Origin of the sequence: Bacteroides salyersiae (genome assembly GCF_031172035.1) — a bacterium.
GTDB lineage: Bacteria > Bacteroidota > Bacteroidia > Bacteroidales > Bacteroidaceae > Bacteroides > Bacteroides salyersiae.
The window spans coordinates 2537544-2652886 of the sequence record NZ_CP133452.1 but is presented as its reverse complement, the minus strand read 5'-3'; the positions used below and the strand labels follow the sequence as shown (position 1 = coordinate 2652886).

The 115343-nt window shown below is 40.4% G+C and carries 74 protein-coding genes and 2 pseudogenes (2 of these 76 cut by a window edge); 31 read left to right on the top strand and 45 right to left on the bottom strand.

The window, feature by feature from the left end; translation table 11 throughout:
* Positions 1-1329 carry the 3' portion of a glutamine synthetase III family protein gene (locus tag RB604_RS09515; protein WP_005925048.1) on the top strand. 861 nt of this gene lie to the left of the window's left edge, so the window shows 1329 of its 2190 coding nt (coding positions 862-2190); its start codon lies beyond the left edge, outside the window; the stop codon is at positions 1327-1329.
* A 95-nt stretch (positions 1330-1424) separates the two neighbouring features.
* On the opposite strand, the gene RB604_RS09510 is transcribed toward RB604_RS09515, so the two are convergent.
* The 8 genes from RB604_RS09510 to RB604_RS09475 form a co-directional block, all read right to left on the bottom strand.
* Positions 1425-3710 (bottom strand): endo-alpha-N-acetylgalactosaminidase family protein, encoded by a 2286-nt coding sequence (locus tag RB604_RS09510; protein ID WP_055295123.1) that lies wholly within the window; start codon positions 3708-3710, stop codon positions 1425-1427.
* Positions 3711-3779: 69 nt separating this feature from the next.
* Positions 3780-6017, bottom strand: a complete 2238-nt coding sequence (locus tag RB604_RS09505; protein WP_082430620.1) for a T9SS type A sorting domain-containing protein — start codon at positions 6015-6017, stop codon at positions 3780-3782.
* 19 nt (positions 6018-6036) lie between these two features.
* Positions 6037-8016 carry a retaining alpha-galactosidase gene (locus RB604_RS09500; RefSeq protein ID WP_055295119.1) on the bottom strand — a complete coding sequence of 660 codons (1980 nt, stop codon included), beginning with the start codon at positions 8014-8016 and terminating at the stop codon, positions 6037-6039.
* A gap of 11 nt (positions 8017-8027) precedes the next feature.
* Entirely contained in the window at positions 8028-10262 is a 2235-nt protein-coding gene (locus RB604_RS09495; RefSeq protein ID WP_055295117.1) for a GH92 family glycosyl hydrolase, read from the bottom strand.
* A 24-nt stretch (positions 10263-10286) separates the two neighbouring features.
* On the bottom strand, positions 10287-11954 hold the full coding sequence (locus RB604_RS09490; RefSeq protein ID WP_172680693.1) for a RagB/SusD family nutrient uptake outer membrane protein: 1668 nt from the start codon (positions 11952-11954) through the stop codon (positions 10287-10289).
* A 15-nt stretch (positions 11955-11969) separates the two neighbouring features.
* Positions 11970-15155: a SusC/RagA family TonB-linked outer membrane protein gene (locus tag RB604_RS09485; protein ID WP_172680692.1), complete on the bottom strand. Its 3186-nt coding sequence runs from the start codon at positions 15153-15155 to the stop codon at positions 11970-11972.
* Positions 15156-15429: 274 nt separating this feature from the next.
* Positions 15430-16422 carry a FecR family protein gene (locus tag RB604_RS09480; RefSeq protein ID WP_055295110.1) on the bottom strand — a complete coding sequence of 331 codons (993 nt, stop codon included), beginning with the start codon at positions 16420-16422 and terminating at the stop codon, positions 15430-15432.
* A gap of 70 nt (positions 16423-16492) precedes the next feature.
* Positions 16493-17017, bottom strand: coding sequence for an RNA polymerase sigma-70 factor (locus RB604_RS09475; RefSeq protein ID WP_055295108.1), 525 nt, complete (start codon positions 17015-17017; stop codon positions 16493-16495).
* Between the two features lie 242 nt (positions 17018-17259).
* Between RB604_RS09475 and RB604_RS09470 the strand changes: the two genes are divergently transcribed.
* Positions 17260-17961: a Crp/Fnr family transcriptional regulator gene (locus tag RB604_RS09470; RefSeq protein ID WP_005925051.1), complete on the top strand. Its 702-nt coding sequence runs from the start codon at positions 17260-17262 to the stop codon at positions 17959-17961.
* A 42-nt stretch (positions 17962-18003) separates the two neighbouring features.
* On the top strand, positions 18004-20439 hold the full coding sequence (locus RB604_RS09465; RefSeq protein ID WP_055295105.1) for a family 20 glycosylhydrolase: 2436 nt from the start codon (positions 18004-18006) through the stop codon (positions 20437-20439).
* Between the two features lie 102 nt (positions 20440-20541).
* Here RB604_RS09465 and trxB read toward each other — a convergent pair whose 3' ends face one another.
* From trxB to RB604_RS21440, 4 genes and pseudogenes are all read right to left on the bottom strand, one after another.
* Positions 20542-21489: a thioredoxin-disulfide reductase gene (gene trxB / locus RB604_RS09460; RefSeq protein WP_005925056.1), complete on the bottom strand. Its 948-nt coding sequence runs from the start codon at positions 21487-21489 to the stop codon at positions 20542-20544.
* A 51-nt stretch (positions 21490-21540) separates the two neighbouring features.
* Positions 21541-22182 (bottom strand): outer membrane lipoprotein periplasmic chaperone LolA1, encoded by a 642-nt coding sequence (lolA1, locus tag RB604_RS09455; RefSeq protein WP_055295103.1) that lies wholly within the window; start codon positions 22180-22182, stop codon positions 21541-21543.
* A gap of 19 nt (positions 22183-22201) precedes the next feature.
* A pseudogene (locus tag RB604_RS09450) lies at positions 22202-23845 on the bottom strand (DNA translocase FtsK); the annotation flags it as partial.
* Between the two features lie 119 nt (positions 23846-23964).
* Positions 23965-24715, bottom strand: a pseudogene (locus RB604_RS21440) (DNA translocase FtsK 4TM domain-containing protein); the annotation flags it as partial.
* Positions 24716-24959: 244 nt separating this feature from the next.
* Between RB604_RS21440 and RB604_RS09445 the strand changes: the two are divergent.
* From RB604_RS09445 to RB604_RS09405, 9 genes are all read left to right on the top strand, one after another.
* Positions 24960-25619, top strand: a complete 660-nt coding sequence (locus RB604_RS09445) for a DUF5063 domain-containing protein (RefSeq protein WP_005925063.1) — start codon at positions 24960-24962, stop codon at positions 25617-25619.
* A 9-nt stretch (positions 25620-25628) separates the two neighbouring features.
* Positions 25629-26270: a 3'-5' exonuclease gene (locus RB604_RS09440; protein ID WP_005925065.1), complete on the top strand. Its 642-nt coding sequence runs from the start codon at positions 25629-25631 to the stop codon at positions 26268-26270.
* A 50-nt stretch (positions 26271-26320) separates the two neighbouring features.
* A complete protein-coding gene (locus tag RB604_RS09435) occupies positions 26321-27499 on the top strand; it encodes a class I SAM-dependent rRNA methyltransferase (RefSeq protein WP_005925068.1) in 1179 nt (392 codons plus the stop codon).
* A 376-nt stretch (positions 27500-27875) separates the two neighbouring features.
* A complete protein-coding gene (locus tag RB604_RS09430; RefSeq protein ID WP_005925070.1) occupies positions 27876-29129 on the top strand; it encodes a nucleoside permease in 1254 nt (417 codons plus the stop codon).
* 2 nt (positions 29130-29131) lie between these two features.
* On the top strand, positions 29132-29701 hold the full coding sequence (locus tag RB604_RS09425) for a bifunctional nuclease family protein (RefSeq protein WP_005925073.1): 570 nt from the start codon (positions 29132-29134) through the stop codon (positions 29699-29701).
* A gap of 9 nt (positions 29702-29710) precedes the next feature.
* Entirely contained in the window at positions 29711-30403 is a 693-nt protein-coding gene (locus RB604_RS09420) for a 16S rRNA (uracil(1498)-N(3))-methyltransferase (RefSeq protein ID WP_007478518.1), read from the top strand.
* A 79-nt stretch (positions 30404-30482) separates the two neighbouring features.
* Positions 30483-32039 (top strand): DUF4836 family protein, encoded by a 1557-nt coding sequence (locus RB604_RS09415; protein ID WP_007478519.1) that lies wholly within the window; start codon positions 30483-30485, stop codon positions 32037-32039.
* Positions 32040-32049: 10 nt separating this feature from the next.
* A complete protein-coding gene (locus tag RB604_RS09410) occupies positions 32050-32694 on the top strand; it encodes an ATP-binding cassette domain-containing protein (RefSeq protein WP_007478520.1) in 645 nt (214 codons plus the stop codon).
* 9 nt (positions 32695-32703) lie between these two features.
* Positions 32704-33909, top strand: coding sequence for a transporter (locus tag RB604_RS09405; RefSeq protein ID WP_085930770.1), 1206 nt, complete (start codon positions 32704-32706; stop codon positions 33907-33909).
* 401 nt (positions 33910-34310) lie between these two features.
* Here the strand turns inward: RB604_RS09405 and RB604_RS09400 are convergent, their stop codons facing one another.
* From RB604_RS09400 to RB604_RS09365, 8 genes are all read right to left on the bottom strand, one after another.
* Positions 34311-34727, bottom strand: a complete 417-nt coding sequence (locus RB604_RS09400; RefSeq protein WP_147398872.1) for a hypothetical protein — start codon at positions 34725-34727, stop codon at positions 34311-34313.
* A 120-nt stretch (positions 34728-34847) separates the two neighbouring features.
* Positions 34848-34997, bottom strand: a complete 150-nt coding sequence (locus tag RB604_RS09395) for a hypothetical protein (protein WP_153881779.1) — start codon at positions 34995-34997, stop codon at positions 34848-34850.
* The gene (locus RB604_RS09390; protein ID WP_005925086.1) at positions 34994-35518 is read right to left on the bottom strand and encodes a hypothetical protein; all 525 of its coding nucleotides are present in this window, start codon (positions 35516-35518) and stop codon (positions 34994-34996) included. Before RB604_RS09390 ends, RB604_RS09395 begins: the two co-directional genes overlap by 4 nt.
* Positions 35518-36012, bottom strand: coding sequence for a hypothetical protein (locus tag RB604_RS09385; RefSeq protein ID WP_005925089.1), 495 nt, complete (start codon positions 36010-36012; stop codon positions 35518-35520). The genes RB604_RS09390 and RB604_RS09385 overlap by 1 nt, the downstream gene beginning before the upstream one ends.
* A 108-nt stretch (positions 36013-36120) precedes the next feature.
* Complete coding sequence (locus RB604_RS09380) at positions 36121-36624, bottom strand: hypothetical protein (RefSeq protein ID WP_007478522.1); 504 nt, start codon at positions 36622-36624, stop codon at positions 36121-36123.
* Between the two features lie 7 nt (positions 36625-36631).
* Positions 36632-38089, bottom strand: a complete 1458-nt coding sequence (locus RB604_RS09375; RefSeq protein ID WP_007478523.1) for a C39 family peptidase — start codon at positions 38087-38089, stop codon at positions 36632-36634.
* A 50-nt stretch (positions 38090-38139) separates the two neighbouring features.
* Entirely contained in the window at positions 38140-39486 is a 1347-nt protein-coding gene (locus RB604_RS09370) for an O-antigen ligase family protein (RefSeq protein WP_229103564.1), read from the bottom strand.
* A gap of 474 nt (positions 39487-39960) precedes the next feature.
* Positions 39961-41727: a hypothetical protein gene (locus tag RB604_RS09365; RefSeq protein WP_224206951.1), complete on the bottom strand. Its 1767-nt coding sequence runs from the start codon at positions 41725-41727 to the stop codon at positions 39961-39963.
* Positions 41728-42332: 605 nt separating this feature from the next.
* Between RB604_RS09365 and miaA the strand changes: the two genes are divergently transcribed.
* From miaA to RB604_RS09300, 13 genes are all read left to right on the top strand, one after another.
* Positions 42333-43253 (top strand): tRNA (adenosine(37)-N6)-dimethylallyltransferase MiaA, encoded by a 921-nt coding sequence (miaA, locus tag RB604_RS09360; RefSeq protein ID WP_007478526.1) that lies wholly within the window; start codon positions 42333-42335, stop codon positions 43251-43253.
* Between the two features lie 148 nt (positions 43254-43401).
* The gene (locus RB604_RS09355; protein WP_007478527.1) at positions 43402-44328 is read left to right on the top strand and encodes a diacylglycerol/lipid kinase family protein; all 927 of its coding nucleotides are present in this window, start codon (positions 43402-43404) and stop codon (positions 44326-44328) included.
* Positions 44329-44489: 161 nt separating this feature from the next.
* Positions 44490-45293, top strand: coding sequence for a 3-deoxy-8-phosphooctulonate synthase (kdsA, locus tag RB604_RS09350; protein WP_007478528.1), 804 nt, complete (start codon positions 44490-44492; stop codon positions 45291-45293).
* A 181-nt stretch (positions 45294-45474) separates the two neighbouring features.
* Positions 45475-48294: a M16 family metallopeptidase gene (locus tag RB604_RS09345; protein WP_005925120.1), complete on the top strand. Its 2820-nt coding sequence runs from the start codon at positions 45475-45477 to the stop codon at positions 48292-48294.
* Entirely contained in the window at positions 48291-49778 is a 1488-nt protein-coding gene (locus RB604_RS09340) for a DUF5687 family protein (protein WP_007478530.1), read from the top strand. Before RB604_RS09345 ends, RB604_RS09340 begins: the two co-directional genes overlap by 4 nt.
* 156 nt (positions 49779-49934) lie before the next feature.
* Positions 49935-50696 carry an ABC transporter ATP-binding protein gene (locus tag RB604_RS09335; RefSeq protein WP_005925126.1) on the top strand — a complete coding sequence of 254 codons (762 nt, stop codon included), beginning with the start codon at positions 49935-49937 and terminating at the stop codon, positions 50694-50696.
* Positions 50697-50816: 120 nt separating this feature from the next.
* Entirely contained in the window at positions 50817-51329 is a 513-nt protein-coding gene (locus RB604_RS09330) for a C40 family peptidase (protein WP_044093760.1), read from the top strand.
* Between the two features lie 19 nt (positions 51330-51348).
* Positions 51349-52227: a TraB/GumN family protein gene (locus RB604_RS09325; protein WP_005925131.1), complete on the top strand. Its 879-nt coding sequence runs from the start codon at positions 51349-51351 to the stop codon at positions 52225-52227.
* A gap of 199 nt (positions 52228-52426) precedes the next feature.
* Complete coding sequence (locus RB604_RS09320; RefSeq protein ID WP_007478532.1) at positions 52427-53083, top strand: HAD-IA family hydrolase; 657 nt, start codon at positions 52427-52429, stop codon at positions 53081-53083.
* A 221-nt stretch (positions 53084-53304) separates the two neighbouring features.
* A complete protein-coding gene (gene rplU / locus RB604_RS09315) occupies positions 53305-53622 on the top strand; it encodes a 50S ribosomal protein L21 (protein ID WP_005925137.1) in 318 nt (105 codons plus the stop codon).
* Positions 53623-53643: 21 nt separating this feature from the next.
* Entirely contained in the window at positions 53644-53913 is a 270-nt protein-coding gene (gene rpmA / locus RB604_RS09310; protein WP_005925140.1) for a 50S ribosomal protein L27, read from the top strand.
* A 145-nt stretch (positions 53914-54058) separates the two neighbouring features.
* The gene (gene serS / locus RB604_RS09305; protein WP_007478534.1) at positions 54059-55333 is read left to right on the top strand and encodes a serine--tRNA ligase; all 1275 of its coding nucleotides are present in this window, start codon (positions 54059-54061) and stop codon (positions 55331-55333) included.
* Positions 55334-55469: 136 nt separating this feature from the next.
* Positions 55470-57758 (top strand): bifunctional dihydroorotate dehydrogenase B NAD binding subunit/NADPH-dependent glutamate synthase, encoded by a 2289-nt coding sequence (locus RB604_RS09300; RefSeq protein ID WP_007478535.1) that lies wholly within the window; start codon positions 55470-55472, stop codon positions 57756-57758.
* A gap of 93 nt (positions 57759-57851) precedes the next feature.
* On the opposite strand, the gene panD is transcribed toward RB604_RS09300, so the two are convergent.
* Together panD and panC are read right to left on the bottom strand one after the other, a co-directional pair.
* Entirely contained in the window at positions 57852-58205 is a 354-nt protein-coding gene (gene panD, locus RB604_RS09295) for an aspartate 1-decarboxylase (protein WP_002559520.1), read from the bottom strand.
* Positions 58206-58227: 22 nt separating this feature from the next.
* The gene (gene panC, locus RB604_RS09290) at positions 58228-59076 is read right to left on the bottom strand and encodes a pantoate--beta-alanine ligase (protein ID WP_005925152.1); all 849 of its coding nucleotides are present in this window, start codon (positions 59074-59076) and stop codon (positions 58228-58230) included.
* Between the two features lie 246 nt (positions 59077-59322).
* On the opposite strand from panC, the gene RB604_RS09285 reads away from it, so the two are divergent.
* Together RB604_RS09285 and bamH are read left to right on the top strand one after the other, a co-directional pair.
* On the top strand, positions 59323-60147 hold the full coding sequence (locus RB604_RS09285; protein WP_005925155.1) for a glycogen/starch synthase: 825 nt from the start codon (positions 59323-59325) through the stop codon (positions 60145-60147).
* A gap of 25 nt (positions 60148-60172) precedes the next feature.
* The gene (bamH, locus tag RB604_RS09280; protein WP_007478536.1) at positions 60173-61717 is read left to right on the top strand and encodes a BamH family beta-barrel-assembly machinery protein; all 1545 of its coding nucleotides are present in this window, start codon (positions 60173-60175) and stop codon (positions 61715-61717) included.
* A gap of 92 nt (positions 61718-61809) precedes the next feature.
* Here bamH and RB604_RS09275 read toward each other — a convergent pair whose 3' ends face one another.
* The 3 genes from RB604_RS09275 to RB604_RS09265 are packed head-to-tail and all read right to left on the bottom strand — an operon-like array spanning position 61810 to position 66479.
* Positions 61810-63240 carry a glycoside hydrolase family 57 protein gene (locus RB604_RS09275; protein ID WP_005925161.1) on the bottom strand — a complete coding sequence of 477 codons (1431 nt, stop codon included), beginning with the start codon at positions 63238-63240 and terminating at the stop codon, positions 61810-61812.
* Between the two features lie 15 nt (positions 63241-63255).
* Entirely contained in the window at positions 63256-64524 is a 1269-nt protein-coding gene (locus tag RB604_RS09270) for a glycosyltransferase (protein ID WP_005925163.1), read from the bottom strand.
* Positions 64525-64538: 14 nt separating this feature from the next.
* Complete coding sequence (locus RB604_RS09265; RefSeq protein WP_005925166.1) at positions 64539-66479, bottom strand: glycogen debranching enzyme N-terminal domain-containing protein; 1941 nt, start codon at positions 66477-66479, stop codon at positions 64539-64541.
* Positions 66480-66644: 165 nt separating this feature from the next.
* On the opposite strand from RB604_RS09265, the gene RB604_RS09260 reads away from it, so the two are divergent.
* Positions 66645-67346: a rhomboid family intramembrane serine protease gene (locus tag RB604_RS09260; RefSeq protein ID WP_007478537.1), complete on the top strand. Its 702-nt coding sequence runs from the start codon at positions 66645-66647 to the stop codon at positions 67344-67346.
* A gap of 87 nt (positions 67347-67433) precedes the next feature.
* On the opposite strand, the gene RB604_RS09255 is transcribed toward RB604_RS09260, so the two are convergent.
* The 19 genes from RB604_RS09255 to RB604_RS09165 all read right to left on the bottom strand — a co-directional run bounded on the left by RB604_RS09255 (position 67434) and on the right by RB604_RS09165 (position 110587).
* On the bottom strand, positions 67434-71726 hold the full coding sequence (locus RB604_RS09255; protein ID WP_055295102.1) for a hybrid sensor histidine kinase/response regulator transcription factor: 4293 nt from the start codon (positions 71724-71726) through the stop codon (positions 67434-67436).
* Between the two features lie 165 nt (positions 71727-71891).
* Positions 71892-75611 carry a pectinesterase family protein gene (locus RB604_RS09250; RefSeq protein ID WP_007478539.1) on the bottom strand — a complete coding sequence of 1240 codons (3720 nt, stop codon included), beginning with the start codon at positions 75609-75611 and terminating at the stop codon, positions 71892-71894.
* 31 nt (positions 75612-75642) lie between these two features.
* Complete coding sequence (locus tag RB604_RS09245; RefSeq protein WP_007478540.1) at positions 75643-77595, bottom strand: GDSL-type esterase/lipase family protein; 1953 nt, start codon at positions 77593-77595, stop codon at positions 75643-75645.
* Between the two features lie 172 nt (positions 77596-77767).
* Complete coding sequence (locus RB604_RS09240; protein WP_007478541.1) at positions 77768-79654, bottom strand: GxGYxYP domain-containing protein; 1887 nt, start codon at positions 79652-79654, stop codon at positions 77768-77770.
* Between the two features lie 25 nt (positions 79655-79679).
* A complete protein-coding gene (locus RB604_RS09235) occupies positions 79680-82211 on the bottom strand; it encodes an alpha-L-arabinofuranosidase family protein (protein WP_055295101.1) in 2532 nt (843 codons plus the stop codon).
* A gap of 3 nt (positions 82212-82214) precedes the next feature.
* Entirely contained in the window at positions 82215-84731 is a 2517-nt protein-coding gene (locus RB604_RS09230) for a glutaminase family protein (protein WP_055295099.1), read from the bottom strand.
* 8 nt (positions 84732-84739) lie between these two features.
* Complete coding sequence (locus tag RB604_RS09225) at positions 84740-86431, bottom strand: alpha/beta hydrolase-fold protein (RefSeq protein WP_005925184.1); 1692 nt, start codon at positions 86429-86431, stop codon at positions 84740-84742.
* Between the two features lie 22 nt (positions 86432-86453).
* Positions 86454-89087 carry a family 78 glycoside hydrolase catalytic domain gene (locus RB604_RS09220; RefSeq protein WP_007478553.1) on the bottom strand — a complete coding sequence of 878 codons (2634 nt, stop codon included), beginning with the start codon at positions 89085-89087 and terminating at the stop codon, positions 86454-86456.
* A gap of 12 nt (positions 89088-89099) precedes the next feature.
* Positions 89100-91793 carry a family 78 glycoside hydrolase catalytic domain gene (locus RB604_RS09215; RefSeq protein ID WP_055295097.1) on the bottom strand — a complete coding sequence of 898 codons (2694 nt, stop codon included), beginning with the start codon at positions 91791-91793 and terminating at the stop codon, positions 89100-89102.
* A gap of 31 nt (positions 91794-91824) precedes the next feature.
* Entirely contained in the window at positions 91825-94071 is a 2247-nt protein-coding gene (locus RB604_RS09210) for a GH92 family glycosyl hydrolase (RefSeq protein WP_005925187.1), read from the bottom strand.
* A 34-nt stretch (positions 94072-94105) separates the two neighbouring features.
* Positions 94106-94978: a secretion protein Por gene (locus RB604_RS09205; RefSeq protein ID WP_229103563.1), complete on the bottom strand. Its 873-nt coding sequence runs from the start codon at positions 94976-94978 to the stop codon at positions 94106-94108.
* Positions 94971-96986 (bottom strand): GxGYxYP domain-containing protein, encoded by a 2016-nt coding sequence (locus tag RB604_RS09200; RefSeq protein ID WP_005925189.1) that lies wholly within the window; start codon positions 96984-96986, stop codon positions 94971-94973. The genes RB604_RS09205 and RB604_RS09200 overlap by 8 nt, the downstream gene beginning before the upstream one ends.
* A 12-nt stretch (positions 96987-96998) precedes the next feature.
* Positions 96999-97769 (bottom strand): DUF3823 domain-containing protein, encoded by a 771-nt coding sequence (locus tag RB604_RS09195; protein WP_007478557.1) that lies wholly within the window; start codon positions 97767-97769, stop codon positions 96999-97001.
* Positions 97770-97787: 18 nt separating this feature from the next.
* Entirely contained in the window at positions 97788-99581 is a 1794-nt protein-coding gene (locus RB604_RS09190) for a RagB/SusD family nutrient uptake outer membrane protein (protein WP_007478558.1), read from the bottom strand.
* Between the two features lie 14 nt (positions 99582-99595).
* A complete protein-coding gene (locus RB604_RS09185; protein WP_055295094.1) occupies positions 99596-102745 on the bottom strand; it encodes a SusC/RagA family TonB-linked outer membrane protein in 3150 nt (1049 codons plus the stop codon).
* Between the two features lie 131 nt (positions 102746-102876).
* The gene (locus RB604_RS09180; protein WP_005925201.1) at positions 102877-104190 is read right to left on the bottom strand and encodes a T9SS type A sorting domain-containing protein; all 1314 of its coding nucleotides are present in this window, start codon (positions 104188-104190) and stop codon (positions 102877-102879) included.
* 105 nt (positions 104191-104295) lie between these two features.
* Positions 104296-106551 carry a GH92 family glycosyl hydrolase gene (locus RB604_RS09175; RefSeq protein ID WP_055295092.1) on the bottom strand — a complete coding sequence of 752 codons (2256 nt, stop codon included), beginning with the start codon at positions 106549-106551 and terminating at the stop codon, positions 104296-104298.
* Positions 106552-106559: 8 nt separating this feature from the next.
* Entirely contained in the window at positions 106560-108860 is a 2301-nt protein-coding gene (locus RB604_RS09170) for a GH92 family glycosyl hydrolase (RefSeq protein WP_055295089.1), read from the bottom strand.
* A 686-nt stretch (positions 108861-109546) separates the two neighbouring features.
* Positions 109547-110587 carry a glycoside hydrolase family 43 protein gene (locus RB604_RS09165; RefSeq protein ID WP_005925210.1) on the bottom strand — a complete coding sequence of 347 codons (1041 nt, stop codon included), beginning with the start codon at positions 110585-110587 and terminating at the stop codon, positions 109547-109549.
* 222 nt (positions 110588-110809) lie between these two features.
* On the opposite strand from RB604_RS09165, the gene RB604_RS09160 reads away from it, so the two are divergent.
* On the top strand, positions 110810-113374 hold the full coding sequence (locus tag RB604_RS09160) for a hypothetical protein (RefSeq protein WP_021937389.1): 2565 nt from the start codon (positions 110810-110812) through the stop codon (positions 113372-113374).
* A 167-nt stretch (positions 113375-113541) separates the two neighbouring features.
* Here RB604_RS09160 and RB604_RS09155 read toward each other — a convergent pair whose 3' ends face one another.
* The gene (locus tag RB604_RS09155; protein WP_005925215.1) at positions 113542-114147 is read right to left on the bottom strand and encodes a MarC family protein; all 606 of its coding nucleotides are present in this window, start codon (positions 114145-114147) and stop codon (positions 113542-113544) included.
* Positions 114148-114376: 229 nt separating this feature from the next.
* Between RB604_RS09155 and RB604_RS09150 the strand changes: the two genes are divergently transcribed.
* Together RB604_RS09150 and RB604_RS09145 are read left to right on the top strand one after the other, a co-directional pair.
* Complete coding sequence (locus RB604_RS09150; protein WP_021937388.1) at positions 114377-115063, top strand: Crp/Fnr family transcriptional regulator; 687 nt, start codon at positions 114377-114379, stop codon at positions 115061-115063.
* 62 nt (positions 115064-115125) lie between these two features.
* Positions 115126-115343, top strand: partial view of a porin family protein gene (locus RB604_RS09145; RefSeq protein ID WP_005925219.1) — the beginning only. It continues 430 nt past the right edge of the window; 218 of the gene's 648 nt are visible here — the first part of the coding sequence; its start codon is at positions 115126-115128; its stop codon lies beyond the right edge, outside the window.

The following is a 115343-nucleotide window of genomic DNA, read 5'->3' as shown; positions in this document are numbered from 1 at the left end:
GCTCCCAATCAATTTGAATTAGCTCCTATTTTTGAAAATGCCAACCTCGCCAACGACCATAACCAACTCGTTATGGATTTGATGAAGCGCATTGCCCGTAAACATAACTTTGCCGTATTGCTACACGAGAAACCATATAGCGGAGTCAATGGATCGGGGAAACACAATAACTGGTCGCTCTGTACCGACACCGGCATTAATCTTTTTGCCCCGGGAAAGAATCCGAAAGGCAATATGCTTTTCCTCACCTTCCTGGTAAATGTATTAATGATGGTTTACAAAAATCAAGATTTGCTACGTGCTTCTATCATGAGCGCCGGCAACAGTCATCGTTTGGGTGCTAATGAAGCTCCTCCCGCTATTCTTTCTATTTTCCTGGGCAAACAGCTCTCTGCCACTTTGGACGAAATAGTACGCCAGGTAGGAAGCAGCAAAATGACACCGGAAGAAAAAACAACATTAAAATTAGGTATAGGGCGTATTCCGGAAATTTTACTGGACACCACAGATAGAAACCGTACTTCCCCGTTCGCTTTCACTGGAAACCGTTTTGAATTCCGTGCAGCAGGTTCCTCTTCCAACTGTGCTGCCGCCATGATCGCCATCAATGCCGCCATGGCCAATCAGTTAAACGAATTCCGTGCTTCTGTCGAAAAACTGATGGAAGAAGGAATCGGCAAGGACGAAGCCATTTTCCGTTTGCTGAAAGAAACGATCATTGCTTCCGAACCGATCCGTTTCGAAGGTGACGGCTATTCGGAAGAATGGAAACAAGAAGCAGCCCGCCGTGGATTGAGCAATATCTGCCATGTGCCTGAAGCGTTGATGCATTACATGGATAACCAATCCAAATCGGTATTGATAGGCGAACGTATTTTCAACGAAACGGAACTGGCCTGCCGTCTGGAAGTAGAGCTGGAGAAATACACCATGAAAGTTCAGATAGAAAGCCGCGTATTGGGCGATCTGGCCATCAACCACATCGTTCCGATTGCCGTAATCTATCAAAACCGCTTATTGGAGAATTTAAGAGGACTGAAAGAAATATTCCCTCCGGAAGAATATGAAATCATGAGTGCCGACCGTAAAGAACTCATCAGAGAAATTTCACGCCGCGTCACTGCCATCAAGGTATTAGTCAGAGACATGACAGAAGCCCGCAAAGTGGCCAATCATAAAGATAATTTCCAAGAAAAGGCATTTGCCTATGAGGAAACCGTACGGCCTTATCTGGATAATATCCGCGATCATATCGATCATCTGGAAATGGAAATCGATGATGAAATATGGCCTCTGCCCAAATACAGAGAGTTGTTATTCACTAAATAAAAACAATACGAAGGTGGTTATATCGGTTTACAAAAATAAAGAGTGCTGATAGACAAAAAGCACCCTTATTTTATGAACAAAAGTATACATCACTATTAGTTTAGCAACAATTGTCCCCCTATATGAAACGTTTCAGTCTGTATCATATATAGGTAAAGGCCATTAGAAAGATGGCCTTTATTTATATCTGCTTCACTAACTGTGAAATTTGTAATTCCTGCCTCATAGGCATAATACGAGTTACTGAATAATAAATATCCTTGAGGAGAATAAATTTTTAATTGAATATTTTGTGGCTTATCTACATTCACATAAAAGGTAGTCCAAGACCTAAAAGGATTGGGATAATTCCACACTCTATAAAAAAGATTCTTCTCTACATTATTATCTATACCAGTCAGCATATCAGTATCAATAAAAATACCAGAACATACCGGATAGTCAGGATCATTGTAATAATCATAAAAGAAACGGGTAAGTCTTACCTGCAAATGCCCTTTCATTGAATAAGATAAATAAACCCCTTCTACAAAATCCTTCAAAATAGTGGAATGAAGTACCTGCTTTGTATTTACATCAATAACATCTACTAACATTTGAATATTCTTATTCTCATAATCGGCAAAATAAAGAGAAATTTTTAAAGGTTTTTCTTCGGAGACATTAATATCTATAAGCTGATGCAACCGAGATGTTCGTACAGCCTGGATCCGTTTGGATTTATCATTCGGATATAACAAAGCATTACTCTTTACTGCATTCCCATCCTTGACGACCAGTTCATCACCTACATACTCAATTTTTACATTATTTTTTTCTTTCACTAATTGACAACCAAATACCTCATATCCTAAAGTTCCGTATCTGGATGTCCAGTTACCCTGAGTAACTTCATCTTTATTCAAGAACTTCACAATACCGGAAGGAGCATTTGAATAAATGGTTTCTTTAATAGTCATATCGGTTCCAGCAGGGACAACAAGAAGCGCTTTATTAGCTTCCATCATCAAAGATATTTGATTTCCAGATATTGTACGCCCCAATTCTACAACTGAGAGACCGTTAAAACTTTCGTTGAATGTATAGATATCCACATTTCGGATTTGCGCCCATTCTTTGGGAAAATTCCAAGTAAACTTACCCCCTTTCAACGAATAAGTCATGATTTCCGGATGATTTTGCCAATATACAGGGAGAAATACGTCATATCCTTTTTTAACCAATTTGTTATCACGATATATTTTGTGGATATCATCACTATATTCGCTCACAACATTATCAGACAAAGTCAACCGATATAATGAACCTTCATGCACATATTCTTTACGCAATAAGCGGTTCAGATAAAAATAAGTAAGAGTATGATGCGTAAACTCTCTTAACACCCTGTCGGGATTGTATTGAAACTGAATATCTTCCAACTGCAAACTGGTTCCGAAGACTTGCAAATGAGGTTTCAAATTAATAGTTTGTCCAAGCAAAGTATCATGAGCTATATCTCTACCGCCACACATAATATAAGCAGGAATTTCCATCTGATTCACATTGAGTGATTCATTCCAATCCCATGTAATCCCTTGGGAAAGGAATCCATACAATTGAGGATCAGCATATTCACCTATCAGCTGGATGCCATAAGCCTGTTTCAAATATTCGGCACATTTCTTTATTGCATCGCGCTGATCATTTTGAGTTATACCATGATAGGGGCTGGCCGGGTATTGTGTAATATTATCAAAATACAATACGCCCGTCTCTTTTACTAAGGGAACTTCTTCTAAAAACTCATCTATTTTCTGTTTGGTTACTCCACTTTCCCACTCTTTAACGAGGTTAACCATATAACTTTGCCTGTTCCACCACACTCCACCAGGAATAAGACTTCCTGATTCTTTCCGGCAAATCAAATCTTTTTCTTGATAAGTTGACCATTTAGGAGAATCTTTGTAAGCATCAAACGGATTAACATGAAAAGTACAGTTAGTATTGTACCTACGTGCTTGTTGCATCAACCAAAGAAGGGCCTCTTTTCCGGTTAATCCTCCGGGAGCCGTAAAAGAATCGTTAATTGGAGTCCACCAAGGATATTGATGATCATGTCCATCTTGCTGAAATCCTCCTAATATAACTATTTTAGGTAATCCCCTGGTTATACAGTCTACCTGTTTTATATAATTCAAAACTCGACCCATATCCAAATTTGATACATCTTCAGGGCGCGCACAACGAAGCATAATTTTAAAAGTAAGTGTTTGTGACAGATCCTTACCATAGGGGTATTGAGGATAAGTATACCCCATTCCCTGTTGCGCATTCGCCGATTGGATAATCAAAATAAACATAAGTGCCAACAATAATATAAATTGGGAAATAGTTCTCATATCATGTATATTACTTTTTAAATTCTGTAAGAGAAAAGAATATTTTTCTCCTACAGAATTTTGTTTCCTTTATTTAACAATCAATTTACCTGTATATGCAAAATTACCAGTCTCTACCATAATCAAATAATTCCCAGATGGCAAATATCCATGGTATTCGGCTGTTGCCCCATCTATCTGCATCTCATTTTTACATACAAATAGTCCGTTATCCGAATAAATCGTGATACATGCATTAACGGCTGTTCCGATATTTGCTTTGACAACGAAATTTGTTGTTGCCGGCATTGGATAAATCAATAATCCTCTTGAATCATTCATTGTTTCAAGTTCCAGACCTGTCACATTTGTCGGTTCACAAGCTCCCATACTCGGAATTTCAGGGCGTATATTCCCTATTTGGTCACTTGTTCCAGCCAATACCGGATTACCCGTTTTTATAGCCGGATTACTATTTCCGATCAATAAGTGTACCATTTGTGAATTCACTTCCTCCAGCTCTGTGATAGTTGAACCTATTTCAATAGGGGTATTAGAGACATCTTCACCATAATAGTCATCCGCATCAATAAAGCGTTTGTTATTCCAAATTGAATATAAATGAACAAAAGACATGAAGTCTCCGGTAGAATAATCTGTTTCATCCATATTTCCTCCTACAGTATTTAAAGCATAAATAGCATTATTGAGAGTAATAGAACAGTCACCGGATGTTTTAAAGAAACTATCTTTGCCTTCGGCAGACTCATTACCTATGATAGTAGCCCCAACAAGATTAATCTCAGAATATCCCTCCCAATTACCATTCATGATAGCACCGTTATTGATTGATCTGTTTCCACTGATTGTGATATTCCGGATATCCGCATAAGCATTCTGAAAAGCCAATGCGGTAGCAGTATTATTGTAAATAGAAACATTATTCATTTTCACTCTTGATTCCCAACCAATACCTAAAATAGAATTACCTACATTTTCATAAAAACGGCAATCAGATAATGTCAGATTCTTAATCTGACACTTAAGAGCTGTACCTTCTGCATTATCGGTACTGATGTTTTTTCCAAAAATACAATTATTTACGGTAGCCTCATCTCCATCCAGCCATCCGCCAGCATGTGCTCCGGCTATATTATTATAAAAATCACAATGATCTAATTTGAATTTACCACTAATACGCAATGCTCCCCCGGCATTACCAACTGTATTTCCATCAAAATCACAATTCACCACCTCAATAGTAGAATTCCATGCTGTAAAATTAACTGCCCCTCCTGAACCATTACCATTTGATTTAGCATCTTTATTCTTGATAAACATGCAGTCTTTTACAAGTACCTTCGCCTCTGCTTCATCATTATTAGTATACCGGACGGCGCCTCCTTCCCATCCGGCATTCTCATTAAACTGGCAATTAACAACAGTCATATTTTGTCCTCTTTCAGAAAAGAGAGCACCACCATTACTGCCCGCAACATTTTTCTGAAAGACACAATTTTCAGTACTGATTGTCGATTCATAAGCAGCTATTGCCCCACCATTATTCCCAGAAATTTCAGCAGTATTATTTATGAACTGACAGTTTTTAAGTCTGATATCATAGCCCCATGCTGCAATAGCTCCCCCATTCTGATCTGATTTATTACCGGTAAAAGTACAATTCTCCACCTCAAGAACAACCAGTTCCTGCTGATTGTCCGGACGTTGTAATTTTAATGCGCCTCCCCATGCAGCCGAGTTGTTTTCAAAGATACAATTAGACAATTTCAAACCGGTTCCGGCCGGAGATCCCCCTTCAGCCTCGTTTCCACTTTTTAAAATAATAGCTCCGGCACCTCCACTAAAATCACCATAATGTTCTCCGTTTTCTCCTTTTCCATTCTTAAAAGTAAATCCATCAACAACAGCCATCTCACTACCCAATAACACGTATGCTATTGTATATACATTCGTACTCTCATCAATCTGGCCATTTAGTGAAGTAATATTAACCTGAGGGTTCCTTTCTCCGTTACCGTCGGACGGATATCCACCTAAGATAGTTACCCCACCGGATATTTTAAAACGAAACTCCGTAGGATTATTATTATCTCCTTTAAAGTTTAAAGTCGGTTTATATTCACCGGCAGCCACATGAACTGTCGATCCGGCCGTTGCATTCAACAATGTTCCTGATAAATTACCAGAAGCCTGTTCCCAAGAATCTCCATTTCCAGAGGCTCCGACTTTTACATAATAATCTTTTGCAAACAAACTGCTTACCATTAATGATAGACAACACGCTACGAATAAATTTAGATGTTTCATTTTATTATATATTTAAAGGTTAATGATTGATTTTTCTAATAATAGCCGCCATTCCCCCTCCAGGAGCAAGTGACACCTTTATTTTACTGTTAATATTCACATTGATGACTTCCCGCTTGTAATCATTACCATTACGGTCAGCATTAACTCCATCCCTGAACAATTCCATTTGCCAGTTACCTTCCTTTAAAAAAGAGAAATCGATCGTAATTTCACGCGTTTCCCAATTCGTAATAGCCCCCAAATACCATATATCCGATTTCTCTCTGGCAATGACTGCATACTCACCGACCTTACCATCCAAAGCGACAGTTTGGTCAAAAACAGTCGGTATTTGTCTCAAAAAATCAGTTGTTTCCTGCTCTTTCATGTAATTATTGGGACTATCAGCCAACATATTTAAAGGAGATTCAAAAACAACATACAAAGCAACCTGGTGTGCACGGGTTCCCTGACTCATAGGAATTGAATGAATACCTCTGTAACTTTCTTTATTAGCATTAACCATAGCCCCCGGAGTATAATCAACCGGCCCAGCCAGCATCCTTATATAAGGGATCGTTACGTCATTAAAAGGCATATCCGGGTAATCCCCTTTCAAGTATTCCAAGCCATATACCCCCTCAAAGTTGATAACATTCGGATAAGTACGTTGTAGTCCAGTGGGTTTGTATGCTCCATGAAAATCTATAATAAGGTTATGCTCTGCCGCTTTTTGTGCCAACCGATAGTAAAAGTTAACCATTTTCTGATCGTCCCGATCCATAAAATCAACCTTAAACCCTTTAACTCCAAGCTCAGCATAATGTTCAAGAGCTTCGTCCATCTTTTGGCTCAAAGGTAACCATCCTCCCCACAAAAGAATAGAAACCCCTTTTAACCGGGCATACCGAATGATATAGGGTAAATCGATCTCCGGCACAACTTTCATGATATCTGTACTTTCTGCCCATCCTTCATCCAACAAAACATATTCGATACCGTTTTTTGCTGCAAAATCAATATAATAAAGATAAGTGTTTGTGTTAATTCCGGCACGGAAGTCTACTCCATAAATATTCCATGCATTCCAATAATCCCATGCCAATTTTCCCGGTTTAATCCAGGATGTATCATTAATACGGCAAGGACTGGCTAATTTATATACCATATCATTATTCAATAAATCCTTATCTTCATCTGCAATAATAACTACTCGCCAAGGGAAAGTCCTGTCACCTTTGGTCTTCGCCGTATAATCAGCCCGTTTCACTACAAGAGATTGTAAGTTATTATGTCCTCCCTGTACTTCTTCAACAGGATACGGAGCAAAATCCGCAATTAATCCCTGCCTAGTCTTCTTGTTTATCCGAAGAAACATTCCGGGGTAATCCTCAAGGTCAGCTTCTGTAATCCCGCATTTTATTCCGTCTTGTTCTACTAATATAGGAGTAAAAGCCGGCCAAAAATCAGACATCTTCTCTAAAGGAATATGCTGATACGTATTTTCAAAAGAACATGAATATACATCTTCTTCTTTGGCATTCACGTATCCTACGTATACCTTTGAATTTTTCTTCGCAAAATTAAATTCCACCCCTTCCGATAAGATAGTTATATCTTCTTTCTGTAAACCTATCCATCTATAAGCTACTCCATCATCATATACCCGGAATTGTAATGCATAATTTCCTGCAAAAGTGAGATTCAACTCTTTATAGTTATCCTCTATTATTCTTTTCTTATAAATAGAAGTTGTAATCGTTTCATTTACAGTATGAATTTTTGATTTACGGATATGCGGATTTGCTCCTAATGTTTTTTCTTTCGTCTGTAGTGAGATAAAAGAGGGAAGTATCACCGGGGTGGAATTGTAATTCACACTCCAACTAATCCTGTCTTTCACATTCACACTCAAAATGATCTTGTTATCAGGAGAAGAAACATTAAAGTCTTTACTATACATACATATAGGAGATATAATAAGAACTCCCAGCAAATATTTTATTCTATTCTTCATTTTCTGTTCTTTTACTTGTTTTTGAATGACATAGAAGGAGGAAGTTCTCCCGACTGTCCCCATTTTGAGGGTTTATTGCCCATAATAAATTCGAGACTTCCTCCATCCGATATATCAGTATGTCGGAACCAACACCTATTCAACTCCTGTCCATTCAGTTTGGCTGATTGTATATAGATATTTTTATCATTAGCATTTTTTGCTACGATTTTTAATTCCTTTCCATTTTCAAGAGAAATAATAACTTCCTGAAATAGTGGACTCGAAATAAGATATACATCTTGTCCGGCATTAGGATAAAAACCCAAAGCATGAAAAATATACCAAGAGGACATTGAGCCGGAGTCATCATTTCCGGGAATGCCTTCACGAGTTGTATTGTAACGGGTCTGTAAAGTTTTACGAACCACTTCTGCTGTTTTATCCGGACGACCTGCATAATTATAAAAGGTAGGTACCAAAAATCCCGGTTCATTGGATATTTGAAATAACCCCATAAACCAACGTTGATCCCAACGCTCATGCGTGAAATAAGTATCCAGACGATTGATAAATTTCTCTTTACCACCACATTTCTCTATCAACCTGTTCACATCATGAGGTACATAAAAAGACATCTCCCAAGAAAATGTTTCATAGAGGAAATCTGGCCATGTACCACTTGTGAAAACAGAAAATTTATCTTCCGGCCACCATGTACCATCAACATTCTTAGGCCATAGGAAACCTTTATGTCCTAAACTCTCTATCCCGTCATTCCAGATATTTTGCCAGTTATTTGCACGTTGATAATATTTCTCCGCAACATCATGTTTACCTAATGCACTGGCCACAGTTGCGATTGCGAAATCACAATTAGCATATTCAAAGGTCCTGCTTCCTGCACGTTCATAAGCTGTTGACACATAACCCAATGCATTATAATCAGCAATACCTCCTCTACCTTCTTTTCGTTCATCACCTCCGGGAGCTACTTCTGCATTTTTTACCATTGATTGCAAAGCCGTCTCATAATCTATATTTTTCAATCCTTTAACCATCGCATCTGCAATCAATATATCACAATCCGTTCCTCCTTGTACTCTCCCGTTATCATTCCCACTCCGGGCATCTGGCATATATCCGTCATGTTTATATATATCAATAAGCGAACGTATCATATCCGTCTGTACGGAAGGTGTCAATAATGTAAATAAAGGATGCGTTGCACGGAAAGTATCCCAAATTGCAAAATAATCATCATAATAAGGCTCATCTGATACCCATTTCGGATTTTCTCCGGTCCTGTTTACAGGTTGCAAGTAGCTGTGATACATTGCCGTATAAAAAATCTTCTTGTTTTCTTCCGTTCCAGTAACCCGGGCTTTTGAAAGAAGCTGATTCCACTGATCGACAGCCACATCTTTTACTTCCTGGAAATCCCATGATTTCATCTCGGAAAGATTGGATCTGGCTTTATTAAGCCCAACAAATGAAATACCTACTTTAGCCCGTATTTTTTGTCCTTTAGTGGTATTATACTTGAAATAGGCACCGGTCTTTTCATTACTATCAGTTTGCGACAGCTTTCCCGAATACACTTTATTTCCTTTCCAGGTCCCTACTTCAGTCGCCGGGGTATCAAACTGAGCATAGAAATAGACGGTATAAGCTCCCCCTTCATTCCATCCTCCTCTAACACGTGAATACCCTTCTACCTCAGTATCAGAAACTATTTTCACTTCAGAGCCTACCAACATTTGTTTTTCGTGCGATTGCAGAAAACTGCCCAAATCAATGATTATTTTTGAATCTGTTCCTTCTGGAAAAGTATATTCATGAAATCCACTTCTGGAGAGTGCAGTCAATCTGGCATGAGTATTATATCTGCTTAACCCTACAGCATATTCCCCTAACAGGACTTTTTCTCCCGAACGTGGAGACGAATAATCATCCAGATTGATTTCTCCGGTCATTGGCAGCATCAGAATGTTACCATATTTGCATCCTCCTCCTGTACCACTCACATGCGTATGACTGAACCCGTGTATATTACCCGTAGGATCCCATCCGGCATTCCAATCTTTATTACCGCAATCCGGTCCAAGTTTAACCATTCCGAATGGTACGCAAGGTCCCGGAAATACATTTCCACCTCCTTCTACTCCAATATATGGATCTACATATTTTGATAAATCTACTTGTGAATAAGCACACGACACCCCTATAAACAGGGTTACAATAAATATTATAAATCTGTTTTTCATAAAAACTATATGTAATTTAAGTATTCAATTCCAGCCCGGATTATTGGGTAGTAAATTAGAATTAAGTTCGGTTTCTCTCTGTGGTATTGGCCACAGATAATGTTTGTCCGAATTAAAAATACGTATTCCGGCACGTACATATCCTTCATTATCCACTATGTAGTTATCCGGATTATTGAGTTTCATACCCAATATCCATCCATTGTGCAGATTTAGAACTTCATGTGCTATATGCCAGCGGCGAATATCAAAGAAACGTGTACCTTCAAAGGCAAGCTCCACCCTGCGTTCATCCCGGATACGTTCTCTCATTTTATCCTTATCCAATCCTGATTCCAATTTTGGCATTTGTACTCGAAGACGTATAGCATTAACTGCATCATAAATACTTTGATCGGGAGTATCCAAGACCTCATTTTTGGCTTCTGCATAGTTCAAAAGGACTTCTGCCAATCGAATCAAAGGAAAATCTTTTCCGGTATCCCATGTCCCCAACAATGCCGGATCAAGAAATTTCTTCCAGCCATAACCGGTTTTTGTACCATTATGCTGGTCCATCCTGTCAGGTGTCCCTTCTCCAGGCTGACTATTATATATCAATCCTTTCAACGTGGTATTTCCCGGATAATATATCGAAGCCTTCATACGTGGATCTCTGTCTTCATACGGGCTCTCAGGATCATAACCGGATCCTTCTTCATCGATACGCTTACCCGTACTTTTCATATAATAAGCATTTACCATGTCCTGAGTCGGAGTCCAAGAGTTCCATCCCCCATCACTCACACAGGCCAATTTAACAGTAAACCCATAAAGAGGTCTTTCAAGAGTTGTAAATTGAGTTTCATAAATCACTTCCGAATTAGAAGCACTCGCATCATTATCATAAAACAATTTAGCATAACTATCAGCTCCCGAAGTCCCTTTCCTATAAAGTTGATGCTTGCTTTCTTTCCATACTTTGTAAGCTGCATCAGCAGCCAATCCCCAATATTCACTGTTCGGATTCTCCCGGTAATCACCAGCCATCAATAAACAGACCCTGCTTTTTAAAGCAAGTGCCGCCCATTTGGTAGCCCGCCCGTCATCATCACCACTATATGATTCCGGTAATACTTCAATAGCAAAATCCAAATCTTTAATTATAAAATCAGCAACTATTTTCCGGGTAGTTCTACTAACTTTACCAGCCTCTTGTATAGTCAAAGTCTTATCTACCAACGGCACATCTCCAAACAATGCAATCAAATAATAATAAGCGTATGCCCTTTGAAAACAGACTTCACCAATATATCTCTCACGCAAATTCTTATCCATAGAGACTCTTTCTATGTTCTCCATAAATTCATTACATTTACGGATACATTCATAACGCAAATCCCACATTTTTTTAATAGCTGCATGATTAGATTCATAAGCCCCCAAAGCGATTTGCTGAAAATTTCCAAACTGATTACTATGTTGATTATACGAATTGTCAGACGCCGATTCATAAAAAAACAAATCCATTCCGTACTCATCCGATTCCGGAAAAACATACTGATAAGTAGCATTAACCCCTTTCAGTGCATCATCTGCTGTTTTCCAAAATTTGTTGGAAGATATTTTATCTGTAGGATATAAATCTAATCCATTTGTACAAGAGCATAATATCAGACATATACTCAGGCAAGTCAGAACTGTATATTTCATAATATGCATGTTATTTTAATTTTTTCCGATTGTTATATCAACACCAAATGAGAATGTTTTCAATTGTGGATAGTAAGCCCCATCCGAACTTCCTTCCGGATCTACATAAGGGAATTTGGTTATAGTAAATAAATTGTTACCCGAGAAGTAGAACCGAACTCTCTCCATCGTAATTTTACTTGTCCATTTTTTGGGAAGAGTATAGCCTATCTGAAAATTCTTAAGTCTTAAATAAGCAGCATTATGTTTCCAAAAAGTCGACATTTCATAATTATTTCCCTGTCCGTCTGTTAAACGTGGATACTTGGCATACTTCAAATTGTCTTCTACCGAACGAGCCGGATCCCAACGATCTTTCTGGATGTGTTTAAATCCACCACTCAAATAAATGATCTGTCCATGAACATATTCGTCACGTTTTCCCACTCCTTGAAAAAAAGCCCGTAGATCCACTCCTTTCCATTCTGCCGTCAGATCGAGTCCATACATAAATCTGGGAGCACTCCATCCCACATAAGTCTTATCATAACTATCTATCTTACCATCCGGTGTCCCGTTTGGTCCTGAGATATCCTTATATTTGATATCTCCCACTTTCAGTTGACTTGCATATCCTTCAAATTTCGGACTACTGGCTATTTCTTCTTCAGATGTGTAAAAACCATCAGCAACATAAGCATATAGTGTATTCAGTGCATAACCTTCCTGCGTAATAGTCCTGTCACCTTTGAAGGGACCTGTACCCTTAAGATCAATGATCTCATTCCGTTGATCGGAAAGAGAAAACGTTGCACTATAACTAAACTTATTCACTTGATCTTTCCAACCTACCAAAAGTTCCCACCCCCAGTTTTTCATCTTTCCAGCATTCTGTACTGAGACAGGAATACCAATGACAGAAGATACTGGGACATCCAACAAGATATCTTTTGTATGTTTGTTATACCAGTCAAAAGTGGCAGATAAACGACTATTAAAGAAACCCAAATCAAAACCTATATTAAAGATATTCGATATTTCCCAACCAATTTCCGTATTGGGCAACTTACCGATATACGAACTTGGTACCCACTGGTGCCCAAACATATACCCCTTGGGATCAGTAGTGATAACTTCTGCATACTGATAAAGGGAAATGCTTTGATTTCCTAATTGTCCGTAAGAAACACGTAGTTTCAAATTATCCAAATACTTTCTTGAAAAATTCATAAAAGGTTCTTCCGAAATTCTCCACCCCAATGATCCGGAAGGGAAAAAAGTGTAGTGATGCCCCGGAGCCAGGCGTGAAGAACCATCGTATCTGAAATTACCTTCTACAAAATATTTACCTGCAAAAGCATAATTCACACGACCAAAGTATGAGCGCATTCTCCATTCATCCGATGAGCCCCATGTACCTTGAGCATCTCCAGAGCCTGTAGCGCCGTCAATCTCTTCCATACTGTTATCCGGAATGTACCATCTCCATCCACCGACCCATGAACTTTTATAATGTTCATCCGAATAACCTAATAATCCATGTATATTATGCGCCCCAAATTGCCTCTCATAATCTAATAATCCTTGCAAAACAATCAGATTTTTCGTTACAAACTGCCGGCTAACCCCATTTGGATTATTGATTAAAGACTGCGAACCATCTTCATTGGTCATTTCAATTGTTTTGGATATTTCCGTATGCCCCGGTGTCCAATGATTATAAGCAGCTTGCCCCTTTAGCTTCAATCCTTTAAGAATTTCCCAGTTTGCAGATATAGACATAGATAAATTTTCATCATAACTTTTTCTATATCCACCATCTCTTATCCATGCAATGGGGTTTGTTGTTTCGTTATTAAGATGCCCCCAATCTCCGTTTTGTTTTTTCACAGGAACATAAGGAGCCATATTCATTACTTCGCTGAAAAAACGATCATAATTATAAGGGACTTGCGTTTCATCGCGATAGTACGAAATATTTGCCGATGCATCCAAATTTTCTATAATCTGAATATTCAAGTTAGCTCTTGCATTATATTTCTTAAAGTCTGTATAATCAATCAATCCATTCTGACTCGTATACCCCCCCGAAACCATGTAATTCATCTTGGTATTACCACCAGAAATCCTTAAATTTACATTTTGCAAATCATTATGACTCTTTACGGCCTGATCCCACCAATTTACATTAGCAAAGTTATCAGGATCCATGCCGTTTTTCATCAGTTCAATATTTTCGGGAGTAAATTGGATCATTTTATCAGAATTAGTTAATTGCTCGTTACGTAATTCAGCATATTCCCATGAATTCAGCATTTCGGGAACTTTGGTCGGTGTTTGAGTCGAATAATTATATGAGAAATTTATAACGGGCTTTTGTTCTTTATTCCCCCTTTTAGTGGTGACCACCAACACTCCATTAGCTGCACGTGACCCATAAATAGCTGCCGAAGAAGCATCTTTTAGCACAGAGATAGATTCAACATCGTTTGGATTCAGAATATTGAAATCGCCAATTCCCGTAGGGATACCATCTATAACAACCAATGGTTCCGTACTTCCTAAAGTTCCTTGCCCTCTTACATTAATTGAAAGGGCTGTTCCGGGCTTTCCTCCTCCATCTGTAATAATGATCCCCGGCACACTTCCTTGTAAACTTTGGGTAATGCTGGATACTGGCATTTTCTCTAAAGTATTGGACGATACGACATCGATCGCTCCAGTTATATTCAATTTCTTTTGAGTACCATATCCTACAACCACTACTTCTTCCAAAGTTTTGGTGTCTGACTCCAGTACAACATTAAATATAGTATTCCGACCGATCTGTATCTCTTTTGAATTCATACCTATATATGAAAATAAAAGAATACTTTTATCCGATAAATCTCCGGTAAGACTAAATGTTCCGTTCAAATCAGTAATAGTTCCTATAGAAGTTCCCTTAACCATAATACTGGCCCCGATGAGAGGTTCGCCGGATTCATCCGTGATACTTCCGGTAATCTGACGTTTTTTTACAATTGGCACAAGCTCTTTTTTAAGAATAATCTGCTTCCCCATGAACTCAAAAGAGATCCCCTTAGCATTAAAAGCCTGTTTCAGAATTTCAGAAATGTTGCCACTGGATATTGTATTCACTTTTTGCTTTAAATCGATGGTATTATCAAAAACAAAAGTATAATCAGTTTTATTCTCTATCTCTTTAATTAACTTATCCAAAGAAAATTCTTTTGCAGAAAGTTGAATTTTTGATGTAGTTTGCGCCATTAAAGGTATCGAACTTATTATGTAAAATAAGGTTAAAACACCACATAATAGCCGTTTAATGTTAGACATTGTAATTTGATTTAATGTTTAATAAAAATTTAATATTACCTTTGCCTACAAAATACAATACGCTCTTTCCTACCAATATTGGCAGGTTAGTATTTTGCTGAAAATCGTTTTGTGTTTTGGAGCACGAGAGATGGCCGTCTTTCGTGCTCTTTATATCCTATTTATATGATATATACACCTCCTCTCCATTTATTTTATAATTGATTGGAGTTATTTTATTAATAACTTCAAGCGTTTCTGTTAAGGATTCCGTTTTGATGGTCAACCAATAATGTTTATTATCAGAAACACCAGTAAGTTGGGTGCGCACCCCATACCAACGTTCCATCTTATGCAATACAGTTTCCAATGGTTCATCTTCTATCTTAAGTTTATTATATCTCCATATACCTTCAGTATCAGCATCACAGGCTATTAGTTGATTCTGGGAGAAATCATCTTTCCGGATAATAGCTTTTTGATTAGGTTGCATGTCAACCAATAATTTTCCGTCAGTAGCAGATATGCTCACATGCCCTCTCAATAAAGATACTTCAATAGACTCATCATCTTTATAACCATTCACATCAAAAGCAGTTCCATGCACATTGACATTGATACCATCAACCGTTACTACAAATGGATTTTTTCTATCTTTTGTTACGTCAAAAAAAGCTTGTCCTTCCAATTGAACTTTTCTGTTCCGGAAATCATAATCTGTATTATAAGTCAGTTTAGAACCAGAATTCAAAAGTACAACTGAACCGTCCGGTAAAGTTATTTCAGCTTTTTCTCCCCAACGAGTTCTAAAAGCAATATTTTCTACAGACTTATTGTTGTACACCGTATTATATAGGAATGAAGCAGAAAAACCGATGATAAGGGTAAAAAAAGCTGCTATACTTGTCGTTCGGACCAATACCGTACGCGAATATCCTTTTACAATTCTTACTTGCTTAATATTTGTTAGTATTTTGTTCCATATTTTTTCTTTATCAGGATAACATGGAGAAAAAGAACTACCATTCGCTAATACCCAACTTTCACTAAGTTCCTGAAAAATCCTTTCATTTTCTTCATTCAGCCTACGCCAAGCCTCCAGTTCTCTATTCTCTGTTTCCGAACTTTCACCCGCCAAATATTTTGATATGATTTGATACATGTCTATCATCTTAATGCTTTTTTATAAAATAGACACGTAACTTTCCGAATTCCCCCAAAAGAAAAGAGAAAATATTTCTCTAAAAGAAGAAGAAAAAGAATGAAAAGGAATAAGAAGTCATAAAATCACGAATCTTTTTCATAGCAATACCCATCTGGTTCTCAATTGTTTTTACAGATATTCCTTTAAGCTCTGCTATTTGCTTATAACTATAATTTTCCCTACGGTTCAAAATAAAAATGTCTCTACACTTTTCGGGTAAGCAATTTATAGCCATATCAAGCACTGAAGTAAATTTCTCTATATCAAAACAATCTTTCCCCTGTTTGGTTTCCAATTGTTCATTAAACCATTTTTCCAACAAATAATGTCTATTCTGTTCATTCCGCAAATAATTTAAAATTTGATTCTTAGCAGCATGAAACAAATAGGTTTTCACATATTCCACTTCAATAGAATGACGATTTTCCCAAAGCCTTAGAAAAACCTCCTGCAACACGTCCTCTATCACTTGGGAATCATGTGAATATAGATTCAGAAAGCGACATAATTGCTCATAATACGAATCATAGTAATTTCGGAAAGATTCAAGATCAATAGTCATTTTTCTCTTGCTATAAATATACCCGGCAAATAACGAAAAAAAAATGTAATTTACAAATAATATATCCGTTTATACATAGTTGCATATTCTAACTACTTACCAAACTATTGCAAATACACACATACTCTAAAATCTTTTTTCAACACACCAATCTCATTTCTGCGCAATCTTTTTTTTATTTTATTCTTTTTCTCATTTTTTCTTTCTACATTTGTGCTTTATAACACAGTTTTGCAGCACTTATGGTAAAGACAAACTTGTCAGACATAGATATCGCGGAAAAACTTTCCGATATGTGGGCTCCTTTGAATAACGAACAAAGAGAGTTCCTGGCGAACAATTTTACTCTACAAAATTATAAGAAGAACGAAGTTATTTATTGCGAAGGCGAAACGCCTACCCATCTAATGTGTCTCCTTAGTGGAAAAGTGAAAATATATAAGGAAGGAGTCGGAGGACGCAGCCAGATTATACGCATGATGAAGCCGACCGAATATTTTGCTTATCGTGCTTTTTTTGCCAAAGAAGATTTTGTAACCGCTGCAGCAGCTTTCGAACCATCTCTCGTGGGATTGGTGCCAATGAGTGCTATCATGACTTTAGTTACTCAAAACAATGACTTAGCTATGTTTTTTATCCGTCAGCTCTCTGTTGATTTAGGAATTGCAGATGAACGGACGGTAAACCTAACCCAAAAACATATTCGCGGCAGATTGGCAGAATCTCTCTTGTTCCTCAAAGAAAGTTACGGGCTTGAAGAAGACGGATCGACCTTAAGCATTTACCTCTCACGGGAAGACTTGGCAAACCTCTCCAACATGACGACCTCCAATGCTATCCGCACCTTATCAAACTTTGCAACTGAACGCCTTATCACAATCGACGGAAGGAAAATAAAAATCATTGATGAAGAAAAGCTGAAGAAGATCAGCAAAATAGGATAATTTTTTTATCTCAATTATATAACTTAACACACATTTAGTACCATGAAAAAAGGATTTTCCTTCTTTCTTTTGTCTCTCCTGTTCATCACCCCCGGATGCAAGGATTCAAAAGAAATCGTGAACGAGTACAACGTCGTTCCGTTGCCCAATCAGATGGTCCCCCAACAGGGACGGTTTGATTTGAATAAAAAAGTAAAGGTCATTACGACCGGTTGCTCACCGGAAGTACAATCGATTGCCGACAGTCTTATCAACCGACTGGCTATGACAGCCGGTATCTCATTGGAGCGGACAGATAAAGAACATGACGGAATTCCTGCCATCACATTCAACACACAGGAAGGATTGCCGCAGGAAGGATATAAGTTATCCGTAACCCCTGCCAATATCACTATTACGGCTTCACAACCCAACGGTTTTTTCTATGCTTTGCAAACACTTTATCAACTTCTCCCCCCGGAGGTTTACGGTAAAGTACGTAACAAACGCGCCAACTGGTCTGTACCAGCCGTCGAAATAGAAGATGCTCCCCGTTTCTCTTACCGTGGAATGATGCTCGATCCATGCCGGAATTTCGCTTCGATAGATTATGTATACAAGTTTATCGACATGCTTGCCATGCACAAGATGAACATTTTCCACTGGCACCTGACGGATGATCAAGGATGGAGAATTAAAATTAAAAAGTTCCCCAAACTGATGGAAATCGGTTCTAAACGAAAAGAAACTTTGGTAGATTACTATTATACCAACTATCCTCAAATCTTTGACGGGAAAGAAGTCGGAGGATATTATACTCAGGAACAGATAAAAGAGGTAGTGGCTTATGCAGCCAGCAAATACATTACGGTCATCCCGGAAATCGAAATGCCGGGCCATGCCATCGCTGCCATAGCCTCTTATCCGGAGCTTTCGTGCACGCCCGATACGACTTATGACGTGACGGGTACGTGGGGAGTATTCGATCAAGTGTATTGCCCCAAAGAAGAAACTTTTGCCTTTTTGGAGGGAGTGCTGGATGAAGTCATAGAACTCTTCCCAAGTGCATATATCCACATAGGAGGCGACGAATGTCCCAAGACATCCTGGAAGAATTGCACACACTGCCAAGAACTTATAAAGAAATTAGGATTAAAAGACGATACGACTCCGAATTCCATTGACGGAAAACTACACAGTAAGGAGGACAAGCTGCAAAGCTATTTCGTTACCCGCATGGAGAAATACCTGAACGGTAAAGGGCGCAACATCATCGGTTGGGACGAAATCCTGGAAGGAGGTTTGGCCCCCAACGCTACCGTCATGTCATGGAGAGGTGTGGCAGGCGGAATGAACGCTGCCAAGTTGGGACACAATGCTATCATGACTCCAAGTCCGTATATGTATGTGGATTACTATCAGGAAGATCCGGAAACAGCACCGATCACTATCGGCGGATATGTCACCCTTAAAATGACCTATACCTACAATCCGGTAGAAGATAATGCTGATGAACTGGTAAAGAAACACATCATCGGCGTACAGGGAAATGCATGGGCGGAGTACATGCAGACCGATGACCGTCGCGACTATCAGATATTTCCCAAAGCCATTGCCATTGCCGAAACCGGTTGGACACAAAATCAAAATAAAGGCTGGGAAAGTTTCTGCCGACGTATGGCCGGAGAGTTCGAAAGACTGGATATCATGAATGTCAAAGCATGCCGTAATTTCTTTGATGTAAACATTAATACCCACGTAGAAAACGATACGCTAAATGTAGTATTAGAATGCTATTATCCGGATGCGGAAATTCATTATACGACCGATGGAAGCGAACCGACACTTCAATCTACCCTCTATACCGCACCTTTCCCGCTACAAGGAAATATCGATTTGAAAGCAACTGCTTTCAAAAACGGTAAAATGTTAGGGAAAGTTCGCCACAAGCCTCTCTACGGCAACCTCATCAGTGGGAAAAGCTTCACCGTGACACCTGGTACTGGATGGATAGCCGGAGATACTTTTGGAGAAAACGATCTGTTCGGAGCTGATAAAACAACTTTCGGACTGACTAACGGTAAACGTGGAAACAATGCCTCTTACACTCCGTGGACCAGTTTCGCCATGAACGATCAGCGTACAGAAGTCATATTCACAGTACAACTGGACAAACCGGTACAGATTAGTAAAGTCGTATTCGGTTCGCTGTTCAACCCGGCTTACCGTATCCTGCCTGCCGGCAGTGCAAAAGTAGAAGTCTCCGATGATGGAAAACAGTACCGCGAAGTAGCAACTGCTTCATTTACAAGGCAACTGCCCGAAAAGGGAAGGAAAGCATACACCGATTCTCTCTCTTTTTCCCCTACCGAAGCCGGTTATGTAAAAGTGACCATCCGCAATGGAGGTACCCTGCGCAACGGAATCGATTTCAAAACCGATTCTCCGAAAAAGCTTCTGCAGGCCGACCTCTACATTGATGAGATAGAAATCTATTAAAAAAAGAGAGATTAAAACGGATTATAAAATTCACAAAAACGGGCTGTGCAACTTTTCATCGCACAGCCCGTTTCTTTTAAATCCTATTTTCTATTTCTTTAATTAAATAAGTCCCTTTTCCGACAAATAACGTTCAGCCTCAATAGCAGCTTTACAACCGCTTCCGGCAGCCGTTATCGCCTGACGATAATGCGGATCGGCCACATCTCCGGCGGCAAAAACACCCGGTATCTTCGTACAAGGCTTGTCGGGTGTCGTTATGATATATCCCACTTCATCCGTATCCAGATAAGGTTTAAAGATATCAGAATTCGGTTTATGTCCGATGGCCAGGAAGAAACCATCGACAGGCAATGTGTAACGTTCCTCATCCGGTTCTCCCCAACGTTTCACAAGGCTCATACCTTCTACACCGTTTTCACCGAAGAGTCCTGTCACATTATGTTCAAACAGCACCTCGATCTTCTCATGATTCCGCACACGTTCCTGCATAATTTTCGACGCACGCAGATAGGGTTTACGAACCACCAAATATACCTTTGAGGCTAATCCGGCCAGATAAATCGCCTCTTCACAAGCCGTATCACCACCGCCGACAACAGCAACCACTTTCTTCCGGTAGAAGAAACCGTCACAAGTGGCACAAGCGCTCACACCCATTCCGGCGTATTTCTTTTCGTCGTCCAATCCCAAGTATTTGGCCGTAGCTCCGGTTGCAATAATCAATGTTTCCGTTTCGATTTCCTTGTCGCCGTCAATTGTAATCTTATAAGGAGCCTTACTCAAATCAGAGGCAGTGGCAATACCAAAACGGATATCCGCACCGAAACGCCCTGCCTGTGCACGTAAATCTTCCATCAATTGCGGCCCGCTGATCCCTTCGGGGTATCCGGGAAAGTTCTCCACGTCTGTGGTTGTAGTCAACTGCCCGCCGGGCTGAAGTCCTTCATAAAGCACAGGAGACAAATTAGCACGTCCTGCATATATCGCCGCCGTATATCCGGCGGGGCCCGAACCTACAATCAGGCATTTCACTTTTTCTATTTCCATCGTTCTATTTGTTATTTTACAATTTACTATTCAAGGTTGAAAAACTACTGTTTATCTCAAATCTATGACTTCGGCAGTAGGGTATTGTTTCTTATCGAACACAAACACAGAGTCAGCCAGCTTTAATCCTGTCTGATACCGGGTGATTGTTATCTCGCTCCGGCTGCCGTCTCTCTGTTCTACAGCAATAAAAACAGGTTCGTAAGTATCTTTCGTCACATAAAGCACAATGCGCGATAAATCCTGTTTCTTATTCGTTGCAGTAAGAACAACCTCGCTGACGGGCGTTCCTCTAAACTTCTTTTCAACTCCCAGTTTATAATCAAAGCCTTTCTTATAAAGATAAAGCAACGCGTAAGGATTCATACCCTGCAATTCTTCTTCCGTAGGAGTACTGATGTTCACCTCATCATTTTGCGTTAAATAGCTCCATTGGGTTTTCCCGTCAAACCAAGAAATTGTTTCAGATGTTTTCAATAGAAACTTCTCCCCCTTCAGTTTTATGTTCCCGATGGCTTTACCTAACGAGCCTCCTTTATTAAAAGCCTCTACAGTAAAATCGGCTTGTACACCGCCGGCCTTCTCAAAAGCAGCAGCCGTCTTATCCAGCATGAGTTTTGCCTGCGCTTGTTTTTGGGCAAACACAGGCAAAGTCAGTAAAGCTATCAAAATGCTAAAAATGTACTTTTCCATTTGTTGTATTAACGCTTACTTATTGTAAATTGTTCAATCTCATTTCCAGGTCGTTTTCATCGATGCACAACACATCGCGCGCCTTGCTTCCCTGAGTAGGGCCTACGATTCCTGCTTTCTCCAATTGGTCCATAATACGGCCGGCACGGTTATAACCGATAGAGAACTTACGTTGTATCAACGAAGTAGAGCCTTGTTGATGAATAACAATCAGACGAGCGGCATCCTCAAACAACGGATCGAGACGTCCCATATCCACATCACCCAGATCACTGCCCCCATCTTCACTGACATACTCGGGCAGGAAGAAAGCAGTGGGATAACCTTGCTGCTTCGCTATAAACTTCGTTATCTCTTCTACCTCCGGTGTATCGATAAACGCACATTGCACACGAACCGGATCGGCACCTTGCAGGAACAACATATCTCCCCGGCCTATCAGTTGGTTGGCTCCCGGACGGTCGAGAATGGTACGCGAGTCCATCATAGCCGATACACGGAAAGCGACACGTGCCGGGAAGTTCGCTTTAATCGTACCTGTTATAATATTCGTCGTCGGACGCTGGGTAGCGATAATCATATGGATACCTACCGCACGGGCCAACTGGGCAATACGGGCAATAGGCAATTCAATCTCCTTGCCGGCAGTCATGATCAAGTCACCGAACTCATCGATCACCACGACGATATAAGGCATAAACTTGTGCCCCTTTTCCGGATTCAAACGACGATTGACAAACTTCTCGTTATATTCCTTTATATTGCGCACATGTGCCATTTTCAACAAGTCATAGCGGGTGTCCATCTCCACACAGACAGAGTTTAAAGTCTGCACAACCTTGGTTACATCTGTTATAATGGCATCTCCACCATCAGGCAATTTGGCAAGGAAATGGTGTTCTATCACCGAATAAATACTGAATTCCACTTTCTTCGGATCGACCAGAACAAATTTCAGTTCGGCAGGATGTTTCTTATAAAGCAGCGAAGTAATGATCGCGTTCAGACCGACAGATTTACCCTGTCCGGTAGCACCGGCCACAAGTACGTGGGGCATTTTGCAGAGGTCGACCATAAACACTTCATTTGTAATCGTTTTACCAAATGCAATCGGCAAATCATACGTCGATTCCTGGAATTTCTTACTGCCGATAATACTTTGTCCCGAAACGATTTTCGGATTGGAGTTCGGAACTTCGATACCGATCGTTCCCTTCCCCGGAATCGGAGCAATAATACGGATCCCCAATGCAGAAAGGCTGAGAGCAATATCATCCTCCAGTCCGCGTATTTTGGAGATACGCACCCCTTGTTCGGGAGTAATTTCATAAAGCGTCACTGTGGGTCCTACCGTTGCCTTGATCGTGCTGATCTCAATACCAAAGCTACGCAATGTATTGATAATCTTATCCTTGTTTGCATTTTGCTCTTCCATATTGATGGTAGGTTCATTATTTTCATAATGCCTCATTAGGTCAATGGTAGGAAAACGGTAATTCTCAAGATCGAGTTTCGGATTATAAGGCTCCGTCTCCTTGCCACGGTAGTTTTCATCATCATCTTCAGCAACCTCTATTTCAAAGTCCGGTTCTTTATCTGCCTGTTTATCCACCGCAGGCAACGGATCGGGAGTTGTAGGTTCGAATGTCATCGTCACTTCCTCTCCTGCCGGCAGTTCATGCTCCGTATTCGCCGGAACAACAAATTCCGGTTCCCGCACATCCGGTTCCTGTACCTCCGGCTCTTTCACCTTTGTCTCTTTCGAAGCAGGTACCTGCTGGAAAGTCCTGTCCATAGAGAATTCCACTTCATGAGGTTTTGGATTGACAAATTCCGGTTTCGGCTGTTGATCGGCAAAAGCCGGTTTATCTTCTTCTGTCTCTTCCTTTTTAGTACGCTTAAGGAAACTAAGAGTAAAGAGTTTACGCAACCATATCACCGTACGTGCACTGACATAAATCAAGAAACAGATGGCTGTCACGAGCAGTATCAGCCACACTCCCGGCTGTCCGACTTGAGAAGTCAACCAATTGGCGACATTATATCCATGCCGGCCTCCCAGATAGATAAATGAATCCTGATAAGTATCCATAAAGGCGAAACCGAAAAATACGGAAAACCAAACAAGCAATAACGAACAACCGATAAACCATTTCCACAACCGGACAATTCGCACACGCATCAGCTTCAAACCGGCCACCGCCAGAAAAACAAGGATAAAAAACGACGATATACCGAAACAGTCGTTAATCAGATAGCTGGCCAGTTGAGCCCCGCGTGAACCGGCATAGTTTTTCACATGATTATTCACCGTCGATAAATCATGCGGATTTCCACTGTCAATAATGCTCTGGTCGGCTGCCCCTGTAAAGAAGAAGGAAGAGAATGCCAACAATAAATATACAGAGAATATCACCAGTACCAACCCGATGACAAAATGAATCGTCTCGTTCTTAAAAAATGCTGTAAACTTATTAGTAGAAGGTACTTTAGATTCCGTATCTTTCTCTTTATCTGATTTCTTTTTTGCCATGAGTATTCTTTTACCTTTATATTATATTAGAGATGCAAAAGTAGTAAAAAAACAATTTTCTTCCTAACTGTTACCTTTAAAGTTATTGCCTATTCCCAATTATCCTCCGGCCATACAGGATACAAGAAGCCCGCCTTCTGCCATATGACGCTGTGTATCTTTAAGCAGCTTTAGATTGTTTTATTACTAATCCCCGTTCTCTTTCAATCCTTTTTCTTACCTTTGCGTTTCAAATTAAGCAGATATGAAGAAAGAGAGTCAGACTATATTCGATAAAAATGTAATAGAATTCGTTACGGTAGCCGCAGAATTCTGTGCTTTTCTGGAACGTGCCGAGGGCATGAAACGTAAGGCTTTTGTCGATACAACCCTAAAAATACTTCCATTGCTTTATCTCAAGGCATCCATGCTCCCTAAGTGCGAAACAATAGGTGATGAAGCACCGGAAACTTATGTGACAGAAGAGATGTACGAAGTTTTACGTATAAACCTGTCGGACATCCTGGCTGAGAAAGACGACTATCTCGAAGTTTTCCTACCGGACATGGCATACAGCGACCAACCGATCAAGAAAAACATTTCGGAAGATCTTGCCGACATTTATCAGGATATCCGTGATTTTATTTTCGTATTCCAACTCGGTCTGAATGAAACGATGAACGATTCTCTTGCTATCTGCCAAGAAAACTTCGGAATGTTATGGGGGCAAAAGTTGGTAAATACCCTTCGTGCACTCCATGATGTGAAGTATAATCAGGAGCCGGATGAAGAAGAGGAGACTGAAGAAGAAGATGAGTATGAATCAGACAATGACCATTGCCATTGTGATGACGAAGACTGTCATTGCGAAGAGGGCGATTGCCACTGCCACGACCATGGCTGTCATTGCCACGACGATGAATAAGAAAAGAAAATGGTTATAAAAAGAACAATAAGCAAAGAAGAGATAAAGGAACTGCCGAAAGCTGTCTTTGAGGGACCGATATATGTGATCCAAAGCGAAAAGGAGGCCGACAAGGCAGTAGCGTATCTGCAGGCGCAACAGATATTGGGTATTGACAGCGAAACCCGCCCGTCATTCACCAAAGGGCAGTCTCATAAGGTAGCGTTACTGCAAATCTCGTCAGACGAATGTTGTTTCCTGTTTCGTTTAAACATGACAGGACTCACACAATCGTTAATAGGACTATTGGAAAACCCGGAAATAATAAAAGTGGGATTATCACTTCGTGACGATTTCATGATGTTGCATAAACGTGCACCGTTCAATCAGCAGGGTTGCATAGAACTACAGGATTTCGTACGTCCTTTCGGCATTCAGGACAAAAGTCTGCAAAAGATATACGGCATTCTGTTCAAAGAAAAGATTTCCAAGTCACAACGCCTATCCAACTGGGAAGCAGATGTACTGACGGATGCTCAGAAACAGTATGCGGCAACAGACGCATGGGCCTGCCTGAACATCTATAACCGGTTGCAGGAGCTAAAACGTACCGGCAACTTTGAAATAGAAGAAGCCACCGTAACCGCCGAAGACGAATCGCAGGCAAAATAGCCTTTCTTCCCTTTTCATAAATCATCATCATTCATAAATCATAATTCACAATGTATAAAGTATACTTAAAACCCGGCAAAGAAGAATCATTAAAACGTTTTCACCCCTGGATTTTCTCCGGTGCTATCGCCCGTTTTGACGGAGAACCGGAAGAAGGTGAAGTTGTGGAAGTATACACCTCTAAAAAAGAATTTATAGCCGAAGGACATTTCCAGATAGGAAGTATCGCGGTGCGCGTGCTCTCTTTCAAACAGGAGCCAATCGATTCCGACTTCTGGAAGCGTAAATTAGCAATAGCCTATGACATGCGCAAGAGTATCGGAATCGCCACCAATCCCACCAACGACACCTATCGTCTGGTGCATGGCGAAGGAGATAATCTGCCCGGCCTGGTAATCGATATATACGCCAAGACAGCCGTCATGCAAGCCCATTCTGCCGGTATGCACGTCGACCGGATGGCCATTGCCGAAGCTTTGTCGGAAGTGATGGGCGACAAAATAGAAAATATTTATTATAAATCAGAAACAACCCTGCCCTTCAAAGCCGATCTTTTCCCGGAAAACGGTTTTCTGAAAGGCGGAAGCACCGATAATATCGCCCGCGAATACGGTTTGCTGTTTCATGTAGACTGGTTGAAAGGACAGAAAACAGGCTTTTTTGTAGACCAACGTGAGAACCGGGCTCTATTGGAACGTTATGCCAAAGACCGTTCGGTACTGAATATGTTCTGCTATACGGGAGGATTCTCGTTTTATGCAATGCGCGGCGGTGCCAAGCTTGTCCATTCCGTAGACAGCTCGTCCAAAGCAATTGATCTGACAAACAAAAACGTCGAACTGAACTTCCCCGGTGACCCACGTCATGAAGCATATGCAGAAGATGCCTTTAAGTATCTTGACCGGATGGGTGACCAATACGACCTGATCGTTCTTGATCCGCCTGCTTTTGCAAAACATAAAGACGCGCTACGCAATGCCTTGCAAGGTTATCGTAAATTGAATGCCAAAGCTTTTGAAAAAATCAAACCGGGTGGCATACTGTTTACTTTTTCCTGTTCACAGGTAGTAACCAAAGATAATTTCCGTACTGCCGTGTTTACCGCAGCCGCCATGTCGGGACGTAGCGTACGTATTTTGCATCAGTTGACGCAGCCGGCAGATCATCCTGTCAATATTTACCATCCGGAAGGAGAATACCTGAAAGGATTGGTTCTATATGTGGAGTAAGGCCCAATAACAGAATAAAGGAATTACCAAAGTTAATTAAGGTTAACAAACCGCAGATTTATAGCAAAACATTATGTTCTAAAACATAAAACCATTTATCTTTGCACTGTGTTTTTCATGGTATTAGATTTAAGGTTAATAAAGATTGGCTGTCTGGGATAGATAGCCTTCTTTTTTTTATATACCTGTCCCATCCCTATTTTCCTCTTGAAACAGGCTCTTTTCTCCACACTTTTGGTGCGCAATCAACGAAAAACATTATATTTGCAGCTATATTGAATAGTAACGAGCTACAAACGAAGTCGCATTGTACAGTAATACCACCTGACTAAAATTGCAGCTTATTACCCGTAACCTGTAACTAAATGAAAACAATATGAGCATCAAGTATCGATTGATTATTATGAACTTCCTGCAGTTCTTTGTGTGGGGATCGTGGTTAATTTCGTTAGGTGGCTATATGGGCGGTGTTCTGCACTTTGAAGGTGGACAAATAGGTGCCATCTTTGCTACAATGGGGATCGCTTCACTTATCATGCCGGGCCTGACAGGTATTATCGCCGACAAGTGGGTAAATGCCGAAAGACTGTACGGTATTCTTCACCTTTTGGGCGCAGCCTGTCTTTTCTATGCTTCCACAGCCACTGATTACAACCATATGTATTGGGCAATGTTACTCAACCTGTTGGTATATATGCCAACCTTGTCATTGGCCAACACCGTTTCATACAATGCTCTTGAACAATATAAATGTGATATCGTCAAAGATTTCCCTCCCATTCGTGTATGGGGAACTATCGGTTTCATTTGCGCCATGTGGGCGGTAGACTTGACAGGATTCAAATCCTCCTGTGCGCAACTTTATGTAGGCGGTGCGGCAGCACTCATTCTGGGTTTCTATTCTTTTACGCTTCCCGCCTGTCCGCCTGCCAAAAGCGAAAACAAAAATATGCTTTCCGCTTTCGGACTCGATGCACTGGTATTATTCAAACGCAAGAAAATGGCTATTTTCTTCTTTTTCTCCATGCTGTTAGGGGCTGCTTTGCAAATCACAAACAGTTACGGAGATCTTTTTTTAGGCAGTTTTGCTTCCATACCCGAATTTGCCGATTCATTCGGGGTGAAGCATTCCGTCATCCTGCTTTCTATCTCACAAATGAGTGAAACCCTGTTTATTCTTGCCATACCCTTCTTTTTGAGACACTTCGGAATCAAACGGGTGATGCTTATCAGCATGTTCGCGTGGGTATTCCGCTTCGGCCTTTTCGGACTCGGCGACCCGGGATCCGGATTATGGATGCTGATACTTTCAATGATCGTTTATGGGATGGCATTTGATTTCTTCAACATTTCGGGTTCTCTGTTTGTTGAATTAGAAGCCAAACCGGAAATCAGAGCCAGCGCCCAAGGACTATTCTTTATGATGACCAACGGATTGGGAGCCATCATCGGAGGATATGCCAGTGGTGCGGTAGTAGATGCTTTCTCGGTTTATTCGGATGGAATGTTAATCAGCCGCGAATGGCCGGATATCTGGTTTATTTTTGCGGGTTATGCATTAGTCATCGGAATTTTGTTTGCACTGGTTTTCAGATACAAGCATCAACCCGAAGAATTAAGTAAAAAATAACAATGGATAAAAAGATAGAATTACAAGTATTAAACATCTCCAACAGCCAGGCACAGGTAGGTGCCTATGCCTTGGTGTTAGGAGAAGTGGACGGGGAACGGCAATTGCCTATCATCATAGGTCCTGCCGAAGCGCAAGCCACTGCCTTATGTCTGAAAGGTGTAAAGGCACCACGCCCGTTAACGCACGATTTATTCTACACTTGCCTGAATATTCTGGGAACCAAAATGCTCAGAGTTCTTATTTACAAAGCAAAGGAAGGTGTTTTCTACTCGTACATTTATCTGCAAAAAGAGGAAGAGATTATCCGTATCGACTGCCGTACTTCGGATGCCATCGCACTGGCTGTGCGTTCCGACTGTCCGATCTATATTTATGAATCCATCCTCGATAGAGAGTGTATCCGTTTGGATGATGACGATGAACGTCCCGCAGAGAATCCGGATAAGGAAAACGAGACCAGTGACTCTACCAATATAAATTCATTGGAAAACGCATTAGAACAGGCTATCAAAGACGAAAATTATGAGTTGGCAGCCCGCTTGCGTGATGAGATAAACCGAAAAAAATAAAACCAGAATATGCACGTTTTTTATACCCCCGATATACTGACCAAACCGGAACTTCCAGAAGAAGAAGCACAGCACTGCACGCGTGTATTGCGTCTCGGTATAGGTGACGAGATTACCCTTACGGATGGTAAAGGCAATTTCTACCGTGCAGAAATCACTGCGGCGACTAATAAGCGTTGTTTAGTAAAACTGATTGAAACCATTCCGCAAGCACCTCTATGGTCGGGACACTTGCATATTGCCATGGCACCGACCAAGAATATGGACCGCAATGAATGGTTTGCCGAAAAAGCAACAGAGATCGGTTTCGATGAACTGACATTTCTTAATTGCCGCTTCTCTGAACGGAAAGTCATCAAAACGGAACGTATCGAGAAAATACTCGTATCTGCCATGAAGCAATCACTGAAAGCACGTTTGCCTAAATTGAACGAGATGGTGGAATTTGACAAATTCATAGCCCAAGATTATCCGGGACAAAAGTTCATAGCACACTGCTATGAAGGTGAAAAGCCCCTTTTAAAGGATATACTGGAACCGGGGAAGGACGCTTTAGTACTAATCGGCCCGGAAGGAGACTTCAGTGAAGAGGAAGTCAAAAAAGCGATCGGGAAAGGTTTCCGCCCTATTAGCTTAGGTAAATCGCGGCTACGAACAGAAACGGCGGCACTGGTGGCAACAATGGTAATAAATAGCGATTAGCGAGCTGCGCTATCACTCCGCATGGCACTTATCACTAATCACTATTACTGAATACTTTTCACTTAAAAAACAAATAATTATGGTAAAGAAGATGATTTCCCGACTTTTAGTATCAGCAATGCTGATTGTATTCATTGCCGCATGTTCTCAGAAATCGGAATACACAAGTGCCATTCCGGCAGATGCCTCAGCTGTAGCGTCTATCAACCTAAAGTCTCTCGCTGACAAATCGGGCCTGAAAGACAAAGAAAACGAAGCTGCTAAACAAAAAATGATAGAAGCCTTGAAAAGCGGAACTACAGCGGCCACTTTCCAACAATTGGAGAAAGTATTGAACAATCCGAAAGAGTCGGGAATAGATGTGGACGCACCCGTTTACGTCTTCACCTCTCCTTCTTTCCCATACGCATCCTTAGTTACCAAAATACTCGACATCGATAAATTGCGCATTTCGCTGGATGTCATGGTAAAAGAGCAGATTTGTCAACCTGTGGAAGAGACTGACGGATATAGCTATGCCGTAGTGGCCAACCAAAACATATTCGCTTTCAACGAAACAACCGCAATGCTCGTGCAAGTAAACCGGAAATCGCAAATGGAAAATGCACAGAAAGCCATTGGTGAACTGATGAAACAGACTCCCGAAAAGAGTATCGCAGGCAACGCCGGTTTTCAGAAAATGCAGAAACAAAAAGGAGATGTCAACTTCCTGGCATCATTGGCCGCACTGCCACAAGCATATGCCCGCCAATTAAACATAGGACTGACAAGTATCAAGGTAGATCCCAAAGATATCATGGCCCTCGGCAACCTTAATTTTGAAAAAGGAAAAATAGCTCTGCAATTTGAATATTATACAGAAAACGAGGAAGCCAAAGCAATGCTGAAAAAGCAAGAAAAGGCAACTACAAAGCTAAACACAACTTTCCTTAAATATTTCCCGGCCTCAACGATTGCATTTATGAACATAGGAGCCAACGGGGAAGAACTATACAATTTATTGCAAGAAAACGAAGAATTCCGTAATACGGTATCCATTTCCAAAGCGGAAGAAGTAAAGGCATTGTTCGCCTCCTTCAACGGTGACATCTCTGTCGGACTGATCAATATAACCATGGGAAAAGACCCGGCTTTCGTAGCATATGCGGATGTGAAAAACGGGAATGCACTGAAAGCACTTTATGACAACAAGAAAGCATTGAATCTGAAAAGAGGAGAAGACATCGTGCTACTGAGTGATAATGAATATGTGTACAAATCAAGAGCCATGAACATTTTCTTCGGATTCAAAGATAACCAGATGTACGCCACCAATGACGAATTACTATACAAAAATATCGGCAAAGCGGCTGATAAGTCGATAAAAGATACCAGTTATGCATCGGACATGAAAGGTAAGAACTTCTTCTTTGTCATCAATATGGACGCCATTCTCGAACTGCCGATCGTGAAAATGATGACAGGCTTCGGAGGAGAAGAATACCAGACCTATTATAATCTTGCGTCACAAGTCAGCTATCTGGAAGTGAGCAATGTAAGTGACGGTGTAAGTGAAGTAGATCTTATTCTAAAAAACAAAGATACCAATTCGTTGAAACAAATCGTAGACTTCGTCAAGAAGTTTACCGGCATGTAATATTGAAGATATGAAAAGTATCCACCTGCGGCAGACACTTCCACAAGTGTTTGCCGACCGTAATTCTATCACATCGGATATCTGGCATAAAAATGTCGTATTCAGCAAGGGCGAGATGTATCTGATAGAGGCAGCATCCGGAACCGGAAAATCATCGTTATGCAGTTATATTTACGGTTACCGGAACGACTACCAGGGGATCATTAATTTCGATGAAACAAATATCAAAGCATATTCAGTGGAGCAATGGGTCAACCTCCGAAAGCACTCGCTGAGTATGCTTTTTCAGGATTTACGCCTGTTTACCGAACTGACGGCACTCGAAAACATCCAGCTGAAGAACAACCTGACCGGTTACAAGAAAAAAAAGGAGATCCTCGCACTTTTCGAAACAATGGGTATTACAGACAAAGCTCATATAAAGGCCGGCAAGTTATCTTTCGGACAACAACAACGGGTGGCCTTTATCCGGGCGCTCTGCCAGCCTTTCGACTTTATCTTTCTGGACGAGCCAATCAGTCATTTGGACGATTGTAATGGAAAGATCATGAGCAACCTGCTTCTGGAAGAAGCAGGAAGACAAGAAGCCGGAATCATCGTTACTTCCATCGGGAAACACATCGAATTACCCTATAATCATGTTTTACGCCTGTAATACAACCCAATTATGACACTCATCTGGAAGCTTCTTCGCCAACATATCAGCATCGGTCAACTTGCCGGTTTCTTTTTTGCCAACCTCTTTGGCATGATGATCGTATTACTCAGTATACAGTTTTATAAAGATATCATCCCGATGTTTACTGAAGGAGACAGCTTTATGAAAAAAGATTATATCATCGTCAGTAAAAGAATCAGTACGTTAGGATCTTTCGCCGGCAAAAGCAATACCTTCTCTCCGCAAGAAATAAAAGAACTGAAGGAACAGCCTTTCACCGAAGAGATAGGTATCTTTACCCCTTCACAGTTTAAGGTATCGGCAGGTCTTGGCATGCAGGAAGCCGGTATCCGCCTTTCCACAGATATGTTTTTTGAAGCAGTGCCCGATGAATTTGTCGATGTAAAACTCGACAAATGGCATTTTGACGAAGAAACGCGCAGCATACCTATTATTATCCCGCGCAATTATTTAAATCTGTATAACTTCGGTTTTGCCCAAAGTCGAAGTCTCCCCAAGCTTTCGGAAGGTGTAATGAGCCTGGTGCAGATGGATATCACTCTACGTGGTAACGGACAGACAGAGCAATACAAAGGCAACATTGTCGGTTTTTCCAATCGGTTAAATACGATATTAGTTCCGGAGTCCTTTATGGCATGGGCCAATAATAACTTTGCACCGGAAAAAGAAGCACAACCGGCACGTCTTATTGTTGAAGTCGGTAACCCTGCAGATGCTTCTATCGCCAAATACTTCCAACAAAAAGGTTATGAAACGGAAGACGGAAAACTGGATGCCGGAAAAACCACTTACTTTTTGCGCCTAATCGTAGGCATTGTGCTCGGTGTCGGTTTATTCATCAGTATTCTTTCCTTTTATATCCTGATGCTAAGCATCTTCCTTCTTCTTCAAAAAAATACGACTAAGTTGGAAAACCTGCTACTGATAGGATATAGCCCTGCACGCGTAGCACGCCCTTATCAAGTCTTAACTTTAGGGCTGAACACCATTGTACTGGCCATCTCTCTCTGTTTGGTCGCCTGGATACGACATTCCTATACCGGTGCACTCTATCTATTGTTTCCACAACTGGAAATCGGATCGCTTTGGCCGGCCGTCAGCGTAGGCGTCTTCCTGTTTATCATTGTATCTGTCATCAATATTCTGGCAATCAGAAGAAAGATACTATCGATCTGGATGCATAAATCCTGATGTCTCCCGAGTATGGGTGATCCCCGAGTATGGATAATATTCCATCTCCATTGAGGATATGAATAGATAAGTTACTAACAATAGGATATAAACATCTTTTCCTTAGGAGAAAAACATCTTCGTATCCTATTCTAATCTATAACCGCAACTTTTGGTTTTACATCCAAAAGTTTTAGTTATACAATTACAAGTTTTAGTTTTATAACCAGAACTTTCGGTTATAGATTTTCTCTAACCTTAAACAACTTTATTACCGAAGGAAAGGTACTTCATAAAGGAAGAAATAGGATTTACAAATATATGTTCTACAAGGGTAGATCCCCACAGCTTCATCACACTACTCTGTATACTGATTAATGGTTGTTACATATCGGCAAACTTTTCCATTTCTATCCACACCTTCAATAACGACATCTTCCGGAGAGGTGCTGTCCGGAGTATATGAGTTGCTTGTAACAGACAGCAGAAAGTACAATGCCCTCAGGACGGACAGGAGGGAGATCAAAGCGCTTGATGACATGATCGGATGAGGTGAGAATGGCATGATAAGATTCCCCAGCTACCGGAGTCAAAGTAAATGATCCCATTCCGTCGTGCTCAGAGCAGATATGCATAAGAGTATCTCCACGCGCATTCAACACGTATCCGGCTGCTTCCCTCGACAGTCCGTCCGCTCCCAGGATTTTGAATGCTATGTTCTGAAGCAGAACAGGCGACAACGGGCCTCCCTCCGGGAAAAAAGCAGCATCAAAATCATTGGAAAACACCGGTAGATAAAAAGTCCTCCGATAGATATACTCAGGGCTGTCGAATTTCACTTCAATCCTTCTCCGTCCCGGCTCTTTAATCCGGCTGAGCAATATATATATTCGTCCGTAATCGTCGGTTTTCTCTCTTCCGCGCTTTTGTGAAGTATCGATATTTCACCGGTATATTACTTAACGCCTTGCTTCCGCTACGGGTAAAAAAGAAACGATACTGTCCGGGGTGCTTTGTGCCGGAAGTGTCCGAGAATAGACCAACCATAATTGAATAGAAAAGACAACAACCAAATACCGGCTCGCTTTAACAGAAATATATTTTTTCATCGTAACTTATCTTTCTTTGATCTACTTTTTTTCTTCATTAGCTTACTAAGCTTCGTTCTTTTGTTCGCTTTATAAACTCTTTTATATCTTGGATCGTTGTCATTTAGAATGAAACGATCTCCGGTAAACTCTATTATTTCATAAACAGACAAAATATTCTTACCGGACAATGTCACCCAGTAACGTCCGCGTTTCATATTACCAACTTTCTCATGTTCAAAAACAGAAGGAACAGAATCAGAAAGATAATAAGGATAAGTCCCCCAATAGCTACATTCGTATTCATTAGGATAATGAGTGGCATAGAATGGATTGTTGCTCCGTCCATAAGCCAAAATAGAAACCGAATCTTTATCAAAATGATAATAGATTAGAAAATTAGTATTTACTTGCCATATCCAATCCCGACGAGTCAAGGCTTTCAAAGTCAGTTCTCTTTGTGTTTGGGCATGCAAACTTAGGCTGCAAAAACACAGTGTACAGACAGCCATTAAAAAGATAAATATTTTAATACTTTTCATCAAGGGTTTATTTTAAGTTGTTCCCGTACCTTCTTTTTCATTTTACTTATAAACCTCTTTTTCTCTGCTGTATAGACAACGGGATGCCCTCCCCCGATACTTCTATGCAAAGAGTCCAAACAAAGCCTTATTACAAGAGAATCGGATGTTAATTTCATTATTTCAAAGACATCCGTGTCCCGTCTTCCTCTTTCCACAATATATTTTCCATTCTTCACCATCCCGACACTATCCTCTTGATAGGAGCGTACAATTGTATCAGAAAGATAATAATCACGGCATCCACTTAACTCTTCCTGCTTAGAAAAGAAAGTACTACATTGCTCTCTTTGATCATATTGCTCATACACAAGACTACCTATCCTGAAAGCTTCTTTATATACCCAATACTTATTTTGCAATAAATCCATTGTTGTAGGAGCAGGTTTCTGAGCACACAAAAGTGTCCCTATCCACAAATTTCCAACTAACAACAGTAAAGCTTTATAATTCATTTTGTTCTATTTTTGAAAATATTAATTTCATCAAAGATAGCCCTGAAAGATTCTTTCAAGCAATCATCTTCAGGGGCTATCACTTTAAGATCAGTTTTTAATAATTTATCATTTTCTATCTACCATTTTTTTCAACTCTTTCTTTTTAATTGCCCTATAGAATGTTTCATTTTTTGAGTAATTATCTCTTAGGACAAGACTATCCTGATCAATTTTTACTATCTCAAGAACAGATGACATAATAATTCCTCTTGTAGGTAACACCAAATAGTGCCCTCGTTTCGTATTATTAACTTTATCATATTCAAAAACGGTAGGAATAGAGTCTGAAAGATGATAAGGATGAGACTCGGAGTGAATACTATTATATTTATTTGGAATATGAGTATTAAACCTCCAACTCCAACTGCTACGACTATACATTGTTGCAGTAACAGTCTTTTTATCAAAATGCATATAAATAAACATGTTATCAGAACATTGCCATATCCAATCCCGATGAGTCAAACTTCTGATAGTTGTTTTTCCTGTTTCTTGGGCATCTAAATTTAGACTACAAAAACACAGTGTACAAACAGCCATCAAAAAGATAAATATTTTAAAATCCTTCATCAAAAATTTATTTTAAATTAGATATACTAAAATAATAATCGCCTAAGAAAAAAGACTCTGGAGCTTCTCTCCAATGTCCGACTTCAGGATCCATATAGATGAGATCGCCATTCGTATGATATCCTATCACTAATACATTATGTGCAGAATTAGCCATTTCTGAAGGGATATCCACCATAACAACATCACCTCTATCAATGGAACTCTTAAAATCGGAAAAAGGATTCAACTCGAAGTTCTCTCCTACAAAATCTGCCAATAAGGATAATTCTACACCTCCTGTTTCAGTATTAAAATAAGTATCAATAGTAATATCAAATCTCCCTTTGGAATTTGCCAAATTTATATATTCTTGAATAAGCTGTCCTTCTTTCTTTATATTAATGTGATCTCCAAAAATTCTATAAATTAATTCCATTACAGCAACAACACATCCATTAGGCGACTGTTTATCCATTGTTGCCGGCAATTTTCCAACCACAATTTTATCTCCAACTTTAGATTCAAAATCTTTTCCTTTTGCAGGTGGAATAAGTGGAGGAGGATTATACCCTCCGGAACCGCCATCATGAGGTTCATTTATATATCCGTCATTATCATGATTATAGCCATCCTCGTTATTATTAGGATAGTTATCGTCAGGGTGCTCTACCCAGCCACCACCAGGAGGATAATCCCCCCAATCCGGTTTAGGATCAGGTGTCACAATTATATCCGGGAATGTTCCTCCATCATAGAGCGGATCATCTTCCATTCCAGTACGCGTAGCAGGTGGAGTATAGAGTTGAGGAGTTACCTCGTACCGTGCAGGTATTGATCGGAAAACCAATCTGTCAGCATCCGGAAAATCATCCCATCGTTTTTTACGTATTTTGCTTACCACTTTTCCTCTTTCATATTTCCATCCGTTTACAAATTTACCATTTAAATCATGGAATAAAACAGAGCCGAACAAATATTTATCACGATGGAGATATGTATTCTTATTTATCCTGTCGGCATGGGTTTTCGTATAGAATTTAGACGGAATAATAGTCATCAAAAATCCTGTTTCTGTATTCGTTTTATAGTTTTTCATATATACAAAACGAGTATATGAACGACGATATTTCCATTCTTTTGTCTGTTGATAGAAATCCCAATTCTCTTTCGTCACAAAATCCTGACATACACGATCCGTTAAATCTACATCTACAACTAATAAAGAATCATTCCGGTTTATAGCGTAAAATTCCCAACTGGGACTATCTGATAGAACCGGAATGGGATTCACATCAAGATTATCACTACGGGTTTCCATTCCGTGAGCAATCTGTTGCTGGTTATACCAGTTTCTCGCAATATCAAGATCTGACTTTATATCGATATCCCTTGATTTATTTGTCAGGATATCGTAGTCCTCCGTACATGCACACAATAGTAGTATGATTAAAGATACTCCTTTTAAAATTTTTAAATGATTCATGTTTTTATTTTTAATTAATTATATATTAAAGTTACAATCTCCTGATTACATCACAAAACACCTCCTTTCTTTGCCTGTTTCAAATAATTGCTCACTCTCTTCTTTATAAAATTAGTCTTGGCCGAAACTATTTTAACAGGCATATTAATGATATTCTGTGCAGTCTCCAGAGCCAAATCATCTCTTCCAGTGGCCACATATATCCGAAAAAGTTCATATAAGGGAAGTAAACGGCAAGGAATTATATTAGAAGCTGTTTTAAAATACCCTTCTGCACAATGCATATTTTCCATTTCTAAATAATTATATCCTTGAAGTAACTGTACATCATAATCATTCATCTTTTTACTGCATTTCAACAGGATATCATTACTTTTTCTGTATTCTCCTGCTTGGTGTAACACAACACCATAATTATATAAGAAAGCAGATTGTTGTCCCAGAAAAGAATTTTGATACAACTCTTCATAACCACACATATTTTTTACATCGCAAGGATTTTCACTCTTCAATAAGTCAGTCCATTTTATGTCATAAAATCCTTGATAAAATGTATTTATTAAAAGAATAGTTGAGAGAAAAAAGACAATCCATCGATGTACTTTTACTTTTACTATTCTTCTATTATCTGATATGAGCGGATGAAGTATCAGTATAAAAAAAGAAGATATAAATACTACCCTTACAATCTCATATTCAAACGAATACGAGAAAAAAGAACATATTGCTATCGCGACAAGACTCCAAAATGCACTTTTTTGTTCCCGGGTACTATGCCCATAATAGCTGTTAATAGAATAGACTATAATACCAATAATCGGAATAAAACCAATTATACCTCTTTCCGCCACAACCTCTAAGTATTCATTAAAAGGATGGCGAATATTATCACTCAACAGTATAGCCCAGAGTTCATTGGAATGTTTTGTAAGAAAACACGCTTGATCTAACATATACCAAGCCGTGAATTCTCCTGCTCCCAATAAAGGATTATCAATAATGGTTTGGGCACAACATCTCCAAATCAAAAGTCTTCCGTTTGCAGAATCAGGCTTCATTAAATAAAGTAGTACCAATAATAATCCCACGCAACATACAAATAGAAGTTTTCTCTTTAAAAAATAACCCAAAAAAATAGCAATCATTGCAAGTATAGCTGCTCTGGCATTAGATAGAATAATGGAAATCACGACCATTACACAAATTATAATTGACATATTACGACTCAATTTACTTCTTGAAGAAAAGAAATAAAAAGTAAAAGGCAATAAAGCAGCTAATACAGCCGAAATACCAGCCGGATTATCAAATGTAGCTGTTATAACAAATGTAGAACTATAAGAGCTAAAAATACCGAACAGTTGCAAAAAAGCAATCAAACATACGCTACCAGCCAAACTTATTAACAAGAAGTAAAACGGGGAATAATATGAATGATTCGCAAAATAATAATATAATAGTAACAATACCATATTATCTGTAAAAAAGAGACTAACCGAATTATAATTTAAGGAAGATGTAAGCACCCAACTAATTCCCCAACATAGGTATAAAGCTATCAAAGAAACAGGTATATGAAATATCATGCCTTGGTATTCCAGAATGGATATAATAATCCCCAATATACCCAACAAACACCCTATCCAAAGCAAAATCGGAGTATGAAACCTGTCTGCACACCAATCCGGTATAAAATAAACAGTCCCTATAAATAAAAAGGAAATGCAAACGAATATTATCTTAAAAGAAATATCGTGATTATGTTGCAAGGATGTTTCAATACAATTCTTCATCAGTATTATATCAGGTGAATTGAATAAGTACAATTTTATAAGCTAAATTAGATTCAAGATTTATCAATACAACAACAGCTACATAAATTCATTTATAAACACCTGCCGGCCATTCCTATAAAAAAAGGGCAATTCTTCTTTTCCTTTATCTAAGTTCATCAACCAATATATGGTATTCGCCGGAACAGAATCAATATCTAAAAAGTTATATTCTGAAATTACTTCCTTAAATTCAACCCACTGATTATTTTGATAATACAACAATCGATAATGACACCCTGGTTCTATGACGTTCGTTGCAGTTCGGGGTAAGAGACGAATATGAGTTATACAAACTGGCTGCTTAAAATCCATACCGAAGAAGCCCCACCTTGCAAAAGTTTCCGGATTACCATCATAGGCTTTATAATACAAAACTCCCGTATGCATCGGCTCGCCATTTATTCTCTTCAGTGATTTACTTTCCACTGACATATCATTAGTTTTAAACACCGGTAATGCAGACGGTCTATCTGTATTATGACCAGCAGCATCTTCTCCTAAAAATTCCAATTCGGCAATGTCTATCGGCACGCTATCACGATGAAGCCGGTAATAACGGTACTTCTTGTTATTTCCCAATATGTATTCTTGCCAATACGGATCCGGAACTTCACAAATGGTGTATAAAGTATCGTATGGCCCCGTCCATTGGTCGCTACCTAAAATGCGTGTACCTTTCAGATTCCTTCTGTCGTGCACCAAATGTCGTTTGGAAGGGTATTTACGCAATAGATGCATCCGGACGGTTTGAGCCGTATCGCATTTCAATTCTTCCTTAATGGCACAATCGGTGATGCTGTCTTTACGCAATATAAATGGCTTTCCGAAAGGAACAATTCGTCCATCTTCGGCTATATAAGATGGAAAAAAAAGCATATTAAATGGAATCTTCTTAAAAGTAACGCTATGTTTCCAACTACTAATTTTACCCCATGCCACAGGAGACAATTCTTCCTTAGTATTGAAAAATGAGAGATAAGCCAATCGGTTAGAAGTATTAACATGCATAGGTATCGTTATTTCCGTACATTGATGATATCTGTCCGTCACATCCTTAATAGTAGGAACATCGAAAACAGAAGGAAGCATCTCATCCTCGTTTTTCAGAAAATAAGGAGAATCTTTCATCGCAGCAAATGTTCTTTGGTACACTTTACCGACATATTTCAAATCTAAAGGCCAATCTTCCAACAAATTATTGTAGGGAGGAGTATACGGTTGGAGTACATCGGTAGAGTCTGGAGATGCACACCAGTAATGCCTGCTATCCTTATCGGGCCATTGTGGTGTGAACTCGTATACGGTAGGTATACCGCAAGCACGGAAATAGTTGCAAGTGTAAACAGCCAGATTACTGCAATCCATTTTGAATGCAGGAATAAAAAGATCGAACGGACCTATATGTTTATCAGAAATCACCTGCCTGTTCATCTCCTTTTGCCACCGGACATATTTTTTATAATTCTCAATAACTTCATAAATAGTTCCGGCATTGCCAGTAAACAGTTTATCATAGATGATTGACCTTAGCATCGGTTTATTTCCGACAAAATCCTCATCGACAGTGCGATATGGCAGAATCCACTCTTTAAAATCATCAAAAGATATGCTTTTGAGCAACGGAGAATGCTGCCATTCATAAAAAGCATCATCTATATTCTCTATCAGAAATTCTGCTGTAAATCTTTGAATATCATCTAACGTATTAACTTTATCATGCGGAAAGGCCAACGAAGCGTATTGTTGTCCCAAAACCTTTGTCAATGAATCATTATGATTGGCATCAGGAATTAGAGTTCCCATGGAATCAACCATTTTAAAATACGTAAAATACGATTTTGGTAACTCTATATTATATCCACTTTTATGATATGGCATATTACTTATCAGAAAGCAAGCAGCTTTAAACTTCAATCGGTCGTTACTCCTATAATGCTCTAAAACCCGGACTAACTCTGCCCGGTTATTGCCTAATACAGAAAGAGCCTTTTCCACTTCTTCGGGATAAGAAGAACAAGACGAAAAACAAAACATACATACTACATGAAAGATAAACAATATCTTATTATAAGCCATAGTCTTAGATTTACAAAATTTTCATACAGCAAAAGTAGATACATTCCAACAATCTGATGTTCGAAAACATTCTTTCTTTTTCTAAAAACATACCGAATCGAATGATATAAATACAAATCAAAAAAAGCCGATCGATGGATAAAAGATTTAATTGTCCACCTAAAATATCAGAAAGTACACTTAACAAAAAGAATTTCAAACAATTAGCCTGTCCCCCATTATTCATGAGAATATTTCTAAAGTTTATAACATGATTTTCCCCTCTCCTCTCCATTTTTCGCAGCCTTTTTCCTATCTTTGTCCGCATCTATTATTAATAAGGAGAATAAACTATGCCGGACTATGATTTAATCGCCATTCTTGGTCCCACCGCTTCAGGGAAAACCCCTTTCGCCGCCGCACTGGCATCGGAACTAAACACCGAAATCATCAGTGCCGATTCGCGACAAATATACCGGGGCATGGATTTGGGAACAGGCAAAGATCTTGCCGACTACACCGTCAACGGTCGTCAAATCCCCTATCACCTGATCGACATCGCCGACCCAGGTTATAAATACAATGTATTCGAATACCAACGGGATTTCCTGAAAGCCTATGAGGCAATCAAACAAAAAGGCTGCCTGCCTGTTCTATGTGGAGGAACGGGAATGTATTTGGAGTCGGTATTGAAAGGATACAAGCTAATGCCGGTACCCGAAAACACGGAGCTGAGGACAAGATTGGCCGATAAGTCGCTGGATGAATTAACCGCAATCTTGAGCCAATACAAAACGCTTCACAATTCCACAGATGTAGATACAGCGAAAAGAGCTATCAGGGCAATTGAAATAGAAGAGTACTATGCTGCCAATCCGGTAGCAGAACGGGAATTTCCACAACTCAACAGCCTTATCATCGGTGTAGATATCGACCGTGAATTGAGAAGGGAAAAAATAACCAGACGGCTGAAACAACGATTGGAAGAAGGTATGGTAGATGAAGTACGACAACTGCTCGCACAAGGTATTCCAGCCGAAGACCTGATCTACTACGGATTAGAATACAAATACCTGACACTGTATGCCATTGGAGAATTGAGCTATGAAGAAATGTTCAGTCAACTGGAAATAGCCATCCATCAGTTTGCCAAGAGGCAGATGACCTGGTTCCGGGGGATGGAACGACGCGGATTTACTATCAATTGGGTAGACGCAACGCTATCGACAGAAGAAAAGATAGCTTTCGTAAAGCAGAAACTCGAAGGGATTTAGTATCTTTGGCATCAGAAAGATAATAAGAATAATCCCGCAACAGAGAAAGCATAAAGGGAGAAGTTAAAAAAGAATCACTTGTGATCAGACGATTCTGCATAAAGACAGCGAGAAGCGAAAGGTGATCAGAAAATAACATATAGGAGCAATGAGCGTAGAAGCTGGAAAATGGGGGGTGATCTATAACCCCAAAGCCGGGACACGGAAAGTGCAAAAACGATGGAAGGAAATAAAAGAGTACATGGACCAGAAGGGTGTGGCATACGACTATGTGCAATCCGAAGGTTTCGGCTCGGTAGAACGGCTTGCCGGAATTCTTGCCAACAATGGATATACCACCATTGTCGTAGTGGGAGGTGACGGTGCATTGAACGATGCCATCAACGGTATCATGCTTTCCAATGCCGAACACAAAGAGGACATTGCCATTGGAATTATTCCAAATGGTATCGGAAATGATTTTGCCCGATACTGGGATATCGGAATGGACTATAAGCAAGCAGTAGACTGGATTATCAAAAACCGCCATAGGAAAATAGACGTAGGATTCTGTAATTTCTACGATGGTGAAAAGCATCAGCGCCGTTATTTTTTGAATGCCATTAACATCGGGTTCGGTGCACGTATCGTAAAAGTAACCGATGGAACCAAACGTTTCTGGGGAGTCAAATTTTTGTCTTATCTGGCAGCTTTCTTCCTGTTATTCTTCGAACGAAACCTATATCGGATGCATCTCCGCATTAACGACGAACACATCCGGGGACGTATCATGACAGTATGCGTAGGCAGCGCCTGCGGATACGGGCAAACTCCCAGTGCCGTACCCTACAACGGTTGGCTGGATGTTTCGGTTATCTATCGCCCCCAACTTCTGCAAACCATGTCAGGATTGTGGATGTTAATTCAAGGACGGATATTGAATCATAAAGTGGTGAAAAGTTACCGCACCAAAAAGGTAAAGGTGCTCCGTGCCAAAAATGCCGCAGTTGACCTGGACGGACGAATCTTACCCAAACATTTCCCATTGGAAATCGGTATTCTACCGGAGAAAATTACATTAATCATACCGGATTGATAATGATTCAATGTGCCAATGTGCCAATATGCCAATTGCAAAGAATAACAAAACGGAGGAATGGACAAACAGGCGAAATGGATCAGTAAACGAATGGGAAATGCAAGATCAAAAAGGTTAGGAAGTAACCGGAACTTTGATAAATTTACATATTATACATTATGATAGAGCAATTAAAAAACAATCCCGCCGGCAATTTCTTTTTACTTGCCGGTCCCTGTGTGATAGAGGGAGAAGAAATGGCAATGCGTATTGCCGAACGAGTAGTAAACATCACCGATACTCTAAAAATTCCGTATATATTCAAAGGATCCTATCGTAAGGCCAACCGTTCTCGTCTCGACTCATTTATGGGAATAGGCGATGAAAAAGCACTTAAAATTCTCAAGAAAGTACATGATACTTTCGGTGTCCCTACCGTTACCGACATCCATTCTGCCGATGAAGCGACAATGGCTGCCGAATATGTGGATGTGCTGCAAATACCCGCTTTCCTTTGCCGTCAAACAGATATCCTGATTGCAGCAGCCAAAACAGGAAAAGTAGTGAACATAAAAAAAGGGCAGTTCTTATCTCCCATGGCCATGCAGTTTGCAGCCGATAAAGTGCTGGAAGCCGGCAACAAAGAAGTGATGCTTACCGAACGCGGAACGACATTCGGTTATCAAGACCTGGTCGTTGACTATCGTGGCATTCCCGAAATGCAGACATTCGGTTTCCCTGTTATCCTGGATGTTACTCACTCTTTACAGCAACCCAATCAGACCAGTGGAGTAACAGGCGGCATGCCACAATTGATCGAAACCGTAGCCAAAGCCGGAATCGCGGTGGGTGCTGACGGTCTGTTCATCGAAACACATGAAAATCCGGCGATAGCCAAAAGCGACGGTGCCAATATGTTGAAACTCGATCTTTTAGAAGGATTGCTCACTAAATTAGTAAGAATCAGAGAAGCGATAAAATAGCGAACAGCGATTTAGTGATAAGTGATTAGCGAGTAGCAATAAAATCGCAAAGAGTGCTAACCAATGACCTTGTATAGCGCAGCCCGCTTATCACTAATCACTATTTTTATTTCTCTTTTTTGTGATTTATCCCACCCCTCTCCGACAGATAATGCAAAATACTCATTAAAATTCATTATATATGAAACAATTACTTCATGGTTTATTTGTTGCAGCCGCAATCGTATGCTGCAGCTTCCAGCAGGTTTTTGCCCAGCAATTGCCTCCTGTTCCTGTAGATCCGAACGTACGTATCGGTAAACTCGACAACGGACTAACGTACTATATCCGTAAAAACGCACTTCCGGCAAACCGGGCTGATTTCTACATCGCACAGAAAGTAGGTTCAATCCAGGAAGAAGAAAGCCAACGTGGTCTTGCCCACTTTCTGGAACATATGTGCTTCAACGGAACGACCCACTTCCCCGGCGATGCCCTGAAACAGTATCTCGAACATATCGGCGTGAAATTCGGAGAAAACCTGAATGCCTATACTTCAGTTGACGAGACTGTCTACAATATCTCGAACGTCCCTGTCACCATGCCGGGAGCGATCGATTCTTGCCTTCTAATCCTCCATGACTGGTCTAATGATCTGACTTTGGATCCCAAAGAAATAGACAAGGAACGCGGCGTCATCAATGAAGAATGGCGTACCCGCATGAGCGCCATGCAACGTATGCAGGAAAAAATGCTCCCGCAGATGTTTGCCGGAACGAAATATGCCACCTGTTTCCCGATCGGTACGATGGATGTAGTAATGAACTTCAAATATCAAACATTGAGAGATTACTACGAAAAATGGTATCGTCCCGACCTACAGGGCATCGTTGTCGTAGGTGATATCGACGTAGATGCAGTGGAAGCCAAAATCAAAACAATGTTTGCCGATATCCCGGCACAACCCGATGCAGCCGAACGTATCTATTATCCGGTAAATGACAACAAAGAACCTATCATCATTATCGAACAAGATAAGGAACAACCTCATATTCAAGTGCTCGTATTCAACAAACACGACGCTACCCCCGACGACCAAAAGGGTAATATGGGATATCTGGTACAAAACTATGCTACCAACCTTATCAGCAGTATGCTGAACGCCCGCCTGAACGAATTGACACAAACGGCTAATCCTCCGTTTATCTATGCCGGTACTTTCGAAGGCGATTTCTTTGTGGCTAAAACGAAAGACGCATTCACCGGTGTAGTCGTTTGTAAAGAAGGCACCGTAGAAGACGGCATCGCCAATCTATTACGCGAAATGGAACGTGCCCGTCAATTCGGCTTTACAGAAACAGAATACAACCGTGCCCGTGCCGAATACCTCCGCCAGTTGGAATCCGCTTACAATGAACGTGACAAACGTAAAAATGAAGAATACGTAAACGAATACGTTCGCCACTTCCTTGATAAAGAACCGATTCCGGGCATTGAAAACGAATATGCCATCATTAATCAGATCGCTCCGAATATCCCGGTAGCGGCACTGAATCAAATGATGCAGGCTTTGGTGACAGATACCAACCAGGTAGTTGCCATCTTCGGCCCGGAAAAAGAAGGTATACAGATGCCTACGAAAGATGCTGTATTGCAGACTCTGAAAGACGTAAAAGCCGAAAAATTAACGGCTTACGTAGACAAAGTATCCGATGAGCCATTAATGGCCGAGAAACCCCAAGGCGGAAAAATCATTTCCGAAAAAGAAAATCCTATTTTCGGAACCACCGAGCTGACTCTGTCCAACGGTGTAAAAGTCATCTTAAAAAAGACAGATTTCAAAGCTGACGAAATTCGTATGAAAGGTACCAGCCTGGGCGGTAGTTCACTGTTCCCCGACTCGGAAATCATCAACATCAAATCACTCGATGCTATCAGCGCAGGAGGTTTGGGTAATTTCAGCGCAGTAGACCTGGAAAAGGTTTTAGCCGGAAAGAAAGCATCCGTCAACTACGGTATCGGCGATAAGACAGAGAACGTAACCGGTAGCTGTTCTCCTAAAGACCTTGAAACTATGTTGCAGCTCACTTATCTCACCTTCACTGCCCCACGCAGAGACGATGACGCTTTTGCTTCTTACAAAAACCGCAATAAAGCTGCCCTCCAAAATCAGGAACTCAATCCGAATGTGGCATTTGGCGACTCCATACAGGCTGCCATCTATATGCACCATCCGAGAGCTATCCGCATGAAATCCGATATGATCGACAAAATCGATTATGACAAACTCATGGAAATGTACAAAGACCGCTATAAAGATGCAAGCGACTTTACATTCATTTTCGTTGGGAACATCGACATTGCAAAAGACAAAGACCTCATTGCCGAGTATCTGGGTGCCCTCCCTGCCATCAACCGCAAAGAGACATTCAGAGACACCAAACTGGAAATGCGTAAGGGTACTTACAAGAATGAATTCATCAAACAGCAGGAAACGCCGAAATCATCCGTGTTCGTGGTTTACAACGGTAAATGCAAATACAATCAGAAGAATAACATCCTGATGAGCATGACCAGCCAGATCCTTGATTTGGTATACACAGAGAAAGTCCGCGAAGAGGAAGGCGGCACATACGGAGTATATGTAGGCGGCAGTCTTTCTAAATATCCGAAAGAGACAGCGCTCCTGCAAATTATCTTCGACACGGCTCCCGACAAAAAAGACAAGCTGATGAAAATAATCTTTGCCGAAGCTGAAAATCTTGCCAAAGCAGGTCCGTCGGATGCCAATCTTAAAAAGGTAAAAGAATATATGTTGAAAAAGCATACCGAAGATTTGAAAGAAAACAGATTCTGGCTGGGTAGCATCGACGAATATATCTTCACCGGAGTAGATATGATAAAGGACTATGAAAATCTGGTCAACAGCATCACAGCAAAAGAAGTCCAGAAATTTGCCGATGATTTGATGAAACAGAAGAACGAAGTAGAAGTCACGATGGTTAGCCCTGAAAAGAAATGATGCTTTTTAACGAATTGCGCAAACACGGTAAGCTGGCTGCCAAGCGGCACCCGATGTACGATAAAAACCGGTTCGGAAAATACGCCATGTATGCCATGGCGGTTTTCTGGGCAGCGTATCTGATCTTCTTCGGAACCACTTTCGCTTTTGCATTCGATACGAATAGCATGGAGCCTTACCACATCATGAACAGTGGTCTGGTATTTGTCCTTGCACTCGATTTCATATTGCGCTTTCCGCTACAAAAGACCCCGACACAGGAGGTAAAACCTTACCTCCTGATGCCGGTCAGGCGGAACAGGGTAATTGATTTCTTATTGATCCGTTCCGGACTGAGCAGCTACAATCTTATCTGGCTCTTCATGTTCGCACCATTCGCTATCATCACCATTCCGAAATTCTTCGGGCTTTGGGGAGTTCTCACCTATTGTGCCGGTATCTGGCTGCTAATGGTCTTCAACAACTATTGGTTTCTGTTGTGCCGCACACTGATCAGTGAACGAATCTGGTGGGTACTGTTGCCTTTGGCCATATATGGAGGCATTGCCGCCGCCATTTTCATTCCCGAAGACAAGAGCGTGGTTGCCAACTTATTCATTGATCTGGGCGAAGGATATATCGAAGGGAATTTATTGGCTTTCATCGGTACATTAGCGGCAATCGCCCTCATGTGGCTTATCAACCGGAAACTGATGGCAGGCCTGGTGTATGCAGAACTGAACAAAGTGGAAGACACGAAAGTCAATGCTTCCGAATACAAGTTCTTCGAAAAATACGGAGAAGTAGGCGAATATATGCGTCTGGAACTAAAAATGTTGCTGCGCAACAAGGTTTGCAAAAACTCGCTCCGAATGGGCATTCTGGTCGTAATAGCTTTCAGCCTGTTACTGAGTTTCACCGAAGTATACGACGGTACAGGTATGAAAAACTTTATTACAGTTTACAATTTCGCCATTTTCGGAATTCTCTTCCTATTGCAAATTATGAGTTACGAAGGTAATTACATCGATGGGCTTATGAGTCGTAAAGAGTCTATCTATACCTTACTCCGTGCCAAATACATATTATACAGTATCGGTATTCTCATTCCTCTCATCCTGACGATACCGGCAATGGCCATGGGTAAAATCAGTGTACTGACTTCCATCTCATGGGCAGTGTTTACCATCGGCTGTATCTACTTTTGCCTGTTCCAACTTGCTGTTTACAACACCAAAACGATACCCTTGAATGCCAAAATCACCGGCCGGCAAAACTCCGGTTCAGGATTGCAAAGTCTGATTAGCGGCGCCACTTTCGGTATCCCATTGCTACTTTATGCCTTGCTCAAAATTTGGTTGGGAGAGACTACGACTTCATGGGTGTTGCTCGTTATCGGACTGGGATTCATTCTCACTTCGCGCATATGGCTGAAGAATGTATACAACCGGTTTATGAAACGCCGTTACAAAAACATGGAGGGGTTCAGAGACAGTAGACAGTAGGAGATTTATGATTTATGAATTATGAATTATGAATTAATTAGTGGAATGTAAATTCCGGTGATGCCTAATAATAATTTTCCGAACCATAAATCATAATTCATAAATCATAAATCCTTTAACTCATCAATCATAAATCTTAATTCATAAATCATCAATATGATTACCATAAATAAACTTCAAAAAAACTTTGGTGAAAAAAAGGCTGTAGATATCGAGAGCTACATGATCGATCAGGGAGACATGCTTGGCCTGGTAGGTAACAACGGAGCCGGTAAAACCACCCTCTTTCGCTTGATACTGGATTTGCTAAAGGCAGATGCAGGAAATGTAACGATCAATGATGTAGATGTCAGCAAAAGTGAGGAATGGAAAAAATTCACGGGTGCTTTCATTGACGACGGATTTCTGATAGATTACCTGACGCCTGAAGAATATTTCTACTTCATCGGTAAAATGTATGGATTGAAAAAAGAAGAAGTAGAGGAACGTTTAAAGCCATTCGAACGTTTTATGAACGGAGAGGTGACCGGACAAAAGAAACTGATCCGTAACTTCTCAGCCGGAAATAAACAGAAAATCGGTATTATCTCGGCAATGCTCCATTATCCGCAGTTGCTCATTCTGGACGAACCGTTCAACTTCCTCGATCCGAGTTCACAATCCGTCATCAAACATTTACTGAAAAAATACAACGAAGAGCACAATGCTACGGTTATTATTTCCAGCCATAATCTCAACCACACGGTAGATGTATGTCCACGTATCGCTCTGCTCGAACATGGTACCATTATCCGTGACATCCGGAATGAAAATAATTCGGCCGAAAAAGAACTCGAGGATTATTTCAATGTCGACGTGGAAGAATTTACTCCGGAAGAAAATATTCCGGAACAGGAGGTAGAAGAACCGAGAGAATAATTTTTCAATGTGATAATATGCCAATGTGCCAATTAGTTGTGTTATAATGACAGAATTCAAAATTAAAAAAACAGGCTAATTGACGGCATTATGGCAATGGAATACAAAAAACGGGAAAAGATGAGAAAAAACTTTTTATATATTCCGGTAATATTGGGACTGATATTCAGTCTCAGTTCCTGCCGTTCAGTTGCCCCCAGATTGGATTATAAGGCATTAGCACGTGCTTCTGTCCGTTTGGGCATAGACATTCGTCTGGAAGATAATCACAAACTCTATCTGGAAGCGGCCGAATGGATCGGCGTCCCTTACCACACAGGAGGAGATTCGAAACGGGGGACCGATTGTTCCGGATTTACCAGCCATATATATAAAAAAGTATACCACACGAAACTGTCCCGCAGTACGGACGGACAAAAGAAAGAGAGTAATAAGGTGGCAAAACGCAACTTGCGGGAAGGCGATTTGGTCTTTTTCACCAGCAACCGCTCCGGAAAGAAGGTAGCCCATGTAGGCATCTATCTGAAAGAAGGCAAATTCATTCACGCCAGTACTACCCGGGGTGTGATTGTAAGCCAACTGAATGAGCCCTACTACACAAAGCACTGGATTTCCGGCGGACGAACACGTTAATAATAAAAAACAATTCATTATGAAAAAGTATTTGGGAACACTTCTTTTATTTTGCGTTGCAATCAGTACAAATGCACAGTTATTATGGAGAATATCCGGCAACGGGTTGACAGAACCTTCTTACATTATGGGAACGCATCATCTTGCTTCACTCAGCATCAAAGACAGCATCCAGGGATTACAGGCAGCACTCGACCATACCCGGCAGGTATACGGCGAATTGAAAATGAGCGAAATGCAAGATCAGACCAAAGCTGCTGCTCTATTGCAGAAATATATGACGACAGAAACGGATACGACTTTCAAGTCGCTCTTCACTGACGAAGAATACGAGCTGATCAACAAATGTTCGAAAGAAAACCTGATGTTTGATATTGCCATGTTACCAAAAGTCAAACCGGCTTTTCTCAGCAACAATCTGATAGTTATCCTTTATATGAAACATGTCGGCGGATTCAATCCGCAGGAGCAACTGGATACCTATTTCCAGACACAGGCAACTGAAAAAGGGAAAAAGACAGAGGGCTTGGAAACGATGGACTTCCAGATGGATCTGCTTTACAACCAATCTTCTCTTAAGCGCCAGGCCGAAACATTGCTCTGTTTTATAAACAACATCGATGAAAACATCGAACTGACTAAAAAGCTCACTTCGGCTTACATGACACAAGATTTGGCCGCCATGGAGAAAATCTCCGACGGAGAACTTTGCAGCATGACCCCACAGGAAAAAACAAATATGATCGATAACCGAAACCAAAAATGGGTAAAGGCGTTACCGGAAATCATGAAAACAGCGCCGACCTTTATCGCTGTCGGCGCCTTGCACCTGCCGGGAGAAAACGGAGTCCTAAACCTGTTGAAAAAGCAGGGCTACGCGGTTGATCCAGTAAAATAACCAATTGATTTTCAAAGCATAAAGAGATATATACTCTTACCTGCCAAAAGTATATATTTCTAAGGGGTAATAGTGTATACTTTCGACCGATAAAAGTATACACTATTATTTTTTCTAATTCCCCCCTCAAATCATATTATATAAAAGCATTTTTGTTTTCATAACTATCCTTTCGTATCTTTGCCAAAAATTCCGGCAAATGAAATACACGACTTACTTATTCGATTTTGACTATACACTCGCCGATTCATCCCGAGGCATTGTTATTTGTTTCCGCAATGTACTCCAACGACACGGCTATAAAGACATCACCGATACAGCTATCAAACGTACCATAGGCAAAACCCTCGAGGATTCGTTCAGTATTCTGACCGGAATTACAGATATGGAGCAACTGATCGCCTTGAAAGAGGAGTATTCCGAAGAAGAAAATCAGCACATGAACCGGAATACCCGCCTTTTTACAGATACCCTCCCTACCTTGCATAAACTAAGGCGACAAGGGGCACGTATCGGAATCATATCCACCAAAAACCGTTTCCGTATTGAAGAATTCATGAAAATGCATCTTCCCCAAGGATGGTTCGACATCATTATCGGAATGGAAGACGTAAGTCGTGCCAAGCCCGATCCGGAAGGTTTGTTACTTGCCATCGAAAAGCTGAAAGTGTCTCCGGAAGAAACTCTGTATATCGGAGACAGTACCGTAGACGCCCAAACCGCCGCTTCGGCAGGAGTCTGTTTTGCCGGGATAACAAGCGGAATGACGAAATTCGGAGAACTGGCCCAATACCCACATGTCAGCATCATCAGTAATCTTAAAGAGCTGGTATCCCCACCCCCAAAATACGGATAATCAGAATTCCAACGACCGTCTTCAAGGACATCTATTAATCATAAAGCGAGAACGAAAAATAAGCTTTTAAAGCAGTTCTTAAAAAATAAAGAAGAAATATTTGTCTGAAAAGAATAAAAACAGTACTTTTGTGGCCGATTATTCCGCACCGGGTTCAACAAAGTGTTCTCTAAGTGATTAAAGACCACCCGACGGAGCTAACTTATACATTTATATATAAGATGTACGCAATTGTAGAAATTAACGGTCAGCAATTCAAAGCAGAAGCTGGCAAAAAACTGTTTGTACACCACATTCAAAATGCAGAAAACGGTGCAACAGTAGAATTTGACAAAGTTCTTTTGGTAGACAAAGACGGCAACATCACTGTAGGTGTTCCTACTGTAGAAGGTGCAAAAGTTGTTTGCCAGATTGTTTCAAGCCTGGTTAAAGGTGACAAAGAGCTTGTTTTCCACAAGAAAAGAAGAAAAGGTCACAGAAAACTGAACGGTCACCGTCAACAGTTTACAGAGTTAACAATTACAGAAGTAGTAGCTTAATCAATTAAAAAGTAAAAAGAAATGGCTCATAAAAAAGGTGTCGGTAGTTCTAAGAACGGCCGCGAATCACACAGCAAGAGATTAGGCGTTAAGATATTTGGTGGCGAAACTTGCAAGGCAGGTAACATCATCGTTCGTCAAAGAGGTACTGAATTCCACCCGGGTAATAACATGGGTATGGGTAAGGACCACACTCTTTTCGCTTTAGTAGATGGAACAGTTAGTTTCAAAGTAACCAAAGAAGATAGAAGATACGTATCTATCATCCCGGCTGAAGCAACAGAAGCATAAGCTTCGGACATAACCATATTGAAAAACGGAGATGTAATCCAAGTGATTGCATCTCCTTTCTTTTTTACATCCTAAAGAGCCGCATCTCTGTATTTTTATTTATCTTTGTACCCTCAAAGAGAAATGTTCATAAAAAAGTATTGATATGCTTACTATTAAACAAATTACAGAAAACACCGACGCGGTAATCCGTGGCCTGGAAAAGAAACATTTCAAAGACGCAGCAGCAACCATTGCCAAAGTCATTGAAGTGAATGACAAGAGACGTAACACACAGAATCAATTAGATAAAAATCTGGCAGAGGTAAACTCGCTGTCGAGAACAATCGGCCAGTTGATGAAAGAAGGTAAAAAAGAAGAAGCGGAAGCAGCACGCACACGTGTTGCCGAACTGAAAGAAGGCAACAAGGTTCTGGATACGGCCATGACCGAAGCGGCTACCGAGCTTCAGAATCTTCTGTATACCATCCCCAACGTTCCTTACGATGAAGTGCCCGAAGGTGTAGGTGCGGAAGACAACGTTGTGGAAAAAATGGGAGGAATGGAAACCGAACTTCCCAAAGACGCCCTTCCCCATTGGGAACTGGCAAAAAAATACGACCTGATAGACTTTGACCTCGGTGTAAAAATCACCGGAGCGGGTTTTCCCGTATATAAAGGTAAAGGAGCACAGTTACAGCGTGCACTCATCAACTTCTTCCTGGACGAAGCACGCAAATCGGGATATACGGAAATTATGCCTCCGACAGTAGTCAACGCCGCTTCCGGCTACGGAACAGGACAGCTACCCGACAAAGAAGGTCAGATGTATCATTGTGAAGTAGACGATCTTTATCTGATCCCGACAGCGGAAGTACCGGTAACCAACATCTACCGTGACGTTATCTTGGACGAGAAGCAACTTCCGATCATGAATTGCGCTTACACCCAGTGTTTCCGTCGCGAAGCCGGCTCTTACGGTAAAGACGTTCGCGGCTTGAACCGCCTGCATGAATTTTCAAAAGTAGAGTTGGTGCGTATCGACAAACCGGAACATTCCCGTCAATCCCACCAAGAGATGCTGGATCACGTAGAAGGCCTGTTACAGAAATTAGAACTTCCCTACCGTATTCTTCGCCTTTGCGGAGGCGATATGAGTTTCACCGCCGCTCTATGTTTCGACTTTGAAGTATATTCGGAAGCACAAAAGCGTTGGCTGGAAGTAAGTTCTGTTTCCAACTTCGATACCTATCAGGCCAACCGTCTGAAATGTCGTTATCGCAATGGCGAAAAGAAAACAGAACTCTGCCACACACTTAACGGATCCGCATTGGCATTGCCGCGTATCGTAGCTGCATTGCTCGAAAACAATCAGACACCGGAAGGTATCCGGATACCGAAAGCATTGGTTCCCTATTGCGGATTCGAGGTTATCGATTAAAGGAAATGGTCACAGATGCATAAGAAGCCGCCCCAAAAAGGCGGCTTTTCTTTTATTATTCCCAAATAAGCTGTATCTTTGCCAAAATATCATTCTGATAGCAGTTACGTAGTAATTCCAACAAATTAATTAGATAATGAACAAAATCATTAACAAAGAACATTTTTCCGAGAAAGTGTTCAAACTGGAGATAGAAGCTCCGCTAATAGCAAAATCGCGTAAAGCGGGACATTTTGTCATTGTTCGCGTAGGCGAAAAGGGCGAACGTATGCCATTGACTATTGCGGGCGCTGATGTAAAAAAAGGAACCATCACTTTGGTTGTGCAAGAGGTGGGACTTTCTTCTACCAGACTCTGTGAACTTAATGAAGGTGATTACATCACCGACGTTGTAGGTCCACTGGGGCAAGCCACACACATCGAAAACTTCGGGACAGTAGTCTGTGCCGGTGGTGGCGTAGGTGTTGCTCCGATGCTGCCTATCGTTCAGGCTCTTAAAGCTGCCGGAAACCGTGTCATCACCGTTCTGGCCGGGCGTACCAAAGAACTGATTATCCTTGAAAAAGAGATGCGCGAAAGCTCGGACGAAGTGATTATCATGACAGACGACGGTTCTTACGGCCGTAAAGGACTCGTAACAGAAGGTGTGGAAGAGGTCATCAAACGCGAAAAGGTAAACAAATGCTTCGCTATCGGTCCGGCCATCATGATGAAATTCGTATGCCTGCTGACTAAAAAATATGAAATCCCTACAGATGTATCACTGAATACCATCATGGTAGACGGCACAGGTATGTGCGGTGCCTGCCGTATTACGATCGGCGGTAAAACAAAGTTTGTGTGTGTAGACGGTCCGGAATTCGACGGGCATCAAGTGGACTTCGACGAAATGCTGAAACGTATGGGTGCCTTCAAAAACATCGAGCGTGAAGAAATGCACAAACTCGAAGAACAGTGTGAAGCCATCCCAACTACAGATGAAAACAGCCGTAACGCCCCTTGGCGCGAAGAATTACGCAAAAGCATCAAAGCCAAAGAACGTTCGAATATAGAACGTTGCAAGATGAACGAACTCGATGCCGAATACCGCTCTCACAGCCGTAAAGAAGAGGTAAATCAGGGATTAACCAAAGAACAGGCCGTCATGGAAGCCAAACGTTGCCTGGACTGTGCCAATCCGGGATGTATGAGCGGTTGCCCGGTTGGAATCGATATTCCCCGTTTTATCAAAAACATCGAACGCGGTGAATTCCTCGAAGCAGCCAAAACACTGAAAGAAACCAGTGCTCTTCCTGCCGTATGCGGCCGTGTATGCCCGCAGGAAAAGCAATGCGAATCCAAATGCATCCACTTGAAAATGGGTAAAGAGGCAGTAGCTATCGGCCATCTCGAACGCTTTGCTGCCGATTACGAACGCGAAAGCGGACAAATATCCGTTCCCGAGATTGCCGAAAAGAATGGAATCAAAGTAGCTGTTATCGGTTCCGGTCCCGCCGGACTTTCCTTTGCAGGAGATATGGCTAAATACGGATACGATGTCACAGTATTCGAGGCATTGCACGAAATCGGCGGTGTATTGAAATACGGCATCCCCGAATTCCGTTTGCCGAACAAGATCGTAGATGTCGAAATAGACAATCTGGCCAAGATGGGTGTCACTTTCATTAAAGACTGTATCGTTGGAAAGACTATCAGTGTAGAACAACTGGAAGAGGAAGATTTCAAAGGTATATTCGTTGCTTCAGGTGCCGGACTGCCTAATTTCATGAACATACCGGGTGAGAATTCGATTAACATCATGTCATCCAATGAATACCTGACTCGTGTCAACCTGATGGATGCCGCCAGTCCGGATTCCGATACTCCGGTTGCCTTCGGCAAGAATGTAGCCGTTATCGGCGGTGGAAATACGGCAATGGACTCCGTCCGTACAGCCAAGCGTCTCGGTGCGGAACGCGCCATGATTATCTATCGCCGTTCGGAGGAAGAAATGCCTGCCCGTCTGGAAGAGGTGAAACACGCTAAAGAAGAGGGAGTGGAATTTATGACCTTGCATAACCCGATCGAATATCTGGCCGATGAGCAGGGGCGCGTAAAGCAAGTGGTGCTGCAGAAAATGGAACTTGGCGAACCGGACGCATCCGGACGTCGCAGCCCCGTAGCCATTCCGGGTGTTACCGAAACAATTGACATCGATCTGGCTATCGTCAGCGTAGGGGTATCTCCCAACCCGATTGTACCGAGCTCGATAAAAGGCTTGGAATTGGGCCGCAAAGGCACCATTGCGGTAAACGACAATATGCAATCATCCATCCCGACTATCTATGCCGGTGGCGATATCGTACGCGGCGGTGCTACCGTTATCCTGGCCATGGGCGACGGACGCAAAGCGGCAGCGGCCATGAACGAACAATTAAAGAAGTAAACCCATTCCATCGGAATGATCCAATAAAAAAATCCCGCTTACTACCATGTAAACGGGATTTTTTATATATCTCAAGAGCGATGTCCTACTCTCCTATTTCACCACACTGTTCGTTACCGGATCCGGAAAAATCACTGTCGGCTTAAACGATTTTGCTTCTTCAAAATCCATCAGCGCATACGACATGATAATCACAATATCATCCGGTTGAACCTTCCGGGCTGCAGCACCGTTCAGGCAGATTTTGCCCGAGCCACGTTCACCTTTGATAATATAGGTTTCAAAACGCTCACCATTGTTATTGTCAGCGATATACACCTTTTCACCGGCAATCATGTTCGCAGCATCCAGCAGGTCTTCATCAATCGTAATGCTACCCATGTAGTTCAGATTCGCCTCCGTGACACGTGCACAATGAATTTTCGACTTCAACACTTCAATCATCATAAGGGTTTGGTCTTTTTTTAGTTTAAACTTCTTTGTATTTAATGTTATCGATCAGACGGACTTCTCCGCAAAAAACTGTAATACAGCCCACTGCATACGATGTCTCATTCCAATCTCCAATCTTCTGCAAAGTGTTTCCGTCTACTATCTCAAAATACTCCAGACGAAGCCCCGGCGCAGCAGCAATAGCATCTTCCACCATCTTTTGCGTTTCACTCACCGAATGAGTGGCTGCAAAGGTACGACTTTTAAATAATGTCCGGGAAATATTTAAAGCATTTTCACGTTCATCGGACGACAAACGGGCATTCCGGCTACTCAATGCCAATCCATCCTCTTCACGGACAATGGGACAACCCACAATTTCAAGATCAAACTTCATTTGACGCACCATCTCACGAATAATAGCCAATTGCTGGAAATCTTTCTCCCCGAAATAGGCACGATGTGGCTTCACTGCATCAAACAATTTACTCACTATCTGGCATACCCCATTGAAATGTCCGGGACGGAACGCACCTTCCATTACCGTATCCAGAGGTGCATAACCAAACTGGCGTGTATCGGGTTCAGGATACATCTCCTCTACCGAAGGAGCAAATACCAAAGTCGCCCCACAATCCTCAAGCAACTTACAATCGGCCTCCAGCGTACGCGGATATTTTACCAGATCGTTTTTATCATTAAACTGAGTAGGGTTTACAAAAACACTGACTACCGTTACGTCATTCTCATTTACACTACGCTTCACAAGTGATGCGTGCCCTGCATGCAAAGCACCCATAGTAGGTACCAGCCCCACCTTTTTCCCTTGGGCTTTCAGTACCGAAAGTCCGGCCTGCAAGTCCTCGATCGTATGTATTACTTTCATTTCAATTCGCTTCTGTTTCTTTTTTGTTTGAAAAACTGTGCAAAATAAACTATTATTTACCATATAAAGAAGAAATATCGCAAATTAATGCAAAAGGCAAGCATAGGACAAAAATAAGCAAAAGGCATTTTATTACTGAAAATCAACCACTTAACAATTCATAAGGAATTATACCGGCCGATGACTTGCTTTAATGCCCTTTTTTTTTTATATCTTTGCAGAATATTTACGAGAAGGATTGTTATTATGACAAAGGCGAATAAGGTTTTATTTATTACACAAGAGATTACCCCTTACGTTTCTGAATCTGAAATGGCTAACATTGGCAGAAATCTGCCCCAGTCCATTCAGGAAAAAGGCAGAGAGATCAGAACATTCATGCCCAAATGGGGAAATATCAACGAACGCAGAAATCAGCTGCATGAAGTGATACGTCTTTCCGGTATGAATCTGATTATCGACGACACCGACCACCCGTTAATTATTAAAGTCGCATCCATACAATCAGCACGCATGCAGGTATATTTCATCGACAATGATGATTATTTCCAAAACAGGCTGCAAACATCCGATGAAAATGGAATTGAATATGATGATAACGACAGCCGTGCTATCTTTTATGCCAGAGGAGTATTGGAAACAGTAAAAAAATTACGTTGGACTCCCGATGTGATTCATTGCCACGGCTGGATGACTGCGTTGGCTCCCTTATACATCAAGAAAGCTTATAAAGACGAGCCTTCATTCCGCGATGCAAAAGTTGTATTTTCAGTATACGAAGACGATTTCAAAAACACGCTGAGCAGTGATTTTGCTACCAAATTAATGTTGAAGGGCATCAACAAAAAAGATGTGGCCATGCTGAAAGAGCCGGTAGATTATGCAACTTTATGCAAGTTGGCTGTCGACTACTCGGACGGAGTGATACAAAACAGCGAACATGTCAATGAAGAGATTATGGATTACGCACGCCAATCCGGAAAACCGGTTCTCGAGTATCAGACTACCGAAACATATGCCGATGCCTGCAATGAGTTTTATGACAAGGTGTGGGAAACAGAACAAGAATAAAAAATTGAACTAAGATACGACGATAATGAAAGTAAAATATCTATGGGTTATCCTATTGTCTCTAACTTTCTTCGGATGTGATGACAATACCGGTACATTGGGATTAGGGATGTTTCCGGGTGGAGATCAGAACATAAACGGTAAATTGGCAACGTTCGACGTCAAAACCCAATCGGAACTCGCCGGAAAAGTTTTTGCAAAGACAAGCGTCGGCTATCTGGGAAAATTTACTGATCCGGATTTCGGCTATTATGAGGCAGGTTTTTTGGCACAATTACATTGTAATGAAAACTTTACCTTTCCACCGCTTTATAATAAAGATAACCCAAACGATCCCAAAGCGATCATGGTGAAAAATGAAGTATACCGCACAGAACTGTCATTGGCTTACAGCAGTTATTTCGGTGATTCACTGACAGCCTCCCGTTTGAGTGTCTACCAATTAAATAAAGATCTGGATAAGGAATCTGCCTATTATACCGATATCAATCCGGAAGATTTCTACAATAAAAATGACCCCAGTGCCTTATTGGGACGAAAAGCCTATACAGCAGTAGATTTATCCGTAGCCAGTTCGGTTAGAAATCAGAGTGGTTACACTCCTTCGGTTACTGTAACTTTACCACAGACCTTAGGCCAGAAGATTCTTGAAGCCAGCAGAAAGGCAGATGAAGATAATGTAGATTTCGCAAATGTATTCAGAGATATTTTCAAGGGAATCTATGTAAAAAATGACTATGGTGACGGTACGATCCTCTATATAGACCAAATCGAACTGCGTGTCATATATGAATGCTATGTGAAAGGAGACGATGGTGCCAATCTTAAGAAAAGCGACAATGAAACAGACTCTACTGCATACGGTTATCGGACATTTGCCGCAACCAGGGAAATCATTCAGGCTAATGCATTCAACAGTGACGAGGATAAAATCAAAGAGAAAGTGAATGAACGGGAATGGACGTATCTAAAAACTCCTGCCGGCATTTATACGCAGGTTTCATTACCTTTGAATGACATACGGGAAAAGCTAAGTCAAGATACATTGAACGTCGTTAAATTGGCATTGACCAATTATAACCAAAGCAATGATAAAAATAAATACGACTTTAGTATGAATATTCCCAGCTACGTATTGCTGGTTCGCGAAAAAGAGAAGGAAAGTTTCTTCCAGGACAATAAGATCAACGATGATGTAACCTCCTACATTGCCCAACACAATGCCATAAACAATAATCAATATGTATTCTCCAACTTATCGAGACTCATTAATACTTGTCTGGCAGAAAGAGCGGCAGCCGTAACAGCACTCAAGAATGACGGAAAAATAGAAGGTATTTTAGATGTCGATACAGGAACACCCGTTACTACCATTGAGGCATGGGAAAAAGCGACTTCATGGGATAAGGTTGCCATCATACCGGTAACTATTACAAGAGATAAAAATACCAGTACCACAAGTGGAAGTATCATCAGTATTCTCAATGACCTTAAACCCGGTTACACGAAGTTGAAAGGAGGATTAGACAGTCCACCGTTGTCATTGGAAGTTATTTATACTTCTTTCTAAACTAAGTCCAAAAGACAGATAAAAATAAAAAGGAACAGGTCGGAATTTTAAAGTTCCGACCTGTTCCTTTTTTAATGTATCTTCTTCAGTTTCTATTCTGCTTTCTTCTTACTTTTTGGAGCAGCTTTCTTTGTTGCAGTCTTTGCAGCAGTCTTTTTAGGAGCTGTCTTTTCCTCTTTTACAGCTTTTTCTACAGCAGCTTTGGGCTTGGCAGCAGCTTTTACAGCCTTTGCCTTTTCCTCTTTCGCGCGTAATTTATCCAACTCTTTATGAAGCTCTGCGATCTCTTCACCTTGATTATGGATAGTAGTCAGCAATGAATTCAATTCTTCATCATCGATATCTTCCGGGTACAGCGAATTTACCCTCTTGATAAAATCACCCAAAATATTCATATAATTGGTGAAAGCATCATATGGAGAATCATAAATACCACGATTGAGATAAATCCCCGTATTCTTTGTAGTCATAAACCGGAAATTATTACTTGCCTGAAGATAATCCCAGTCCTGCTTTATACGGCGGTCATCAGACATATGCACACGCTCGGCCACACTATACAGTTTGTTGAATGCCTCGCGTTGCATGACATTACCCAACCAGCAACTTGTATCTCTCTCTTCGTCCACCCAAGAGATAGGATACGGTACATCCAGTTGGGAAACCGATTTTAATTTAGTTACAATCTCTGTAGGCGTAGAGAAAGTGATTCCTTTTTCTTTTGCACAATACGGAAGTGCTTTCAAGAATTCCAATATATTGGAAGAAAGCGGCTGCACCATACCCAAAGCACTCAATTCCATAAATATATTGATAACCTGCTCTTCCTGAGGTAAAGCATCGATCCAGTTAATGTACTTATCGGCAAACAACGGATATTCACTCCACTCGGAATTAGAGAAACGCAAACCGATATCATCCGATAGTTTATAATCTCTCAACAACAATTTCAAGCTCGGAGCCTGATTGCAATGATATACATAATGAGGACTCTTCCAACCCAAAATATATTTAGCACCTTCCGTGAGCATACCTTTGAAACCCATAGCAGCTACTTGAGCACCAATTTCATCGGAATAAATCAGACTTGAATTACGGAATACCTTCGGTGCCTTACCAAACATCTGTTTGATTTTATCGCTCATACGCATCACCTCTTCCCGGAAGCAATCTTCATTAGCTAATGACGATAAGCCGTGTGAATAAGGCTCAGCTAAGAATTCACAACAGCCGGTATCATTAAGCTGGTGCAGCAAGTCAACTACGGCCGGCGCATGAATCTCGAGCTGCTCTAATGCAACGCCCGAAATAGACAGCGCTACTTTGAATGCCCCATTAGAATTCTTAGCCATTTCGATCAATGTGCTAAGTGCCGGAATATAAGAGCGTTCGGCAACCTCATTTATACTTATCTCATTGGCATAGTCATCATAATAGTAATGATCGGCACCTATATCGAAAAAACGATAACGTTTCAGATGAATAATTTGATGTATTTCAAAATAAAGACAGATTGTTCTCATATCTATATTATTTTATTATTTATAATTCTTTATTACTTCGTCATAGATACCACGCACTTTGTATCCGACGTTTTCCCATTTAATCTGGTCCACTTCTTTCTTCCCTTCATCACACAGATATTCATACATCGCAGGATAAGTACAAATGGAATAAATTGCATCTGCCATCGCATGAATGTCCCAATAATCCGTCTTAATGCATTTCTCCAAAATCTCTGCACAACCGGACTGCTTGGAAATGATCGTCGGTACACTACACTGCATCGCTTCCAACGGAGAAATACCAAATGGCTCGGACACAGAAGGCATAATGTAAACATCGCTGGCTTTCAACACTTCATATACTTGCCGGCCTTTCATAAATCCGGGGAAATGGAAACGATCGGCAATTCCGCGTTCAGCAACCAAACGAATCATCTGATTCATCATATCGCCACTACCGGCCATTACAAAACGTACATTCTTGGTACGCTGCAACACCATAGCAGCCGCCTCTACGAAATACTCCGGTCCTTTCTGCATAGTGATACGTCCCAGGAAAGTAACCACTTTTTCTTTCGGATTCTTATTCGGAACAATATCCAGAATATCCTGCGACAACGGTGAAACCGCATTGTGCACGGTAGACACTTTCTTCGGATCCTGATAATATTTATGAATAACAGTCTGCCGGGTCAACTCACTTACGCACATGATGTGATCGGCATGATCCATACCGTTTTTCTCTATTGCGTATACAGTAGGATTTACATTACCACGGCTACGGTCAAAATCGGTGGCATGCACGTGGATCACCAACGGCTTACCCGATACCTGTTTGGCATGCAGACCGGCCGGATATGTCAACCAATCGTGTGAGTGTATGATATCAAACTCCTGCTGACGGGCTACCACGCCGGCCACAATGGAATAGTTATTGATCTCTTCATGCAAATTGTCCGGATAACGCCCCGAGAATTCGATGCATCCCAAGTCATTTGTATGCAGATAATTGAAATCGGCATAAATATGATCACGTAAATCATAATAAAGTTGCGGATCCATATAAGAGCCCACACGGTCTTTCACGTACTCCCAATTCACATCTCTCCAGACTACCGGTGTACTGTTCATACCGATAATCTTCAAAAAACTCTGATCTTCATCACCCCAAGGTTTGGGAATACAAAAGGTGATTTCCATATCCTGCTGGAGAGACATTCCTTTCGTTAAACCGTAACTGGCAGTTCCTAAACCACCTAAAATATGCGGGGGGAATTCCCATCCAAACATTAATACTTTCATTTTCGTCCCTCCTCTTATAAATTATACTTTGACAATAATTTCAAAATACGCAGAATCTCAGCCACGTTCATTGCAAACGACACAGCCCCACGTCCTTTGAAAGGAGGGTTACCGTCAAACAATTCGGGTAATGAACTGATGCAATGACTTGTCATCTCATCTTCAAAACCAATCAACTGACGTTCTACAAACGAAATACCGCTCATCTTATAAATCCGCAGATAAGCTTCCATATAAAAGCCCATCAGCCACGGCCAGGCAGTTCCCTGATGATAAGCATAATCACGTTGAATCTGAGGTCCTACATAATTAGGATTATAGCCACCGCTCTTCGGACTTAATGTACGAAGGCCTTTCGGGGTAAGCAGTTCTCTCGTCACAATATCCAACACCTGTTTCTTCTGTGCCCGATCGAGAGGAGAATAATCAAAGGCTACCGTAAATATCATATTAGGCCGTACACTCCAATCCATCATATTTCCGTCTACGTAGTCGAGTAGATAGCCGTATTCATTGCGGAATACTTCTACAAAAGACTTGCCTGTTACTTCCGCCTGTCCGTCCAGCAAATCGGCCAATACCGTATTACCGCCTTCCCGAACCAAATCGGCCACAAAACGAAGCGCATTATACCACAAAGCATTTATTTCTACGATATATCCGGTACGGGGCACCACCGGACGGCCATTAACCGTTGAATTCATCCAAGTAATGGCCTTATCCGTACCGTTGGCATAAAGCAGGCCATTTTCGTGTAAGAAGAGATTGTTATGTTTTCGCTGACGGATAAATTCGATAATTTCCTCCAACAAGGATCCGTATTTCGCCCGGCATTGATCGCGTGAAGTTTCCTTGGCATACTGTTGCAATGCCCATACAGCCCACAACAGAACGTCCGGATCTTCCATTTCATAAATTTTACACCCTATAGGTTCGTCATTGATATAATTGCGAATGGCTTTCTCTGCAGTCTTCATGACATCCTCAAACTCATCCACTTCATCGACAGCCAACGTCAATCCGGGCAACGATACGAACATATCGCGTGCACGACACTTAAACCACGGATATCCGGCAAGAATATAATGCTCTTCTTCTTGTTTGTTATGAAATTGGTGCGCTGAATTTTTCAAGCAATGATAGAAGCTGTCGCGTGGCGTCCGGTCTTCTGCTTCTGTTTCAAATACCTGTTTCAAACGTCGGGGAGATATTTCGGAAATACCGGCAGAAAAGACGATACTTTCACCTTTCTTGATATCCACTTCGAAATAGCCGGGTACATAAAGGTCTTCGTTGAAATCGTATCCTCTTTCCTGTTCTTTAGGATACTCGATACCCCGATACCAGTTGGGGTCAAAATGGAATTCATTTTTCTTGTTCAATTGCATGAACAATTCCGGATAGCCGGGATACATACAGGTTTTTATACCGTTTTCCACCAATTGATAGTCACGGCTTGCCTGTGCATTTTCATGGGTATACTCCCGCACGCTTCGGAAAGCCAAAAATGGCCGGAAACGCAAGGTTGTTGCCGAATGGGCGTCGATCAAAGTATAACGAATCAGAATCCGGTTTTCGTGATGTACAAAAATTTTTTCTTTACGGAGAATAACTCCTCCCACACGGTAAGTCGTTGCCGGAATATGTTCACAATCGAATTCACGGATATATTTATGCCCATTCGGACTATAATTATTTCCCTGATATTTATGTAATCCCAGGTTAAACTCCGCACCGTGCTGAATTACCGTTTCATCAAGAGAAGATAGCAGCACATGATTCTCATCATCCAGGTTGGGAACAGGAATCACCAACAAACCGTGATATTTGCGTGTGTTACAATCTACAATCGTTGTACAATGATAAGCTCCCGCACGGTTCGTCCTAAGAATTTCTCTGGGAAGAGATTCCTCCAGATTGACCATCAGAGTCTTGTCAAAATGTAAATAACTCATAGTTGTGCATTATTTAAAGGTTAATTATATTTCTGTTATCATAATTCTAAGTATGATTCCCAAAAATACGAATTAAAGGTAAAAACAAAAATAAAATCGGTTTTTATTTTCCTTTTTCCTTAAAATATTCGCAACATTGTGTATATTTAACCAAAAAAAAGAGAAATGAAGCAGGATTTACGAAAAATTCTCTTAGCAATGATGCTTCCGTTGTTCCTTATTTTTATCCTTTATATAATAAAGATATTAGAGGTAGGTATGGATTGGGACTTCACACGCTTAGGAGTATACCCTATGGAACAAAAAGGGATGTTTGGCATTTTCGCACATCCGCTGATACACAGCAACTTTGCTCATTTATTTGCCAATACGCTACCTCTCTTTTTTCTTACGTGGTGTTTATTTTATTTTTACCGGGGGATTGCTCCTTATATATTCTTCATTATCTGGATAGGTTGCGGTGCCATTACTTTTATCATCGGAAAACCCGGATGGCACATCGGAGCAAGCGGTGTGATTTACGGATTGGCTTTTTTCTTGTTTTTCAGTGGATTATTGCGAAAATACGCCCCTCTGATTGCCATTTCATTATTGGTTACTTTCTTATATGGCGGACTCGTATGGCAAATGTTCCCTTACTTTACACCTGCCAATACTTCATGGGAAGGGCATCTTAGTGGAGCAATCATGGGATCACTCTGTGCTTTTGCATTTATCGGATACGGACCACAAAAGCCAGAACCATTTGCAGAGGAAGAAGAAGAGGAAGAAGAAGAAAAAAGTAACACTAATGAAGAAGAAATAATAGAGCAAGCGGTATCAGAAAAAGAAGAACTCACACATCATGCAACCGGCAATCCTATGTAATATCACTAACAAAGACTATAAATAAAACCCAATCCAGAAAACAAAAAAAGGAAAGAGATAATTCATACTAATACCTCAGTAATATAATCAGTTTTTCATTGCTTTTCGTCTCTTATATTCATTCGGTGTGCACTGCATCTGTTCTTTAAATACGCGACTGAAGTACTGCGGTGAGGAAAATCCGCTTTGATAGGCAACTTCCGACAAACTGTATGTGTCGGCATCCAATAACTCCAAAGCCCGTTTCAAACGCATCTCTTTCACCAAATCGATCGGAGAAGCTCCTGTAAACGTCTTTATCTTACGATAGAATACGGCACGGCTCATATTCATTGTTTCAGCCAAGTCATCAATCTTGAAATCCGGATTCTGCAGATTCTCATCGACTAACCGGATCACCTCCTGAATAAAAGTGTTATTAAAGGATGGAACCGATTCCAGCACCTGCTCCAATTTCACATCCGGCTGCTTCTTTTCCGTTTTATCCGAGTCTTTCAATGAACTCCCGAGATAATACGCTGCCAAAGAGCTGCGTTGCCTTATCAACGACTCAATCCGCGCTTTCAAGTAAGCAGAATTAAACGGCTTGGCTATATAGTCATCCGCACCATACTCCAACCCTCTGACACGATCGTCAACAGACGCTTTGGCCGAAAGCAGGATCACGGGAATATGACTGGTATCGCGATTGACTTTTACTGCTGCCAGCAATTCAATGCCATCCATTTCGGGCATCATCACATCACTGACAATCAAATCCGGCAATTCCCGACCTATTATTTCCAGACCTTGCCTGCCGTCACCGGCTTCCAATACATGATAACAGTCTCTCAATATCATAGCCAGAAAACGACGGAGCTCGTCATTGTCTTCTATGATCAGAATACTCCTCTCCTTCTCCTCCTGACGGGATAACTGTACTTCCACAGGGTATTCGAACTTTACTTCATCATTCAAAACAAATTCAGCCATCGAATCGGCAGCATATGCCTCGTAAGTGCAGGGTAAGGTAACGGTGAAAACGGTTCCCTGTCCGGGAATACTTTCAGGCTGTATCGTGCCGTGCAGCAAATCCACGAATTCTTTCACCAGAGAAAGCCCGATACCGGTAGAACGGTTCGGATCTGTTTTTCCGAAAGTCTCGAAGCGGCCGAACAAGTTATCGATTTTCCGGAGATCCATCCCCTTGCCCTCATCACGTACGGAAACAAACAAGCAACCGGACTCCATACGTACCGCCATGGTAATGGACTTACCATCCGCCGTATATTTAAACGCATTGGACAGTAAATTGAAGAGTATCTTTTCCAATTTATCCATATCCGTATAACAACGTATTTCCGGCGTTTCGGGAATCAAACGGAAATGAATGGAACGTTCGTGAGCCAATTGTGTAAAGTTCTCACCAACCTGCCGACACAAGGCAACCACATCTCCCTGTTCAATACTCAACTTCATCTTTCGCCCCTGTATCTTCCGGAAGTCCAAAATCTGATTGACAAGCCTCAACATACGGTTTACATTGCGCCGGGCTACCTGCATATTCTCTGTCCCGCTCTTTTGCAGTTGTCCTCGTTCTACGATTTCTTCAATCGAACCGGATATCAAAGTCAACGGTGTACGGAGCTCATGCGAAATATCAGTAAAAAAGCGTAGTTTCAGATCGGTCAACTGCTGTTCTAAAGTTACTTTCCGTTTCAAGTTCGTGATATAGACAATGATACCGGATACCGTAAGAATAAGGATGATCGCTATAAGAACGTAAAGCACCCATGCCCATGCCGTCTCCGTGAAACGGGGCTGAATATGTATGTAAAGAGGAGTAATATTATCGCACCATACACCATCGCCATTCGTAGACTTCACCTCCAATACAAAATCACCGGAAGGCAAATTGGCAAAGCCGATGGAATGGTTCTCTCCGATATATCCCCATTGATCGCTGATACCCTTCAAACGGTAAGCGTATTGAAGTGCCTCCGAATTTGTATAATCCAATGCTGAAAAGGCAATGGTAACATTCCGTTCTTTTTTGCCCAACACCAGTGAATCGGCGGCCAGTACGGAATTGGAAACCGTACCGTCGCTGTTCTGAATATCCACTCCGGCATAAACGATGCGCGGCACAAAACTGCTCTTCTTCAAATCGTATAAACGGAGACGAAGAACACCCTGATTCGTACCGATATACATAGCTCCCTGCTGATCGATAGCCGGATGGGCCTCAGTAATCTGCAAATCCGTATGCAGATTGGCACTGTCATACGTATCGAATCCTTTGCGGTCCGCCCTGTACTTACTTATATAATTCTCAAAACAAATCCAGATATTCCCTTCTCCGTCTTCCAACATCGATTGCGGTAAATCAGACGGAAGCCCGTTTTTCATATTAAGGTAATGAAAACGGATTCGTGTATTCAATAATGAATCCACATCAGCCATACAAATTCCCCCACTGTAAGCGGCAATATAGATTTTACCATCCCGGCTTTCAAGCACATCCATGACGTCATTATTACTTAATCCGTCCTCACAGTCATTGTGAAAGAATTCGATGTCTTCCGGCTTCTGAAAATCATCCGAAAAACTCAATAATCCTTCCGTAGTGCCGGCAAGTACGACGCCTTTCCGGGTACAACACAAACTACGCACTTTGTGACACATATCACCGGGGTACCCTTTCATCAGATTCTCCGAATGAATAAAACGGGGATTATCCAACGTTCCGGAAAACAGATTGATTCCCCCGCCAAGTGTACCGATCCATATCCGGTTCCGGGTATCCCGACAGATGGAATAGATGGCATCATTGCTTAAAGCATACGGATCTTGTTTATCGTGACGGAAAGTGTGAAGTGTAAATTTCCCATCATATTCCGTCGCCACTACTATCCCGTGGTTTCGTGTTCCCAACCACAAACGATGCTCGCTATCCTCAAAGAAAGTATAGACATTCCTGCCGAAAGAGATATTCCGGTTTTGCAGCAGTTTGCCTGTGGAATCCATATTACCCACATAATTACCCTGTTTGTCATACACCTCCAGCCGATTCTCCTTAGAAGCAACCCACAAGCGTTTTTTCGAATCGATAAAAACACCCCGTACCTCTTGTTCGGCCGAAGTATGGATGTAATCATAATTACGATTGGTGAAGTAAATTTTATCAAAACCGTATTTACGGCTTACCCACAGATTTTTGTGGGAATCTCTCAGAAAAGCTCTCCCTTCTGTCCGGTAAGGCTCTTTCTGTCCGGTTGTATATCGATAGGCCGGTTCCAATCCGTCAGTAACAGAATTATAAAAATAAAAACTCCCGCTACGGGTCATAAACCAAATTCCTCCGAACTCATCCTCATGCACATGCCGGAAAGTATCCGTGCCGGTCAGATTCACTTGGAAAGAGGTTACTTTCCGGTCAGCAGGAGTATAACGTAGCACTCTTTGTCCGGACAACATCCAGATTACGTTTTTTCTTGAATAGTGCACACCTGTGACATGCAAAGGATCGAGAGCTGCTTCCTGTCTGTATAACTGTTCAAAAAACTTTTTCCGCGTATCATAAACAATCACTTTCTCCGAATCCGGAATCAACAATCTGCCGGATTTTATAGAAACCAATCCACTGACCGGCTTCATTGGAAAAGGATTCGGGATATGCAGAATCCCGGCATCCGGCACAAATGTATAGAGTTCTCCTCCTTCCGTCAAGAAATAAGTACTTTTATCTGCCTCCTTGACATATCTCAACCGCACATCGGTCTGTATTTCGGGATGGTTGTAAACAAAAGTACCCTGTTCGGTCAATATCCACTCGTATCCTCTTTTGTCTTGATAGACAGTGTATATCTTCTGCCCATGTCCGGCACAGGAACGGCAGGGCAAATGCACAATTCCATCAGCTTCACCCAAACGTTCCTCATCGATCCGGAACAATTCTCCGGCTTTATTACTAAACCAAAGGATCCCGCCTGTCTGCTTATATATTCGCGCTACCTCTTCATAACCAGCCAAATGAGGATAACCGAAAAAGACATTGCGGAACTTTTCAGTACGTGTATCAAAGAGATAAAGCAGGTTGTTGTAGGTAATACACCAGATGTTTCCCTTTTGGCTTTTTATAATTTGCTGAATACGATTGTATTCAAGGCGAGTATCGTCCGTAAGATATGACTTATAGTTCTGAAATGTATAGCCGTCAAACTTCTCCAATCCATTCCAGGTAGCCATCCAGATATACCCTTTATCATCCTGCAGGAAATCCGCCACAGTGTTTTGAGACAACCCGTCTTTGGCTGAATAATAACGCACGTGCATCAGGCTTTGGGCAGAAAGCACAAACGGACAAACAAGATAGAGAATGATGAGAAACAATTTAAGCATAACAAACCTTTAGATAGACAAAGGTAACGTATTTCCGGCAATCCCGAAAAATTATCGCCGGACAAGAGAGCTTACAGCATAAAAAAAGAGAGAACATTTTGCAATGATGTCCTCCCTTTCAGCTATTTATTGATTGTTCGTTATCAATTTACCGGTAGTTCGTTATCAATTTACCGATACTTTCGTAACCGAATCGTTTGCCTTCACAATATACCGGCCGGCCGGAACGGAAAGCGATACATTACGGTGAACTTCCAGATTTTGTATCAGCGTGCCGTCTATGCCGTACACATAAATACGGGTCGGTATCTCAATACCACGTACAGAAATCGTTCCTTTACTTCCTATTACGATAACCGGGCTTTCCATTGCTGTATTCTCAAGCCCCGTACCGGTATTGCCTACCGTAAATTCATCGGAAGCTTCACTCAATGCACCGTACTCATTTACCGACTGTACCGTAACCACGTCATTCAAATTAGCTTCATAACGAGTATCAACGGTAAATCCGGCAACTTTCCCATTAATAGTCACCACATAACAGATAGCATACTCATCAGCAGTCCAACCAAATGCCGTATCCCCTTCTTTACCATTGATTACCGGTTTAGAAGTCTGTTCCACCATCGGTAGCGGATTCCACATACCGGTAACAGCATCGGTACCATCACCTCCAAAAACATTTTCCAACGTATAGGAAGCGGCTTCCTCATCCGTCAGGAAGTTCTTTGCCTTGCCGTAAATCGTCTGTCCGTTTTCCTCATACCAATATTCCTCAATCGACTTTTCACTCATCTTATATCCGTTTTTATCCCAGATATTATATACCGCCCAAAGAGCCGGTATAGCACCCATCTTAGGATACCAATAGCCCTCATACGGTTTCACACGACATTCCGTATCGATAAATACCGTTTTCGGTTCATTGTGCCAGGGACGGCCGAAATACACTTGTGTCTTATCTTCCTTACCGTCGGGAGCAGTGATCGTCGTGTTTTTGAATACATATCCCCAACGTGTACAAGCTTGTGTCACATTCCCCTGACTGTCTTTCATATCCGTATAGTGTGACGGAGCAACGATGTAACCACCCGATTCACGGACAATATTCAGTGTACAATTGTCAAAGTAGACATCGCCTCCTCCATAAATAAAGTCCACTGCACCTTCAATCATCGTATTACGGAAATAATTGCGATCGTAATAATGCGGCTGGTTATTGCCCGTATTGGTATTTCCGGTCTTAGGGCTCAGGTAGGTATCCTGATAAGAACGGATGCGGCAATTATTGAAAGCTACCCGGTCCGCTTCCACATAAAGAGACAAAGCTTGTGGCCCACGGGCTTCATTACCTTCATATTTTGTCCACCATTCATTATCGATTGTCAGGTTCTCCGCATAAAAATCATTCGATTTGATAACTAACGTAGCACCTTCGGCCACGTTATACCAAGGCTGGGATTTATCGGCAGAGTTACTTCCCGCCACGCGATCCTGCGCAATAGTCACCTTGTTTACATCCTCACCGATTAAATGTATAAACGGACGATCCACCACTACGATACGACTGTCCTCCGAAGCCGGTAACTTTCCACTCTGATCCTCCCAAGTATATTTCCCGGTGGAGAAAGTACGATTATTCAAGTCATTGTAATATCCTGCTTTAATAAAGATAAGCCAAGGTTTATTATTAGTTACCGGTACGGCATCAATCGCTTCCTGAATGGTTTTATATTGACCGATCGTAGTAGAGGTAGGTGCAATGCTCGCATCCAGACTTTGGTCTACTATCGCATTAAAGAGACGGGCTTCCGGTTTTACACGTTCCATCACCGTAAAAGTTGTGTTTACAGCCGGCGCACGATTATCCGAACGGTCTGTAACATATCCCTCCGGCAGTTCCAATGTATACTGAGTAGCATAAGCCAGATTCGCATAACGGAAAGAAACAGAAGAACTCCCATATTCCGGTTCCAATACAATCGTTTTACCATTACCTGTCAGAGTAGCTTCACCCGTTCCGGCTTGAATGCGTTCATCATAAGAAATGGTAATTTTTCCATTGGCAGATACTCCGGTAGCCTTATCGGCCGGAATAATCGCTTTAATGACAGGAGCATCAGGGTCTTCGTCGATAATCGGAGTACCGAATACATAGATATTACCCAATCCGGTCTCGCTATGATCCGTGTAATTCAAACCGCTTCCCGAATCAACCTTATCAAAGTTATATTCACCATTGTTATCATTCAGAAGCTCGTCACCGGTACCGGTAAAACGAATATAGACCATCTCCTTTTCGGCGACTTCTTCGGCTGGCAATTCAAAATCAACACTGGTAGCCAACCCGTTACTCAATTTATAAACCAATTCCTCGCCATTATTGATAACGGGATTATAAACAGTACCATCTGTTGAGTAAAGTACCCTCCAATTTACATTCGCCGCATTCTTTGCCACCAAAGCAGCAGTAAAACGTACGGTCGTGAATTTCTTGGTAGAGAACTGAACCTGCATAGCTACATCCGTACTCCGATATCCGTTCATGTACAAACCATTCACCGAACTGATAACCGCTCCTTTGCGCATACGTACCACCGGAGTGCCACTGGAATTACCATCCAGAGAGTTTCCATCACTGATTTTCACTACAGAAGCAGTCGCATTACGTTCCGAGTCCCACACATAATCGGCAGCAAACGGATATGTTCCCTTGTTCGCCCAGATCTCTGCCTTATCCGAATTATAAGCGGCAATAAAATCCTGTATTTCATAGTTTGCAACAATCTCCGTATTCTGCTTTACAGTTACAGTACGCTCGGGCTTCGTCACATTGGAATTTTCAAATTCATCCTCCCAGTTCAAGAATCGTGCAATAGGGAGTTCATTGGCAACAACAGTCACTACCGTACCTTCCTCGTACTTGCCTTCGGTGGATTCCGGATTCAAGGAAATAGAACCGATCTGCATTTCCAGGTCATTTATACAACGAGTTGTGAATGTATATGTATTCACCTCTTGAAAAACAGCTTTCAATGAAGTATTCGCTTTCAGTGAGAACGAATAAGGGTTCTCGGCAGACACTTCTTTTCCGGCATTATCCACCCAATTGATGAAGTGGAAACCAAACTTCGGTGAAGCAGTAACCGTCACATTCGTACCCTCATCCATCAGGTCGCCCGCAGGCAATTGATTGACAGTACCTGCATTTTCCGGTTGCAAAGCTGTCGTAATACTGTATTGCGGCACTTCTACAGCCGTCCCGTTGACTGTACCCGTCATCACCACATTATTGAAACCGATTTCCTTATTATTAGCCAGGTTATAAACACTGATTATCAATGATACTTCTTCATCTGTTGCCGGCATACCGGTCAATTCATAAGTACATTCGGTTGCATTTACAGAAGCCCCGGAACGATTCGGCTTGACATTACTTGCCACTGTCTTTTTCATTCCATCGGCGTATTTCAGATAAATATCGATCATACCGCCACCTGTACCGAACACTCCCATCTTAAAAGAAATACTTCCCGGTTGATACATCAGACCTTTGGCGGGTTTTATAGAATAGACCAGATCGTGACCGTCGGTCGCTGCATTCATCTGGGCACTGGGCTTATAGTTATTCATACTCAAATTCTCATCGGCTCCTTTGTATTCCTGTTGTTTGGTAAAAGTCATTTCCTTCCCCAAGACAAAAGCAGTCGTACTAAAAGCATGCTCATTGCTGACAACGGCTTGTGACGGTTCATTGGCACCGCCGGACATTCCCCAAATGGCCGTTACCGTCTCATTGTCGAAAGTCTGTGCCGTAACCCATTGTGCGGCAAATCCCAGTATTCCGAGCAAACAGCCCTTTAATAAAGATTCTTTGTTCATCATATATATTCTTATTTTAGATATAAAACTCATTTCATTTTTTAATGATACGCAGTGTCTGTATCCGGTTTCCTGTCATCAGTTTACAGAGATAAATACCATTCAAGAAGCCGCCCAGACTGATTTCATGTGCATAATCCCCCGCTTCCAAGTTATCATTATAATGATGCATTGTACGTCCTTCCATATCATAGAGAGTGATATTCACCGGAGACAACTCGGAAAGCCCGTAATGCAAAGTAGTCTTATCAGTAGTGATTGCCGGAGCACAATAAGCCTTTCCTACATTCCGGGGCGTCTCTATCGAAGTAACTCCCCCTTCCGTCACTACCCCTTTCACCGTCACTCCATAAAGACAGATCGACTTCCGGTTCGACTTACTGCTATACCAGGGGTATACACGCAGATAGAGAGTCTCTTCTCCGTTCAGTTCGATAATCTCTTTCAAAGAAATGGGGTACATCGTATTGGATACATTAGTAGGGCGGTTACTGATCAACGTATATTCCCCGAATCCCGGATCTTTGGAACACATCACCCGGAAACACATGCCATTGCCACCGGAACCACCGGCATACAGTCCGATAGAATCGATATTGAAAGTGGTTCCGGCATTAGCCGTTACCGAAAATTCAATATAGCGGTTGTAGTTTACATCTATCTCATTTTCCGGCCATTCATCTCCTTCGATGATGTTGCGCTGAGTTTTCGTTTCCGGATCGATCCATCCATCTATCCAAGTCGTCGGATTTCCCGGTTTGGCATAACGGTCGGCATACATCTGGCTGAAAACTTCTTCTGCTGCCAAGATGGGGCCGGTTACCACTGCTTTGGTATCCTGACTTAACTGCCAATAGGCCTGAGCAGCTACTCCTCCTTCAAAAGACACACCCTCACCTGTCAACGTTGCCGTTTTAGTATTCGTGCCATTGCTCACAGTCAGCGTTCCATTCTTTACACCTTTCTCCGTCGGCAGGAACTTTACATAAATAGAAGTCATCGGTACATTTCCATTCTCATAACTTATTTCCAAAGTAGAGGCAAATGCTTCAGTCGCGCTTCGGGAAACTTCAAATCCTTCCGAAGCGGTCACGGTTATTTTCCCGTTCTCCGGAGTCAAATCGATACCACTGACCGAAAAAGCATATACAGAACCGGCATTGAGATAACTTTTTCCGAAGTTATGCGAAACCGGATTAATCAATACATCCGGATTTGCATTAAAATACTCCGTCAATAATCCTTGTGCCGCCAATCCCTGTACAGCCAAACGGGCATAAAGTGTAGCCCCATATTCTCCGATATGAGTACCATCGCCTACATTATAAATAAGTTCTTTTGCTTTCTCTTCACCGTATTCGTCACAAATAGCACGCGTCAAAGCCGTATGGTCCACCAATAAGCAATTCAGCTCCACAGCCACTTCTTTCATAGCAGCTACATAGTCCAGGTCTCTACCGGAGGACATGATCACATCCGCTCCCAGATTATGCGCCCCTTTATCCGTTATCTTATTAGCGCTGAAATAACCGCGTACAATCGGAGTGAACAAAATAGGAGTAGCATTCAATTCCCGAACCTCATTGACATATTTCCGAAGGTATTCTTTGTAAGTAGTCCACGGATAAGTTCCGACTTCTCCATCCGCTCCCGCGTGTTTCTCATCATTATGTCCGAATTGTATAATGACATAATCCCCCTCTTTTATTTGCGGTTTCACTGTTGTCCAGAAACGGCTCTCCTCATAAAATGTTTTCGAACTCGTACCGCTCTTGGCACGATTGTTCAATGTAGCACCGTTGACCATAAATTGCGGAAGCATCTGAGGCCATCCGCGTTGGCCGTTGGTATTTACGGAAGGATCGGTCGATTTCTCTTCCATCGTAGAGTCACCGATGGTATGAACAGTAGGAGCCTGCGCAAAAACTGAAGCAAGCCCAAGACTGCAAAAGGCAGTCAGAAGAAAAGATTTTAATTTGTTTTTCATGATCGATATGGATTGTTTTTCGAAAGGCAAAGCTAATGCATGCCTTTTCTTTTTTATTGCACAATCTATTCAATCTCCCGATTGAACAAATTGTGCAATAAAATCAAATAACAATCTATATCCAATTACTCAATTTTTCCACATGATGGTCAAAAAATACCATCACAGAACTTCATTCTATCATCGAATCATGCTCTTTCAGATAAATACGCAACAGCTCAAAAAACGCTGGAGCGTCCAGCAATACAATATTTTCATCCTGCGTTTTCACCTCATCCATCACCTCACAATACCAGGTTGGCTGCTTTAAAATGTTACGAAACCAATGGAAAGGCAACGCCGAACGTTCTTTCACACGCTTCACAATTCTTCCGGCAGCAACTTTCGGATCATCGTCATTAATATCCAGATCGGCACGAATGACCGGCATATTGCCATGCAGGGAGGCAGTCACAGTTTTCTGAGGTACAATGCCATTCGGACTGAAAGAAGCATAACAGTCCAAGCCTTCTTCATTCAATCCCGGAGCCTGTCCGTCGATGACAAAACCAGTAACGGATAATCCCCACTTGTCATAGTACTTCTTACAATGCTTGCCCCATACCTTCAGTCCGGACGGAAGCCCGGACAAATCACGAGGTTCTTGCAACATACCCGGCATTATATATCCCGCACCGTTATCGGCAGAAGCAAAATAATCATTCTCAGTTGCCGTCGTACGGAAATTATGCATAATATGTGGTACACGTTCGGCCAATACAGGACTGATACACCACATCAACGGTAACTTTCCACGATTAGGATCATCCCAAATTGAGGGGGTACGTTGTGAAATCCATGCAGAAGCATCATAGTCGCCAACATAAAAGATAATAAAATTCCGCCCGGCCACATTCACTTTTCCATCAGCCGTCAATAATCCTCTTTTTTGCAGCTCCTTATGGGAAATCCAATCCTGTGTATATTTCTTTTTTGTAGGAAAGTGCTGCCAGAAAGAGGCATTCGCCAATGCACCATAGCTAATGGCGTCCGCATCCTTAAAAGCATTGTATGCACTGATAATACGGCTAAACTCCCACTCTGTCGGCACATCATCATGAATACCCGAAGCATGCATCGTATATTTATAAGCCCAAGAAGGGAAACCTCCGATATAACACATCTTCTCATGCTTATTCTGTTGATAAGCCAATAACAACATTTCTTTCAAGGTTTGCAAGTCCGTACCTACCGGCTGAGAAGGATCGTCTGTAGCCGGTTCATCTCCCCAGGGAGATAAGTCAAAGAAAAAGGCCCTCTTACTTACAAAAAAATCATGATTACTCAAGGTATGGTGATTTTTTACAGCCGCAAAAGGTTTCTGCTTCCAATACTGGTCGATGTAATAAGCGGCAAATTCCGTATTGCACTTACCGGTTTTCATATATTTCTCTATAAACCATACATAAGGATCATTCTTCAGAGAGCCGGTAGAAAGACGTGACGTTTCCGGTATTTCCATTCCTTTTTTACCTGTAAACATAGAGGTTCCGTCCGGATTCAACAGCCATCTTTTTACCGGTAGCTTCGGTCCGTGTACCACAAGACGGTCATACAGACTTCCCGGAGTATCGTCGTAACGAATGGCAACCAAATTCTCAATACCAGCCACAGAAGAGGCAACATTACTGGTGGAAGGAACATTTCCATCATAAACAACCACTCCTTCTATATAAGAAGCATATGCAGTAAATAATTCCTCCATCGTCCGGTACGTCTGCGTTTCACGTCCGTATAACCACTCTCCCTTCCGACTGTATTTATTCCACCAATAACCATCAATATCATTATTACCCTCCATTACAAAATAAACATACAAGCGGGGAGTATCCCTATTTACCACTCCTTGCAAAGTAGCCACAGCATGTACATCATCCCAAGCCAAATTGAGCCCCTGTGCTGTGCTCAAATCAGCCTGAAGAGTATAACGCAAATCATAAATACCAATTTTATTTCCGGCAAAAGTGGCATTTGCCACCAGCAATAATACAATTATTATTTTCAAATATTTATTTATCATTCTTAGAGTGTTCTATTTTCATCATTTACTTCTTACACGGTATTCTCAATATCATCAACGAATTAGCCGGACAATCGACATTAAATGTACTGCCAATTCCTGATAACTCAGAAATTTTCGGAACCACTTTAAAAGGAGTACTGAAACTATTTTCCTCAAATCGCTCATTCGCTCCTAATACAATTTTAGTCCCTTTCGAAGCAATATCCATCGCATTCTCCAACTGCACTTTGACTTTCCAGTTTCCGGACTCTGCATTTACCAATTTAACAATGATCTCCTTGCGTTCCCTGTCATAACCCGATACAACATATTGCTTCGTCTGAGGAGCATACGTATATTCATATTGCAGTTCGTCATCCAAAAAACATTGCCAATGGGCACCTTTGATCTCAATCCGTACCGTATACCACTGATTCGCCTTTATAGACGTATTATTCCGATAATCAAATAAAGAAATGGAACCCTCATTGTTTATCTCACGGAAAATAACCGACTCATTGGTATGACTTCCCATATCCGCCATAAAATAGTTGTTCAGATCAGCACCGCCAAAGATAATTCTAAAACCTTCCGTACCGGATATCTTTTTAGCTTTCAACTCGATGGTACAATCTTCAAACTCACAGTCTTTAAGAACAGCAAAAGCATCTATCCCCTTCTGACTTTGAAACAGGACATCTTCTTTCACATTCCAATTCCCACGGACAACCTCCCATTTATTCACAAAATCATCCCATCCGGAAACATGTCTTTCTTCACCGTTTGCCATAATTTTCAGGTCTTTAAATTCAACCTCTGTATTATTGGTTCCCAAACCGATAAATCCTTTCGTCCGGAATGCAGGGGCGGGAGAACCAACTTTCAAATCCGTATGCAGATTCACATCCGGCCGGTTATCGGAAAACATTTTCAATACATAATAATTAGTACGACCGTAAACAGAATCATTTTTCAACACCAGCAGATGATCTCTTCCGTGAGCTGCATGCTGAATCAACGGGGCATAAGACACCATTCGAACCTTATCCGCATTCCTCTCAACTCCTGTCAGATAGGCAGCTTCTCCCAAAGATGAATAAAGAGAAGGCCGGCCGATAGCCGCATATTCTCCTACATAGATTTTATAAGGAGTATCATCGGGCAACTTATCATAAACATCAGCGTTATTATAGAACCAACCGGCCGTTTCATAGTAGTGGGGATCTAAAATATCGATTTGCTCTGCATCCTGAATATAAGGACTGAACATGAGCGCACATATAATCTCTATCTGAGGATACTTTTCCTTGATTGCCTTATAAAAGCGATTATAGTTTTTCACATATCGGAGGCCGATATTTTCATTTCCCACCTCCACATATTTCAACGGAAAAGGTTTCGCATGACCATTTTCCGCTCTTTTTTTTCCGTAAGTGGTGGTCGTATCACCTAACGCATACTCAATGGCATCCAAAGCTTCCTGGATCAAATCATTTATCTGATGCTCGCCATTCCAGTAGTCGCCATTCCGAAACAGACAGGACATGCCGGCATTACAAACAAACATACCATCGGCATCAATATCTTCACAGAACTGTAAAAACTCGTGATACCCGAACCCATAGGTGCTGCGATAGCCCCATAAATTGTATTCTCCCGGACGTTCTACAATATCTCCTATCGTCTCCTTCCATTTAACACGGTTATCCATGGTCAAGCCTTCGACAATACAGCCACCAGGCCAACGAACAAAATCGGGATGCAACGACTCAAGCATTTCGGCAACATCTTTTCGCAATCCGTTTTTATGTCCACGAAAAGTGTTCTCGGGAAACATCGATACAAAATCAATATATACTTTGCCTTTATGAGGTAATAACAAAGCAAAACGAAGATCATTTGCTGTTACATCAACCGTAAAAGTTCCTTCATAACGATTCCAGGAACCATCCTGTGCAACCCGGAATTCCTCAGAAGCCACAACCTGTTCCTCACGATCCAGCAGGACAGCTTTCACTACAGCATTCCTCAATTCTTCCGTAAACAAATGAAATTGAAAATTATACTTTTGTCCTTCGGTTACAGCTATTCCCCAGTAACCGGCATTCATAACCAATACATCAGATACGGATGCACCGAGATTTACAAATAAGGAATGAGGAGTAGCACTGTTCAATGGTTTCTCCTCCGTTATTTTATAAGAAGGAACGGTTGTACCGGAAATACACTTAACTTCCCAGCCTTCCATAAAAAGAGAATCGCTCCATGCAATACTAAAATGATTGATGGAATCATTGGAATAGCAATGTAAAGGTTTGGCTATCGCTTTTCCATCCTTCAAAACCGTACCGGAGGGCAAAGTACCATCTTCAAAACCACGGTTTCTTATCATTTCCGCATATAAACCTCCATCACCGGAATGAGTAATCTCCTCAAAAAAGATACCATATAAAGAGGAAGGTATCTCGGCCTCTTCTTTTGACAAATCAATCGTTACTACATCAATAGGTTGATTGCAGGACAGTAAAGAGAACAAACCTCCAAACTGTACCATTGTTTTCACCCATGTTTTCATACTTTATTTCCTTTTATTTCTAAGATAATGATCCAATGACTTCATAAAGACACCACCAACTACCGAACGTGCCCGAAAATTAATATAATCAGCATTCAATGTTTCATACCAATCGCCTAAAGGAACTCTTGAGGAAGTTTCATTCACATATTTCCAAATAGGTCGTATCAGCTCCTGAAAGTCACTCTCCGAATCGGCCATGGTAGCGCTCCATACTGTATCATCTATTTTGCCCCATGTGAAGCGATTATCCAAAGGTAATCCATATTTATTCTGGTTTTTCAGATAGAAAGCAACTTCCTTTTTCATTATTTCAGTAGGCAACACATTCATTCCCAAAGTTTTGTCCCACACAAAATTATACTTCTGACTCCAAGTATCCGGCCGATCAAAAGCCAAGCGATAATGGTCTCCATCATTAGCCTTACGTTCCCATTCAATAGCCATTTTTTTAGCCATCTCAGTATATTTCTTAGCTTCCTCCGGTTTATTTAACATTTTAGCCAGACGTCCATAACCAGCAATAGCCATTATAGCTTTAGCGGATAGATTTGCATTATGTGCCAAATGTCCTGCAAAATCTTCAGTACATAACTGATTTTCAGGGTCCAGTCCCTCCTCTGCCAGATAATTACTCCAAATAGTCAATGTTTCCCAATGTTTGGCTGCATAGTCCGCATTTCCATCAGCAATAGCAATCGCCGTTGTCATAATCAACATATTTCCTGTTTCTTCCACAGGCATGTCTTCCTGATAAGTTTGCCCATTTGCCAATGGATATGTACCAACATCGTGTGCTGCAAAGTTTTTTTTCCAACGTCCGGACTCACTATAATCAAATATAAAATTCAGCATGGCTTTCATTATTTCCGTATTATACTGGATAAAAACAGGACAAGAAGGATACGTCACATCCACTGTACCAATAGATCCATTACTATTATTCTCTTTTGAAAAAAAGAACAATTCATCTTCAGGACCTAAGACCAATTTATGAGCCGCTACCGCCTGACGATAAGAAGCAGCACAAAGTTCGGCATACTGTTGTCCACCAGCTTCAACCGCATCTTTCATCACCTTATAATCCCACTCGTCACATCTCTGCATGGTTTTGGTATAGTTTTTTCGGGCATCGGCCAATGCAGCTTCCATCGTCGGATATTTTTTCTTCCAATACGCCTTCAAGTTTTGCCCGAAGTATTGGACAGAGGCAATGTCGTCATAGCCAATCATCAGATAGCCTTCTGCTTTTTGTTCTTTCACATTACCCATATTTTCACTATACGCCAAGAGGGTTTCGTCCTTATCTAACCGTGCGGATGTCCGGGTTGTTTTTGTAACTGGCAGTATTCCTTTTTCGGCAAAACTCTTCTGAATAGATACTGGAGCCCCCATAGACATATCAGAGGCTTCCGTCTGTTTACCTGCCAGATAAAAATACCCCCAATCAATACAAATGATATCACCGCTTTTACCTAAAACATTCTGTTCTAAAGTTCCTGTTTTTAGTACATGAATGCCAGAAGATTGATAGCTTTCTACACTAACCTCTTGTTCCGGGCTGTTAACTGCCCATTTGGGAGTTGCAGAGAAATAGATCTGTACATCATGTGCACGCTTGTCCAACGACCGAACTTCATAACTAATATAATTAACCGGACTACTCAATAAATCCAGATCGGTAAGAACCAATGGACTCGTAAACTTCAAATCCAATTGCACTGGACCGCAATAAAAAGAATAATAAGTTTGAGTAGGTAATACATTCACCTTTATTTGTTCGGCCTCCGTACCAAAAAAGGACTCTACCTCATCCTCGGTAAAAAGGCCAAAATCAACATAAGCTCCTCCCATCGTATTATGGCAATGAGCTGTAATAAGATTATCTTCTGATGTCAGAGATTTCACTTGTTCCGCATCCAAAGGTTGCACAACATAGTTTCTCCACTTATATCCTGTGTTCACCAGCATCTGCCCATTCAGATACAATTCAAAAATATCGTCATGTGAATAAATCAGATATAACTTTTTCTTGATAACATTTTTATGATCGATTGAGAATTTCCGGCGTATCCAAATATCCCCCTGGCTCCATCCGGTTTTAACGTGAGACATATCAGCACTTCCAAATGCCCCCACACCTGCCTGCCATCCCACATCATTATACTCTTTTTTATACCAATCGGCCAAAGGCAATGTATTTGTATATTTAGCCTGCCATTCTTCGTTCCGAGCATCTTTTAGTATTGCTTTTAATACTTGCTTATCCTTCCCCATAAAACGATAGCATTTACCATCTACTCTCAAAACACCTACTAAAGGATGTTCTGTTCCCGTCCAATGCCTGACGTCATCTTCATACAGTTTATCAGTATGCGACCACGCAGAAATATAAGGGTCAATTGTAATCAATGGATAAGCAGGAGCCCTGAAATGAGAAGCCGGCACTTCTTTATTATTCCCAGCTTCTACATAAAAAGACAAAAAACTTAATAGTAAAAGTAAAATATTTTTCTTCATAATTATACTCAAATTCCTGACGTATTCAATTTTCTAACATATAAGTTATCTTCTGTCAAAACATATAACTCATTCATATCTTTACCACCCAAACATAAAGAATGTATTTGTTCACCGGGTATTGGTAATATAGCTCTTACCAACCCCTCTCTGTCACAAACCTGAACTCCCAGCAGAGTCGCTACATAAAGATACCCCCTGCTGTCAAATACCATATTTCCGTTTTCAGAAGCAAAAGAATCATTGGTACTATGCAATCTGTAATAAGGCTGTTTATCAGAGAATAAATCGTTTTCCGAGGGAACATAAGAATATATCCATTGGGAATTTACTCTCCTCTGTACTAAACGTGAATGATCAGGATATATAGCCAAAAACTTCCCTCCTACCTCATCTTCATCTATTTTTTCTTTTGATTTTCTGTTCAAATTTACTTTCCATAATATATTTCCATTATCTTTCTGCTGAACTGTATATACTACTGATTCATCCACCGGTAAAATACTTTCGGTCCCTTGCATCCCCTTCAGCAATATGTCACGTTTATCATTCATGAGTCTACCCGACGAATCCAATAATAACAAGTTATTATACAATACACCTACCAAAGAGCAATCAGAGAATCGACCTAAATTCTGTATACCATCCTGATTCAGTTTATGGATATTCTGATCAATTGTTTGAAATATAATATCTCCGGAATTATTGGCAAACAGGCTACTGGATATTACTCCTGGTAACTCTATCTCCTGCCACTGTGATTGACTGTCTATAATTTCAGAAAGCATATCATTCCTCGAAACACCACACTCCACCTCTTTCGGCCATCCTTTCCAAAGCCAACGCATTACATCCGGAAAAATATTCTCAGCATGTACTCCGTCATGTCCACCATGCCCCCAAGAGTGAGCTACCTCATACCCGGAAAAGGCCAAAGCTGATTCCATCAGCAAATTACCATCAAACCAATGCCCTAAAAGAGGATTCCATGCATCTTCTGTTCCGTCTTCCAAAAAGATACGAAGAGGTTTAGGTTCCGTTTTCCGTATCAACGCTGGATATTCATTACCACCTCTCATAGCTACAAAAGAGCCAAAAGCACTAAACACACGACGAAATGCATCAGGACGTTCCCAAGCAGCAGTAAAAGCGCAAATACCTCCACTGCTTGCCCCTGCAATGGCACGGTCATTAGGATTCTTTGAAAAGTTTAATAAACGTCCGTCTGTAGTCTTTTTAGCTTCGGCATCAGGCAACAACTCCTCTAACAGGAAACGAACAAAACGGTCGTTAGTAGTATCAAATTCATAGCTTCTGTTAGCCCGGAGAAACTTTCCATTTCTTTCTATTTTACCTGGCCCCACAAAAACACCAATAGTCACTGGCATTTCCCCAGTTGCTATCAAATTATCAAAAACGGTAGTGGCTTTAAACAAAATGTCATCCATACATACGTACAAACAGGCCGGTTTATCACCTTTATAAGCTTTAGGAATATAAATCCAATAGCTTCTCTCCGTTCCCGGATAAATTTTGGAGTTGGTAAAACGAAATTCCAATACCTCACCGGCTACACTTTCGTCAACAGGCTGCTTCGCCGGATCATATGGATATTTTGCATCATATCCGGATTGGGCTGCAACATTTACGCAACAGAAAGTTACAACAATTGCCAATAAAAATCTTTCTACAGTTTTCATATCTTTCCATTTATAATATTCGTCATGGTATCACTTCAAAAGTAAATGTTCCGGATTTCAAATTCACCGGCTCGTCCTTTTGTAAAAATAACGTTGCTGTAGAGTTAGGAGGAACTGTCACTTTATAAATAATTTTTGCCCCTTTCCTATTCCATGAAGATTTAACCATGCCCTGAGGCGTAATATACGACACTTTTACATAACTAATATCTTTCAAAAAATAAGGTCTCAATATCACATTCTTAAATCCCGGACATGCAACATCCGGATTGATTCCTCCCAATGTTTTATAAAGCCAGGCACCAATTTCACCAAACATTATGTGATTTTCAGAAGTTATGGCTTTTCCATCATACTGCCACCACTCATGTAAAGTCGTTGCTCCCCGCTCAATCCAGTTACCCCATGAAGGTTCATCTGTCTGATTGGCTATTCGATATGCCTGTTCTACATTTCCTGTTGTGGTTAAAGCATCCAATAATGCCTGGCAACCAAAGATGCCGACATCCAAATGATCATTGTCCTGTTTTACTCGTGCTGATAAGTTGGCGGCTACTTTAGCACGGCAATGTTCGGGAACAATATTCCAACGCAAAGGCATACTCAACTCCGCCTGATAACCGCTTGCATAAATACCCGTTTCTTCATTCAAAAACTTTTTATTGATTGCAGTTTTTATTTTATCTGCCATTTTTCTATAAAAGAATAAATCATCCTCCTTATTGAATAACCGGGCTGCCTTTGCTATAATATCTACCATCCGGAAGAAACAGATGGATGCCGTTAATTCCTTATTAGATACCGCTTTATAAGGACACCAATCACCCAAACAAGCATCTGGGACTAAACCAGCCGGATAATGTTTCAGAAAAAAGTCTGCATGCTTTTTCATCATTTCATAATTTTCGGCTAAACAGGTAGCATCTCCATAAAATTCATAAATAGTCCAAGGAATAATGGCTACTGCACAAGTCCAATCAACCGTATTGTCCGTTTGCCCCCAGCCACCAGAAGGAATAATACAAGCAAGACGACCATTATCAAACATATTATCCTGTAAATCCCTCATCCATTTTTCATAAAAAGTAATGGCGTCGTAATTGTACAGCCCTGTTTCTATAGCCAGATGGGCATCTCCCGTCCAGCCGTTTTTCTCTCGTTGCGGACAATCTGTCGGAATTCCGATCAAATTGGACAGATAAGAATATCGGGTTGCACTCATTATCTTGTTAAACAAAGGATTAGAGCATTCAAAAGATCCAATTTCCGGAACATCCGTATGTACAAAACAAGAATTCAGACTCTTTTTATCCAGCTTTAAAGGCTTGTCTGAAGTAATTTCCACATACCGAAATCCTTTGTAGCTAAATCGAGGAACAAAATGGTCCTTTTTCCCATCTAAATAAATAATATCCGTTTGGAATTGCTCATCATCGGGGTGCTTTCCGTAACGTTCGGCATTGTAGAAACCAGTCAAACAATCATCATACACATGTTCTCTCTTTTCATCAAGACTTTCTGCATGTTTTATTTTCACACGAGTTCCCTCTATTCCCTTAAATACTCCATCAATTATTCCACACCAATTTTGTCCGAAATCAAACACATAATTGGTATCGCTAAACTTCTTAATACTTTTTGCATGTAGTCTGTCTGTTATACGAATCGGAGGCATGTTCAGAGCCACCAGTTTTTCAGCAGGAGTAGCCACTTCTATTGCCCGTTGCCAATCCCCCCCATTACTCTCTAAAGCATACGTCTCTCTGTTTTCTCTCCTAAAATCATATCCTTCACCTAAATAGATAGCATTAAAAGTTAGCGGGCTTGCTGTTGTTTCAAAAGAACGGTCCGAAGCTATCACTTCTTCTGTACCATCCGTATATACGATACGAAGATTCAAACAGAAAGAAGGTCTACCCCTCCAGTCCGCCTGATGAAAATTCCATTCAGCAACCGGCTGATGATTATACCACCCATTACCTAATAAAATACCTAATATATTCTCACCCTGCTTCAAATCTTTGGTCACATCATAAGTAGCATATAACAAACGCTTCGCAAAATCCGTATAGGCAGGATCTAAAATATGGTCACCAATTTTCTTTCCGTTGATAGACAACTCATACAATCCTGCTGCTGTAATATAAGCTCTCGCTGATTTAACTTTCTTACTTATACCTATATTTTTGCGGAAATAAGGAGTCGAACGATCTTCTATATCCTTGCCGTCGGAAATGAATTTACCTTTCCAATTTTGCTGATCCAACATACCTGTTTCAAAAGAAGATATTACCTTCGATGATTTTTGACCGTCTTTATCAGCAATAGAAACACACCAGTAGTATCTGGTAAAAGGCTCCAATTCTTTGCCTGTATATCTAATCAGTGTATTATTACTCTTCTTTTCTTCAGACCAAAGAATATTTTCACCCTTTAATAAAGATAAAGAATCCGTACTTACCGCTACATAATAAGCAGTTTGTAAAGCATCTGCCCGTCTATCGAATAATTTCCACGATAATCGTGGTGATCTTTCATCAATACTCAACGGCCGACACAAATATTCACATCTCAAATCTATTGGATAGCATTTCTCTTTTCCATAGCAAGAAAAAGACAATAAAATACCATATAGTAAAATCAATATTTTCTTCATAATCTGTTTTTTCTACTTCATGATAAAATGATAAACCCCCGAGCCCAAAAACAAAGTATTATCCTTCATTTCCATACATTTTCCGGATTCCATGACCTCTGTATATTGTTTCGGAATGAATAGAGTAGCAGTAGTATTTGCAGGGATCTCCACTTTCACTGAGAAACCTTGCTCTCCGTCTACCTCCCATTCCGAACGGACCATACCATACAGAGAACGGAAGCTCCCTTTACAAAAGGATAAATCACCAATCGGACGAGGACATATTATAATATGCTTCATTCCCGGCCGTTCCGAATCATAACGAATACCCAACAATGTATCGTAGAACCATGCCACCACACTCCCAAACATCGGGTGACAACGGGAACTATTCCCGTGCCAGTCTTCCCATAAGCAGGAATATTCATCTCGAGTAATGTAATGACCAAAAGAAGGATAAGAGCGTTGAGTTATAAGCTTGTATGCCACGTCGCCATAATTATTCTCTGTCAGTACTTTTAATAATAAAGGAGTTGCCAAAATTCCAGTGTCAAAATGATAACCGAGCGATTCAATCTGACGTAACAACGTGTTCAGTACTTTTTCTTTTCTATCCTCGGGTACCAACCTGAAAGCTAACGGAAAAACATTAGCTCCCTGTCTACTTTCCCAATAGCCGTTCTCGTCTTCATCCCAAAAGACTTCATTAAAATTCTGTTTAATCTGCTTAGCCAACGCATCAAAATAAGAAGTATCTTCTGTTCTATTGAGAACACGAGCGACTTTAGACATAATATCTGTTACGCGATAATAATATGCCGTATTCACGAGCGACTCCGGTAATTCTATCTTATCGGGTGTACACCAATCTCCCAAACACCAGCCATTAGGCTCTTCTTTTACTACAATCCCTCTGGCATCCAAACGAGTACCAAGATATTGAATCCAATGCTTCATACCATCATAATGTCGGGATAACAGTATGGTATCACCATATTGATGATAATAGGCCCACGGCATAATCACATAGGCCGAACCCCATGCTGGTCCGCCACCACCGCCACCAAAGGGAGCAGTATGAGGAACATAACCAGTCATATGGTTTTGTGCATCTGCAATATCGTCCAGCCATTTATAAAGAAAACGAGTGCAGTCAAATGCATACAACATACTTTCAACCAACACTTGTCCATCACCTGTATAAGCCAAGCGTTCCCGATGTGGACAATCGCTGCTGATGCTTCCATGCATGTTGATTTTTTGAGTATGAATATACTTCCGGTAGATACTGTTAAGTATCGTATCCGATGATACAAAAGTCCCGGTTTCATCCACATCCGTATATATCTCCTTTACAATGAGACTTTGTGCATTCAATGCTACTTTTGGAGATATTACTTCTATTTCCCTGAATGTATGCCATGTAAAACGAGGTTCCCAACACTCTTCTCCATTTCCTTTCAGAATATATGTATCCGATTGTCCAAAATCAATACCTTCCTCACCAATAAACCGAAGTTTTATGCAGTCACCCGCTTCTCCGGAAACTGTCAACATAGCCCAGCCGGCAATCATTTTCGGAAGAACAAAACGATAAACAGAATCATTGACCTGCTCCTTCAATTCGGGGTGATACATTTGCATTACCTTGTCGTACGGAGCAGTCTGGGGATATAATTTACCTTCGGGAGAACGTACTTTTATCGCTTTTTGCCACAATGAATCATCATATTCCACCGAACTCCATCCATCCATTTCTTTTCGGGCATCATACACTTCTCCGGTAAATATATTATCAGAAACCAAAGGTCCGATTGCACACTTCCAACTTTCATCGGAAACGATATTTTCCATAGTACCATCCTGATAAACAATTTCCAATTGTAGCAATAAACGTGGAGTATCATACCACATATATCCCTCAACAGTCCGCCCACGCTGATTGTACCAACCATTACCTAAAATAACCCCCAAACAGTTTTTTCCTTTTTTCAAATATGAAGTTACATCAAAAGTATTATATAGTATGCGTTTGTGTGATTGATCGTCATACGGATACAGAATATGCTCTATGGTACGTTTATCATAATTAGTAACAGCAGGAGCAAGCATCTGATCTCCGATTCTATCACCGTTAATATACATTTCATAAAAACCTAATCCACAGATATAAACTCTGGCATTTTTTATCTCTTTAACAACTTCAATATTTTTACGAAAAAATGGAGCAGGGGCTACATTAGCTTCCAAAGGAGTATCATCTTCCCGGTTGGAAATCCAAGAAGCCAGCCAATCAACTGGCTCCAATCCAATAGCCCAGTTAGCAATAGCGCTCCATTCCGTCACCTGATCATTTTCATCCCAAACTCTAACTTTCCAATAAACATGTTGGCGAGATACAAGTGCTCTCCCCTTATAAAGAATTTGTTGGGATTGAGAAGAATTGACTTTTCCGGAATCCCATAAGTCACCAATATCATCGAATAGTAGTAATGAATCACTCGCTACTAATATCTGATAAGCCGACTGCATTTTATTTCTGTTCTTTCCATTGCAAACATCCAACTTCCAACCTAACCATATGAAGTTCGCTTGTATGGCTACTGGATTTGTCAGATAGTCTGTACGCAGATCAAAAACTCTCATTTCTGGTGCCTGACAAGAAAAGAAAGACAAAACAAGCAATAAGTTTCCTACCAAAATTGTACTATATATTTTTTTCATATAAAATCAGTCATTGATGTACACCATTTGGTTAGAAAGGAGTAAAAGGACGAGTCTGAGATGCAGCCCCAAACTGATAATTAGGCTTATTCCCCATATAAAATCTCAAAGTACCTCCTTTCATTATATCTTCGTACTGAATGTAAGATTTAGAATAAGTTTTTCCATTTAATTCCACTGACTGAATATAGATATTTTCATCACTATTATGAATCGTTTCAATTGTAAAGTTCTTCTTGCCGGGTAATTCAATCTTAACATTCTCAAACAACGGACTACCAAAAGCAAAGACGCCCCAAGAAGGATTTACCTGGTAAAATCCCATAGCGGACAGTAAATACCATGCGGACATCTGTCCACAATCTTCATTACCAATTATACCGTCAATTTGATCAGTATAAAAATTCGTCAATATCTGACGCACTATTTTAGCCGTTTTCCATTGCTGTCCTGCATACGAATACAAATATGCCATGTGATGACTCGGTTCATTTCCATGTGCATACTGTCCAATCAAACCGGTTATATCAACAGAAGCATGTTCTCCCATATCTCCCTCCATTGTGAAAAGAGAATCCAATTTTTGTGTAAAGAGCTTATCACCTCCATACATCTCAATTAAATCAGACGGGCATTGAGGAACATAAAAAGAATATTGCCAACCCGTACCCTCACTAAAAAAGCCATGTCCTCCATGTACTGAAATGATCGGATCATATGGAGTAGCCCATGTCCCATCAACACTTTTAGGTCTGATAAACCGAATAGTCGGGTCAAAATAATGCTTGTAATATTTACTCCTTTTAAGAAATAGATCAAACATTTCTTTATCTCCCAACTTTTGAGCCATCGCAGCAACTCCCCAATCTCCAATTGCATATTCCATAGCAATGGAAGTAGCTTCACCCAGTCTTTCATAAGGAATGTATTCCTGTTCTAATACATAGGGGATACCTTTTTGTTTCAAATAAGTGGCCGACTGAATACATGCCTGAAAAGCTCTTTGAGCATCAAATCCCTTAATATTTTTCAAATAAGCATCAGCTATTACGTTCAGTGCATTATAACCAGGTGTCTGATCGGTTTCTCCCCCAAGTAATGGCCATACCGGAAGTTTTCCCTGCTGATCGTAAATAGCCAGCATCGAATTTATAAAATCCCCCACACGCTCTGTTTGAGTAATTGTAAACAGAGGGTGTAAAGCTCTGTAAGTATCCCAAAGTGAAAATGTTGAATAATTAACACCTTTCTCCGCTTTACTTATTTTATTATCATGTCCTCTATACTCTCCATTGATATCACAATAGGTGGTGGGAGCAATCAACGTATGGTACATGGCCGTGTAGAATATTTTCAAATTCTTCGCATTTGTATCGGACAGTTTTATGCGACCCAATTCTTTATTCCACTTTTTCAATCCTTCTTTAGACACTTTTTCCAAATCCCAATGTGGAATCTCACCTTCCACATTTAATGCTGCATTCCGACAACTTACTGACGATATGGCTACTTTCAAAGAAATATCAGAAAGATCGTTATCTAAAACTAAAACTCCTTTTACTCCTTTACTATTCAAATCTTTACTATCGACAAATGCACTATCTTCAAAAAGTAACAGGTCTTTAATCGGCTTGTTTGTTTTTAAAACAAAATAAATACGATGCTCCGGCGCCCATCCGTTCACAAATCGATAACCTTCTATTGTATAATCGTCAACTTTTTTTAAACCAGAAGCATAATCTTCAAAACCATTACCTTCTTTCAAGTTAATAAGAATATGTTTCTCCACATTTTGCTTAGGATAATGATAACGGTGTATAGCTACACGTTCTGTTGCTGAGAGTTCGACCTTAATTCCATTCTCCATCAATAAGGAGTAGTAATTAGGACGAACTATTTCATTTTCATGCTTATAATAGGAAGCATAACTACCGGATATATCGTGTTGTTCTCCTCTTTTTGTCCGCACTTTACCCGTAAAAGGCATTACTTGTACATCCCCCAAATCAGTACATCCGGTTCCATTTAAATGAGTATGAGCAAATCCAATAATCACACTATCAGAATAATGATAGCCAGAACACCAATCCCAACCTTTATGAATATTCTGCGGCCCCACCTGTATGGCCCCAAAAGGAACGGAAGCTCCTACAAAAACATGTCCATGTCCTCCTGAGCCAATATAGGGGTCAACATATTGGACATAATCTCTTGCTTCCATCACATTGAAATGGAAGAACATGCTTATCAACAAAACAAATAACTTATTATGATTCATGCGATTACCTTTTTTGTATTCATATTCAATCAAACTAAATTAATAGTTTCCGTATAATTACTTTCTTTTCAGTATTCACTATTTTCAAGACATAGACTCCCGGCACAACAAAAACTTCCTCTACACAATTATTAGATCTTAACTCCAGAATTTTCTCTCCAGATATAGAATATAACTCAATATTGCCAATAGAAAACTTAGAAACGATTCTAAATCCTTTATCCAAAAGAGAAATATTCACTTCATCATTTTTCGACAGATTGATCGAAGTGGGTTCTTCATTTATTTTATCTAAATAAACCGCTTTCACTACTGCATTCTGATTTTTCCAAAGCATTTTCAGTTGGTGTACCCCCTCTATATCCCCAATCATCGCCTTCGAAAACTTAAATGTCTTTGTAGAAAATGAACGAACCAAAGGAACTTCCGCCATAGGAGTCAATTCATTGACTATAAATGTCCTAAGACTCGAATTATGACCTCTCCAACGAATATAAATATTATGCTTTCCTAATACACTTTGTGACAGTTTAGCCGTCATCGTTTTATATTCACCTGTCATTGTTTTCTCCACCGGAACAGAAGTTATCGGCTCAGCCGCATCCTCCAAAAAAATATCAAAAAACGATCTTTCAGATAATTCCTGAGGATTTGTGTATTCAACAGAAAAAGAATTATATGTATATATTTCATCTCCCAGATTTACACTATTAATCTTAATAGCCGTATTATTACCCGTACTGATCACTGACACTGAAGCAGCATCATATGTCCCATCACCCAATATCTGCACCGAACTATTCAAATATTTACCATTTCCATTACCCGCCATAGGGACAGATAAATTATCTGCTTTACAATAAAAAACAAAAAACAACGCGAACAATAACCCAAATAATCTATTCATATTTACCTCCATGTTCTTCAAGATATTTATTAAATGTAGCACAGAGATCCATCGGTAGCAAAAACTCATAGGTATTGGGTAGATACATTTCCAAGCGGGTAAGTTCACGTTTCAACCGTTCGTAACCATCCAAGCCACCATAATTTGCAGCGATGAGATAAACATTACAAAAAACTGGTTTTTGAGTGCTGGGCTTAAATCCTGTCAAATAATTATAGACATCCCCTTCTTTCCAACAATGTGCCCCCTGTGATATTGAAACGACTCCTTCTCCATTTTTTCCTTTTTCATAACGATAGCTCACATTGTTACCGTCATAAACTCCTTGTAATCCACAAGTTCTCATATATTCCCTATAACGTTCTTCATGTGAAGTATTCCATAAACAACCGGTATGAAAACCTGCTGTAGCCAGCCATTCATTATTCATAGCCAGCCACTCATCATATTTTCCGTCGGGATCGGCAGCAGCAGTAGCAAATGAATCACCATAAATAAACTGAAAACCAGAAGGACCTGCCATCAACTCATCATTCGGAGTCAAATTTTTATAAAAATATTCCAACAAGAAAGGATTGAGTTCCTGTAAAGAAGCTGCCATTGTCACTCCAACCGGCACATCTCCTCTTCCTGGAGCACTAAACATATTGTATAAATGATTAGCATCAAATTGAATGTTGTCTCCATCACTCCACACCAAACTCACATATATCTTCCCAGGTTTGGCTTCTATGGCCTGTCCCTTACGTTGCTGAAAAGCCTTACGGGGATAAGAACACCAGAAGCTACCATTAGAGTAGAAGTCACTCACCATAAAACCGACATTATATGGATTAGTTGCTTTATTTAGTCCGTCTCCATCATCACCCGCACCATATCCCATCACAGATGAGCCTATTGGATATTTCATATGAGCACATAATTTTTGGATCATATTAAACCCTTCACTACCCTCTTTAGCTTCCAAATAAAAAATCAAGCCTTTTGTTGCAACAGCATAATCATATAACCTCCAAGGATTAGATTCGCTGTCCTCACGCAAGCCAACAGAAAAAGATAATGTTGGATGGCATTTCCCCTTATCTACAAACTCTGTTATTACCCACTCATAGGCTTCCATTTCATTACTCCATTTATCACGAATATCTTCGACCGGTAAATTTACCCCAAGTTCATCTTGAAAAAAATGCATTATATCTTCGGTCACAGGAATTGCTCCTTCTTGTGCACAAATCATTAACGCCATACACCAAGTCCATTTTTTATCTTTTGTCCAAAGCACCATTTTACTAAAATTATTTTTATAACGTTTCATAAATGATGCAAGCCCTGAATAATTGTATGTTTTTCCGTCCTTTACATAAGAATTATATTGTTCGTCTCTCAATAAATTACATTTTCCGATACCATAAGCATCTTCGAATTGTCTAATATGATGATCTTCAATAATCAGGTAAACCTCCCCTCTCTTTTGATTGATAACTCCTTGGGCAGCCTCCACTATCAATTTAGAAGTATTATCATTATTTCGTAAATCAAAAACGGTAATTGCCTCATACGGACATTGCTCATTCTTAAAATATAATCCAGATTGCGGTTTTCTATCTGTATGATAATCAATCGGAGCAATATTTAATGGAACAGAAAAACTTGTTTTAGGCGCAACCAAATCATCATCTAAATAAAATTCAAATTTAGTGTCCTCACTTACCGGATTCTGATAAGACATCTCAACCCATATGCAATCATACTTCTTATTACCAAAATCAATATTCCCCAAATCTAAAGTCAAATTATTACTCGTTCCCACAACTCCTCTCTCCTCATCAAAACTAACGGAATTCTGTGGATCAAAAAGAGTAGTTACGTTTTGACTATTCATGGGAATAATCAAGGCGTTTTCCGTCGGTTCTACAACCTCCTGCTGAATGGCTTGCGGCATTACTGCCGCGCCATTCATTCCCAATAATCCAATCAATATATATTTCAAATTCATATTAAAATTCATATTTGCTCTATTTTAACTGTTTAAATCAGGAATTACTACCTCAAGTATACGAGAGAAATTATATTTCTTTCCCGGATTATTCGTACGAACCCCTATCCTTACCCAATATTTTCCAGCAGGTAAATTTTTCACATTCTTTTCTGTTACGGTAATTGGAGTACCCGGGGTATAAGTAGTAAACTTATGAACAGCTCTCACTGTATATTTAGATTCAGTGTTATTCACCCCTACGTTGGGAGACTTACTGGATATAAAAACCTGTGCCTCACTAAGAGTATACACCCCTTTGTCCACATTGGTTATATCAATTTCTTTTTGTGTATCCTCTACTGTATATTTGATAACCAAATTATTTTGTTTTGTACCACTTAAAGTTATTTCATCAATATTCACCCGGGCATAAGGAGTAACAGCATAGTCCAATTTTGTCATTTCTCCTTTTTCCAGAGTCACTATCTCTGGATCAGGAGCATAAAAAGCACCCTCCTTCAAAGTAATACGATATTCTCCGGCAAAGATTTTTGTATTTGTAAAAGTTCCGTCAGCTTTTCCCCAAAAAAATCTGGCTTGCGTATTGGCATGACCAGCTTCCTCCCAACTCAACTCATAATATTCTATTTTATAACTATTGGCTGTTTCAGAACAGTACAATTCATTAGTCTTTTTATCAACTACCGTTCCTTCTATTCCCGAATTTGGCTCTTCATAATTATCATACTCAAAATATCCGCAAGAAGATAACATAAAGACCATCAAGCACGATAATATATATAATCTACTCATATTTTAACATTTTAATGATTAATTATAATATGGATTTTGTATCAATTTTTGGTTTTTTGCAATTTCACTATCTGGAATTCTCTCGTAATACATTTTCACATCAAATGTATAACGTTGGTCATTAGCATCAACCACTTTAAAAATATACGTATTGTCTCTAAGATCGAAGTAAGGAGATAACCCTGTATAACGTTTTGACTCCATCTCTTTATCAGCGATCCTCCAGCGTCTTAAATCCCAATACGTATGATTTTCAAAAGCCAATTCAATTCTACGTTCATTACGAACTTTATCAATGGTCAAATCAGAACTATTCAAAGTTTTTACACCTGCCCGATCACGAATATCATTTATCCATATCAAAGCATCATCCAAGTGTTGTCCCATTTCTACCGCAGCTTCAACACCGTTCAATAAAACCTCAGCATACCTCATGTCAATCCAATGATGTTCGCAATAATTTTCTTTCAACTCCTCTTTCGGCAAACTCTCATCCAAATATTTACGAACATAGAATCCTGTTCCATTACCGGAATATTTAGCAATTCCACTCTTTCCTGTAACATGATAGACTTTTCCATCTATATCCGTATATGTAGATGATTCCCAGTTTTGACCTACTGTATTAATCTCAGTACCATCTCTTTTTATTATCCCTCCTTGTATATCACATTTTTCATTTTTAAATACTGCATTCGGATAGATAATAGTTCCCCAAAAACGTGCATCCATATCCTTAAATAAGTCAGCTGGATCTGCAAAATGTTGTGAAGTTCCTCTTTCTGCAAAATTAGCAGGAGTTCCGTCTTTGCGTTCAAATCTCTCTACGAATTCCAGAGGGGGACATAAATATGAAGAATATCCTCCACTGGTATACTGAAAAGGTACACAATAAGTGTCATATCCATGCGCATTCACATTCCTTTGAAAATATTTCACAAATATATTTTCAGTACTACTTTCTGCCAAAAAAAGATCTGCGTAATTTTGCTCCTTATTGGTGTTTTTTCTATATAAAGAAAACTTACCTTCTATCTGTTTTACAGCCTGATAGGATTTTTCAAAATAGTCATTTGCCAAAGAAGAATCAATCCCAACAAGACCATCCAAATCAAGTGTGCCATACCGAGCAATAGAACCAGCATACAACATTGCTCTTGATTTTAATGCCCAAGCTGCATATTTAGTAGCACGTCCCTGCCCTAAAAGAGATTCTGTTTCAGGCAACAAATGTGCAGCCCTATCCAAATCTTCTGCAATAAAATCATAACAATACTTTTCTGTATTTCTGGGTACTTTCAAACTCTCAATATCTTCTGTATATTCCTGTGGCTCTTCCAAAACAGGTACCCCACCATAACGTTTTACCATTGAAAAATAGCAATACGCACGAATAAAGTACGCTTCCCCTAACCAAGCATCTACCAAAGCCTTTGAAAAATTTCCCTGATACTCAGGCAATGTTTTTATAAAATAGTTTACTCTACGAATACGACCATAATCCCAGGCTCCCCACCAAGTACCGTCGCCTATAGAAAAAAGTTCATCACCTAAAGTAATCATAGCCTCTCCCGACACGTGAGCCAAGTGCGCCTTTCCGGCGTTATTCACATTAAAGCCATATTGGCTAAAACGAAAGTCCTCTATCGGCAAATCAGCATACAATGTAGTCATATACGCTTTAATACCTGATTCAGATTTAAATATAGCATCATCTTGTATAATATTAATTGGAGGTACATCCAAATAATCACAAGAATGGATAGTCACTACAGCGACTAACAATATTATTTTCTTTACTAATCTCATCATAATCAAACTATTAATTAAAAGGACAAATTTAAACCGAAATTAAAATTTCTCATAATTGGATACAAATATCCATAACTACCAGACGTGCGTTCAGGATCAACAAAATCCAATCCTGTTATTGTAAATAGATTATATCCATTTGCAAAAATCCGACATCTGTCAACTTTAAATTTGCGAGTAAACTTAAGAGGAATTGTATAACCAAGTTCTATACTTTTCAGACGCAAATATGAAGCATCCTGAGTAGTTTGCTGAGAGTCTTTTAAATTAGATTGACAAGCAGCCGGATCTCGTGTTGTAGGCCATTTTCCTGCTATCCAGTTACCCTCTTCATCTTGATGATAGCGGTCATAAAAATGAGACAAGCCATTACCTCCAAAACATAAAGGATACTGGAGCTGTTCTAAATATCTGACATTAAATCCCGCTCCACCTTGAAATAATATATTTAAGTCAAAACCTTTCCAATTAGCAGTTACAGTTGCTCCATAAGTCATTTTAGGATTACTATTTGAAAATTCAAAAACATTCGGATATACATCATTATCATCAATTATTCCATCACCATTCCAGTCTTCATATTTCCAATCTCCTGGTAATAATGTTGAACCACCTTTTCCATCTTGATCCGGTGAATTCCAAATATCTTCCATAGAGGTATATTGCCCATTGGAGCCATATCCCCATCCCATGTCAGAATAACGATTAGAATACTTTCCTCTCCATCTATCATAAGAATTCACAGCATCACCTTCTACTAATTTTCTATTCATTTTGCGAGTAAGAGCAAAATTCAAACTAACAGAATATCTAAAATCTCTTATTTGATTACGATGTCCTAATACAACTTCAAATCCTTTATATAAATCCTGATTCAAATTTTCCTCTGGCATCTCTGCACCAATTGTTCCCGGAACTTCCTGATTTCTTTTTCCCAATAGGCCGTCTCTATATCTCCAGAAAAAGTCTATCTGGAAAGAAAACAATCCATTGAATAAATCCAGATCAGTACCAACATTTAACGTTTTAGAAGTATACCATGTTATACTGGGGTTCGGAAGCCCTCTAAAGCCTAATCCTTTATAAGCTTCTGTCCCAAAAACATAACCTGCACCCGGATAGTCATAACCGGATAAAAATTGATAGCTTGACGAACCATCATCGCCTAACACACCATAAGAAGCTCTTATTTTCCAATTTGTTAAAAAAGACAAAGCATCAGTATCCTTAATAAAATTCTCTTCAGAGATACGATATCCTGCTGAAACAGAAGGGAAAAATCCCCACCGATGTCCTTTGGCAAACTTAGACGAACCATCATAACGGAAACTCGCCTCCAATAAATATTTAGAAGCATAATCATAATTCAAACGTCCAACAAGTCCCATATTAGTCGTTTTATATATTTGACCAGCATCTGAACTTCCTTGTTGCTCGTTATCAGAACCAGAAAATAATTGATCTACAGCATCCATTTCTAAAATTCTTTTAGCCCAAACATTATCTTCCTCTTTCGATGTTTGTTCATATAAAAATAAAAGTTTCACATTATGTTTTTCAGCGAACAGGTGCTCATAATTTAAAGAAGCTTGCAACAAGTTTTGAGAAGCTTCCCATGATTTTCTTCTAACAGCAGAAGGTGCCGCAAATGTTTGTGGAATATAATCCTGTGCTCCCTCATCATACGAATATAATGTATAAGCTTTTTGAAACTCTTTCTCTTGAGACGTTTTGTAGTCATATCCATATAAAAATTTCGCACTCAATCCTTTCAAAAAAGGAGCTTCATAAGTTAAAGAGAATGTAGTATTTAACGTTTTATTTTTATATCGTTTATAACCACTTTTATCTGCATCTGTAATAACCAATGAATTCAATCCAGAATTACTCATTACATTAGCATAATAATTTTCATTTCCATTCGCATACGGACTTTCATTAGGTCTCAAAGCCCATATGGATTTAAAGAGTTCCCAAGTATCTTTATGAGGTTGATTTTTTTCATCTGAAACTCCACTAATCAACATTTCAGCCTTTAAATGATCAGTGATCTTAAAGCCCAAATTTGAACGAATATTAAAACGGTGATAATTTAAATCACCTGACTTCCAAAGTCCATCTTCTCCATAATACCCGAAAGACAAATAATAGTTAGCCCTTTCCGTATTACCACTAGCTGTCACATTATGATGTGTCTGAGGTACCATTTTTCTTAATACCAGACTACTCCAATCCGTAGCTTGAAACTCTCCACTTCTATAGCGTTCCAAATCTTCTTTTGAAAAAGTATAATCAATACCACGACCCATATTTTTATCAGCTTCGCGTACCAATTCTACATACTGTCCGGGATCTAATACCTCAGGTAATCCCGTAGGATTCTGGAATCCAAAACTCCCAGTATAATCAATTTGTGTTTTTCCACTTCCTGCCCCTTTACGAGTTGTTACAAGCAATACTCCATTAGATGCCCGCATACCATAAATAGCTGCCGATGCATCTTTCAAAACCGTAACACTTTCTATATCATTGGCCTCTAAACGCTGCAAATCAGAAGCCTCACGAACTACTCCATCAATAACAATCAAAGGACTACCCAATCCACGAATATCCATGCTGGTATCATAACTTCCGGGTTCACCAGTATTCTGTTGAATACGAAGACCGGGCAATTTTCCAGACAACATATTTTGGACATTAACTGAAGGAGTAGCAATAATATCATCATTTTTTACTGAACTAATTGCTCCTGTCAATGATACTTTTTTCTGCGTACCATATCCAACAACAACTACTTCATCAACTATTTGGGTCTCCTCTGTCATTGTCAAGTTAACAGTTGTTCTACCTTTCACTGCAACATCTTTAGAAGAAAAGCCTATCAAAGAAAACCTCAAAATAGCATCATTAGTATTGGAAACAGTAATACTATATGCACCATCTATATCCGTTATGGTACCCGTTGAAGTACCCACTAACAAAATATTAACTCCTGGTAAAGGTTCACCTAACTGGTCACGAACCACTCCCGACACCTGTTGCCGTTGATTACTTTCTGCTAATAATATTGTACTGCTATTTACAGAAAGAAACAGTAACAAAATCAAGCGTAAATAACAAGAAAACGACAAATGCTTTCTTAGTATTAAATTTTTCACATCCATGCTCATAATTAATTAAAATCGAATTCGCATTGTATAAAATTAAGATTATCCGTATAAAGCTATTATATACTGAATAATATCTACAATTCATATTGATAACTGTTCAATATGAATTGTAGATAAATTCTGTATTACTTAGCTACCTTAAATGTCGAGGTTGCATCGCTTGATACTATATTTACGATACATATACCAGTTGCATTCAAAGAAATTGTCATACTTCCTTGTGTTGCTATTTGCTCATTCAGTAACATTCCAGTTACATCATAAATACAAATAGTTTCATTTCCTTTCAGTCCCTCTACTTTGACGCCGTCAGTAGTAGCAGATACTATGTAATTAGTATCATTATCTATATTTTTAACTCCAGTACTACCAGCTTTCTGCCATTTAAATACAGGATAATCAGAGATAGAAGGATCCATTTTCCATACATTATCAAAATCAAACCCCAATTCTTCGTAAAATTCTTGTGTAAGATCAGCTTTTGTAACATCGGCTCCATTTCTCTGATCTGCATTATTATCAGTAGTAACCAAATTTCCATTAACTTTTGCAGTCTCCAATGCATAGTTTCCTGAACTCAAATCAGGAGAACCACCACCACAAATTCGCCCAATTCCTGTTGCATCATCATTACCTGTAACATCGCACATTGCTAAACATCCGCTTATAGAACTTGAAGCATCTATCATTCCTGCAATTCCTCCCAAATTATTTCTGGCAACAACAGTTCCAGATACATAAGAAGACATAATCGCAGTCATATTTTCAGCTTTTCCAACTAAAGCAGCAGCATTATCTCCCCGTAAATCAGTTTCACTTAATTTTCCATCACATACAATAGAACCATCCACAAAGTAACAATCATATATAACAACCTGACTACCTGGACCCACAAATCCTCCAGCTTCTACACCTGTACCTATATTCTTAACCGTACAATTAATAGCACCAACTTCCCGAATAGTTGTTTTTTCAGTTTGTCCGGAAATCATTCCCATACGTCCTTCCCCTATAAAAGTGATATTCTCAAAAATAACTCTTTCAATGGTTGCTCCTTCCACAACTCCAAAAAATGTCATATCATGAGCACCTGTCGGTTTTTCTACATAGAAATTCTTAATTGTATGCCCATCACCGTCAAAAGTACCATGAAAGCGATCTGCAGAACCAGAACCACTACCCCATTCACCAATGGGCCACCATCCTCCCTCATAATCAAAATGCACATTAGAAAAATCCAAGTCTGCAATTAGTTTATAAGAAGCTCCACGAGCATCACGCATCCTATCAAACTGTTGTGGAGTAGCAATCAAATAGGGATCATCAGGGGTACCTGTTCCACCTGCAAATGGACTTTCGTCCTGCGCCATTACATTAGTTGTAAACACTACACTACAAAAGCAAAGAGTCATTAATCCTTTGTAAAAATTCTTTTTCATAATACTAATCTTAAATAGTTAATAATACAGTTGATTATAGCAACTAACATGTAATTAATCAATAAGGACAATCACATTGCTAATATATATTAATTAATAATATAGTTAATTTATGTCAGTTTCTACAGATGATTGAGTGATCATACCAAATTGTTCATTCGGTCGATTTCCCATTGTAAATACTAATGTACCGCCAGCCATAATATCTGCGTGAGAGATATAAAGTTTATTGTAAGGTTGTCCGTTCAGTTCTATAGATTGTATATACTTATTCTCCGCGGAATTATTGTTTGCACGTATCTCAAAAACCTTATTTTCCGGCAGTTTTAACACAACCTTATCAAATATCGGCCTACCGAAAACATACATACCGTCAGACGGATTAACCGGATAGAAACCTAATGCAGAGAAGACATACCAGGAAGACATCTGCCCGCAATCTTCATTACCCTGCAGCCCATCCGGCAAGTCGCTATACATATGCGATAGGATATAATCCACCTTTTCCGCCGTTTTCCATTGCTGGCCGACAAAGGAATAAAGATATACCGTGTGATGTCCCGGTTCATTACCGTGAGCATACTGCCCGATCAGACCGGAAATATCCGGAGAAGCCGCATCACCCAAATCTTCATTTACAAGGAACAGGCTGTCCAACTTTGAAACAAATGCTTCCTTACTTCCGAACAAAGATATCAAGCCTTCGACATCGTGAGGTACCAACCAAGTATATTGCCAGCCGTTTCCTTCACAGTAAGCATCGTTACGGTGAGTAGAATGCACAGGGTTGAACGGAGTTACCCATGAACCATCCCGATTTTTTCCTCTGAAGAAATGTGTATCTTTATCCCAATAGTTCTGATAAGCTAAAGCACGCTTGGAAAAATACTCATAATCTTCCGTCTTACCTAACTTCCGTGCCACCTGTGCCACTCCCCAATCGGCAATAGCATATTCCAGACCTTTGGCAACCGATTCATTTTCTTTGTCTGCCGGAATATATTCCAGATCCGTCACATACGACAGTCCTTTGTAATCGGACATCATGGATGCTTTCATCGCCTGATAAGCACGTTCATAATTGAACCCTTTGACATCTTTCAATATCGCATCTGCAATCACCGGAACGGACTGGATACCAATCATCTCATTCGTATCCGAACCATATAGATGCCATACCGGTAAACGTCCCTGTTGCTCGTAAATGGCAAGCATCGAGTTTATAAAGTCGGGAACACGTTCCGGTTGTACTAATGTGTACAAAGGATGAGCTGCACGATAAGTATCCCATAAAGAAAATACAGTATAATTGGTAAAGCCCGGATCGCCATATATATTTTTATCGGTTCCACGGTACTCCCCACTACAATCATTAAACATGATCGGCTGCATAAAGGCATGGTACAAGGCCGTATAGAAGATACGTTTTGCCACTGTATCGGTTGTTTCTACCTGTAACTTCGATAATTCCGCATTCCATTTACCGGTTGTTTCAGCAACGATATTCTCAAAATTCCAATCTTTTATTTCCTGCCCGATATTATCCATGGCATTTTCCATGCTCACGGGAGAAATACCGACTTTCACTCCTAATTCCTCTACTACAGGTGCAACGGCAACATTTCCTTTCACGTCCAGTCCCTGAAGACGATTTCCCGCTACTTGCACCGAATCATGATACAAAGTCAGATGTACAGGTTGGGAGAAAACTGCAGAAAAATAAATCTGCTGTTTTTTTGACCAGCCTGTGGAATACCGGTATCCTCTGATGACCGTATCATTGATTTGCTCCAGATATGTATCAGTCGGACGATCGTCTCCATTTGCATCTTTCAAGTTAATCATTACATGTTTTTCCACATCTTTCGGGAAAGTATAGCGATGGAAAGCCACCCGGTCCGAAGCAGTAAGTTCCACTTTCGTACGATGAGTTTTCAGTAAAACTTCGTAATATCCCGGCAACGCCCGCTCGTTATCTTTCGAATAATAAGAAGCATAACCGGCCAAAGGGTCTTGTTGCGTTCCCGGTTGCGTACGTGCCTTACCGGTATATGGCATGAACAGAATATCGCCGGTGTCACTGCAACCTGTCCCGTTGAGATGGAGATGTGAAAAACCAATCACGATAGAGTCGGAATAATGATATCCTGAACACCAGTCCCATCCTTTATTGATATTATTAGGACCGATCTGTACGGCTCCGAAAGGGGCGGTAACTCCCAGGAATGTATGTCCATGTCCTCCGGTTCCGATATAAGGGTCTACATAAGCCACCGGATTTATCACTTCCGGTTTGTCCGTACCGGTGCACCCGAAAGCACACATGAGACAGCTTAATAATAAAAACTTCTGTAAATTCATTTATATTCTTATTTGTTTTCGTTAGTCAAAGAATAAGGGAAATCTTCATCATTTACTCCCCGCTGTGTATTTGGCGTATGGCTCATATTGAAATCAAGAACAGCACCGTTCATTAATTCCTCATGTTTCAACCAATTGTGGTTATATTCCTTACCGTTCATTTTCAAGGAACATATATATCTATTGTCATTTGTGTTGTCGGGAGCATTCAAAATAACCTGCTTTCCATTTTCCAGTGTAAGAATTGCTTTTTTAAAGAGAGGGGCTCCCATTACATACTCTCCTGAACCCGGACATACCGGGTAAAATCCTAAAGCAGAAAATATATACCAGGCAGAAGTCTGACCGTTATCTTCATCTCCACAATAGCCGTCCGGATAAGGGGTATACAGCTTATCCATTACCTCCCTTAACCAATATTGCGCTTTCCAAGGCTGTCCTGCATAATTATAAAGATAGATCATATGCTGAATAGGTTGGTTACCATGCGCATAATTGCCCATATTCATAATCTGCATCTCCTTTATTTCATGAATGCACTGCCCGTAATAACTGTCGTCGTAAATAGGAGGAACTACAAATACAGAATCCAGCATGGACACAAAGCTCTCCTTTCCTCCCATCAGATCGATAAGCCCCTGCACATCATGAAATACACTCCAGGTATAATGCCAACTGTTACCTTCCGTAAAGGCATCTCCCCATTTATACGGACTGAAAGGAGACTGAAACGTACCGTCTTCGTTCTTTCCGCGCATCAGTTTGCTCTCTTTATCAAAAACGAACCGATAGTTTTTACTTCTTTCCCGATAAAGGTCGATTTCTTCCTGCGGACGATTCAATTGTTGCGCTAATTTCATGATACACCAATCGTCATAAGCATATTCCAGGGTACGGGCCACATTTTCATTAATACCTACATTATAAGGTACATACCCCTGCCGATTATAATATTCATATCCTAATCTTCCGGTTGAAGGAACTTGTGGATGTACATGATTTGCCCCATGCAGTACGGCTTCATACAACAGTTCAATTTCTTCTGTCCGGCATCCTTTCAGATAAGCATCGGCCACCACAGAAGCTGAATTATTACCCACCATACAATGACGGTGTCCCGGACTGGCCCATTCGGGCAAAAAACCACTTTCTTTATAACTGTTTGCCAATCCCTCCTGAATTTCCTTGTTAACAGAAGGATACATCAAGTTCAAGAAGGGGAATAAAGCACGGAACGTATCCCAAAAACCGGTATCCGTATACATATACCCACTCTTCACTTCACCGTTGTAAGGACTGTAATGAACAATATTTCCGGATTTATCTATTTCATAAAACTTACGTGGAAACAACAAGGAACGATATAAGCAAGAGTAGAAAGTACGAAGTTGCTCATCCGTACCGCCTTCCACTCTTACTTTATCCATTACATCATTCCAAGCATTCCGGGCTGCTTCTTTTACCTCATTAAAATCTTTACTACCTATCTCTTCCAAATTCAACCAGGCCTGTTCTTCACTAATAAAAGAAGAACTGACCTTCACACCAATCTTTTCACCTTTGCTTGTCCTGAATCCTAATACAGCCCCGACATGGTTATCCTTTACCTCCTTTTTACCTTCTATAATTTTGTCTCCACTCCACACTTCTGCCGTGACGAAAGGTCTATCAAATTTCATCACGAAATAATTTTTAAAGTTATCCGGCACTCCTCCGCTATTCTTTGTTGTATAGCCGGTTATCGTGTTGTTCTCCTTATCTATCCGAATAAAAGAACCGTTATCAAATGCGTCTACCACGACATACGAATCTTCACTTTCCGGGAAAGTAAATCTAAAATAAGCAGAACGTTCTGTCGGAGTGATCTCCGTCTTTACATCGTGGTCAGCCAAATATACACTATAATAATAAGGTCTTGCCGTCTCAGCCTTATGAGAGAACCAGCTACCTCTCTCGTTTTGCAGAAACTTTTTATCCCCGGTCACCGGCATCAAAGAAAACTGCCCGTAATCATTAATCCACGGACTGGGCTGATGTGTCTGCTTAAATCCTTTTATCTTATCATCTGTATAACAATAGGTCCATCCATATCCCATATCTCCCGTTTGCGGTGTCCAGAAGTTCATTCCCCAAGGCAATGCAACGGCCGGGTAGGTATTACCTGTAGATAATGTAAATTTAGATTGTGTTCCGACTAACGGATTTACATAGTCAACCGGAGAAAAAGAAGTAGAGTCAGTAACCACCTCTTTACTTCTGCATGACACAAGTAAAATAGATAAGAATACAATTAAAGGAACTTTTTTCATGGTATCGTTTTTATTTTCGTTTGATGCAAAAGTAGGTTGATGCAATTAATAAAACCATTAACAGAACATTAATAATCGTGGCTACAGATACTTTCAGAACACATTTCCGGATTGAAAACATTAACAAGACATTAATCGCTTCCCATAGAAGAAGATTCTGTCGCATATATTCATTTTCCCTAATTACAATTCTCCATATTTAGCATTATCAATCACTCTTGCCACATATTAATTCTTGCTTTGCAAAGAATACATTTTCTAATAAGAAGGAATATATTCTTTGCCTAATAGGAGTGGAGAATATTTATATATAAAAGATCAAAGTTATCCTCAGATAACACACATGTAAACAATTCCGTCAAACAGAAAACAGAAGAAAAACAGAATCGGGAATTTTATAAGTAGAAAATTATCAACAAAACTCAAAATTAACAGTATATTGATTACCAATACATTATAAATTGATATTTTTCCTCTACGACAAACGACCCGTTCCTCTACGACTTTCAAGTCGTTCCTCGTAGAGGAAGGTTCTATCTCTCTACGGGGAAATTAATCAAAAATCCATAAGATATAACATCCGGGTATAGGCAAAAGAATAGGGAACACTTATTTTGTAAGAAAAAAACATGTTTTTCTTCAAAAGAAGCATTCCCTATCGACAAAGATATCCTATTGTTTCGTACTTAATCCGGAAGTCTATTTATACCTACACCTTTGAAAGTCATTTCCACCGGTTTAATAAAACCATTTTCATCAAAATACATACGGTCGATACAAACCTCCCTGTGATTCGGAGCTGTATCGCCCAACGGATGACGATGATAAACAATATACCACTCGTCCTTTCCCGGGATCTGAATCACCGAATGATGTCCCGCTCCTGTACCCACTTTTTCATCCTGCTGTAATATTTTTCCGATACGTTTGAACGGGCCGAATGGCGAATCTGCAATAGCATAAGCCACACTATAGTCCGAACCGCCCCAACTGCCTTCCGACCACATAAAATAATATTTATTATCCCGTTTCAACATAAAGGGACCTTCCACATAATTCTCGGGAGTGACAGATTTATAATACGAACCATCATCAAAAGGCACAAGACTTAATAAATCCGGACTCAGCTTCACCATATTACAATGATGCCAGCCACCATAATACATATAATAAGTACCATCATCATCTTTAAAAACAAACTGATCGATCGGCTGGGCACCATTCACAATTTTATCAATCAAAGGTCTGCCTAAAGCATCTTTAAAAGGACCGGCCGGATGATCGGCTACAGCCACCCCGATTCCCCCATACTGTTCGTCATTCTGGATATCATTACCGCCGAAAAACAGATAATATTTACCATTCGCCTGAACAACAGAAGGCGCCCATAAAGCAAACTCCAGCCATTTTATATTCTCAACAGACAATACTTTGGGATGTTTAGTCCAGTGTACCATATCCTTGGATGAAAAAGCATCCATATATGTCTGGATATTATAGACCTGATGGATGGCCCGCGTTTCTTTTTGCCATCCTGTAAAATCTGTACTATCAGCTCCGGGAGGAAGATCGGACAAGGTGGGATATATCCAATACTCATTATCAAAAACGACCCCTTCCGGATCGGCATACCACCCCTCCACAATAGGATTACCGCTAAACTCTTTTTTATCACCACATGCTACCAAGAATAGCATCAACCCCAATACTGTAACAACATTTTTCATATTTCTTTCTTTAATTAACAAGTAGCAAAAATAATCATCAACCGTTAACAAAGGTATTAATAATTCATTAATAAATCTTTTCCAAGCCCAAGCAGGGATGTGCTGAGCATTAACATTTTATTAATTTTTATAATCCCGCAAAGGGTCTTACAAAAATATAAATCTTTTTTTTGCAAATCTCATAAAGCATATTACCTTTGCATAGAAACAACCGCGAGTATTATGCAAAAAACGATTATTTTTCTGCTCTTAATATTAAAATCGATACTACTTGAATCACAAAATATTTCATCCGGATTATATTTTGCCGCCCATAGTGCCATTAAAGAAGAGAGGACTTCTTTAACACTGTCTCCCGATTTTGATGCCTCAAAAGGCTTTACACTGGATTTCGACATTAAGTTCAGATCAGAAGAACATAATTACGGATATGTCTTCAGAATCATAATTGATGACGAAAGAAGTTTCGATTTAATAGCCAATATCACCCCGGGAAAGAAAACGTTGAATCTGATAGAAGGTAACAATGTCTATCTGGCTCTCGACGAAGAGCTGCTCAAGCAATATACATGGAACAAATGGGTGCATATCCGATGTTCCATTTATCCGGACAGTCTCCGGCTTATTTTCGATAACGAAGCACTGCAGGACCAGTATGAACCCATAAATATCAAAAACGTGAAATTCTATTTCGGATATTCCGATCACGAAAAATTTCACTCTTCGGACGTTCCTCCGATGTCTATACGTAATATAAAAATTACAAATGACAAAAATACAACAATTGCATACTGGCCACTGAAAGAACATCAGCCATACTCCTGTTCGGACAGCCTGCATCACATTCCGGCCAAAGTAACCAATCCCACATGGGAGATAAACAAACATACCAAATGGGTAAAAGAAAAAACATTGGAGTTGCCGATATATACACAAATCTGTCATGCTCCTTCGAAAGGCGCCATCTACTTTGCCAATAGTTCATCTGTTCTCGCCTATTCGACTACCGACAACACACTGAATACGATTTATCCTGTTCACGGAGTTCCATATACGGAAATAAACAACCAACTTATTTACCATCCGTATTACAATGAGTTATGGTCATATGATTTCGATACCCCGCAATGGATATCCATTTTCAATTTTGAGAACAAAACATGGACAAACGATGACCGTGTAATAAAGAATCCGGAGTATTCGCAACACAATGCTTTTATATCCCCCTATGATTCCTGCCTGTATATCTTTGGCGGATACGGCAACTATCGGTATAAGAACCAGATACGCAAAAAGAACCGTATACAGGATAATTGGAAAACAGTGTCGTATAGTGAAGAAATACCTCCGCGTTATCTGAGCGGATCAGGCTATAAAAACAAAGATACGTTGCTGATATTCGGTGGATGCGGCAACCCACAAGGGAAACAGGAGTTAGGGGTCGTCAATTACTACGATCTCTATGCAATAGACATCAATACATTCAAAACCAATAAATTATGGTCTATTCCCGGCGATGCAAAAAATTTCGTTATCGGTAATAACATTGTTGTAGATGAGAAAAACAATAAGCTGTATGCCTTATGTTTTCCGAACGACTGCTCGAACAGCTACATCCTATTAAGATCTTTCGACCTGGATAGCGGAAAGAACAGCACGAACTATGCAGATACCATTCCTTTCTCCTTCAACGATGTAAATTCATTCTGCACACTTTATTACGATTCATTACAGTCACAACTATATGCAGTGACCAATTATAATCACAACAATCAATCAAACATTGACATTTATTCATTGGCTTACCCGCCTTTAAAAATAGAAGATACGCTGCAAGCAGATACAGAACGTAAAGCATATTCTGCATTAACAAAATTCTTTATAGGGCTGGGAATCTGCATGATTGCAGGTATGGGTTGTATCTACTTCTGTTACCGGAAAAGAAGAAAAAAAGGAAGTTTTTCTCCCGATTCTCCAACCACTACAGCCACAGACGGTCTCCACGAAGAAACTTCGGAAGAAGAAAGTTACAAGCCCCAGCCAACAGCTCACAAAAAATCATCTATTCTTTTTCTGGACGGATTTCAAGTATGGGACAAAAATGGAACAGATATCACCAAATCATTCACTCCCATCTTGAAACAGTTGCTGATTCTCATCATATTATACAGCGTGAATAATAAGAAAGGTATTTCGAACGTCACTCTGCGGGAACTGCTTTGGTTTGATAAAATGGATGAAAGTGCCCAAAACAACCGACGGGTGAACATTCGGAAACTAAAACTCTTACTGGAAAAACTGGATGGTGCCGAACTTGTGAAAGAAAGTACCTATTGGTCTGTCAAGTTTACTCAAACTTACTGCGACTATATAGAAGTATGTAACTTTATAGACAGAGTAAAAAACAATGAGCCGATCACAGCAGCCAACATCCATGATCTGCCTTTAAACTTGCTATCAGGTCAATTATTACCATACGTTCAAACAGACTGGCTGGATTCTTTCAAGTCCAATTATGCTAATTCCGTATTGGACGCGGCAATCAGCCTATCCAAACAAGACTATATAAAGGAAAACAATGAATTACTAATTCAGATAGCCAACAGCATGTTTGCGCATGATAAAACAGACGAATATGCGTTAATTCTCAAATGCCAGGCACTGTATAAAAATGGCAGAACCAGCTTGGCCAAAACCACATTCGACACATTCTGCAATGAATATAAAGCAATGCTGAATACGGATTATTCAAAAACATTCAATGAAGTAATCAATTGTCAACTATAATCTCAGTCTGGCATAAAAGCCCATAAAAAAACGTATGCTCTTGTTTTGCAGACAAGAGCATACGTTTTACTGACAAAATATTTCCAAATGCTTATTTAAAAGTTCTATTTTCCTCTTAAACAAGACTCTGTTTTCTAAAACGAAAGATTCTTCGGAAAGATTCCTTTTTATGGCAAATGCTTCTGCAACGCCTCTACCATCAAGGTTATATTACTCATAAACAGCTTTACGGAAATAGCTAACAAAATAATCCCGAAAAACTTACGAATGATATAAATACCGCCTTTTCCAAGAAAACGCTCTACCCGCCCTGTCATACTCACCACAAAATACACCCAAATCATATTCAGCACCAAGGCTATGATGATATTAACACTGGCATATTCCGCACGCAATGACAACAGAGTAGTAAAAGCACCGGCACCGGCCAAAAGCGGAAAGACAAGCGGCACCAATGTAGCTTCTTTAATGGGTCCCTGATTCTTGAATATTTCGACATCGAGAATCATCTCCAAAGACATCAGGAATATGACGAAAGCACCGGCCACAGCAAAAGACTCGATATCTACATGAAAAAGCTTCAACATCATATCGCCGGCATAAAAGAATCCGATCAGCAGAACGAATGAAATTACGGTTGCCTTCATTGCGTTTACATCTTTTCCTTTCTCCTTCAAATTGATTATGATTGGAATAGAGCCTATAATATCGATTACAGCAAACAATACGATAAACGCACTGATCATCTGTTGAAAATTAAAATCTGCAAACATATTTCCTCCTTTCTTTTTTGCAAAGATAATCTATTTTTATGCATTTCGCAATATTTCTTTTCTTGAATCAGAAACAGTTTTGATTCAAAAAAAGAAATCCTATAAAATCAAAACAGTTTCTCAGTACGTTCAATTAAGAAATAATAAAAAAAACAAAAAGAGTACCGGAATGGTTACAGCAAGCTTTGATTATAGTTACATTTGTCTCAAATTTAGAAGATTACACTATATGGAGACGATGTTTGACACTTTGCTGCAATTGCCTTTATTCCAAGGGCTTTGCCATGAAGATTTTACAAATATACTGGAGAAAGTAAAACTGCATTTCACTAAGCATAAAGCCGGAGATGTGATTGTAAAAAGCGGAACTCCGTGTGATAAATTAATCTTTTTACTAAAAGGGGAAATATCCTTGCAAACCACTTCGAAAGATGGATTTCTTACTTTTATAGAACATGTAGAAGCTCCTTATGTCATTGAGCCACATGCTTTATTCGGTATGAATCTGAGTTATGTATCTTCTTATGTAGCCCGTACAGAAGCACATTCCATAAGTATCAGCAAATCTTTTGTTCTTTCCAATCTGCTCAAATATGATATATTCCGCCTTAATTACATGAATATCATCAGTAATCGGGCACAAAACATGCACGCCCGCTTATGGGAAAAAGCACCTGTGGATATTGAAGATAAAATTATCCGGTTCATACTTACCCATACGGAAAAACCGATAGGTGAAAAGATTATGAAAATCAAGATGGACGATTTCGCCCGTTGTGTCGATGATGCACGGTTAAATGTATCCAGAACTCTAAACACCTTGCAAGAACAGGAACTGTTGAAACTGCACCGGAAAGAAATCATTATCCCGGATGTTGCAAAGCTTGCCATGTGGAATGAAGAAAGACAGAAATAAAGGCAGTTTCCAATAAAGCCGACACGACAAAACGACAATCGCATTCTTTAAATAAATACAATATGAAAAAAATCATTCTGCTTGTTGCACTGACAAGCCTGTCTTTCATAATAAAAGCACAAACCTGTTTTGGAGTTCACACGGGATTAAATTACTCTACCTTTTCGGAAATTAAGGAACTGACAGATAATTCGCCTTATCTCTGCGGATTACATCTTGGTGTTTTTATGAATTACAGAATAAATAACATCATCGATTTTCAACCCGAAATAAATTATGC

What these genes read in the sequence shown, in the direction of transcription:
- RB604_RS09510 (WP_055295123.1), bottom strand. Translation starts at nt 3,710, where the DNA reads ATGAGAACTATTTCCCAATTTATATTATTGTTGGCACTTATGTTTATT.
- RB604_RS09505 (WP_082430620.1), bottom strand. Translation starts at nt 6,017, where the DNA reads ATGAAACATCTAAATTTATTCGTAGCGTGTTGTCTATCATTAATGGTA.
- RB604_RS09500 (WP_055295119.1), bottom strand. Translation starts at nt 8,016, where the DNA reads ATGAAGAATAGAATAAAATATTTGCTGGGAGTTCTTATTATATCTCCT.
- RB604_RS09495 (WP_055295117.1), bottom strand. Translation starts at nt 10,262, where the DNA reads ATGAAAAACAGATTTATAATATTTATTGTAACCCTGTTTATAGGGGTG.
- RB604_RS09490 (WP_172680693.1), bottom strand. Translation starts at nt 11,954, where the DNA reads ATGAAATATACAGTTCTGACTTGCCTGAGTATATGTCTGATATTATGC.
- RB604_RS09480 (WP_055295110.1), bottom strand. Translation starts at nt 16,422, where the DNA reads ATGATAGACATGTATCAAATCATATCAAAATATTTGGCGGGTGAAAGT.
- RB604_RS09475 (WP_055295108.1), bottom strand. Translation starts at nt 17,017, where the DNA reads ATGACTATTGATCTTGAATCTTTCCGAAATTACTATGATTCGTATTAT.
- RB604_RS09470 (WP_005925051.1), top strand. Translation starts at nt 17,260, where the DNA reads ATGGTAAAGACAAACTTGTCAGACATAGATATCGCGGAAAAACTTTCC.
- RB604_RS09465 (WP_055295105.1), top strand. Translation starts at nt 18,004, where the DNA reads ATGAAAAAAGGATTTTCCTTCTTTCTTTTGTCTCTCCTGTTCATCACC.
- trxB (WP_005925056.1), bottom strand. Translation starts at nt 21,489, where the DNA reads ATGGAAATAGAAAAAGTGAAATGCCTGATTGTAGGTTCGGGCCCCGCC.
- lolA1 (WP_055295103.1), bottom strand. Translation starts at nt 22,182, where the DNA reads ATGGAAAAGTACATTTTTAGCATTTTGATAGCTTTACTGACTTTGCCT.
- RB604_RS09445 (WP_005925063.1), top strand. Translation starts at nt 24,960, where the DNA reads ATGAAGAAAGAGAGTCAGACTATATTCGATAAAAATGTAATAGAATTC.
- RB604_RS09440 (WP_005925065.1), top strand. Translation starts at nt 25,629, where the DNA reads ATGGTTATAAAAAGAACAATAAGCAAAGAAGAGATAAAGGAACTGCCG.
- RB604_RS09435 (WP_005925068.1), top strand. Translation starts at nt 26,321, where the DNA reads ATGTATAAAGTATACTTAAAACCCGGCAAAGAAGAATCATTAAAACGT.
- RB604_RS09430 (WP_005925070.1), top strand. Translation starts at nt 27,876, where the DNA reads ATGAGCATCAAGTATCGATTGATTATTATGAACTTCCTGCAGTTCTTT.
- RB604_RS09425 (WP_005925073.1), top strand. Translation starts at nt 29,132, where the DNA reads ATGGATAAAAAGATAGAATTACAAGTATTAAACATCTCCAACAGCCAG.
- RB604_RS09420 (WP_007478518.1), top strand. Translation starts at nt 29,711, where the DNA reads ATGCACGTTTTTTATACCCCCGATATACTGACCAAACCGGAACTTCCA.
- RB604_RS09415 (WP_007478519.1), top strand. Translation starts at nt 30,483, where the DNA reads ATGGTAAAGAAGATGATTTCCCGACTTTTAGTATCAGCAATGCTGATT.
- RB604_RS09410 (WP_007478520.1), top strand. Translation starts at nt 32,050, where the DNA reads ATGAAAAGTATCCACCTGCGGCAGACACTTCCACAAGTGTTTGCCGAC.
- RB604_RS09395 (WP_153881779.1), bottom strand. Translation starts at nt 34,997, where the DNA reads ATGAAAAAATATATTTCTGTTAAAGCGAGCCGGTATTTGGTTGTTGTC.
- RB604_RS09390 (WP_005925086.1), bottom strand. Translation starts at nt 35,518, where the DNA reads ATGAAAAGTATTAAAATATTTATCTTTTTAATGGCTGTCTGTACACTG.
- RB604_RS09385 (WP_005925089.1), bottom strand. Translation starts at nt 36,012, where the DNA reads ATGAATTATAAAGCTTTACTGTTGTTAGTTGGAAATTTGTGGATAGGG.
- RB604_RS09380 (WP_007478522.1), bottom strand. Translation starts at nt 36,624, where the DNA reads ATGAAGGATTTTAAAATATTTATCTTTTTGATGGCTGTTTGTACACTG.
- RB604_RS09375 (WP_007478523.1), bottom strand. Translation starts at nt 38,089, where the DNA reads ATGAATCATTTAAAAATTTTAAAAGGAGTATCTTTAATCATACTACTA.
- RB604_RS09365 (WP_224206951.1), bottom strand. Translation starts at nt 41,727, where the DNA reads ATGGGAACTCTAATTCCTGATGCCAATCATAATGATTCATTGACAAAG.
- miaA (WP_007478526.1), top strand. Translation starts at nt 42,333, where the DNA reads ATGCCGGACTATGATTTAATCGCCATTCTTGGTCCCACCGCTTCAGGG.
- RB604_RS09355 (WP_007478527.1), top strand. Translation starts at nt 43,402, where the DNA reads ATGAGCGTAGAAGCTGGAAAATGGGGGGTGATCTATAACCCCAAAGCC.
- kdsA (WP_007478528.1), top strand. Translation starts at nt 44,490, where the DNA reads ATGATAGAGCAATTAAAAAACAATCCCGCCGGCAATTTCTTTTTACTT.
- RB604_RS09345 (WP_005925120.1), top strand. Translation starts at nt 45,475, where the DNA reads ATGAAACAATTACTTCATGGTTTATTTGTTGCAGCCGCAATCGTATGC.
- RB604_RS09340 (WP_007478530.1), top strand. Translation starts at nt 48,291, where the DNA reads ATGATGCTTTTTAACGAATTGCGCAAACACGGTAAGCTGGCTGCCAAG.
- RB604_RS09335 (WP_005925126.1), top strand. Translation starts at nt 49,935, where the DNA reads ATGATTACCATAAATAAACTTCAAAAAAACTTTGGTGAAAAAAAGGCT.
- RB604_RS09330 (WP_044093760.1), top strand. Translation starts at nt 50,817, where the DNA reads ATGAGAAAAAACTTTTTATATATTCCGGTAATATTGGGACTGATATTC.
- RB604_RS09325 (WP_005925131.1), top strand. Translation starts at nt 51,349, where the DNA reads ATGAAAAAGTATTTGGGAACACTTCTTTTATTTTGCGTTGCAATCAGT.
- RB604_RS09320 (WP_007478532.1), top strand. Translation starts at nt 52,427, where the DNA reads ATGAAATACACGACTTACTTATTCGATTTTGACTATACACTCGCCGAT.
- rplU (WP_005925137.1), top strand. Translation starts at nt 53,305, where the DNA reads ATGTACGCAATTGTAGAAATTAACGGTCAGCAATTCAAAGCAGAAGCT.
- rpmA (WP_005925140.1), top strand. Translation starts at nt 53,644, where the DNA reads ATGGCTCATAAAAAAGGTGTCGGTAGTTCTAAGAACGGCCGCGAATCA.
- serS (WP_007478534.1), top strand. Translation starts at nt 54,059, where the DNA reads ATGCTTACTATTAAACAAATTACAGAAAACACCGACGCGGTAATCCGT.
- RB604_RS09300 (WP_007478535.1), top strand. Translation starts at nt 55,470, where the DNA reads ATGAACAAAATCATTAACAAAGAACATTTTTCCGAGAAAGTGTTCAAA.
- panD (WP_002559520.1), bottom strand. Translation starts at nt 58,205, where the DNA reads ATGATGATTGAAGTGTTGAAGTCGAAAATTCATTGTGCACGTGTCACG.
- panC (WP_005925152.1), bottom strand. Translation starts at nt 59,076, where the DNA reads ATGAAAGTAATACATACGATCGAGGACTTGCAGGCCGGACTTTCGGTA.
- RB604_RS09285 (WP_005925155.1), top strand. Translation starts at nt 59,323, where the DNA reads ATGACAAAGGCGAATAAGGTTTTATTTATTACACAAGAGATTACCCCT.
- bamH (WP_007478536.1), top strand. Translation starts at nt 60,173, where the DNA reads ATGAAAGTAAAATATCTATGGGTTATCCTATTGTCTCTAACTTTCTTC.
- RB604_RS09275 (WP_005925161.1), bottom strand. Translation starts at nt 63,240, where the DNA reads ATGAGAACAATCTGTCTTTATTTTGAAATACATCAAATTATTCATCTG.
- RB604_RS09270 (WP_005925163.1), bottom strand. Translation starts at nt 64,524, where the DNA reads ATGAAAGTATTAATGTTTGGATGGGAATTCCCCCCGCATATTTTAGGT.
- RB604_RS09265 (WP_005925166.1), bottom strand. Translation starts at nt 66,479, where the DNA reads ATGAGTTATTTACATTTTGACAAGACTCTGATGGTCAATCTGGAGGAA.
- RB604_RS09260 (WP_007478537.1), top strand. Translation starts at nt 66,645, where the DNA reads ATGAAGCAGGATTTACGAAAAATTCTCTTAGCAATGATGCTTCCGTTG.
- RB604_RS09255 (WP_055295102.1), bottom strand. Translation starts at nt 71,726, where the DNA reads ATGCTTAAATTGTTTCTCATCATTCTCTATCTTGTTTGTCCGTTTGTG.
- RB604_RS09250 (WP_007478539.1), bottom strand. Translation starts at nt 75,611, where the DNA reads ATGATGAACAAAGAATCTTTATTAAAGGGCTGTTTGCTCGGAATACTG.
- RB604_RS09245 (WP_007478540.1), bottom strand. Translation starts at nt 77,595, where the DNA reads ATGAAAAACAAATTAAAATCTTTTCTTCTGACTGCCTTTTGCAGTCTT.
- RB604_RS09240 (WP_007478541.1), bottom strand. Translation starts at nt 79,654, where the DNA reads ATGATAAATAAATATTTGAAAATAATAATTGTATTATTGCTGGTGGCA.
- RB604_RS09235 (WP_055295101.1), bottom strand. Translation starts at nt 82,211, where the DNA reads ATGAAAACATGGGTGAAAACAATGGTACAGTTTGGAGGTTTGTTCTCT.
- RB604_RS09230 (WP_055295099.1), bottom strand. Translation starts at nt 84,731, where the DNA reads ATGAAGAAAAATATTTTACTTTTACTATTAAGTTTTTTGTCTTTTTAT.
- RB604_RS09225 (WP_005925184.1), bottom strand. Translation starts at nt 86,431, where the DNA reads ATGAAAACTGTAGAAAGATTTTTATTGGCAATTGTTGTAACTTTCTGT.
- RB604_RS09220 (WP_007478553.1), bottom strand. Translation starts at nt 89,087, where the DNA reads ATGAAGAAAATATTGATTTTACTATATGGTATTTTATTGTCTTTTTCT.
- RB604_RS09215 (WP_055295097.1), bottom strand. Translation starts at nt 91,793, where the DNA reads ATGAAAAAAATATATAGTACAATTTTGGTAGGAAACTTATTGCTTGTT.
- RB604_RS09210 (WP_005925187.1), bottom strand. Translation starts at nt 94,071, where the DNA reads ATGAATCATAATAAGTTATTTGTTTTGTTGATAAGCATGTTCTTCCAT.
- RB604_RS09205 (WP_229103563.1), bottom strand. Translation starts at nt 94,978, where the DNA reads ATGAATAGATTATTTGGGTTATTGTTCGCGTTGTTTTTTGTTTTTTAT.
- RB604_RS09200 (WP_005925189.1), bottom strand. Translation starts at nt 96,986, where the DNA reads ATGAATTTTAATATGAATTTGAAATATATATTGATTGGATTATTGGGA.
- RB604_RS09195 (WP_007478557.1), bottom strand. Translation starts at nt 97,769, where the DNA reads ATGAGTAGATTATATATATTATCGTGCTTGATGGTCTTTATGTTATCT.
- RB604_RS09190 (WP_007478558.1), bottom strand. Translation starts at nt 99,581, where the DNA reads ATGATGAGATTAGTAAAGAAAATAATATTGTTAGTCGCTGTAGTGACT.
- RB604_RS09185 (WP_055295094.1), bottom strand. Translation starts at nt 102,745, where the DNA reads ATGGATGTGAAAAATTTAATACTAAGAAAGCATTTGTCGTTTTCTTGT.
- RB604_RS09180 (WP_005925201.1), bottom strand. Translation starts at nt 104,190, where the DNA reads ATGAAAAAGAATTTTTACAAAGGATTAATGACTCTTTGCTTTTGTAGT.
- RB604_RS09175 (WP_055295092.1), bottom strand. Translation starts at nt 106,551, where the DNA reads ATGAATTTACAGAAGTTTTTATTATTAAGCTGTCTCATGTGTGCTTTC.
- RB604_RS09170 (WP_055295089.1), bottom strand. Translation starts at nt 108,860, where the DNA reads ATGAAAAAAGTTCCTTTAATTGTATTCTTATCTATTTTACTTGTGTCA.
- RB604_RS09165 (WP_005925210.1), bottom strand. Translation starts at nt 110,587, where the DNA reads ATGAAAAATGTTGTTACAGTATTGGGGTTGATGCTATTCTTGGTAGCA.
- RB604_RS09160 (WP_021937389.1), top strand. Translation starts at nt 110,810, where the DNA reads ATGCAAAAAACGATTATTTTTCTGCTCTTAATATTAAAATCGATACTA.
- RB604_RS09155 (WP_005925215.1), bottom strand. Translation starts at nt 114,147, where the DNA reads ATGTTTGCAGATTTTAATTTTCAACAGATGATCAGTGCGTTTATCGTA.
- RB604_RS09150 (WP_021937388.1), top strand. Translation starts at nt 114,377, where the DNA reads ATGGAGACGATGTTTGACACTTTGCTGCAATTGCCTTTATTCCAAGGG.